The organism is Leptospira kanakyensis, assembly GCF_004769235.1.
GTDB classification, from domain to species: Bacteria; Spirochaetota; Leptospiria; order Leptospirales; family Leptospiraceae; genus Leptospira_A; species Leptospira_A kanakyensis.
Genome location: NZ_RQFG01000010.1, coordinates 173015 through 288357 on the forward strand (window position 1 = coordinate 173015; position 115343 = coordinate 288357).

Here is a 115343-nt window from a genome sequence, read left to right on the forward strand (position 1 = left end):
TAAATACTCTTGCCATGAGTATACCTGAAAATTGACGAATGTCAAGAAAGTTGGCAAAAATAGTTTTAGAATCGAATGGTTTTTACCTGGGCGTCCGTTAAGCTTGGGAGTTTTGATTTTACGGCTTCCAAGGTTTCCTTCGCATCATCCAAACGATAGAAATACCCAGCGAAAAGTTTACCCGTAGAGGTACGGAAAATCCTTCCTCTTAAGCTAGGATTTGCATCAATGAGTTGTTTTCCGACTGCCACTGCTTCTTCCGGTGTGAAATCCCCAATTTGTACCATGTAGTTGATTTGGTCATTTTTCGGAGGGAATTTCAAAGTGGCCGGAAACGGAGATCCTGAAGGAGAATCAGTTCCTTCAGAACTTGTTTCTTCTTGGTTTCCTCCATCTTCCTTAGATTCGGTCAACTTTGGTGATGGTAATTTATGAGAACCTACATTCGAAAAAGAAGTTTCCGAGTTTTCTTTAAATTTGGTTTCCTTTTGCCCGAGTTGGATTCCCACCACCATACCTGAAGTAAAAAGCAAAATTCCACCAACAAGAAGGATGAATGCTGATTTCGGTTTCTGAGTGCTTCCAAAAGAAACTTGCGTTTGGGGAGAATAAGAGGGAACTTCGCCCTCAAAAGGTCGGCCGGATCTAAGCTTTCTTGAATAATCTATATTTTGCATGGGCGTTCCGGTATCTCTATTACTCTAATTGTCGGACGCCGATTCCAAAAAATAGAATGATTTTTGATTAAATCTTACCCGATTAGTCTTTGAATCAAAGTAAGATAGATAAGGATAAACAATGGTCGAGAAAAGAATTTGCATCAAATTTGCTTACAACTAGTTTCAGTTTCTATGACCACTAGACTAAAGAATATCGCAAAATTAGCATTATTTACGACAACCTTACTGACAATAGGTTGTGCTTCAATGTTCAAAACAACCACTCACGTTCCAATACAAGTGTATGCTGATCCTTTAGAATCAAGTATTTACTTAGATGATGAAAAAGTGAGTGAGACCTTTCACCAAATAGAGTATCCATATAAATCCGATAAAAAGTTTACCTATAGAATCGAGAAGGATGGATTTGAGCCGAAAACTGTCATAATTGAAAAGAAATTCAATACTTACGCTTATTTGAATTTATTAACTTTCTTATTTTCCCCAGTTTTATTTCTAATCGATCATGCCAATGATGCTTTGTTTATTTACAAATCGCCAAGTGAAAACATCAAATTGGAAGTGAATGAAAATTATAAGGAAAAAACGGAAACGCCAACTTATAAACAATTTGAATTAGACCGTTCGAAGTTAAAAAATACTAAAGGACTCATTGTTTTTAATGGGTATGTTACGGAAATACTTGTAACTGATGGTGATGGAAACAAATACGATATTAAGAACACTCCATTTTTGTTTGCACCTGGTAATTTTGAAGTACAATCAAAATTTTATACTTCATTTAAAAAAGGAAATTATCAACATACATATACTGCAAAAACTCCAATTACCAGTAAACTAACTCTCCAACCAGCATCCGCTATTGCTGTTTGTACGGATTTCGATTCGGTAAAAAATACTTCCACACATACTTTGATCTCATCAGGAAAACCAAATCCTTATTTATCATCAGAGACAACTTTAAAAAGATTCAATATGGCAAGACTTTGCCCAAAATCAATCTTTATGCAAAAGGTTAATCCCTAGTTTCAATGAATATTTCTATCGAATGGGAATTGGAAGAACCAATTCACAAAACACTCTCCCGTTGAATATCGATTGAAAAATTCCTAATTCATAGAAAATTGGAAACAGTTTTCTATGAATTGTCCCCTGTGTGAATCTCCTTCAATCCCTTTCTACAAAAACAAATTCCGAGATTATTTACGTTGCACACATTGTTTGTCCATATTTATGGAAAAAAGTTTTTTACCTACAAAAGAGGAAGAAAACAAAAGATATCTAGAACATAACAATGACATCTATGATATAAAATACCAAAACTTTCTAAAACCCATCGTCGATAAAGTCCTTCAATTTCAGAAACCAGATGAGGATGGATTGGATTTTGGTGCGGGACCACATTCCGCGATTGAGTATCTTTTAAAACAAAACGGTTATTCGATTCGTATTTATGATCCCTTTTTCCATCCTTATGACAAAAATCTATTAGAAACCTATGATTATATCACTCTGACAGAAGTGGTGGAACATTTTCATTCCCCAAAACTAGAGTTTCAAAAACTAAAGGGATTACTAAAACAAAATGGGTCGTTATATATCCTAACCCACCCCTATGATGACAGTATCAATTTTGAAAAATGGTATTATAAAAACGACCAAACACATACCTTTTTCTATACTACGACGGCATTCGATTGGATTCTGAATCATTATGGTTTCAAAACTTTAGAAATTCAAAATAGAATCATTATACTAAAAAAGTAATATGACCCTATCACCATTCAAACAAATGATTAGCTAAGGAAGGCTCATCAAAGTGGAGATGTCACTTGCACTCAGCTGACGTCCTTTGAAAAACCAAACATCATCCATCCTTCCTGAATAAAAACGAGGGTTATCAAAACCAAAACCGATGTTTAGTGGTTTTCCTGTACGCCATGGACGCGATGAACTACCCGTAATGCATCCGGTGACTTGCGAAGCATTGGGAGTAAGATCAGAGGTAACACCCACACCCACTCCATTGACCCAAATTGTTCCCTGCTGCGTGGCTCCATTATGAACGTAAGTGATATGAGTCCATACGTTTGCAGTTAAAACCGTTGAAGATGTCCCTAGTGTAAGATCTTCATTAGCCCAAAAGTCAAAAAATGCAGAAAACTCGAAATGACCTGTTGCATCCAATAAAAGTCTGGGCCCTGGATCGCCACCAATATATTGTTGGATACTCATAATTTGATTGTTCGTCGCATTGTTAGGAAAAATCCATAAAGCAATGGCAAAGTCCTCGTTGCAAAGAGGAGTAAAGTCACTGCCAAAGTACTGATCCGTCCCGTTGAAGGATGCAGAACCGTTTGGCAGGTTGGAGCGACTGAGAGTATACGAAGGACCTGTAGTCACAGGCCAAATTCCACCGGGGAAATATCCATGATGAGCACTTCCACTCTTATCATTGATATCACCATCCAGAGGATACCATGCATAAAGACCGGAGACAAGCGCGGGTGGGATTTGGAAACCATAGGTGCTTTTAGGGCCACAACGCCCTTCTAAAAAACATTTTAAAATTTCAGTTTCAGTGAATGATCTACTTTCATAATCTCCCGTATTATTAAAAGCGTTCGGCTGACAATAAGAAGATAAACAGAATACAAATACAAATAATCGAATTTGTTGGATGATTCGGAAACTACTTTCCATAGAATCATCTAGCATATCCGAAAAAAATAACGGGTCGTCCTAAACTATATTTCAGGACTCTTTTTTAGAATAAAACTTGTAAGCTTTCAAAAAAATCTAAAACTGATTCAAAATGAAATGGGTTCGATTTTTGTTTTTTGTTTGGATCTTGACGGCTGGTCTATCCTGTTCCGAAGAGAAACACAGCAGAACTAACATTACGAATCGATTTGAATCCTTCCGCGATCAAGAAGGGGCGATGTCCTTGGAAGATGTAGAGAAACAAACATCTTGGCAAAACATAAAAGGAGATTCTCTCTCTTTTCATTTTACAAAAGATATTATCTGGCTCCGTGCCAAAGCTAGTGACCCCGCTTTTTTACCAGATAAAATCCTTTCTTTAGAGTGGAAGGCATTAGACAATGCGATTCTTTTTTTACCGGACGAATCGTCCTATTTATCTTTCCAAACGGGAGATGCGTATCCTAAATCCACTTGGGCCGTTCCAGAAGCATTGGATCCTAGTTTCCAAATCCCAAGGCTCAAACTAACAAATAAAAATTATATTTACCTACGACTTCAATCTGTTTCCCTCATTTCTTTTCCTATTTTCTCTATGGATGAGAATGCCTTTCACAAAAAAATTATTTTAGAAACCGGAGTGATCTACTTAATTCTGGGATTTTGTGCCGTTATGTTTCTCATCAGCCTGTTTTATCTCTTTGCATTTCGGCTTTATGAATTTTTTTACTATGGAGTCTATATACTAACAACGACTTTGTGGTTCAACACTCAATTCGGGAATTCCTTCCATACTTTTTGGCCGAGTGCAACCTGGTGGCAAAGTAGGTCTAATTTATTCTTTTTGGCTTTGGGAATCGCCGCTTCTTTTCAGTTCGTAAGAATATTTTTAAACACAAAACAAAAAACTCCTTGGGTTGATCGCATTTTAACCCTACTGGCACTCGTTGGACTCATATCCTCTTTCAGTATCCTTTTCACCGAAACAAATAGGATCTTTTCTAGAATCATCAACCTCATTTATTTGATATCGGTTCCCATCATCCTCACTGCCGGGATTCGGGTTTACTTAATGGGAGAGAAAAAAATAAAATTCTTTCTCCTCTGTTGGGGGAGTTACCTTTGTTCCGGATACATTTCTATTTTTTATTACTTAGGAATCATTCCTTATTCTCTGCCGGTCATATATGGGTCCATATTCATATTTCCCATCGATTTGTTTTTTTTGTTATTCAACCTCCTTCAAAAATACAAAGATTTGGATGGGGAAAGAAATGAAATTTTACAAAGACTTCTCTCCATAAACAATTCCAAAGACACACGTTATACGAAATCCAAACTAGATTCGGTCAACACTAACGAGTTTGTGATTCGACTAGAGAAATGGATGTCTGAAACAAAACCATATTTAGATGAAACTTTGGATTTAGAAAAAACATCTCTTGCCATCGGACTCAATCTACAGCAAACATCGGAACTAATCAATTCGCAACTAGGAATGAGTTTCCGATCCTATTTGAATTCCTATCGAATCAAAGAGGCCAAAGAATTGCTAAAAACAAAACCGGAGTTATCGGTGATTGCCATCGCATTTGCAACAGGTTTTGGCTCGAAATCAGTGTTCAATGCGGAATTCAAAAAATCGACAGGACTTGCACCCGGAGAATACAAAAAGAAATCCTAAGTCCAGATAACCCAAGGAAACACTTTACCCACCAAAAGAAAGTCTCTTTCGGCAAGATAACAATTCTAAATCACAGAAATAATTTCTTTTAGTTTCGGGTGTTCCGGGGACATTGTTTTAATCAAACCCACCAAATAATTTGCCCGGTCCTTATCCCCATTCAACCGACAAACATCCGCTAAATGAATTAAATTTCCAATATTTGCAGGTTGCCGCAACCTCACCCTTTCACCTAATTCTTGCGATTCCTCTAAAAAGGATTTTGATTTGTAAATAGAATAGAGACGTTTGTATAAAACTGAGGTATGGAACATCCATCTTGTATCGGATGGAAAATTCTCCAAGGCCAAACTCGCATATTCCATTGCCTTAAGTAGTATTCCCTCTTTTTCATATAATCTAGTGATGTATTTTAATTCCTTAATGGAAATTTCTAAGGCCGAATTGTATGATAAAAGTATATCTAATGCTTTGCTATATTGTTTTAGTTTGATAAACTTTTTAGCTTCCTCCCAATAGACTCCAGGTTTAGAAAATGATCCTAAGTTATATTCCATTGATATCAAACTTAAATCATCTGAAAACTTTCCTCTTGTTTTTAATATGGAGATTACATTGTTTACATCTCCTTCGGACTCTTCCAGACAATTTAAAATTAAATTTTGATCCTCATTGATTTCGCGGTACCTTCCTGATTCAGAGATTACCAGATCATCCTTCCCATCCGATCCACAAATAATTTTATCTCCTTTTTGTAATTGGAATACTGAAATGAATCGATTGGTTGGAACTTCCATCACCCCTAATTTATAATAATGAATTTCATCTTCGATAAATCTTGCCTTCCCATCTCGGTATAAAATCACCCAAGGGTGTTCTAAATTAATAAAATACAAAGTTCCTGTAGATTCCTCTAACAAACCTACTACGGCAGATACCAACATAGCTCCGTCGAAAGTTTCAAATACCTTTTGTAAATCCAAATAACAATCATGTAACCAACGTTCTGGCGACCGATTGGAGGAAACTGGATCCATCTTGGAACGAATGATGATCGAGTTATAAACAGCTCCAAGGACAATGGCTCCCCCTGCTCCCTGGATCGATTTACCCATGGCATCTCCATTGATGAACGCTTTGTAACGTTTCCCCTGGAGAATTAAATTAAAAACAGAAACGTAATCACCACCTAACTGGTATTCCTTATTTCTAAAATAAAACTTTTTGTATTGATTGACCACAGTTTCAATGTTTACAGCATTTCCATCTGTTTCGTGCCCAAGTAATGGTTCGAGTAAAAGTGAAGTTAAAAAATAATCTCCGTCTTGTTGGGACTTTAGGGTCTGAATTTCATCAACAGTTTTAGTGATTTCTTCGTTCTTTTTGATGATTCGTTTGTGGTTTAAAAAGGAATGGAAACGATACCTTTCCATAATGAGGCCACTGAAAATTCCAAGTATATAACTGATGGCTAAGTTTTGCATCGAATATGCTGATGCAGCAGTGGAAAGATCTGGTTTATAAACATAAACAGAAATGAAAAAAATCAAAATGGATATAGGATAATAAATGAATAAAGTTTTTCTAGGTAGTGGTAAAAAAGGAAGGATCATCACAAGCATCTGATACCCAGAAACATAGGGAGCATCATCGGCAATCCGACCGGTATAATAAGCAGCAGTAAACAAAAGATAGGCGTATGTTAAATAGGCCCAGGTCAGACCTTCCCAAGATGAAAACTTGTTTTTAAAATGGTTGTAGATAATAAAAACAATATAGGAAAAACAAAGAAGGCTGTATCCAATTCGAAAATAGAATAACTCAGGGAATTCAGGGTGGAGTTTGGCATCTGTATCAAATGCAAACCCTAACATACCAAATACGCCGATGATACTTCCTGGAATCTGGATGATTCGAGTGTGCCTATCTAATTCGGTTATATAATCTTGGTTATATATTTTCCTTTCAGGGGTTAGATCGAGAAATTTAGAAAGAATCGTTTTGAAATACTGATACACGATTCTTCATTAGACGAAAAAGCCCGCACAAGGGCGGGCTTCTTTAAAACGGTTTTGTCTATTTTTTTAAAAAGAGAGACTCTACCTAGAACTGAGTTGTTGGCGCGATTCGAGAGATGATATCACCAAACGAGAACGCAAACAACAATGCCAAAAAGACAAATGCAGAAAGAAAAATGACTCGGTTTAACATATTATCATACTTTAAGTGCATGAAATAAGCTAACACGAAGAAGGCCTTACAAGTTGCTACCGCCATGGCTACAATCATGTTCCACTTTCCTAAATCATACTGAGCTACCCAAACGGTAACAAAAGTTCCAAAGAAAAGAGCCAAAAGAACATACACATATGTTTTGATAGAAATCACATGATGTTCGTGGTGTTCTTCTTCCTCTTCACCATCTTCTACCCACATAGAAGCAGAAGCGTGGTCTTCTTTGTGATCTTCATCACCAAGAACAAATTTTAATATTTTGTTGTCTTTGTTCTCTTCAGTAAACTTCGCATAACGATTTGTTTGGAAAAACTGACCAAACCAGTTGATGATGAATCCTACAATAGTAGCTTTTGCAATCCCTGGAGCAAAGATTCCAAATCCAAGAATTGGAGTGAAAACTGCAACGAGGGCGATGAAGTAAAGTCCGTAATTGATTACGTATTCCATTCGATAATACCTTTTATCCTACTAAATAAAGAAGTGGGAAGAGGTAAATCCATACCAAGTCCACAACGTGCCAGAAAAGACCCACACCTTCTACAGGAGTGTAATATTCAGGTCCAACCTTTCTTCTTAGAGTTTTGATAAAAATCCAGAAGATTAGGAAAGCCCCAGCTACCACGTGAACCCCGTGAAGACCAGTCATGACAAAGTAAAAACCGTAGAACATTTCCCATTTTGGTTGAGAAATCACTGCTTTCAAACGAGAAACTTCTTCTGCACTGACATGGTTTTTTTCAAGTTCAGCAGGGTTTTTAAGAAGAGCAGAAATCTTAGATTCACACTCAGCTCGTTTTCCACCTGCACCACAAGAAGGATCAACTAACGAAAATTTGCCGGGAACAGTTCCTACATGGAACTTATGGCTATATTCGAAGTATTTGATGACCATGAAGGCACCAGCACAAGCGATTGTGAGTGCAAGCATGATAGCAGCAATTTTATGTAAACCACGTTGCACATAGTTAATCGCAGCAGCCATAGTGAAGGAACTGACGAGAAGTACAACGGTGTTCACCGCTCCCATTTTCCAATCTAATGTTTCCGAACCATTTTTAAAAACGGTTGGGTAAAGAGAATGGTAAATTAGGTAACCTACGAATAGGCCACCGAACATAAGGATTTCTGTGCAAAGGAATAACCAGATTCCTTGTTTGGAAGAGGCATATTGGTGTTCTGCACTCTTAAAATGGTGTTGGTGTTGAAATTCACTTGAAGAACTAACGGAAGTCATATGGCCCTGCAGTTACTGTTGGAGTAGTTGTAAAGTTTTCGTGTGGAGGTGGAGAAGACGTTTGCCATTCGAGTGTTTTTGCACCCCAAGGGTTGTCAGAAGCCTTTTCGCCTTTAAAAATTCCATGAATAATAGTGATGAGACCTACCAAAAATCCAAGACCAATCAGCCAAGATCCCACTGTAGAGATTTGGTTGAGGTTTGTGTATTCAGGAAGGTAGTCAAAGTATCGTCTTGGCATTCCCATAGCACCGAGAACAAATTGTGGGAAGAAAGTTACGTTGAATCCAGTGAAGATAAGAACCCAAGAGATTCTTCCACCAAGATCAGAAGTCATCCTTCCAAACATTTTTGGGAACCAGTAGTAGATACCGCCCATAAGTGCCATAAGAGTTCCACCCACCATTACATAATGGAAGTGAGCTACTACGAAGTAAGTATCATGGAAGTGAACGTCCATACCAGTCGATGCAAGGAATACCCCTGTCAAACCACCGATCGTAAAGAGGAACATAAAACCAAGAGCGAAGAGCATTGGCGCTTCGAAGGTAACCGTTCCGCGATACATTGTAGAAATCCAGTTGAAGAGTTTGATGGCAGTCGGAACCCCAACAAACATAGTGATGATGGAGAAAACAATACCAGCAAGTGTAGACTGACCAGATACAAACATATGGTGTCCCCAAACAAGGAAGGATACTGCTGCAATCGCTACTGAAGAGTAAGCAATCGCTCGGTAACCGAAAATTGTTTTTTTGGAGAATGCAGTGATGAGTTCAGAGATCACTCCCATCGCAGGAAGGATCATGATATAAACTGCAGGGTGAGAGTAGAACCAGAAGAAGTGTTGGAAAAGAACTGGATCTCCACCAAGATCTGGATCAAAGATTCCCACTCCCAGAGTTTTCTCTGCTCCAATGAGAAGGAGAGTGATGGCAAGGATTGGTGTTGCAAGGATCTGAATGATAGAAGTGGAATACAAAGCCCAAATCATCAGTGGGATTCTGTCCATTGTCATTCCAGGTGCTCTCAGTTTATGAGTGGTTACGATGAAGTTTAGTCCCGTAAGGATGGAAGAAAAACCCATAGTAAAGGCACCCAAAACAAGCAAAATCACTCCATTGGAAGTCTTTGCAGTGGAGTAAGGAGTATAGAATGTCCAACCTGTATCTACTTGGTTAAAAATCATAGAGGAAGCTGCAATCAGAGCTCCTGCAATGAAGATGTAGTAAGAAGCAAGGTTCAGTCTTGGGAAAGCAACGTCTTTCGCACCGAGTTGGATGGGAAGGACAAAGTTTCCAAGAAACGCAGGAATTCCAGGAATGATCACCATAAATACCATAATGGCACCATGGAAGGTCATAAACTTGTTATAAGTATCTGGATCCAAAAGTGGCTCTGCGCCAAATTTTGCTAAGTGCAAACGAATTCCTAAAGCAAAGAAACCACCAATTAAGAAAAGGGTAGCTACTGTTGCAAAGTACATAAGACCAATGCGTTTGTGGTCCAGAGTGGTCATCCAAGACCAGATTCCAGATCCGTGGTTCAGATAATTATGGTCTGCGTGACCATGTTCGGTTTTTGTATGTGCTGAACTCATCTCTCTTCCTTATTTAATGGATTTGATATATTCAATTAGGTTGGCAACGTCTTCGTCAGAAAGTTGTCCTTGGAATACCGGCATTGCTGGTGGGTATCCTTCTACGATTTTTGCAGAAGAAACAAGGATGGACTCACGAAGGTAGTTTTCATCAGCTTTGGCTTGGCTTCCGTCAGCAAACTTTCGGCTAGAACCAAAAAGTCCTTTCATGGTAGGCCCAACAATTCTTGCTCCATCGATTGAGTGGCAAGACGCACAAGCTTTTTGAGCAAATAAAGTTTTACCAAGATCGGCAGGACTGTCGGCACCTTTTTTCTCAGCATGATACCAAGCCGCATATTCCTCAGAAGGAATCGCTTTGATTTTAATCATCATACCGGAGTGTTTGGTTCCGCAATATTCTGTACAGAAAACGATGTATTCCCCAGCTTGTTTTGGTTCGAACCAAAGTTGAGTGAGTTTTCCAGGAACCGCATCTTGTTTGGTTCGGAAAGCAGGGACGTAAAAACTATGAATGACATCTTTTGAAGTGAGGATGAGTTTTGTTGCTTTTCCTGCAGGAACAATCATTGGATCATTTGCAGAGCTATAAAACTCTTTTCCGTTCGCATAACGATAAGTCCACGCCCACTGCTCTGCAGTGACATGAATTTCGGCCGCTATGTCTTCTGGAGGGGTTCTAAGTTTTTCGAAAATCACCATACCCCAATAGAAAATCCCCATCATAATCACGAGTGGGATGAATGACCAAAGAAATTCTGCAAAATTATTGTGAGTAATGTATGCGGATTTCTGGTCTAAACTTGTACGTTTGAACTTGATGAGGAACCATGTCATTCCACCAATCAAGATGACAAACGAAACAAGGCTGGAAATGATCAGAAACGCGTAGAGAAGATCAACTTCTTTTGCAATTTCCGTCGCCTGGATAGGCATGAACGAGGTCGCTGGAATGAGACTGCTCCAAGACATCTATGTGACTCCTTGACGGTTGTTATTTGTTATTTTTCGCCAGTTTATGTATAAAAACGCACCGAGAAGGAGTAAGGTGACCGCCCCCCCGAATTGCATCATCCTGTATGCGTATATCGTATATTTATTTTTTCTCGGATCAAATTGAAAGCAAAATAAAGCAAACTTGTCTACAAAACTCCCAATCTTCCCAGAAGATGCCTCTAAGAAGGCAAATTTCAGATCCCTTGGTTCTAATTGGATCCCTTGAAAAATCCGTGAGACCTTCCCTTCGGGAGTCAAAACATAAACTCCACTGGCGTGGATGTATTGTTTTGCTTCCGCATCCCAAGCGTACCGAAAGTCCAACTGTTTGGTCAGAGCATCGATGGATTCTTGAGTTCCCGTGAGGAGGTGGAGTCCCAATTCGGCTCCTTCTCTACCATATTCCTTCAAATAGGCCCCTTTTTTAGGAAAGGCTACCGATTCGTTTTCTTTCGGATCAATGGATACCGCAATGTATTGGTATTCTTTGCCGAGAGACCAATCGAGAGCCTTCAAACCCTGGAATACACCATTTAGGTGAAAATTACAAAGTGTGGGGCATTTGAAATAAACGGGAGAAAGGAGGACTGGTTTCCCTTTCGCGAGAAAATCAGAAAACTTAACGGTTTTCCCAGACTCATCGCGGAATGGAATGTCGAGCTGGAGAGACTTGCCCGTAACATCGGAAAACCCGATATTTTCTAGTTCTTTCGGGAGTTTGTTGTCCCGAGTTAGATTGGAATGGGGATCATACGCATAGACCTGAGTCCCAAACAATAAACAAAACAAAAAGAAAAATCTGGTTTTCACGAAGGTTTGGTTGTTACCCTATTTGGACTGAACGCTTTTGGATTCCATTCCTGGGTTTTCCGGAGTACCCGGATGAACAAAGGAAATATAAGCGAAGAAAAGAATATTGAGTGCAAGTGTGATAAGGAAAGTCCAGTAACCACTCTTATTGTAAAGGTCTGTGTTTTGCATAATTTTACCTGTTATAGTCTATACGAAAAACTGCTCTTTTTATCCAACAATTTTTAAAAGATGCAAGATTAATTTTATTTTCCCCAAACTCAGATCACAAAACCTGGAGGAAACAGATAGACGTATGACACTCAAACGTTTTTACACCATTCTCTCCGCATTAATTCTCATCAATCTCCTCTACGGACCACTCGTAAGAGCAACAGATTCTGGACTCGCATGTCCTGATTGGCCTTTGTGCCATGGAAAATTTGTACCAGAATTTACATTTCAGATTTTTATGGAAGTGGGACATAGATACTATTCTGGTATTTTAGGTATCCTTGTTGGGATTGGTTTTGTTTGGATTCTACTAAACAAAGAGACTCGGAATCAATTAGGAATCCCAGCAACCTTATCCCTAATTTTTTTAATTTCACAAGTGATTCTCGGTGGATTGACTGTAACCAAACTCCTCCACCCAACAACCGTTAACTTGCACTTACTCAACGCCGTCCTTTTATTATCGGCTTGTCTTACCGTTCGATTGTTGATTACCGAAGTTCCTTCTTCTAAGTTTGAATGGAACAGGCCCGGAAAATACTTTTTTGTTTTTACCATCCTTGTCGTTTTATACCAACTCTTTCTTGGTGGGAAGGTAAGCTCACACTACGCAGGCCTTGCTTGTCCCGACTTCCCTACTTGTTATGGAGAATGGTTCCCAAAGATGGAAGGAACCATCCGTTTCCAAATGGAACATAGACTGTTTGGTTATCTAGTGACACTTTCCGTACTTTCTCTTTCTGCTTACGGAATTCTTTATTTAAAGAATACAAACGTCAAAAAATCCTTAAAAATTGCCACTTATCTTGTTTCTTTTCAAATCCTTCTTGGTGCTATGAATGTTTTGTATCATCTCCCAAAACTAATCACCGGATTACACACGCTAAATGGTGTTCTGGTATTTATGTTTTGTTTTATTGCGGCTTTTTACCATTTTCGGTCTGAGGAAAAAGAGGTTTTATAATGTTCCGTTTGTGGAACCAACTCACAAAACCTAGAGTCACTGTACTCGTCCTTGCCACCGTTCTTCCCGGTATGTATTTGGGAACTTCTGGATACCCATCGCTCTGGGAAATTGGAATCACTTTACTTGGAACTTATCTAATGAGTTCAGCATCTTTCATTCTCAATCAATACATTGAAAGGGAAAGAGATGCTGTGATGTATAGAACCAAACAAAGACCCATTCCTTCTGGTGAAATTTCACCCAGGTTTGCCTTGGCTCTAGGTGTGATCGTTGCCATCTTAGCATTCGGAATTTTAACATACTACATCAACCTTCTAACGGCCGTTTGTGCCCTTTCTGCTTTGCTTTTATATGTGTTTTTATATACGATCTGGTTAAAACCAAGAACAGAACAAAACATTGTGATTGGTGGCATTTCTGGATGTATTGGCCCGCTAATCGGTTATGCAGCCATGGCCAATGCTCTTCCTATCCAAGCTTGGATTTTGTTTTTAATGATTTTTCTTTGGACACCGGCGCACTTCTGGGCTCTTGCCATCTTCTTAAAAGATGATTACGAGTTTGCAGGAATTCCGATGATGCCTGTGGTTTCGGGGATTCAAAAAACTGTAAATCAAATCTTTCTTTATGCGATTGCTTATTCAACTTCAGTGATTGGGTTTTATTTTTTCGATGACCGAATGGGAATTCTTTTTTTACTTTCTGCCATTCTACTCACAGTTTTGATTTTGGTTTTTGCTTACCGATTGAAACTATCTGGGGATAAAATACTCGCAAAACGATTTTTCTTTTTTAGTATCTTTCATTTATTTTTGGTAAGTTTGGCAATTGTCATCGATTCAAAAATCTAGGTTTTTTGATTGATTTGAACTGAAATTCCTGTTTTCCTTTTGCCCATGAGTATCCTAACACGTTATTTCTCTCAGTCCGATTTGGATGAAATCAAATCAGCGGTTGGTGCTGCAGAGTCAAAAACCTCAGCAGAAATCGTTCCCTATTTTGCAGAATCTTCTCACCATTACAAAGAATGGGCATGGTTTGGAGCCTTTCTTATGGGTGGTATCTTTGGAGCTAGTTTTTACTTAGTCCAAAGATTTTATGGCATTGTTTGGGGCGGAGAGTCCTTCTTCGGCATTTTATCTGTATGGATTGGGGCGTTCATTGGATTTGGCATCACAACATTATTTCCTAAAATTAGAATCAACTTAGTTTCAAGAAGCGCCAAACAATACTTTGTCGAACTCAGAGCTAAAGAAGCTTTTTTAGATGAAGAAGTATTTAGAACTAAAAGTAGAACTGGAATTTTAATTTATATTTCACTTTATGAACATTTTGTCCGAGTTTTTCCGGACAAAGAAATTGCACGCGTTGTACCAAAGTCAGAATGGAACGAAGCAGTCAGACTCATCATTGAAGGAATGAATTCAGGAAAAAAGAAAGAAGGGATTGTTTCTAGTATTCTATTTTGTGGAGAATTGTTAAACAAATACAATATCCAAAAAGAAAAAGATGATAAAAACGAAATCTCTAACGAAATCCGTGACGGTGGGAAATTGATGTAATGATGATCAAAAAAACACTGATTCGTTCCCGTTTTCATTCAATTCTTAATCTAACAAACAAATGGTTTTTGGTTTTTCTTTTGTTCCCTACATTTTCGGGAATCCAATCTTTTCCTGTTCCTAAACTCGAAAGACGAGTGATGGATCATGCTGGAATTTTATCGGAAGCCACAAGAAACCGATTAGAGGAAAGTCTCAAACAATTTGAAACAGAAACTTCCAACCAAATTGCAGTGTACACTACACCAAGCCTTCATGATGAAACCATTGAAGATGTAGCCATTCAGATTTTTGATGAATGGAAGTTAGGACAAAAATCTAAAAACAACGGTGTCCTCTTAATTGTAGCACCAAACGAACGCAAGATGAGAATTTATGTTGGGCGAGGACTCGAAGGAGCACTAACGGATATCCAAGCCAAACAAATCATTCGTAATGAAATCACTCCCAGTTTTAAAGCAAAGGATATGGATGGAGGTGTGACAGCCGGTGTAAATGCAATTATATCCACAATCCGCGGAGAATATGCTCCATCGGAAGATGATGTAAATACTACGGGCAGTGGTGAGTCGGATGAAGTGTCATCAGGAATTGTTGGCGGAATCGCAACGTTTATTTCTCTTTTTGTCGCTGGTTTTGGTGGTATAGTCGTCACCATTATTGGAATTCTCTTTCTTTATCCTTTGTTAGTTGCTATGTTTGGAAGTATTTTCGCACTCATAGTCGCAATCATACTTTTCTTTTTAGTAATATTTCTAAAAAGAATTTTTGGACTTGGTAAAGGCGGTGGGTCCGGTGGAGGATTCTACGATGGTGGAAGTTGGTCTAGCGGAAGCGATTCCTGGTCATCATCATCCTCCAGTGATAGTTGGTCTGGTGGCGGCGGGGATTCTGCTGGTGGCGGAGCTTCTGGAGATTGGTAAATAGGAAATCCAATTGTGATCTAAGATCTAACAAATCTAGATTGTTTTGTTAGATCAATTTTTAATCAGCTTCATTGAAATCACTTGCCACCTCCATCCGGCTAGGTGGTTTCAATCAAAATAAGAGTTGAATCGTCCTTCCAATAAGATTTATCCATTCTTTGGAATAACATAGTTTTAATGGAAGGGATCACTTCTTCGAAAGGCAAAGATGCTGTATTTTGGATGACTTCTAATAAATCACCCCAAGCTTTTACGCCGTCCGATTCGTTTAATTCCTCAAATAACCCGTCTGTAAATAAAAAGACTCGATCTCCCGATTCTACTTTTGTTTCAAAAATTCCATACCGGTAGTGTTCTAAAATTCCAATGATGGGACCCGTGTTTTCAAACATAGAAGTGGTTCCATTTTTTTTCATATGGATTTGGTTTTGAACTCCACCTCCCGCATAACGAAGAATCCCTTGATGGAAATCAAAATCCATCACGAGGGCAGGAAAATAAATTTGAAGGTCTGCATTTTTATCGTAAAAATGTTGGTTCATATAGAACAACAAATCATTCGGTCGCATAGCTACTGCAGAAACTCGTTCAAACTCAGATTGGATCATCATGGTATAAAGAGCGGCTTGTAAACCGTGGCCAGTGGCATCAGCCAGAAAAAATCGATAATAAAAATCCTGAATGCGTTTTATAAAATAGATATCACCACCAACTTCTGCAATTGGTTTATATAAAATATCAACTTTAATATGGGGATCAAGTTCAGGAAGTTTGGTAACACTTTGGATGATGGACTTTGCAAGTCTCATATCCTTTCCAATTTGATCTAACTTCCCTTGGAGTTCTTCCGTTTTATCCCTTACCCTAGTTTCCAATCGTTCGTTTAAATCAGTAAGTTGATTTTGTACTTTTTGTAGGGTTTGGTTTTTATCAGAAAGTTCTATGGCCAAGTTTTCTGCTTCCACAAACCCTTTAGAAAAGTTTCGAGCAATGTACACTGACTGAACAAAGAACATTGTAAAAATTCCAAAGTGGATGGTAAGCGGGCCATAAATCACAAGGTTATTCACTAAAATATCATTGATAAAACTTGTGATAAAGATGGTAAAACTTATGAGAAAATATATGGAACCAGGAAAAGAATCACGGATGGCACGAATGATCACAAAAAAAGTATAAATGACGCCAATCAATGTAAAAACTTGAAATGGTATCATCAAATACGTGTAAAACGATGACCTCGTCACAAGAACAATAAAACAAAAAGCAAAACCTATGTATTTTAGCAATTCATAAGCTAGTCGAGAATAATAAGGTTTAAAAAGTAGATAAACATACCTTGTAAAAATAGGAGTGATTAAAAAGAAACTGAGGTAACTGAGTTTTAAATGAATTTCCCAAGGTAGGTTTGGAAATATTTGGATTAAATATTTATTTCCAGTAATGAATACCCGAAGCGCCACAAGAAGACAAGTCAGGGCAAACCAATAAGTAAAAGGATCTTTTTTCCTGTTCCAAAACAAAAACAAATGGTAGATCCCCATAAACAAAATACTACCAACTAGTAACATATCCCGTAAAATTGCAGATTCATACTGATGATGAATCTCAGAAGTATTACCAATGGTAATAACTTGAGCAGGCCCACCTTTTCTGTGGTGGTAGTTTGAGATTTGTAAGATAATGGAAGTTTGGTTTTCTTTTGGGATAAAATCGATGATTCTTGGTCTATATTCAGGTTTTCCTGTTTGGTAAGACGTTGCTACCACACCGTTTGATGCCAATCGAACACCATCAACGAACAAGTTATAGGCGGTTTCCATTTCAGGAACTTTCAAAGAAAGAGGAATCCCTTTTTGTCCATGTTGGATTTCGAGGCTAAACGTGGCATAACCATCACCGGCAAGGAAACCTCGATGGAAAAAAGATTCCGACCAGATCCCAGGAACCTTAAAAAAATGTGGCTCTCGGATGGTTTCTACAGAGGAAAGTTCCAATGGGGAAATCAGGAGTCCAGGATAGTACCCCCATTCACCCACAAGTTCTATGGTTTTTGTCTGATCTTTTAAGTACGACTCAGCCGACAGAACTCCCCGTTCCACCTGGGGAGGCACTTCTTTCGGAATACACGAAACAAGTGCCAAACACCAAACGATCCCGACCAAACGGAAATTCATTGGGAAGGAAGGTTTAACAGTCCTATAGGCGGTTCTGAACAGGGATGTACTTTCTTTGGTTTTCGCCCACATATATCTGTTTTGGACGAACTTTTGAGAAGTCTCCCTTCATCCTTTGTTCTCTCCAATGGGCAAGCCAACCGGGAAGTCTTCCAATCACTTGCATGACAGAGAACATATTTTTAGGGATTCCCAATGTGTGAAATACGAGTCCCGAGTAGTACTCTAAATTTGGATAGAGGAGATTCTCCATAAAATAAGCATCGTTCCAAACCACTTCGTCAATTTGAAGTGCGATGTCTTCCACTGCCGATAACTTTCTACCTTTATAGAATTCGCGAATGATTTCTCGAGCCACTTGTGCACGAGGACTCACGACATCATAAGCCTTTTGTCCAAATCCATTGGTTTGGATGTTTAGGCCACCTCGTTTGAATCTTTCAAAATAATCTTTAACAGGTGTTTTAGTTTTGATGATGTCTTCGATTAGCCCAATCGCAGCAGTAGGACGTCCTCCTTCGCGAGCTCCCCACTGTGCCATGATCCCTGCAGAGATAGAGGCAAATAAATTGGCTTGGGTTGAACCAACCACTTGGACTGCAGTGTTGGATACGTTTTGTTCGTGGTCCGCATGTAAAATCCACATTTGATTTAATATACGATCAAACTCTTCTGGAACTGTATAATTGTCCGCAGGCATCTTATGCATCATATAAAGAAAGTTAGTGCAGTATGGATTTTTATCTAATGGATAAACGAAGGGATGACCCACTGCATGTTTATAAGTGAAAGCAGCAATGGTACGAATTTTTGCAAGTAACCTCGCAATTAAGTCCACACCCATATCTAACTTTTCTTCATATTCTTCTAAATAATAACTAGAAAGTGAAGTAACCATCACAGATAAAACTGCAAGTGGGTTGGCAACACCTGGGAACCCATCAAAAAGATTTAACATGTCTTCATGGATCATCGAGTGTTTTGAAAGACGACCAGAGAAGTCATTTAACTCTTGCTTGGTGGGGAGATTTCCATAAATTAATAAAAACGAAGTTTCCACAAAAGTGGATTGGTAAGCTAGTTCTTTTAAGTCATAACCACGATAAGTTAGTTCCCCTTTTTCTGGATCACGTCTGGACACTTTCGATAAACCAAGTGCGGTATTGAATAAACCTGGATCCACGGTGACGAGGCCGGTTTTTCTATAAAAATCGGTTAAGTCGATTCCTTCTTTTCCATCGGTACCAACAATGACCGGTAATTTATATGTTTTGCCCTTGATGTGGAATTCCACTTCACTCATGAAAAGACCTCTCTCCCTCCTATCTTATGGAAGGGAAGTTAGGAATCTAGAAGAATTTAGACTTGGGTGAGTGCAGAATTGAGAGAATCGTGGATGAGGACAAAATCAGTCAGGCCAACAATGTCCATGACTTTGCGGAAGTGGGTATTGAGGCCCGCGAACTCAATTTTGCCTTGGTTCTCAGAAGATTTTGTGATGAGACTAATGAGGGTGGCAATTCCTGCAGAATTGATATAGGAAGTTTCCGAAAAGTTCAGAATGACGCGACTACGTTTATCGCCCGGGATGGATTCGTAAGATTCTACAATCTCCTCTTCAGCTTCAGAGGTGATCTCACCAGAAATATGAATCACAGGGAGGTTTCCCCCATTTTCAAATCCCAACCGAATCTTAAACTCTTCCATCATTAGCCTCCAGGGAATTCCACAGAGAACGCGGGTCAACAAAAATTACGATTTTGATTTTCTTTCTTCCTTCGACAAACGACCAAAGGGTTGTTTGCATTTTCTACAAACATAGTATACGTCTGTTGGTGTAGCTGATATTCCGACAAGTCCCATGGCGATCATTCCCCAAGTGGAATACTTCACAACTTTTCGTGCATTTTCATCGTCACGAGTGGTCCCACAATCACAGGTGGGGCGATCAGCTTTTTTAATGATTTGGTTCATAAAGGTAAGTGTTCGGTTCCAACCTGTGGATGGAACCGAAAAAGAAGATGATTAGTTTTTAGAAAGGTGTTCTACGTATTTTGCAAGGATGCGGATGTTATCATCACCTAAATGTCCGTAAGCAACCATTGGAGATCCTTTGATTCCTTCTTTCAATGTTTTAGTCACACCAGCTGCAGTATTTCCATTCTTCCATTCAGAAGCAGGAGATTTGTAGTTTCTTGGTTTTGGATTGAGGGCAGCAGCAGCAGCTCCGTCACCAGCACCTTTCTCGCCGTGGCAAGAAGAACAGTTTTGAAGGTAGAGTTCTTCTCCTTTAGCAAGATCAGGATCAGCACTAGCGCTAGATTCCACAGCAGCAGGAGCTTCTTCTTTTGGTTTGGAATCGCCACAAGCTACCATCACAAAAGCGAAGGAGAGTGCGAAGAGAGAGACTAAGACTTTTTTTGAGTTCATTTCTTACTCCAAGATAAGGTTGGCTCCAGTCTCTCACCCTTCTTGTCTTTTGAAAAGAAGAAATCAATGTTTTTCCAAAAGATTTGAGACTGCCTTTTCTAAATTTTGAAACTGAAACTCATAACCGGACATAAGCAATCTTTCTGGAATCACGTATTGTCCTTTGGTGATCACAACCGATCCTTCGCCGTAGAGCGCCTGTATGGCGAAGGAAGGAACCTTAAAAAAGTTAGGCCGATGTAATGTTTTTGCAAGTACTCTTGAAAATTCTTCGTTACTGACTGGTTCTGGTGATACTAGATTATAAGCACCCGCTTCTGATTCTGACTGCATTAAGTGTAACATTGCAGAAATAAAATCCATTATATGGATCCAACTCATGCCTTGTTTGCCAGAAGCGATCGCACCACCTACCCCAAGTAAGAATGGAGGGATCATTTTTTCCAAAGCGCCGCCTTTGGGAGATAGAATGATTCCAGTTCTAAGTAACAAAGTCCGAATGCCCACTTTTTTTAATGGAAGAGTTTGGTTTTCCCAATCTACACAAAGTTTGGCAAGGAAGTCATCCCCTGGTTCTTTAGTTTCGGAATAGGCAGGATGTACTTCTTCTGACATTCCATAATAACCAACCGCACTTGCGTTTACAAAAACTTTGGGTGGAGACTTTAGATCCATCACACGAGCGACAAGTCCTCGCGTAAAATCGACACGCGATGTTTCGATTAGTTTTTTGCGTTCATCCGACCATCTAACGCCAGCTATTGGTTCGCCAACTAAATTGACGATGCCATCAAGTCCCTCTAAATCTCCGGATTGTGGAAGGATACAGGAAACAAATTCGATTTCCGGATAAGAGGAAAGTTCGGGAGGAAGAGAACTTTTTCTAGAAAAAACGCGAAAACGATGTCCCAACGGGATGGCAGTTTCGATGAAAGTTTTGCCAATCAGGCCAGTACCACCTAAAATTCCTATCTTCATTGGATCTCCTTTCGTCTGAGATCATAAAAAAAGAAGTAGCCCATTTTTTTAGTAAACATAAGTTTTTCTTTCATATGAGACCTGCCATTGTCCTTCCCATAACTGTTGCCATATTTCTTGTTCTCTTCGGGAATTATTATCTATTTTCCGGAACAAAAAAAAGTATAAATCAATACAAAGAAAATCCACCTTTCCGCATTGAAGACAACACAGGGTCTGGAGGCATTCACCTTCTCTTAGACAAAGATACCAAAACCGTTTGGAGAAAGAAACAAAACGGAAATGGGGATTTTGATTTTTTCTTAGAAATGAAACTGTCACATTTTTGGGATGGGAATCTTTTTTTTCCAAGGGAATTCAAAAACCTAAACGTTTTTGCTTGCCCCGGTGAAACCTTGCCGACCTTTCAAATACGATTTTTATTACGTGAAAGTATCAACGTAGATAAAGAACTCAGAATGCCAAAAGATGAGCTAACTTTTGTTTACCGGTTCGAAGAAAAAAATAAAACTCAGGTTTCTATCCCGTTATCAAAACTTCCTAAATTCCAAAAAGAAACCAACTACCCAAAGAATATCCATATCCTGACTCCTGAATTCAAATTGTTTGCTTCTGAAGGTTGTCTTTCCGAAGTGCAACTGGAAGAAATACCATGACAAATCCTCCTGGCAAAATTTCCGAATCACCCACCATCCCAAATAAAAATAAAGGTAGTGGTAAAAAATTTGATATTGGTTCTTTATTAGAAGAAGGACCTCTTCCCATTGCTGGGGAAACAAGTCATACCTCTAGTTTAGATGAAAAACTACGGAAGGCTTATTTTTGGATTACTAACTTTGCCATCATCAATCCATTTTATGACATTGAATATAATGACAGTCCTCCCTTAAAGTTTACTTTAGGAGATTCTAAATCCACAGTCACCCTTCCCACTGCACAAAGTTATTCGAGTTTTGTTTTACTTCCCCTGCTTACCCTCATTGTAAGAGGTAAATGTTTGTTAGTTGGTGGGCCTGGACGTGGTAAAACCGCTTCCGCCATTCTTATGGGTGTGATTGCCGGTTATCCAATCAAAGAAATCAAACGAGCCATCCAACATGGACAACCCCAAATGACAATCACCGATTTACTTGGAAATCCCCTCCCGAGTGATATGATGCAAGCCAAGTCCATGGATGAAATCAAAATCGCTTGGAGGAAGTGGCTTGGAATGCAAATCAAAATCATTGATGAATACAATCGGATTCCCACAAGAACACAATCGGCCCTTCTCACCATTATGGGAGATAACTATGCTGAAATCTACGACCAAATTTACGAATGTCCAGATGCAGCCTGGTATTTAACAGCCAACGATGATGCAGGAGGTGGAACCTACCAAGTCATCGAAGCCCTTCGTGACCGGATCGACATTGTGGTGAAGGCTCCTCACTTTAACACACGTTTCATTAAGGATTTAATCCAAAGAGTGGAAGAAGGATACAAACCGGAAACACTTGTTCCTAAAGAAATTGTTTTTTCCGAAGCAGAAATTAAAACCATCAATGCTGAAATCAGAAATGTGATTTTTCCTCCAAAACTTCGTCGTCGGATGGAATTTTTCACCTCCCAATTTGAATTTATGGAATATGCGGGAGAACAATTAGAATATAAAACCAAAGATACCGCCAAACTGAGTACAGTTGATTTTTCTGTTCTCAGTTCTGCGGAAACCGGTAAAGACAAAACTAAGGATTTAGGTTCACAAACCAAAAATGGCCTGAGTGTTCGTGCTATTTTCACTTGTATCAATTATGCAAAAGCCCTCGCCTACTTTCGCGGCCTAAACGAAGTGAGTTTAGATGATCTCAGCCATGTTTTACCATTTGTCCTTCATGACAAATTGGTTCAAAACGCAGACTCACCTTTTTTTGAAGATGCTGAGAACAAAGTGTATCGCAGCGACCGAGTGAGTTGGATTCGAAAACTTTTTAGTTTGTCCTTAAGTGAATATGACAGACTTGGGCTGGATAAAAATGATGTGATCTCAAATCTATCGGAAAGGTTTGAAGAAGGTTTAGAAGGACTTTCCGCAAAAGACACCAAACAAAGATTAGTTGAAATTGAAAAAGAAATTGAGGTCATGGCCAAACAAAGAAAGTTGTATGGCCATATGTTTGATGATGTATTAAAACTAAAATATTTACACCAAAGGTATACCAATTACCTCAAATGGGTGGAATCAAATGTATGAACCCACTATTTTGGAAAGAAATCCTCTTAAAAAATCGAGACCTTTGTAATCATCTGGTTTTAACAGAAAAGAAAACAAATCCGAATTTTTCAGAAGATATCCTTTCAGAAAACCTAGTTCCTTTTTTTACGACCTTCTCTCCTGCGAAAAAGGAGGAAATTACTGAGGAGACTGTCCTTTCCTTATTCCAAATCTTAGTTACACTTGTTTCCAAAAACTTTTTCAAACAAAATCCACAACTGACTCATCTCTTTTTAGAAACATTAAGTTCCTATGATTTTGTGAAAAACGAGAACCTAACAGAGTGTATTTCCTATTTGGTCAATGCCCTCGTAAAAGTGGAAGGATCAAAAAAAGAAATTTTTCTAAAAAGAATCCAATCCTTTTCGAAGTTCACATCTACCGTGGAGGAATGGAAAATCCTTTTGACCGTTTTTGCTTGGGCCAGTGGGAAACCAGAATACAGAGAAGAGGCCAAAACAAAATTTAAAATTTTACCTTTAACCTTAAAAGAACAAATCCAATCGATCGTGGGAATTGACGAGGAAACATTATCCTATCCTTTCCCCAAAAAAAAAGGCCCTCCAAAAGAAACCGATCCTATCCTTTTTAGAGTCATCCCTGGTTATACCTTGTTTGGTGGCCAATTCCAAGAAGTCCCCAAACTCAATTCGAACCTACAGACTGAATCCGATCCTTTTGTTGTGACTTCGGGACTCAATCAATTTACCCTATACTTAGATCAATTCGGCACCAATATCATTTCCAAAGAAAAAGTATTGGTCTCCGAAAAACAAAAAATCGTTACCATCCAATCTTCGTTTTGGAAACTCATTGTGAGTAAAAAACTAGATCTAAAGCAGATCGCATCTGTCGTTGAATCCGAAGAATTCATTCTCTGTACTTTACAGAATTCCTATAATCTCTATCTGTTTTATTTAGGATCTACGTAAATGGATTTTGTTAAAAAATGGGAGGAACGTTGGGACGAGGCACTCAAACTTTGGAGTGACTACGTCAAATTAACACCTGCTAAATTTCTATTCTCTGCATCAGAAGAAAAAGTGGAGGGCCTCACAGGATCTTTTGCCGCCATTCGTTTGTTAGACCATAGAGTCCTTCTCTCCGTCGAACAAATCCAAAAATACAAATTGGAAGACTATCCTCTAGAAATCATGGGTCATGAAATTGGACATCACGTGTACTGTCCTGGGGACTTAACAGACCAAGCCAAACTCATATACTTAGCCGGACTTGCCCTTCCGAGACTTGGCCATCTAACATCTACTATAGTGAATGTTTATGAAGACCTATACATCAATGACCACTTAAAACGTTACCAACATTTGCGAATGGAGGAAGTTTACCAAAGGATTGGAAAAAACAAAGATCGGTTTTGGAATTTTTACATGCGAACCTATGAATTGTTATGGGCACTTCCCTCTGAAACATTAACCGATGGTAAGGTAGATGATTTGATCCAATCCGACGCAAGTCTTGTTTGCCGAATGATTCGAAACTTTCCCAATGATTGGCAAAAAGGAATGTTTGATTTTGCAAGTATCTGTTTTCCCTATTTTTTTGATGAAAATGGAGTCGGTAGTTCTAACATACAAAATCTTTCTACGATCTTAGATACTTTAGATGCGGGGAAAGGAATGACTCCACCTTCCGGAATCACAGACATCGAAGTAGAATCAGAAATTTTTTCATCGGAAATTGGCTCACTCACAAAAAGGGAATTAGGCCCTGCTGACTTTTCCTCCATCTGTAAAGCCATGGGGATTGAAGCAGATATTTCGGACATTGTGTACAGATTTTATAAAGACAAAGCTCTTCCACATCTTGTTCCTTTTCCTGAGTTACGAACCCCTGGAGCCAAAGAAAATATCTTAGAAGGAAATGAACTTTGGGATCCCGGTTCTCCTATCGAACAAATCAATTGGATTGAATCTACCATCCGAAGTCCCATCGTAGTTCCAGGTTATACCACCGTCGAAGATTTATATGGGGAAGTTGAATCCATGGAAGTGAGAACAAATCCAATCGACTTAGATCTGTTTGTTGATTGTTCTGGATCTATGCCGAACCCCCAAACAAGTTTGTCTTATCTAACACTTGCTGGCGCTATTATATCTTTGTCGGCATTAAGAACGGGAAGTTCGGTTCGTGTGACCTTATGGTCCGGGGAAAAAGAATATGAAACTACAAATGGATTCATTCGTAACGAAAAGGAAATTTTAAAAGTTCTCACGGGATATTTTGGTGGTGGAACTTGTTTTCCTTTAGATCTCTTAGAGGAAGGTTACAAAGAAAAACCAAAACGCAAAAGGCATATCCTCATCATTTCTGATGATGGAATTGATACTATGTTCACACAAAAATTTCCAAGAGACCCAAGGTCCATCGCAAAAAATGCCTTAGAAAAAGCAGAAGGCGGTGGTTCTATGGTTTTGCAACTCTACAATCCAAAAGGGAACTCAATCGTAAATGAAATGGGAAAATCCGGTTGGGAAATTTACCCCATATCCAATTGGGAAGATTTAATCCAGTTCAGTAAAGAATTTGTACAAAGAAATTATGTTAGAAATCAGATATTACGTTAAACAAATACTTAACTTTCCTACTTTATCTGTGGACTTACAAACTTTGTCTCTAGATGCAATGTGGTTTGATGCTTTGTTAACAAAAAGAAAAGAAAACCTCACACCCATTTTCGAAAAACCAATCGATTCCCTCACAAACATAAACTCAAATTTAAATATAAAAGCAACTCACGCCATCCTCGCCTATGTATTGTTTGATCCAGATTCCAAAATTCCTGAAATTGATATAAAAAAATTAAGAACCTATCTTTTGGAAACAATTCCTACACTTTGTGCGCTAGTGAATCCTTATACCGAATGGATGAAAGATGCGGAACGAGCCGAAGAACTCGTTCGAAGTTTATTTCATACATTAGATTTATTACCGGCTAACGAAACAAAATCTTATTTTGAAGATCGATTTCGTTCCATTGATTCTAGAGAAAGAATTCGAATCTTAGAACAAACTAAGATGGCCCAGGAAAGAGCCAAAGAAATCCTTCGGCAAATGAAACAAAAAGAAGAGGAAGAAGCTGCCTCCAAATACAATCGTGAGTGATTTCAAAAAAAAACGAAACACCCCACTCGTGACAGAAAGTTGGGAGAGGGAATTGAATCGATTTTTAGAATCACCTCATGCCCCAATTTGGAATGCAAACATAGGTGACCGAATCCAAAAAGATGATTTTGATTTTGTAGAGGATTTTAAAAAAGTATTTTATGATTCCAAAAAAAATCAAACTTATCTAGGACGAGAAGGTGCTATAGAGTATGTTCGAAAGAATTTATATCTATCTACTTTTTTCCAAGACCAATTGAAAGGGATAGAATTTGCAGAGAATTTTGAATCCATTCCTTTCACCACAAGAGAAGACCTCCAATCCAAAATCACTGAAATCATTCCGATTGGGATGGACTTAGAACGAATGGTCATCAATCCTACATCGGGAACTACGGGAAAGCCAATCCTTGCGCCAAACCATCCGAAAGCTATTGGTTGTTATGTGCCTCTTATCGAATGGACAGTAGAAAAATATGGAGTGATTCCTATCCACAATCCAAAATCTACATTTGCCATCCAACTCTGTTACCAAGAGAATACAATTGTTTATGCAACAACTCATAGTTTGGCGGGTGGTGCCAAGTTTGCAAAAATCAATCTCCACCCCCATTCCTGGAAAAACCCAAACGATATAGAAACATTTATAAAAGAATCTTCTCCACAAATTCTAACAGGAGATCCTTATTCATTAGAATCTGCCATGAAGATGAGTTTAAACTACAAACCAGAGGCCATTCATTCCACAGCTTTAGAGTTAACAACAAGTTTACGAGAGAAACTAAGGGAACACTTTCACTGCCCTGTAATCAATTCCTATTCTTTAAATGAATCTGGCCCCATAGCTTATGCCTGTAAAACAAATCCTGAATGGATGCATGTCTTACCACATGATATTTATATAGAGATTATTTCTAGTGAAACGGGAGAAGTCCTTCCATCTGGAAATATAGGAGAAATTGTTGTGACTGGCGGAAGGAATCCTTTCCTTCCTTTACTCCGCTACAAAACAGGAGACAGAGGAGAGTTTCAATACGGCCGTTGCAGTTGTGGTGATTTTTTTCCTCGCCTGCGATTGTTATCTGGAAGAAAACCTGTGTATTTCTTTAAACTGAATGGAGAAACTGTAAACCCAATCGACGTGGCAAGAATTCTCCGCAGAAATCCACATATTTACCAATTCCAGATGGAACAATATACAAAAGAAAATTTTATTTGTCGTGTTTCCGCTTCGAATGAATTTTTAGATTTACCAGTGGTGAGTGAAAGTACAAAACCAGAATCAAACTTTGTGACTCCAAAGAACCCTTTGCAAATCGAACTAAAAACAGAATTGGAAAACCTTTTAGGAATTGGTTCTCATGTAAAGTTTGACACCAACTTTCCGTTAGATGGGAGAAAACAAATCGCCTTTATCAATTCTTATCTAGATACTCTGGAAAAATCAAAATGACCCATGGCTTAGTTCTTGGAAAATTTTATCCTCCTCACAAAGGACATATCCATCTCATTACAGAGGCAAAAAAAAAATGCGACGAACTCACAGTCCTGATTTGTTCCTTACAACGAGAACAAATTCCTGGAGATTTACGCTTCAGTTGGATGGTGTCTTTATTTCCCGATCCGAAAATTCGAATTGTTTGGGTTCAGGATGAAAATCCGCAATATCCAGAGGAAGATCCCGATTTTTGGAATCTCTGGCGAAATACGATTGAGACTCACACGAAAAAGAAAGTGGATATCCTTTTTACTTCAGAGGAATATGGTGAGCCACTTTCAAAAGTGCTTGGGTGTAATCATACACTGATTGACTTAAATCGAAACCAAGTACCCGTCTCTGCCACAAAAATCAGAGAGGCTCCTTTAAGTCATTGGGAATGGATTCCGGAACTCATCAGGCCCTACTTTGTAAAACGTATCGTTCTCACGGGAAGTGAATCCGTTGGGAAAACCAGTTTAGCCAAAATTCTTGCAGAAGAATTCCAAACCAATTGGATTCCTGAATTTGCTCGTGAATATTTGGAATCAAAAGTTGGCCCAATGGACGAATCCGATTTTTTGCCCATTGCCAAAGGCCATCTTTTCTCAGAAGTAGAAGCGGCAAAAACTTCCAATGGAATTTTAATTTTAGATACGGATCTACTCACAACCAAAGTATACTTAGAAAGATACTACGAGTCAGAAATCCCTTGGCTCACAGAACGTGCATTAGGTTTAAAATATGATGCCTCTTTATTTCTAGACATTGATATTCCATGGATAGAGGACAAATTACGAGATTTAGGGGAAGAACGAGAATCCATGCGAACTCGTTTTTTACAAGCAATGAAAGATGCACAAAGGAGTTTTCATTGGATTCGAGGGGATTACCAGACAAGAGAAAAAGAGGCAATTAAAATCATAAATCATTTGAAATCGGAACCAATGAACAGAGAATCGTTCACTTTAGAACAGCGGCGTTTACGTAATTTTGAATGACCTCACTTGGCAGAATCCTACCATCCATTAAATTTTTCATCTCATACAGTGTGGTTCCCGTGGAACGGTTGTCAGTATTTTCTGGGCCGAGATGGTTCCGAATGACCGAACCCAAAACAAAACGAATTTCCATACTAAACCGCGAAAAACCTAGGTTATTTTCTTCGGTTCCATGCAAATGATGAGAGGAAAATAAAAAGTATTCTCCAAAATCCCCAGAAACAGAAAATTGTTTTGGATCCTTTGGCATCAAGTTTGGTTTAGGAAATATTTTCTCCGCCAAACGAGAGTGAGATGTTGCCTGGAATCCACCTGTTTCCAACCAATGGTTGTAATCAAACAAATGGGAATTATTGGCAATGGGATTTTGAAAATAGGATGGATACAAAGTAAATCCAGCCCCTGGATTCACAAGAGTGATGGGAATCCAAATATTGATTTGGTTTTCGGGATTGGCATACCAAGGATCTCTATGGATATAAAGAACAGATTCGGATCCAGGTTGATTGTGAAATCCATTCGGAACGCAGCGCAGACGAAATAAATCTACATAAACATCAAAAGGATCCATCCCCCACGATTCAAAAAGTGGATAAAGGAATTTTTTTAAAGATAGATTTTCATAAATTCGAGTTCGAATTTTTTCCATCCTGGATGCCAAATCCAAATAAGGAATGGAAGAACTAACAAAAACAGGATCTCCTTCAGAGAATTCTTCGTTAATGTAATCTTTGATTGTTTTTAGAAAAGGAAAAGAAGGATCAGGGAATAAACCAGACAAGGTTTCACCGACGAACAGACGTTCAAGTAACATTTTCCTTGGACTGTTTACTAATTTCGTTTTTGAGTTCGATGATACTCATATAAAGATTGGCAAATGTTGTGAGTTGGTTCATCGCATCTTGTAAACCCGCCTTAAACAAAAGTCCGTTGTCCATATGTTCCCGAAAGATGGTGAGCGGATTTTCCGCTTCCATACTTTCTACGGTTTTTTGGTAAGATTCCATCAGTTCTTTTTTATCTAAAAGAGACTCTGGAACCTTCCAACCATTGGACAACCGACTCATAAAAACTATCTACCTTCGACTTCGAGAAGTTTGGTGGTCTTTACAATGAGACGTGTGACAACATAGAACACAAATCCAAATCCCAAAAACCAAGTATGAAACGGTTTCCAAATTCCAGTAATGTCGACAGCACGAAGTGCCGGTTCTTGGAAATAAACTTGGATCAAATCAAAAACTGTGAATACAACAATGATTCCAAACAAACTTGGATATTCTCGTTTCCAAATATTGCGGAAAGAAAAATCCAAATTTGGTTTTTTGTATCCAGAAAGTCGAGGGATGAAAGCAGGAGTTTTGTCTGCCCATTCCAAATATCCTTTTGCAAATTTACCACGTAAGAAGTATTCTTCTGCAAAAATGATTCGTTCGTAATACAAGTAGAAAAACATAATGTATACGAGCGCAAAAGCAAAATCCCGAAGGATAAAAACCGGGCCAAGATACATCAGAAAATTCCCTACATATAACGGATGTCTGACTAATGAATAAATTCCGGATTGGTTCACCACATCAGCAACTTGTTGTTTTGTGTTCCTACCAGAGGTATTTTTAGGAGTGTATCCGATCGTAAAACATCTAACAAAAAGTCCTGCAAAACTGACTAAAAATGCACCAGATAACCAATACAAATTGGACTCGTAATTCCCTTGGAAATAAGGGACATACGGTAGATACAGTAAGGAAAGAAACAAAATGACTCCTGGGATGTAGGAGCGCCATCGGAAGAGAAAATTGCCTTGTTGGTTGAGTTCTTCTATAAGTGCCATGTGAATTCGTACTTGCTTCCTTTGATTAAGCTGCCAGCATTCGTCCTATGTCAATCAAATCCTTTATCCCTGCAAAGTTCAATCTTCCAGCTTTATGGTTTACGGATCTGACTCTTCCTGTTCTCAACAAAATGCTCCATAATCTCGAATCCATCGAAATTTCGGAAACAGACCAAAAGACATTAAAAACCTTTCAGAAAGAACGACTCCTTTATATTTCCAATCATCCTACAACCAAGGAACCTGGGGTTGCCTATCATGCAGCAAACCTTATGGGTTCTAGGTTTCACTATATGGCCGCAAGAGAGGTATTCGAATGGGGATTTGGGTTTGTTGGCGACTTCATCCAATCACTAGGGGCCTACTCTGTGTTAGCCGGTGCACCAGACCGTGAATCCCTCAAAGCCTCTAGAGAAATCCTCGCATCCAAAGGCGGAAAACTTGCCCTATTCCCAGAAGGAGAACCCACAAGTGGGATGAATGACACCCTACTTCCCTTCCAACCAGGTGTTGCACAACTCGGATTTTGGGGTCTTGAAGATGCATTAAAAAAAGATCCGGATGCAAAGATTTGGGTTTTACCCACCTTTGTTAAGTACAGAATGACCGCTTCCATCGACTCCATGCAAAAGGACATCGACCAAACAATTTCTAAAATGGAACAGAAGTTAGGAATTTCCAAAACAGGAAAAGACATCCTTCATAGATTTTTGTCAGTGGGAAAACGTATGATCGAAAGGGAAGAAAAAGAATACGGAGTCCCTGTCGAAGAAAGTAGGGCCGATGATTTTGACTACCGATTGGGAAGGATGCGCCATGCCATGCTCGATAACATTGCAAGAAAAGCCAACATTCCTAAATGGGATGGTGACGCCAATGCCATCGAAAAACTAAGAAGGATTCTAAGTGTTTTAGAAATGGTCTCTGTCGGAATGCCCGATCCCAACGGAGAACTTCCAAGCCTTGAAATGGCAACTTGGGCAAAAAATGCTGCCACCAAAGCTTACGACTTCATCACCATCCAAACCGCCTACATCAAAGAATTACCAAGTGCCGAAAGACTTTATGAGTTTTTATACCGTTACGAAAACGAAATATTTGGAGAATTTAAACCCAGGCCCCACAGAGCGGTGGTTAGATTTGGAACCCCATTTACGTTCAATGAGTATTTAAGTTCTTATAAAGAAGATAAAAAGAAAACGCTAGATACCATTACAGAACGTCTAAGAAAAGAGTTAGAAACTATGCTTGTGGAAGAAAAATCCAAATCCAATCCACTCTTTCCAAGCCAATATATTTTTTGATGCAAACCTTTAGTCCTGAACAAATCAAAAACCTAGTCGAAACCGGAGCACCCATCGAATGGAATGCCTACGGTGCATCCAAGGTGTTAGATGAAAATTTGGTAAAAGTTTTGGACTCTCTCACTGAAAAATATGGAATCCCTGATTTATCTGCTATTCTTTTCACCATTGTCAAAGACTTAATCCTCAACGGTTTTAAAGCCAATTTCAAAAGACTTTTTTTCCAAGAAAACCAATTAGACATCCACTCACCCGCCGATTATGAGTTAGGTGTTAGAATGTATAAAAGCCTAATCCTATCCGGGCGAGGAAATACATTTGAACCACTCGCACGAGAAAGGAATTTATACGTTCACCTCAAAATCGAACATAACGACCACCAAATCAAATTTGATGTGAGAAACAACAACACACTGGTCAGAGGAGAAATGCAAAAAATTCGGAACTCTCTTTTACATGCACAAAACTATAACGACATTATGGAATATTATATCGAACGAGGAGACAATTCCGAAGGAGAAGGAATTGGGATTGCCCTTTGTGTCATCTTACTCAAAGGTGAGGGCCTACCGACTGACCAATTTCGGATCTACCATGAGGACGGTGAAACCATTGCCCAACTAAACATCCCATTGAAGAAAAGCTAGCCCAAAGAAACAGATCTCACAGTTTGGATTTATGGGTTCCGTTACTGTCCTCTCGAATGATTCCATTCCTAAAGTTCTCTCCGATATCGTTGCCAATGAAACCAACCATGCGCTTTGGCTGAACACTCTGTCTTTATTAGAACATCTTGGTTCCAGAAAAATCCTCCTCACCCAATCCAGTGAAGAAACTTCCGAGATGATTTTAAAACATGCCACAGAAGAAGCAAGGCATGCCCTCTTTTTCAAAAAAGCTGCCCGCACCATAAAACCTAGTTTCCAATTAGGATACCAAAACTCCGCACTCGTTCGGGGAACTGCGGCAAGAATTTATTTCGCAAAACTGGACACACTGGTTCGCCGTAGCCTTCGCAAAGTGTTTACGGATGAAAAACAATTCACCTACCTTGCTTATTTGTACACCACTACGGTCATCGAAAAAAGGGCTATGGTCGTCTACGAAGCGTACGACGAGATTTTGGACAAAACCGGTTCTCCCATCCGCCTAACCAATCTGATTTTAGAAGAGGAAGGCCACCTTTCCGAAATGAGTGCCGAAATGTTCCGACTCGACCCGGGTGCCAAGGAACGATTGGCCGCTCTCGAGGCAGAAGAAGCAAAAATTTTTGTCCGATTTTGGCTCCAAATCCGTGAATTCTCACTGAATTAAAAAAGGCTTGCGGAAAAAATCCGAGCCTGGTTTTCTTCAACCATCTTCATGCGACATAATACTATTATTGGATCTTTGAGAAAATGGGATTAGAAGTCTTTTTATTACCTTTTTTGGCCAGTGTTGCGGTGACTATTGGGCTACGTCGTCTGGACAAATCCAACACCAAACTCTCCCAACTCAAACGTTATGCGTCCAAATTGACCGATGAAATTGATGGTGTCGCACTCCAAAAAATCCAATTGGTGAAAGATGCCGGCATTGACCTCGATATCCTTGTCAAACAATCTCGCAAAGTAGCAGAAGACATCCAAGGTTTAAGTTCCGAGTCTCGTGACCTATTCGAAAAAATCCGCGCAAGTAAAGATTACCTCTCTTCCTTATCAGGTGAGATGGAACAAATCCAAGATTTAAGTTCCCAAGTCCGTCGTGAAAAACAAAACATGGAAGAAGGACTTTCTCAGATCAACTCCCACAAACGAGAGTTACGCGAAGTATCGGAAGATATGGAAGCCCTTCATAATGAATCCATCTCCATGTTGGATACTTTCCAAAACAAACTCAATCACAGAAGTGATGAAATTTTACAATCTGTCGCACAAAAGATGGTGGAACTGGAAAGCCTTCTCGAAACCAAATCTGATTTTCTAGACAACTCACTTTCTAAAATTGCAGAGACTGCACGCGAAAAACTTTTATCCCATGCCGATGTGATGGTGGGTGAAACTGCCGGACGACTCGACCACGCACGTAAAGAAATGGATTTGTTACTCGAGTCCATGAAATACGCACAAGGTGATTTGGATGTTCGTCTCACTAAGTTTGAAGACACATCTTCCCTACTCTCTGACAAAGTCGATAAGTTTGATGAAAGGTTAGAAGAAAAATACCAACGTGCTTCTGGTAAGTTGGAAGAAAAAGTAAATCTACTCGAGAAAAAAATCCAAGAACGTTTTGATTCCATCTTTGACCAAGTCACTCATACAAAAGATTCTTTTATGAAGGGACTTTCTCAAGAGACAGATGCCATCAAACGAGAAATCGAAGACTTGTCTCTGGAAACACTTTCCAAACGTGATGACATCATCAATGAAACCAGAAGACAAGCTGACGGAATCAACCAAACCATCATCCAATTCCAAGAAAAATATTTGGAAGCAGAGAACAAACTCCTTCGCCAAGCAGACATTCGCAAACAAGAACTCATTCGTGAAATCGAAGCCTTCTCTGAAGAATTCCACCGCATCTCAGAAGACTTAAAAGAAGAAGCAAGTTCTCTCAAAAAAAGTGCCCTCCAAGAACTCAAAGATTTTGATCGTGAGTTGGATTCTGTTCGTTCCAACCAAGAAACTGTCATCAAAACCTCTCTCTTTGAATTAAGAAAAGAACTCGAAGAAAGAATGAACTCTGATTTCAAACTCCAAAAGAGCGAAATGGAATCGGATTTAGAAACAGTTCATTCGCAAGTCAAAGAACTAAACGAAACGATCACTGCACAAACCAAAGATGTGGATGAGTATGTAGAAGAGTTAAAATCAGCCCTTCGTGAATCGGCTCATGAAATTCTAGAAACTGCTGAAGAAAAAGCCAAAGAATCAGAAGAAATAGTGACTGAAAAAATCCGAATCGCCAATGCGAACTTGGAACAATTTGTCAGCAAATGGGAAGACGAACTTGGTAGAATTCGGGAAGACCAAAACTTTAGCATCGAAAAACTCCAAGACCGATTAAAAGAAATTCATATCGAGGGTGCTGATCTACTCGGTGAATTCCAAAACCAATTCCAAAAAGCAAAATCCAATTTGGAAATGGCCGCCGAGTCCAAAACCAAAGAAAGTATCTCTCGTTTAGAAGAAGAAGCGAAACTTGCTCGTAGTGAAGTCGAAAGAATCCTTAAACATTTAGAAGAATCAGGAGAATCTTTCTTTAATTTACAAGAAGAGAAAATGGACAGACTCAATGAAACCATTGATTCTAAAATCTCTCACCAATTGACAAAACTCCTTGATAAAGGGAATGTCCAACTCGGCCAACTTGAAGAAAAAATTTCAAACCATTTAAATACCGTTAAACGTAACTTAGACGAAAGTATCAAACGTTCCAAAGACGAATCCAAAAAACAAATTGAAACGTACCAGAGAGATTACGAAAAGTCTTTCAAAGAAATTGCAAAAGAAAGCCAAGACTTCTTAAAAGACAGTTTGGAGCAGTTCCAAGATCTAAAATACGAAATTAAAAACGGATTGGATGATCTAAACGATACCAAAGAAGAAACTCTTTCTAGTTTCCAATCCGAAATGGAAACACTCAAAGAAGATATCTTAACTTTATCCAGTGAGTTAGAAACCGTAAAAGAACATTCCGATTTATTTGCCTCCGCCAAACAGATTGCAGAGGAATCAAACAAAGCTGTGGAAGAAATCTCAGAAGCCCTCCGTGCCCTAGAAAAAGGCCGACCAGACATTGACCTTTACCAATCGGCAATTTCCGAGTTTTCAGAGCTTCGAAAAGAAATCGCAAACGAATTAGAAACTTTAAAAGAAGCGCAGTTCCAATCGGAAGACATCGACAAACAAGTGCAAATCCTTGCATCCAATCTTGTCCATGTTTCTGAAACTATGGAAGGTTTCGAACAAAGTTTGAACGAAGTGAGTTCCATTGAAACGCGGGTAACCAAACTCACAACCGAACAATCTAAAATTGAATCCTTCCTTTCTTCCTTACAAGAGTCACAAGATTCGGTTTTCACTTTAGTGGAAAACTTAGAAGGCCAAAAACACAATGCACGGGAACTCCAAGCCCGTCTCGACATCCTCGACCGGGAAATCGAAGTGGTAGAAGCCCGCGAAAAGGAACTGACTGAAACCATCCGCCAGGCAGAAAACAGAACTTCCTTCCTGGTGGAAAGGGAAGCACAGATTGATTCCGTAGAACGTAAATTTGACAAAATCGAAGAGCTGCTAGGTGACCTTTCCGACCGCCACCGCCAAATCCTCACCCTCCAAAAACGATTGGAAGATCTCAAAGAATCCTCAAGGGAAACCAAGGATGATTTGGAATCTCTCCTTGGGGAAGCAGACGAAACCTTCGAAAAACTCTCCGAATTCCTGGACATTGTCCAAGGAGCCATGCAAAGTCCGGTTCCGGCAGGGAAATCCGACCGAAAAGTTTCGGGAAATCCCCTTGTCGAGAGAAAAAGAGCCACCATCCAGAGCCTCCACGACAACTACCAGTGGTCTTCCGAGGCAATTAGTGAAAAATTAAATATTGAAAAATCCCTCGTAGATAGCATCCTCGGAGTTAGAAAGAAATAACCGAGGTATCCATGTCCGAAGAACAAACAGAAACAACGTCGAAGGAATCCCTAATTGTCACATCTAAAGTGAAAGCATACATCAAAAGTAAGGGATTTATGACTTCTGGAGACGCGATTGAGGGAATCAACGAAGAAATCTACCGTCTCCTCGACAAAGCTCTGGAAAGAACCTCTGCGAATAAAAGAACAACGGTTCGATCCACAGATTTCTAATCCGTGATTTACATTAAAAACAAATCTGAAATTGAAACGATGAGGAAGGCGGGAAAATTTGCCGCCGAACTCCTCGTCTATCTAGAGCCCTTTGTCAAAGCCGGGGTCACTACCCTGGAACTGAACGATCTCGCCGAAGCCTATACCAAAAAAAACGGCCATAGATCGGCCCCTCTCGGATACAAAGGCTTTCCTAAGTCCATTTGCTCCTCCATCAACCATGTCGTTTGCCATGGAATTCCGAAAAAAGAAGATGTCCTTGCCAATGGCGACATTGTGAATCTAGACGTATCGCCCATTGTGGACGGATACATTGGAGATACCTCCAAAACCTTTATCGTGGGTGGTAAATCCACTCCTGATGCCGAAAAACTGGTAGCGGATACCGAAAAAGCAATGTGGGTCGGAATCGAACAAGTGAAACCGGGGAACCGCATCGATGATATCGGAAACGCAATTGATGACTTTCTCACTCCACTCGGGTATGGGATTGTTCGTGACCTTATGGGTCATGGTGTGGGACGCAATTTCCACGAAGAACCACAAGTCCCTCATTTTCGTTCTCCACGGAAACTGGCAAAAATTGAAGCAGGGATGATCTTCACTGTCGAACCCATGGTCAATTTAGGAACTTGGGAAGTGAATTTTGATAAATCCGATAAGTGGACTGTCCGCACCAAAGACGGAAAACTTTCTGCCCAATTTGAGCATACCGTCCTTGTCACAGACAAAGGTTACGAAATTCTAACAAAAGTTTGAAGAAATCGTTCTTGCTTTCGCATCCAATCTGTCGTCTAATTTCAAAAGAGGATTATTATGAAACTGACCATCGCTCTATTTAGTTTATTTGTCATCACATCTGCGTCGTTTGCCATTTGCCCAGGAAAAGAAAAACGTTCCTGCCCAGGGCATGACAAATTAGTTGAGTGCCCTAACGACGGAAAATAATTCCTATGAACAAGGCCATTCTCTTCGTCGATGACGAACAAATCATTCTGATGAGTCTGAAGTCCCAGCTCAAAAAACATTTTGGGAACGAGTATCGTTATGAAACAGCCCAAAATACAGAAGAGGCTTGGTCTATCATTGAAGAATTGGCAGAAGAAGGAATCGATATCCTCATCATCATTTCGGATTGGCTGATGCCGAACCAACGTGGTGATGAGTTCCTTCGCGATGTACACAAATCCTATCCTGCAATTAAGAAAATAATTATTTCCGGTCATATTGATGAGTTATCACTCAATCAATTGAAAGGAGAAGTGGATCTACACAGCTTCTTAAACAAACCATGGTCTGAATCGGATTTAATCAAAAAAGTAGAAGACGCCATTACGAAGATTGCCTAGGTTTTCCTAGGAAACCTCCGCATGTCAAAATCAATCATTGAAAATACTATCGAAGATTTAGAAACCTTACGTTCTAAGTCCCCTCTCGTTCATAATATCACAAACTATGTAGTCATGAATAATACTGCCAATGCCCTCCTTGCCATAGGTGCCTCTCCTATTATGGCTCACGCCATTGAAGAAGTCGAAGAAATGGTTACAATCTGTTCGGCAACTGTCATCAATATTGGAACTTTATCTGAACCTTGGATCCAAAGTATGGAAAAGGCAGCCGCAAAAGCAGTGTCCATTCACAAACCATTGGTTCTGGATCCGGTTGGAGCAGGAGCAAGTAACTTGCGTAATATGGCAATTCGTCGTATCCTTGGTGCAGGTAGTCCAAGCATTGTTCGTGGGAATGCTTCTGAAATTTTGTCAACACTCAACTCTTCTGGAAAAACAAAAGGAGTGGATTCCACTGATTCTTCTGAATCGGCTGTGGATTCGGGAAAATCTCTTTCCAAAGTTACTGGTGGGGTGGTTGTTATCTCTGGAGCCACTGATTATATTTTAAGTGGGACTGAAAAAGCCCAAGTGAGAAACGGTGACCCACTGATGACAAAGGTGACTGGTCTCGGTTGTACGGCTTCTGCTATTTGTGGAGCTTTTGCAGCCATCCAACCCAACCAATTCCGCGCGGCAACTTCTGCTATGGCAATTATGGGAATTGCTGGAGAAATGGCAAAATCCAAAACAAGTTCCCCAGGAAGTTTCCAAATCGCTTTTTTAGACGCGTTGTATGAAATTGGAGCAGATACCATCAAACAAAAGTTAAATGGGGAATAAACCTCAAATCCAAGGGGTTTATCTGGTAACAGATAGGCCCTTATGCCTCTACCATAGATTGGAAGAGGTGGTACGACTTGCCGCCCTTGGGGGAGTTTCTTTAGTCCAACTCAGGGAAAAAGAAGCAGACACCCGACAGTTTTTAGAACTAGCCAAACATTTAAAAAAAATCCTTACACCTTTTTCCATTCCTCTTCTCATCAATGACCGTTTAGATATTTGTTTGGCGGCCGGAGCTGATGGAGTCCATCTCGGACAATCCGATTTACCTTGGTGGGAAACACGCCGGATCTTAGGAAACGATGCCATCATCGGACTTTCCTTAGAAACCAAAGAAGACTTTCACTCTCTCATCCAAACGCACCCAAAACCAGAATTAGATTATTTGGCAGTATCTCCCGTATTTGATACCAATACAAAAACCAATACCAAACCTGCTTGGGGATTAACGGGAGTTACTTGGTTAAAATCACAAACCAATCTCCCTATCGTTGCCATTGGTGGAGTGAACGAATCCAATGCAGAAGCCATCATCGAAGCAGGAGCCGATTCCCTGGCTGTCGTCAGTGCGATTTGTTCTGCCAAAGATCCAAAACTGGCAACAGAGAATTTAACAAAAAAATTCCAGTATTAGTTTGATTTTTTTTCATTTTTTTGTCTTAGATTCCGGTTCCAAATTTCAAATCCAATCCTTTCAATTGGTGAATCTTTAAAATAATCATCAAACTCTTCTTTGGTGAGAGATTTTTTTTCTAAAAACCCTGGATCTGTCCAGAAAGATCTGGGTAAAAATTCTGGTTCCAAAGTTTCCACTTTGTTTCGTTTGGCAATATTGGCATTCCAAGGACAAACCTCTTGGCAAAGATCACAACCATACACCCATCCCTTTCGATCCCATTTTAAAAAAGAATCCGTGGCTTCGGTTTCTTTCCGATCTTCGATGGTTAAATAAGAAATACATTTTCTTGCATCAATTTGATATTCTTCGAGAGCACCCGTAGGACAAACATCCAAACATTTACGACAACTTCCACAATGGTCAGTAATGATTTCTTCTGGTTCTGGGCCACCTAACTCTAAATCAGTGAGAATTGTTGAAAGAAAAAAATAAGACCCAAGTTTTGGATGGATGAGGTTGGTATTTTTTCCCTGCCATACAATTCCCGATTCTTTAGTGAGAATTTTTTCTGCTACAGGTAAACTATCTACAGATTGTCGGAATTTAAAATTGGGGAACTCGGAACGAAGGGTTTTTAGAATTCGATTTCCTTTTTCTTTTAGGATGATATGATAATCGGAACCTAACGCATAACGAGAAACCTTAGATTCCAATTGGGAAACTATCTCTTCCCCTGCCGTTGACCGATAAACAAATCCAAGGCAGATCACAGAACGGGGAACAAGGCCCAAATTTTGGAAATCGTTTCGAATCCCTACCGCATGGTCTTTGGCAAACCAATGCATATTCCCGAACCGTTCGTCCTGAATCCATTTGTCCAAATGTTCGCGGTCTGAATTTGGGATTTTTGCTTCCGTAAATCCCACAAGAGAAAATCCTTCCTTTTCACAAATGGTTTTAATTTGAAAGCGAATCTGGTAAACTGGATTTGTCATGGGTAGAATGGGGAACGAAGTTTATCTTACAGAAATAAAGGACCGGTTGCCAAGCCATTTGTATGTCCATGTCCCAAAACTAATTTCTCTATTTCCACAAATAGAAGCACTGGTGACTCTTCCGAAGGGAATTCCTGATCTGTTACGAAAGGGAATTTATTTTGCCCTACTCCAATCGGTCGTGAGACTTCTGGAAAGAAACACAGACCCACTCCTTCCCGAAATCCTTCCTGAGTATGGGGAACTCATTCGTTCGGTTTCTGAAACCTATTCCGTTTTACAACCAGATACAGAATCCAATTGGCTAGCAGAATGTATCCAATACGGAGACAAATCTGCCTACCATTGGGAATGGAAACATTTTGATTCACATGAGTTGTTCTAAATTACAAACGTTCCTTTTCGAGAGATTTTAGAAATTTAAGGGGGATCGGTTTTTTGGTTTTAGCTCTATAATCAAAATACACCTGGACTGTTTTTGCAGATACATAAAGTTCATTTGTTTTTTTGTCTCGAATTTCATAAGAAAATTCCCAAGAGGTGGTTCCAATGGCTGAGACCCAAGTTTCAACAAAAATGGATGCTCCCGGTAATACAGATGCTTTTAAATCCATTTCTACTCGTGCCAGAACAAAAGGAATATCATCTAATTCCGTTACCTGTAAATAACGATTACAAAAATCTAACCTTGCTAACTCTAAATACGTCGAATAACTAGAGTTATTGACCCTTCGCATAGGATCCATATCATTAAATCGAATTTGAATTTCGGTGCGAATCATAGTGTATAATCAATTGAATCAACGGGAATGAATCTGTCATCTCTATGTTTCTATTTTGTATTGGATCTTTACTGATCGTAACAACCTTCGTAGTTCCGGACTTTTGCCGTAAATAGGTTCTAAAAAAGTTTGATTGATTTTATCGTTAGAAATTCCAAGAGATAATAAATACTTATTTACGTTACGGACTCTTTCTTTCACCAACCTTCGATTTTTTGCCAGATGGCCAGAAACATCGGCAGAACCAAACAATTGAATGTATCCTATTTGGGATATAATTTTGGGTTCCCACTCGGCTCGTAACAAATCCATTGCTTCTTTTTCTAACTTTGAAGAACCAGCACTGAAAAGGATGGAAAATTCCCTGATGCAAGAATCCTTAACCACTATATTTTTTTCTTGGATAAAACTTCCTTCTTTGCGTAAAGGAAGTACAGTTCTTGGATTTTTTACAAGTTTTGCCCAAAACCAAATTAGGAAAAAACCTGTCCCAACTAACATTAGGGAAATCCAAACCATCAGTTCTTAGACTCCCATCCCCGATTTGAGGAAATTTCTTTCAAACGAGTAGACAAAATAAAAAACTTTAGTACAATAACGGATTATGAAACCCATGCGAAAAATATTGATCGTCTATTCATTGTCAATCGCTATGGCCATTGGCTGTAAACCAGCAAAACTTTCGAACACTTGTGATGCGAAAACAAAAGAATACTTCCAAGCAACGATCATACGGTTTGTCACAGGTGACAGATCCCCTTCTTGCCTACCCTCTTTTGATTTCCAAGATCTTTGGGGTGTTTATATGGGTTCAGGCACTACTAGTGTCAATGCCATCACAAGTTATAACGATCAAATCATCATCGGCGGAGATTTCCAATATGTGGGACCGTCTACCGGGAATGTTGTTTATTTAGAAACGACCAATGGAAAGATACTTCCCAATCGTTATTGCCCTTATTTAAAAGTAGTGGGGACTACTGGTATCGCCATCTCAGATGGGAATGGTGGATTTTATATTGGCGGTGAATTCTATGCAGTCCAAGGCATAGAAAAGTTTAGTATAGCCCATATCCTTCCTGGTTGCCAGTTGGATCATAACTTTACGGTTCCCAATGATAATAATAAAAGTGTTTATACATTGTTTCTGACGGGAGATTTCCTATATGTAGGAGGATATTATCCTGACGATAATAGTGGGTATCTGGTTCGAGTGAATCGATATACGGGAGCCTTGGACACTTCGTTCACGCCAAGTCCGAACGCCCTAGTGTCCGATTTAGAAACCGATGGAGACTCTCTTTATGTTTGCGGAGATTTTGCGAATATCGGTGGTTATACGAAAACTGGTCTAGCTAAGATTTCTCTGTCCACTGGTCTTGTCATACCTTCTTTCACTACAGCAATAAACGGAGGTAGTTGCTTAGATTTGCATTACGGAACCGATGCCAGTGGGAGTCCCGTTATTTATGCTGTGGGTGATTTGACAACGCCAACTTATAGTAGAGCCATATCTTATTTTCCCGATGGAACTTTAACCTCTTGGAATCCAAATCCGAATGTCGGTTCCAAGGTCAACTCCATCCAACAATATAATAATACGATATATTTAGGTGGTGATTTTACCACCATCAATGGTGGAACGACTGCTAACTATTTAGTCTCTGTCAATAATGGTACGGGTACTGCCATCAATACAAATTACGGTATTGGTACCAGTCAGCCTGTTGCAACCTTACAAATCATTGAAAATACATTATACTTAACCGGAGACTTTACCTCTATAAAATCTGTTCCGAGAAACTATGCAGCCGCACTTTCTTTACCCGATGAATCGGTCACTGCCTTTAATCCAGCGTATGATAGTGGTATCACTAATCCTGGTTCGGGGATTGTATCGGCAGGAAACGGGGTCGTACTTTTCACTTCCAGTCGTTCCACAGTGAATGTTGTCGCCCGAAATCATTTTGCCGTTTTGGATGAAGTGACAGGGGCTCCGATCGAAGGAACACCTAACTTCGATTTCCCGATCAAAGCCCTCCATCGCATTGGTAACAGACTGTTTGCCGGTGGATCTTTCACCAGTATCGCTGGGCAATCAAGAAATAAGTTTGCCATTTTGGATTTACCTCATTACCAAGTAAGTCCAATTAACACAGTCCTTTCAGCCACTCCCGATATCCGCGCGATCACAAGCGATGAATCACAAATATATGTAGGAGGAAACAGTTTGGCCAATGTGAACGCTCAAGCAAGAAACGGAGTCTTTGCATTGAACACAAGTGACTTTTCCCTTAGTGGATGGAACCCTAATCTTGGGTCAGGGAGTAGTGGAGAGAGTATTTTAGTCGTAAATGATCTTGTTTTTATCGGTGGAAGTTTTTCTGAAATCAATGGAGTAACTAACTATAATAACTTCCAAGCCGTAGATAAAACGAACGGTACACGGAGGGATATCCCTTCTCCTAACAATGACCCCGTGACTCTAGTGTACAGTCTAACTTTAGCAGGCACAAAAATCTATATAGGTGGTTTTTTTAATAGCATCAGCGGTATCGGAACATTTAATAACGCAGCCGTTTATGACTTACCTTCCCAGTCCTACGTTCAACCTAATCCTGTGAGCGCGGAAAATATGGTATACCATATGGCAGCCTATCCAGATGGAAACGTCCTCATTGGAGGATCCTTTACTTCACTCAACGGTATCTCAAATCATTATTCCTTAGGAGTCTTTAATAATAACACCAATACACTCTCTCCATGGAAGTCGTCCATCAACGATGTGGTTTATACATCCATGAATAAAAATGGATATTACTATTTAGGTGGTGCATTTACGATTGCACACAAAAAAAGTAATGGTGGACTCGTTAGGTCTAACCTAAACGAGTGACCGCTCTAAAGTTAAATGGAAAGTTAAAAATTCTGATTCAAATTCTCAATTCTTAAGAAACAACTACCAAATGTAATTTGATGGTTTTTTCCATGAACCAACTCTTTTCAAAAAACTAGACATGGAAATTAATTTCTAAACCATGTTCTCATGTTTCGAATTTTTTCTTATCTCTGGATCTGCGTAGTTTCTTTTACTACATTCTCCCTTTGCAAACCTGCTGACCTGGAAAACACTTGTGATGTTCGATCTAAATCTTTTTTTATAGCATCTCTCGTTCGTTATGCGACAGGCGACAGGTCTTCTTCTTGTTTACCTGCTTTTACATTTTTAGACCAATGGGGAGTGTATAATGATTCGACTGCCAGTATTGCCAGTATCACAAGTAACGGTGGCCATATCATTGTTGGTGGGAATTTCACGATGGTTGCAGTTTCTACTGGAAGTTCTTCCATGGTGGATCCGGTTACAGGCACTGTGGTTCCCAATCGCTTCTGCCCCCACTTAAAAGTGATGGGAAGTACAAACGCAGCGATTTCCGATGGGTCAGGTGGATTTTATATCGGGGGAGACTTCACCCATGTCCAGGGTGTCAAACAAAACCAAGTGGCGCATATTTTGTACGGATGCCAAATAGATCCAAACTTCATAACAGAAGAAGATCCCTCAAGAAACATAACAGCATTACAATTATTAGGTGACACCCTATACGTAGGTGGAATGTTTACGGGTTGGGGGTCTGGTTCTCAGTCCAACATCGCTTCTCTCAATCGATATTCCGGAAAACTCAATTCGGAGTTTGTTACTGGTACCTTTGATAATAGTGTTTTTGATATCGTTACCGATGGATCGGCATTGTATGTGGGTGGGCATTTTCAAAACGTTGGGGCAACACCGAAACGAGGGTTGGTCAAATTATATCCTAACGCAGGGTCTATTGATACTTCGTTCACAGGACAAGCACCAGTTGGTGGCCAAGTCAATGACTTACATCTGGGTTCTGATCATTCTGGAAACCCAGTCCTTTATGTGGTTGGGCCATTTACTGGCCGAGCCATGTCTTTCTATTTGAATGGAACACAAACAACTTGGGCACCAAACCCTAACCTAGAAGTATATAAAGTCAGCCAATACGAAAATACAATTTATCTAGGGGGAGCGTTCACAACGATTGGAGTAACTCCTGCCAATTATCTTGTTGGAGTCGATAACCAATTAGGTGCCATCAAAGAAAATTCATTTTTAATCAATAATGTTGTACAAACTTTAGAAATCATAGGTAACAAAATTTATGTTCTTGGAGAATTCACAGCAGCCAAAGGGCAAGAAAGGAAATACGCTGCTAGTTACGATTTACCGAACATGAGTTTAAACATTTGGGATCCAAACTTAAATTCAGCAATTAACTTCCCTGGAGGAGAAATAATTTCCACAGGATCTTCCATCCTCATTGCCGGCAATCATTCAGCAATCAATACAAAACATAGGAAAAATTTTGCCGTGTTTGAAGAATCCACTGGTTCTCCTATCGAAGGCACACCTAACTTTGATTTTGGTATTAAATCCTTACATATAAAAAACAACCATCTCTTTGTCGGTGGAAGTTTTGAACATGTAAACGGAATTCCAAGACTTGCTTTTGCTATTTTGGATTTACCTACCTACCAACTAAACCCAACCAACCTAGGTGTATCTGGCTCCAGTATAGAGATCAGAGCCATCGCTAGTAACGACACCCAAATCTTTTTTGGAGGTACAGGGATGAGTTCCGTGAGTGGACAAACTCGCAATGCAGTAGCATCCATCAACGCAGAAAATTATTCCCTAACAAACTGGAATCCTAACTTAGGAGGCAGTGCTACTTCTCTTTTGGTTCTAAATGATGCTGTATATATCGGTGGTATTTATATCTCTTTAAATGGTGACAATACCATTGCCAATTACAGGGCCGTTGATACAAACACAGGGCTTGTAGTATCATTGCCTTCTGTCTCCGATTACCCAAGTAGCGATGTTGCCGCACAAGCATACTATGATGGTAAAATTTATATAGGTGGAATTTTTTCACTCATCGGTGCATCAACTTTCAATAACTTCGCTATGTATGACACAAACACAAAATCCTACATTTCACCTAATCCGATTTATGCGAATGGCTTTGTGTATTCGATCACTCCTTCACCTGATGGAAAAATTGTAGTTGCTGGTTCGTTTTCGGGACTCAATGGTTCTACTACAAATAACTGCGTCAGTGCCTTTGATAGCAAAACGAATACCATTTTACCTTGGTTTCCAAATGCAGATAACACTGGTTACACAAGTATCTATCACAATGGAAAATGGTACATTGGCGGAGAATTTAAAAAAGTATTTAACAAACCTTATGGCGGGTTAATCATCAGTGATCTTACTGAAAAATAATCAGTAAGATCTAAAACTATTTTTGTTTTTTAAGATTTTTCTTTAAAATTTTCTGTAGGGCTTCTTCTCCTTTTTTTGCACCCAGAAGGACTGTTTTATAAAGTTTTGTGCGAATGGTTGTTGTGAGTTTGACTGGCAAAGGTTTGTCGGGTGCCACCGTGATAATTTTCACACCTTTAGGTGGTTTGACTGCCAATTCTCTTGCAGCATTAAAATGGAAATGATGGAGTTTACGCATCATTCGGCGGATGGTGCGCCTTGTTGGGAAAGCAAGTAAACTAGTCAATCTTGTGAGTGGGCCCGAAATATGCCGAATGGGTGAATTCATAATCACCACAATTTCTTTATATCCAGCTTCGATGATGTCTTGGATGGGAAGTGGGTTTAAAATGGCGGCATCGGAATAAAGCTTTCCATCTAACAGATGTTTACCCCGAGTAGCAATCGGCAAAGAAGTGGCAGCTTTTAATAAATCAAAAACATTTGATGATGTGGCTTTGATGTATTCGATGGAATGTGTATGTAAATTACTTACTGCCACTACAAAATGAGGAACATTTTTCCTATCCAAAAATTCTGATTCCAATCTTACTTTTTTACGAAAGATAAAATCGATTAAATACTCTTGATTGAGTAAGGTTTTCCCCTGAAAGGGATGAAAAAAAGAAATGAGTTTTCTACCAGATAAATCTTTATACCAAACAGAAAGTGCCATTTCACTTTTGACAGGTTCTTTTTTGGGCATAGATACATAATAGGCAGCAGAACAGGCCCCAGAAGAAACTCCTACCACCAAATCAAAGTAATTCGGTCGTAAGAACTGATTCCAAGCATAAAGAACACCCCCAGAAAATGCACCTTTCATTCCCCCACCTTCGACAAGGAGTGCCCTTTTGGAACCTTTGGCTTTAGGGAGTTTGGGATGTTTTGGAGATTCGTTCGGTAGAGAAGACTGCACAATAATGTCAGGGTCTTCCAGGCCGGGTTCGGTTGCAAAAAACTATTGGTTTGTGGATTTCCGTTTTCAAATTTTTAGGAGAATCACCAAACAAAGTTTCTTAGCTAAAGAGAATTCCTAAATTTTCCAAAAAAGCTTATGGGCCTACAATAAATTTCGCTACGTACGCAATTGAATATTAGTATGCTCGGGATTAAAACTTTGGAGATCGATGTAAATGGAACCTTAGTAAAGGGTACCTTACAATTGAATGCAAAAGGTGCATACCAATTGGATTTATTGTCTCCTTACCCAGGGCCCATGTTTACCTTTGCTTTTCCTAAAACATACCATTCTCTTTGGGACGGACATGTGTCGGAAATTGAAAACGATGCCACGAGTTACCTTCGCACTCTCTTTCATAAATGTGAAAACATAAAGAGGGAAGTCCCTAAATTCGAAAGAGCACTCAAAGATTTTTGGTTGGAGATCGATACAATCTCAGTACTTTCCCCATTAGAATGGAATGAAAAATGTATGTTTCTAAAAAAAGCCTTACAAGAAGGTTATATGGATTCTGACACATACGAAAAAACGTTAAACGATCTAACTCTTGTCATGGAAAAAAAATATTTAGAGAGAGAGAAACGTTGTGAACTGTTTTTATCTCAGTACCTTCCCGAGTATTCTCACTTACAAAATCAATTTTCATGGATTCGTTTCTGTTATGAATTAACAGAAAAAAAACACCTACTTCTCCTTTAAATTTTCGTTTTTCTTGCCAAAGAGACGAGTATTCACTTTACTTTCCATTGGAACGGAAATTTATTTCCGTCTCATATTATCATATAATAGAACTCGGAATTTAGCTATGCGACCAATGGATCAAATCACAGGAAAAGAACAAAAACACCATGTGATATTACACTATCTTATGAATCAGGAAATGAAGGCGAACTGGAATGGACAAGTCCAGTCTATGACCGTAACACAGGAATTACCCGGTGGTGAGGAGATAGTGGTCGATTGGAATGAAGTGTGGCCCCTCCAACAAGGATCCAGTTTTATTCTTTCTAAACTTTTGGCTCGGTATTTAGAACTTCATTGCACTTTTGTCAAACAAATTGCACCTCACAAAATCCAACTCCATGTAGACAAAGTTCTCATCGCAAAAAAAGAAAGATTAAACCCACGTTTTACGATCTCTGAAGATGGACTTGTGAATGTTACCAACATTGTTAGTTCCAAAACCATCATCGAAGCCAATATGTTCAACATTCCTACCCTCGTTCGAGTCAACTTCGAAGATTACCGCAAACGAATGATGGTTCGGTCTGGGGAAGCAGGCACTATGGATATTTTTAAGTCAGGAATGGAAAGGAAATTTGAAGTAGTTAAATCTACACAAAAAATTCTTTTTATTAAAGATGCCACAAATCCTGAAAGTTACCGTTCGGATGAAGAAGGATTCATCAACTATGAAGACGAAATTGATGACCATGTGGAAAAACTAGCAATGGCTTCAAAAGATAAAAAGATAAAGTCAGAACTCATCCTTCCCATTCTTTATAAAAATGAACTAGAAGAAATTATTCCAATTGGTTATTACGCACTCCAAACCAAAGACAATGCCATCACCGACGAAGATTTGAAATATTACCAAACACAAATTGCTGAGATGATCGAAAGGATCAAAGACGCCAACTTAATGACCACGGTGGAAAAATTTCCAGTATTGGATTTATCTGCCACTGGACTAAAAATTCGAATCACTAACAGTAATTTGGTGGAAACACTTCCAAAACAAAAAGGAATTTTGTTAGAATTGGTTTTTAAACTCCAAACACCGTTTCGTTTTTTCGGGAAAATTGCTTGGGCTTACAAAGAGGCCTCTGGCGATTTACTTGTCGGAATTGAATTTTCCGGAAAACGTACATATGCGGAAAAAGTTCGTTTCGAAGAAAATATCGAAATCATTAAAAACAATGGAAAAACCGCTGCTTAAACTTAGCGGGTTTCCAATTTAATTGTTTTTGTGATTTTAGGTATCTCATAAGCACAAATGTAGTATAACATCTTTAAGTCGATGTAGTCGTAAGCCCGAGCCAAATCCTTTTGCCATAAACTATCAATTTTATCCCAAGGTAGGTCGGGGTATTTTTGTTTTTCCACTGACGGAATTTTTAAAGATTCGGCTTGGATGTAACGGAGCATTTCTTCTGCAAAAAAACTATCGTGTTCTCCCTCTTTGAATTCTTGGATCTGGTTTCTAAAAAGAAAGGCTTCCAACTCCCGACAGTAAAAAATAAACTCATGGAACATATGGTGATTCTAAAATGGGATACCCGTGAGGACAGTTTTTTTCATTGGCAAAGGAATCCAAATCTTGGATACTTTCACTAACGTATGAAGACTCTCATCCAATCTGCCTTATTTTTCCTCTTCGTTTTGGTTTCCCCCGTCCTGTCAGCAGAAAAGGATTTTCAAATCATCGATCTTGTCGTGGGAAAAGGAGAAGAAGCATTTTCCGGTTCTTACGTGACAGTTCACTACGTAGGCAAACTCACCAACGGAACCAAGTTTGATAGTTCACGTGACCGCAACCGTCCTTTCGAATTCAACTTAGGTGCTGGGGAAGTGGTCAAAGGTTGGGACAAAGGAATCAAAGGAATGCGAGTCGGTGGCAAACGCAAACTCATCATCCCACCAGAACTAGGATACGGAAGTAAAACCGTCGGAAGCATTCCTGCAAACTCCACCCTCGTTTTTGAAGTGGAACTTTTAAAAATTTATTAATCAATAAATTTCGGATTTGTACGTAAGGGAGAATATGACACTTCCTATTCACGAATTTCTTGACAAAGTTCAGAATGGTTCTAGATTGTTTGGACTATGGAAATTTCAACCTTGCGTATCCCTGCCCTCCTCCTAATACTCGGACTCTCTTTCTCTCATTGTAAAACAAAATCAGATTCTGATGAAGAAATGTTACTCTTGTTAGCTGTGGCTGCATCGAAAGTTTGTGCCAATTCTTCTTTTACGGGAACCACTGTTGTCAACTCCACGGCAACACTTGATACAAATACAGATTGTATCACTGGGATGACTTCTTCCATGTCTGCAGATCTTCCCGCTTGGATTCGCAATAACTTTAAATGTTCCGTAGGTTCCGTTTCTGGTTCCAACTATGTATTCCGCTCTCAAAACATTCCAAATAACAAAAGTTTTTATTTTGGATCTTCTTCACCAATGTATGTAGCCCTTGCTGGTGGCCAAAAATCTGCTGGAAACAACCAAATTTCCTCCCAGTGTTTGGTTTACACTATCCCTAGTTCTCCTGCAGCAAAATCAGGAACACTCGTCGGAACTCAAAGTGGATATGCATCTGTAGGAATTACAGTGAATGGACTTGCGATCTTCAACAATGCCGCAGCTCCTGGCGATACACTGGCAACAGAAGCCCAAACATTTGATACATTCAATGGCCACCCACAAAGCTCTGGCGTTTACCACCACCACTCCCAACCTCTCAATATAACAAATAACGACTCTAAGTTGATAGGTATGTTAATCGATGGTTTTCCCGTGTATGGATTGAATTGTGATAATGCCACTGCCGCAACAGGTGACGACGGGGCTCCAGGAACAGTTGGACCAGCTCTTGATTCCAACCATGGTCATACAGCAAACACAGTTCTATTCCCAAGTGGAATCTATCACTACCATTTTGCTAGTGATGCCACTGCAGGAATAAATACTTTGATTGGTTCAAATTTTCATGGAACACCAGGGACAGTTTCTAACTAATTAAAAATTGTTTCGAACTCTCTCTCTTACTTTTTGTTTATGGTATCTTGTCTCTTGTTCTCCACTCCGTGTGGAAGCAGGAGACAACGGGCTTTCCGAAGATCCAAACCACTTCCTGCTTTTCCAAGGAAAACCGCTAACAGGAATCCTCGTTCAAAAAAATCCCATTCTTTTAGAGATCTATGAAACCGAATATTATAAGGGGATTCCTCACGGTCGTTATACGATAACAAAAGAAAATGGAACCTTAATCGAAGAAAGAAACACTCGGTATGGACAAAAACACGGAAAACAAATCAGTTATTTTGAAAATGGAAAAATAAGACAAAAATCTGAATTTGATAATGGTAAACCCATCGGTGAGTATGTTGATTATTTTGACAACGAACAGATGGCCACCTACCAAACATTCTATGATTCAGGAAAACCCAAGGTTTCAAAAAAATGGAACCGCAGAGGGCAAATCTACTTAAACCATGTTTTTATGGAAACTGGTGAAAGTTTCGGAAGGCCAGGAAGTAAACTTTGTGAACCAATCCCCGAGGCAAAAGAAACACCTCAATGAATTCTCTGTTTATGAATCCAAACATTCAGATGCAAACTCTTCGAAAAAAAATCCAACAAACACTTCGATATAGATTTTCTCCTTCCATTCTAATTTTATTTTTTTGTACACTTTGTTTGTTAAATACAAATTGTAAAAAAGCGGAACAATCCCCCGACCCCAGTGTCCTTCCTTATTTTTCAGGGAAAGATTTTGATCCTGTATGGACGGAAAATCCAGAAAACGATAAAAACTTAAAAAAAGTTCCAGATTCCTTCGAGTTAACAGAACATACTGGAAAACAAATATTTCCTAAAGATTGGGCACCAAGCGAACATTTGGTGGTATTTTTTTATGCCACTTGTCGCGGGATTTGCCCCTTAATCACTAGAAATCTAATCCAAATAGAACCAAATTTTTCTGAATTTCCAAATCTCAAAATTTTTTCTATTTCGATTCATTCGAAAAAAGATACTGTTCCTGTTTTACAAAACTATAGAAAAACCTATCAGATCAAAAACCCAAATTGGAGTTTTTTTACAGGGAAAGAAACGGAAATTGAAAATTTTGCCAAGGAAACTTGTGGTGCTGAAATGGAAGGATTTTCTGTAGAACGTGGGAAGTATGAGTTTGTTCATACAGAGAATATTTTTTTATTTGATAAAGATAGATATCTACGTGGGATCTATCGGGCGAAAGGTACGGGCGATATACAAAGGTTAGTGGAAGATTTAAAAAAACTAAGACAAAAAATCAATTGATCTAAGGATTTTTTAGAATCCTTAGATGGTTCAAATGAACAGGATAGGAGTTGGATTCCTTATTGTTTCAGACTTAGTTTTTGATTTTATATCCCGTTCGAAAGATAAGCCAAGTCACAGTCAAACAAACTGTCAAAAACACAAGGATCATCGAAATACTGACAGAAAGTGCTACATCTGCCCTTTCAAAAAAACTGTATCGAAACCCACTCACTAAATACAAAACTGGATTAAACATACTTAATTTTTGCCAGAACGGTGGTAACATCTGGATGGAATAAAAACTTCCTCCAAGGAAAACAAGAGGAGTGATGACAAGCATGGGAATCATTTGGAGTTTTTCAAAACTATCCGCCCAAATTCCTATCACAAATCCAAACAAACTAAAACTAATACAAGTTAGCACTAGAAAAAATACCATTAGGATGGGGTGATCAATGCGGATAGGAACAAAAAACGATGCTGTGATGAGCATAAGCACACCGAGCATAAGTGATTTTGTGGCCGCAGCGCCCACATAACCAATCACAACTTCCCACATGGTAACCGGTGCCGAAAGGATTTCATAAATGGATCCATTGAACTTAGGAAAATAAATTCCAAAAGAAGCATTGGATATACTTTCTGTGAGTAGAGACAACATCACAAGACCGGGAACAATGAAACTTCCGTAATGGATTCCATCTATCTCTTGGATTTTTGATCCAATGGCCGATCCAAATACGATAAAGTATAAAGAAGTCGAAAGCACAGGCGAGGCAATACTTTGTAATAGTGTACGAAAGGTTCTTGCCATTTCGAATCGATAAATAGACGTGATTGCGTAAAAATTCATACAGCCTCCTGTAACAATTGGACAAAGATTTCTTCTAATGAACTTTGTTTTGTACTCAAATCACTAAATTGGATTTTTAATTTTTTCAAATCATCCAGAAGTTTGGTGATGTGGCTACTATCATCAGAGCGGTCATAAGTAAACACTAGGGCAGAATTTTGATCCACAAGTTCCAATGTATATTTGGCTAATGACTTAGGAATGAGTTTTAGACTTTTTTTCAGTTCAATCCGAAGTTGTTTGGTTCCGAGTTGTTTCATAAGACGATCTTTGTTTTCAGTAAGAAAAATCTCACCTTTCCTGATCACAGAAATTCGGTCGGCGATGGATTCCGCTTCTTCAATATAGTGAGTGGTAAGGATGATGGTCACTCCATTTTTCCTAAGAGATTCTACAATCTTCCACATATCCTTACGTAGTTCCACGTCCACACCGGCACTCGGTTCATCTAAAAATAGGATTTTTGGTTCGTGTGACAATGCTTTGGCGATTAAAACTCTTCGTTTCATCCCACCTGACAAAGTCATTATCCTTTGGTCTTTTTTGTCCCAAAGGGAAAGAGATTTTAAAACTTCTTCGATGTATTTTGGGTTGGCAGGTTTCCCATAGAGGCCGCGAGTAAAAGATACACTGGCCCAAACCGTTTCAAAGGCATGGACACTGAGTTCCTGGGGAACAAGTCCAATGAGAGATCTTGTTTTTTTAAAATCTCCAATGATGTCAAATCCGGATACAGTCACCTCACCACCGCTTGGTGACACAATTCCACAAATCAAATTGATTAACGTGGTTTTTCCTGCTCCATTGGGGCCAAGAAGAGCATGGATTTCGCCTTCCTTTACTTCCCAATTTACATCCTTTAGTGCTTGGAATCCATTGTCATAAGACTTGGAAACTTGTTTCAGAGTGAGGATCGATTTCAAACGGTTTCATCCTTCCAGCCAATGTCTTTCAGGAAGTCGTCATAACCCCCGTCATAAACAAAAACTCGGTCATCATCGAATACAATTAGTTTTGTGGCCACAGCACGCAAGTGCATTTCGTTGTGTGTGACCATAATCACGGAACCGTCAAAGTTATCGATGGCTTCAATGAGTGAGTCACAAGACTGCATATCCAAGTGGTTTGTCGGTTCATCCAAATACAACAAATGGCAAGGTGTGACCAAAATTTTTCCAAGTAACACCCGGCTCTTTTCTCCCCCTGAGAGAACCTTAATCTTTTTTAAGGCCAAGTCTTCGGAAAACATAAGTCCTCCGGCAATGTTCCTTGCCTTCCCTTCCGAACAATTGGAATCCGCACTCATGATCTCTTGGACAACGGTATTACTTTCGTTCATGTTCAGTTTGTTGGTTTGGCCAAAGTATCCTTCTTTTAAAATTGGATGTTTTTTGACAGCACCTGAAACTGGGGTTAACTCTCCTGCAATTAACTTTAGTAAAGTAGACTTTCCTTTCCCGTTTTTCCCTATGATACAAATACGATCTTCTGGCCCTACACTGATAGAAAAGTTTTCAAATAAGTTGGGAGTTTTTTTATCATAAGAAAAGGAAATCTCATCAACACTTAACATCTGATTTGCGGAGAATGGAGCACTGTTAAAATACAGTTCCATATCTTCAATGGTGTCGAGTGCTTTCATCTCCCCTTGTTTTTCTAATCTTTTGACACGAGATTGGGTACGACTTGCAAAACTTGCTTTTGCTTTGAACTTGGCGATAAAGATCTCTTCTTGTTTGCGTTTTTTCGCTTCATTCAGCCTAGTTTTTTCATAGATCTCTTCTGCTTGGTTGATCTGTGTGTATAACTTTTCCGTATCACCTTGGACTTTGATGGCTTTCGTTCTGTGAATTGCAACGGTATGTGTTACAACACTATCCATAAAACTTCTATCGTGAGTGATGAGGATGATTTCCCCTTCCCATTCCCGAAGAAATTCCTCTAACCAACGTATGGTGACAATATCCAAATAGTTGTTTGGTTCATCGAGTATCAACATATCCGGAGCCGAAACAAGGAGTTTTGCCAAGTTCATTCGGATTTGGTATCCACCGGAAAATTCATCCGGGCTTCTTTCCATATCTTTTTCTGAGAATCCAAGACCAAAAAGAATTCGTTCCACTTTCCAAGTTTCGTATTCATCCCCTTCAGGAAGGCCAAGGGCACATTCTTCCAATACAGTTGGTTTTGTGAAAACTAAATGTTGTTCCAAATGACCAATGCGGTATCCTTTAGGGATGGTGATGTTACCTGAGTCCGGCTCAGATTTTCCTAAGATGATTTGGACAAGGGTGGATTTACCATGTCCATTGCGGCCCACAAGGCCCACTCGTTCGCCGCGATTGACGCTGAATTGTAAGTCATCAAATAAGACGTTGCCATTAAATTGTTTGTTTAAACCAGAGATTTTAATCATATCATTTCCGAAGGTATTTCCTTCAAGTTAGAACCAGGATCGAAAAAGAACCGGAAACGACGAGTAGAATCGAAAAGAAATAGAGCCGGATTCGGCAGAGAAATCAAGATTCCAAAGACATAATCACAAGGAAAAACCACGTGTCAAATTATGGACTTTTTTTGGAGCTTTCAGATTCCGAAACTGTACTGTGCGAACTTTTCTTTTTTGTTTCCTAACTTGCCTCTGTCTCTGTACAGCGGGGGGAAACTATGCCAACGGCAACTTACAGGTAGCCTTTGGAGCTGAAGAAAATTATCTTTTGGTACGTTCCCTTGATTCCAGCATCATCCATTTAGGAAGTCCGGAAGAAAAACAAGAATACAAAGAAATCATCGATGAGTATTTGCGATTCAAAAGCCTCCATATCCAAGGTCGGTATGGAGATGCCTATTTAGCAGTTCGTTCCACACAATCGAAACTCATCATACTTTATGATAAAATTCTTACCAAAAATATAACGCTCGTTCGTTCTGAACTGGAATCACTGGGAAGGAAATCACGTGACAAAGAAAAAACGCAAACTCGCGCTTTTTTACGCCTGGCCCTTCGTGATGTGAGTGAAGCCGAACAGAAGTTAGTGATGGCAAGGAACACACGCCCCCTACTTTATCTATTAAAACTTCGAGAAATGTTATTTTCTCTTAAAATTTTAAAACATGCAGGGAAGTTTGTGGTATTTCTCAACTTACTACATGATGGTAAGTATATGGATTCCATTGAGTTTTCTGATTTTGATTCCATCGAATCGGAACTCATCAGAGGATTTGGGAAAGGAAACAACCCACTCCTCGCACTCCATTATGATAATTCCTTTTTACCTTTTGGTGAAGAAAGTATCTACGATAGTATGATGACAAACTACAAAGCTCCTGAAATCAAAAAAGATTAATCCAAAGGATCAAATATCCTTCGTTATCGAATGTGATTCTGACTGATTTTTTATTTTCATATCATCAATTATTTTAATTGGATGTAGTCCCGGGCACGATTTGCTTTTTCTTTAGCTTCTTCGATAGTGTTTCCAATTGCTAAACTAACACCCATTCGGCGTTTTCCGTCAATTTCCGGTTTCCCAAAAATTCGGATGTCCACTCCTTTTTGTTTTAAAGCATCCTCTAAACCAATATAAACCGGAGAAGTTGTTTTTCCTTCCAATAGGATGGCGGAACTGGCAGCAGGTGTTTGAAAAATAAGTTCAGGGATAGGAAGTCCAAGTAATGCTCTCGCATGGAGAGAAAATTCAGAATAGTTTTGAGAGATAAGAGTGACAAGCCCTGTGTCATGTGGTCTCGGAGATACTTCGCTAAAGTAAACTTCATCACCTTTGACAAAAAGTTCGACTCCAAATATTCCCATTCCTCCAAGGCCTGTGGTGACTGCTTCTGCAATTTTTTCTGCTGCACGTAATGCAAGTTCAGTCATGGGTTGTGGCATCCACGATTCCACATAATCTCCGTTTACTTGTCTATGTCCAATGGGTGGTAAAAACTTAGTCCCACCTATATGGCGTATGGTGAGAAGAGTGATTTCAAAATCAAAAGGTATAAATTCTTCAATGATCATTTTACCTTTTCCTGTCCTCCCTCCGGTTTGTCCATACTCCCAAGCCTTTAGGATTTCGGATTCGTTTCGAACCAAACTTTGCCCTTTTCCAGAAGAACTCATAATGGGTTTGACCACACAGGGAAACCCAATCTCTTTTACCGCTTTGGTAAAATCTACTTCTGTATCAGCAAAAAGAAAATGGGAAGTTTTGATTCCCAGTTCTTTAGAAACAAAATTACGAATCCCCTCCCGGTTCATGGTAAGGTTCACTGCTTTGGCACTAGGGATGATACAAAAACCTTCGGCTTCCAATCGAACTAATGTTTCAGTATGAATGGCTTCAATTTCAGGAACAACAAAATCAGGTTTTAACTCTCGTATGGTGGCCTCCAATTCTTTTGGATTTAACATATTGATGACACGAGATTCCTGAGCCACAAGCATGGCCGGTGCGTTTGGATAACGATCGACTGCAATGACATGAACACCTAGGCGGTTTGCCTCGATTGCGACTTCTTTGCCAAGTTCTCCCGATCCAAGGAGTAAAAGTTTTGTTGCGTTGGGTGTAAAAGGTGTTCCGATCATATTCACAAAGATCGGGAAGTGGTCCATTCAGACAAGGAAGATTATGACCACTGAAGCGATTGGTATTTAATTTTTAAGTTACATTAAGTAACGTTTACCGAGTTTGTCTCTTTGGTAAATATTTGCCCCCATCCGAATGAGGAGATCTGAAATTTCGCTGAGTCCATCAAAACTATTGGCAATATGAAGTGCCGTTACCCCGCTGGGGTCAGCTGCATTGGGATCAGCTGCCGAATTAAGTAATACTTCCACTGCTTCCACATTTCCGGTTTCTGTAGCTTTGTGAATTGGATACAAACCCATGTTATCTGATCTATTCGGATCAAGCCCAAGAGCTAGTAATTTTTTTAAATAATAAATATCGGAAACTTCTGCAACAGCAATGCCTAGAAGTAATGGTGATTCAGATACTAAAACTTCTTTTAAGTCTTTATCCGATAATAACAAATCAAAAGTTTCTTTATCTTCTCTGCTAATGGAAGAACACAAGGTACGTAACCTTAAGTTGGACTTGGTTTTTCCTACGAAATCAATTATGTTCTGAATCATGTCCCCATCCTATCAGTATAGGACGAATCATGATTGTAAAAATGGGACATTTTTTTATATTCCGCGAACCATTCGTTGGGAATACTTCCGGAAATTCGTTTGAAATCGCGATTGAAGTGAGATTGGTCAGAATATTCAAACTCCTGAGCCAAATCAGTAAAACGTAAATCTGGATTGTTTTTTCGGTAGTGTTCCGGATTTCTCACCATATCCAGCAACCTGTGCACTGTTCTGTATTCAGAAGGGTTCATACCTACAATTTCTTTGAATTTACGATCCAATTGTTTTCTAGAAATTCCGATCCTTTTGCATAAATGATTTATGGGAGCCGCAGGACGTGTAAGTTCCAAAAGTGCAAACCGAACATATGTCGGTATTTCTGAAGGTTGTCCCGGATGGTCTTTCAGAAAGGTAGTGAGGAAATCGGAAATTAGACCATCGGATGGGAAATTCGAATCCGAATATTCACCTAATACTAGTTTGTTTTCAGTTTCTGTAAACTGGTTTTGTAATTCATCCCCTCGTTTGGAAAAAAGCGAATACATTCCACCCACAAAAAATCTCACAGCAAATAAAGATAAATCTGATTCTGATAGAATCCTCCACCTTCTAGTCTGAGGCCCCACAATATGTATTTTTGGTAACGGAAAAATTTCTTTGTTTTCTGTTTCCACAAGTGGAGGGGCTCCTAAATGGAATACCATCTCACACTCGTAAGATGGCAATATCCAAGGAAGTTCTCTCGCATTTACACCCTTCCAAATCCAAAATTCTTTCACAGCAGATTTTAGATTGGAAGGTGGATCTATAAATCGAATGTCCAAAGTTTTACCAACGATTCAGTTTCATTTTATTTCCAACGACTCATCCGAAGTGCATTAAAAACTACGGATATTGAACTGAGTGCCATCGCAAGCCCACTCACCCAAGGTAGAAGTAAACCCGATGCAGCAATCGGAATCCCAAGTAAGTTGTAACCAAGTGCCCATCCAAAGTTTTGTCTGATGTTGATCACAGTATCCTTACCGATCCGGATGAGATCCACGATCCTTTGGATGTCTCCATTCACAAGCACAACATCGGCTGTGTTAATCGCAACATCGGATCCCGTTCCCATTGCAATACCGACATCAGAAGCTGCAAGTGCCGGTGCATCATTGATTCCATCGCCGACCATTGCAGAATGGATTTGATTTGTTTTCAAGGTTCTGATGATTTTTGCTTTATCATCGGGACGAAGGCCGGAATGTACAGAATTGATTCCCACTAACTTAGCAACTTTTCTGGCAGAAGACTCATTGTCTCCTGTAAGTAGGATTGGTTCTACACCAATGGACTTTAATTCCGAAATGGCTTCTTTTGCTTCAGGTCTTAACCCATCTTCAATTCGAAAGGTTACCATCCCCTCCATCTTTCCCTGAATTCCCACAAAAACCAAACTGGATCCATCTTCAGTCCAAGGTTTTATGGTATTTGTGATTTCCGAATGGATGACAAAACCATTTTCTTCAACAAACTCCTGTTTACCGGCAACATATTGGTTCCCATTTTGTTCAGAATGGATCCCACCCCCAGGATAGGTTTTTGTAGAAACCATTTCTGACGTTTCACTCAACGATTTTTTTTCTTTTCCATAAGCAACAATGGCTTTTGCTAAGGGATGGTCAGAAGTTTTTTCCATTTCTACAATGTTACGAAATGCGGAATCAAATTCCGATTCATTAAGACCAAACTGAGTCACACCAGTTACCTTAGGTTTTCCTTCGGTGAGGGTTCCTGTTTTATCAAAGGCAATCCAATTGATTTTTGCAACGGATTCCAATGCTTCTGCACTCCGAAAGAGAACACCACGTTTTGCGGCCCGTCCTGTCCCAACGAGCAAGGAGATGGGTGTGGCGAGTCCCAAGGCACAGGGACAAGCAATCACTAAGATCGCAATACTAGTTTCAATAGCAGAAGTGATGACTCCTGGACTAATGACAAAGTACCAAACCATAAAATCGATCAAACTGATAGTGACCACAACCGGAACAAAATATGCTGAAATCCTATCAGCAATCCTTTGGATGGGTGCTTTGGTACCGAGTGATTCTTCCACAGAACGAATGATATGTGAAAGTGTGGTATCATTACCAACTTTTGTTGCTTTCACAACCAGAGAACCACTCCCATTCACAGTCCCACCTAAAATTGGATCACCTAATGTTTTTTCCACCGGCATACTTTCACCAGTTAACATCGATTCATCGGCAAAACTACTCCCTTCCGAAATGATCCCATCCATCGGGAACCTTTCCCCAGCTTTTACTAACACAAGGTCACCCTGTTTTAAATATTCATTCGGTACCTCTGTCCAAATTCCATTGGATAAGACAGATGCTTTTTCGGGACGAAGTTTGAGTAGAGCATTGATTCCATCACTACTTTTTCCTTTAGCAAAATGTTCAATCCACTTACCACCCAAAATGAAGGTGATTAGAACCGCAGAAGTTTCAAAATACAGTTCCTTTCCGAACACACTGTATCCGTAAGCAGCACTTGTTCCTATCACAACAAGGACATCCATATTTGCCGATCCATTCCTTAAGGCACGATAAGCAGACTTATAAAACGGAAATCCGATTAAAAATTGAACAGGAAAAGCAATTAACATTTGAACATACCGATCCATCAAAAAATGAGGCATAGGCATAAAACTTAAAAAACTAAAATGAGTGACCATCCCGTAGAACAATGGTAAGGAAAAAAATGCAGAAAGCAGGAACCGAATTTTTAAATTCCGAATTTGGTCTTTTTGTTTTTTTTCTGTTTCTGATTGTTTGCCTGCATCATGAACCAGTGCAGAATATCCTAGAGACTCTACTTTTTCTAAAAGCGAATTTACGCTGACCGAATCATCAGTTCGTAAAAAAACAGATTCCCGAGCAAAATTCACCCGAACATCCGTTACACCTTCCATTTTGGAAAGGCCCTTCTCGATGCGAAGGGCACAATTGGCACAGGTCATACCAAAAAGATCTAATGTTCGTTCCGTGGCATTATTTGAGATTTCCAAGGGAATATCCATCCTCACCTAACCGCTCTCTTAGTGTATTCAACTCAGAATCGGTTAAAGTTTCTTTTACTGATACAATTTGTTCTTCAACATTGGCTGTGGCTTCTTTACCATTTTCAGCAAAAACTCTTTCTACAGTTTTTTTACAATGCCCACAAGTCATTCCTTCAATTTTATAATTAACCATGATGATGCTCCTTTTTTTCCTCTATCACAACAGATAACGGAAGTTTGTGTTTTACATCCGCGCCTTTTTGAAAATTCCATTCGGGAGAAAGTATCAATTCTCCTTCGTTCACAGAACTTCCCTTAGGAATTTCACAATAAAAATGATCCGGGTGATTTGTACATTTTAAAGGGAATTCCTTACCTTTCGATACAACCTTACCTCGTAACTTCGAATTTTTGGAAGTAGGATTTTCAAAATTTATATCAAGTAGATACACTTTAAATCCCAAATTTTGGTAAGGAAGTACTTCTGTGTGAAATGCTCCTGGCATAGAAATCAAACCACCATGAGGGCCTGGTTTATGTTCTCCATGTGCAGCCATTTGCTGTGAACTGAGTAATGTTAGAAAAATTGTTAGTTTTATTAAATTTTTTGCTAGTTTCATGGTAACTCCTTTGTTAACATAAAACCAGTCTATACCTTCCAACTATTGGAAGGTCAATAGTCGATTCCAAATTTTTTTACTATTTTTCTATTTTTTTTTGGAGAAAAAATGAATATTGGAGAACTTTCAAAGGAAACAGGCGTCAGCACCAAACTCATCCGTCATTATGAAGGGATTGGTCTCATCGCAGAAGCTGGAAGAACAGAAAATGGATACCGGGTTTATAGTTCGGATGATATCCACTACCTACGTTTTATCAAAAGATCCAGAGAACTTGGTTTTCCATTGGATGATATAAAAAGTTTACTCGGGTTATGGAAAAACAAATCACGAAGTAGCAAACAAGTGAAATCACTTGCTGAAAAACACTTAAACGAATTAGATTTAAAACTAAAACAATTAAAAGATATGTCAGACACTCTTAAAAATCTTGTGAAACATTGTCATGGTGACCATAGACCGGATTGCCCTATTCTCAAAAATCTAGAACAAAGTGAGTTCACCAACTCATAATGAGACATGTTAACGTTCTTTTTTTAAAATGTCAGCGATAAGCCGAGTGGCCACTTCATTCAAATGGATATCACCTTTTTGTAACAAGTCCGTTCGATACCTCATCCATTTTCTCAAGTCGATTAACGGAATTTCATTTTCTTTTGTTAGTTGGATTAAATCGAGAACCAATTCCGAATCAAATTCCAACCATTTAGGATTCATTTTAAATCCAATGTTTTGGTAAACCTCGTAACGAGTTTTATCAAATTCAACTTCTAAAGGGATATAAACAACTCTTAGACGTTTGTCATCCTTTTCAATTTTATGTTTTAATCGGAGGAAAACTCGTTTCCACCTTTCAAAATCTTTTTTCGCAAACGTCTTTGTATCAAGGGAATTAGAAAGATAAGTAGGACTAATTTGAAACAAGGTTTTTAGTGGAAGGAAATCTATTTCTTCCTCTTGTTTTGTTTTTGTATCCGGAGCAAGATAAGGAAGTTGCGAAACCCTTTTCAGTTCTTCTTCCATTCGTTTTTGTATCGATTCAAAATAAGTTCCTTTTAAATACAACCTACTTGATTCAGGGAAAAAAAATGCAAATACATGGAAATACCATTTTTGATGGTTTACAAAATGTAAATAATCAGGTGTATCCCCTGTTTCATAAATATCATTTCCATAAACAAACAAATATACATCTTTTAATGGGAATGAAGGACTAACTTTTTCGTACATAGAAAATTCATTTTCCAAAGTGAATCCCGGGATACTTACGTTTATCCAATGGCAGTTCGTTTCTCGATTTAAAATTTCGGGGAAAGTATCCTTTTTAAATATCCCAGAACCAAAGGTTTGAGAATCACCTAATAACAAATAGGAACATGTAACATCTGTTTTTAAAGTACCAATGCGAAAACCGAATTCATTGATTTCGGAAAACTCTCTTTCTCCTTGCCGGAAAAAAGGAATCTTTTGGTTTACCGGAAAATGGTAATGGCCATAAGAAAAATGAAACCACCCAAAAGAATCTATGATTCTGCAAAAGGAAAGTAAAACAGAAAAGAAAAGTAAGGTGTACAAACCAAATTTGATAGGTTTGGATAAGTTTGTGGTTTGTTCTTTATCTTTTTTCATTGCAGATCTTAGGAATTCAGAAAGAATATACCTGTTTTCGATTTCTTATGGAACAATCAAAAAAAGCAATAGGTTTCTTCTTTGGTTTGGCAATTTTGGCTTTTGGTTTTTTGTTATTTTATACAAAACAAATAGAACCTTTCTCTGATTTTGCGTTAATAGAGTGGCAGATAAAACTCGCAAATCAGGGAATCTTCCACCTTCCTTACCAAAATCATTTAGAAGATCCTAACTTTCATTTTTTCCCCTTCCCCTCTCTATTTTTTCACATACAAAATGGATCTGCTTATTCCACATTTCCAAACCTCTATCCAATTTTATTTTCTCCGTTGTACGCAAGTTTTGGTCTTATTGGAATCAAAGTCGCACAATTTGTTCTATTTTTCTTTTCCATCTATCTTTTTTATCAAATCAATAAAAATGCAATTTCCGCAATACTTCTGTTATCTGGTTCAACAATATTCATCTATATTTTTCTAATCCATGAAACCATTTTATTTTTCTTTCTAGAAATTTTGATTTTGTATCTCTATCACAATCGGCGTACTGGCTTATCTGGATTTTTGGCTCTATGTTTGGTTTGGATGCGACCAGAAATGATTTTTGCTGTAGCCTTTCTTCCATTTTGTTTTTCAGAAAAACATAACTGGAAAAGATATTGGTTCGTTTTTTTGATTACAGGAATTGTTTTCTCTATAGTAAATCAATTTACCTTTGGGACTTTCGTTCCAATCCGTTTTTTTAAAAAACCCGAATACCAATTCCGTCCTGAAATCGCTTTCTATTTGTTCAAAATTACTTTAGAGCAAATTCCTATTATCTTTCTCTTTATCATATACTTAGTAAAGTCTTTCAAAAGAAAGGAATGGTTCTATCGAAACATATCGTTACTAACAATCACGACTATCATTATACTCATTTCACCAAACACGGGAGGACATAACACTCCTCGATATTTATTCGGACTCATCCCTCTATATATTTTGTTACTCCGAACAAATACAAACATAGAAAACAAAATTTCTAAACGATGGATCCTACTCTGTTTGGCGCTTTCTATTTATAGTTTAGTAACTCTTTGGAACCAAACCAAAGAATTGAAAAAAATTTCAAAATTTCAAACCAATACCTTAGAAGAATTAACGAAAATCGAAGATCAAATTCTTGTTTTTAATAACTCCGACTTTGCTTTTGTAGCTTTACCCCTCCTGGATAGAAAAAAAAATCTTTTGTTATTACAAAATCAAAATCATAGAGAAAACCTCATCACAATTCTAAATGCAAAAAATGCCAGTTCCTTTACTTTTTTGGAACTCCCACCTTCACCCATCCCCATAGGTGAAACCTTGAAGTTACCTGGCTGTAACATAAATTGTGAATTTCGAACCATTGAAACAAAGACCTTACCCAATGCCCTACTCCCCATTAAAGCAACCAGATACAAACGAATGTAAATTTAAACTTACAAGAAAGATATTTCTAAAATGATTTTCTCCTTGGATTTCTTTTGCTATTTGTTTGAATTCGACATATGAGCTCAAAACAATGTCCAAGCTGCGGTAGCACAAATATTTACCAAGAGTCTGCAACCACCTACCGATGTGGTGATTGTTTTGATAAGTTGCCAACAGGAAGTACAGTGGAACTTCCTCCACCAAAGGTTTACGGAACCTCCAAACAAAATTCACAGACAGGATCTTTGGGTAACTGGAAAAATCTAATGACAGGAATTGTTGTCGCTTGGCTCGTGTTAGGTTCTTCTGTATTCACATATTTTCAGAATATGACGTCGGGATCTGGCTCGTCCCAAGACAAAAATGTTACGATTCAAATTGATCCCAATTTGGAATCGATCGAAATCAATCCGGAAGGAGAGTTCCAATTTACATCTGCACTCCCTGACGTTATTGGTAACGTTTATGTTGTAGGAAAGTTTACCAACAAAAGCGGACAGAATTTACTGATGCCAAAATTTACTGTAGATTTACAAAATGCGGAAGGAACCAGTTTAACATCTGGATTCGGATATTCAGAAAAAAGTATTGTTCCGAATGGAGATTCTGCTAGTTTTTTAGTATTAATCGAAAAGGCACCTAACTATGACCACTATGATATATCAGTAACGGCCACAACCATTCCCGAACATAAGGCCATACAAGAACTTTCATTAAAACAAATTGATTTCAAACGAAACCAGTATAAAGAAATTGTAATGTTTGGGAAAATCCAAAACCGAAGTAATACAATAGCCAATTCCACAAGAATCACCTGTTTACTTTTAGATAAAAAAGATCAATCCATTGATTATGAATCGGTGAGTTTAGAAAAAGAAGATTTTTTACCTAAAGAATCACAAAATTTTCAAATTATATTTTCTAGGACGAAACAAATTCCAAACTCTTATTATTGTGAAACAAACTCTAGTATGAAAAATAATGAGTGAGATGAATGGGGATTAGTCCCAGTGTTTGTGTAGGACTTTATAAAAATTATCAATGGATTTGTCTAAGTTGTGAGAACGCCAGTATGGGTTGGCTTCCAAAGCATCTTGGACAGATTTGACAACTGCTCTTGTAAAACTCGTCCGATCGATCTTTGATCCCTTTTCCAATTTCTCAAAATTTGTATTCCTAATGGAAAGTTCTTTTTTGATAGCTGATGAAATGACAATTACCGCATCTTCTGCTGTTAGTCGATGTTCCATCACGAGTAACTCTGCAGCTTCTTTGATTAAAATTAATTGTCGATTGCTGACTGTCATAGGGAATCACACAACTCCATCACAAAGAGAATTGAAAAACAATTCAGAAACAAGAAATCCATTTGGAAAAATTCTTTCAAAATTTCCAATCAAATAAAAATAGTTTTAAACCTTGGCTATTGTAATCGAAATCAAGAACAATGATCTTTCTTTTGACGGACTCAGCGGATTCCGGGAAAGAATTATGTCTACCATCAAAAATGCAAAAGAAGATGTGGTTTTGGATCTTTCCGAGATCAGTATGTCCTTGGACAGCGCTACCATTGGCGAATTGATGAAGTTTCATTCGGCTTTGGAAGCGAGGCATCTCCAATTACAAATCCGCGGTGTCAACAAACTCATCCGCACGGTATTTCGCCTCAATAAACTGGATACAATCCTTCATCTCATTGATTAGCATACGGAAGAGTACGAATGTTCCTGATTTGAAGATGGAACCGTCTACAGGAAAAACTTACCTGTTGGGAAAAACTAACTCAAACTGAATCTTTTGCCCAGGAGTTACCTTCACTTTTCCTTTTATCTGCAAAACTAGTAAATTCATTAGTTTGATTCCAAACCCAGCCTCTGAATTTTCCAGAGAAAACGTTTCTGGTAAGGGCTCTCCATTGTCCGTGTAAATAAATAAAATTTGATCTTCTAGTTTTTGAATCTGAACTTCAATATTTCCTGAATCCACCGTACGAAAAGAATGTTTCACTGAATTACAAATGAGTTCATTCAAAATAATTCCCAAATTGTTAGCGATATCTGGTTTCACTACAATCGTCAGAGGAGAAACAAATTCAAAATTAATGATTTTTGGATATGTAGTTAAAATTTCCCGAACCAAATTAGGAATGTATTCTTTGAGATCAATTGCATTTGGATTTTGTGACCTGTACAAACGATCATACAAAGCCATCATACTTCTCAATCGACCTGCGGCTTCATCAAACTGTTCTTTCAAATGATCATCATTGGAAAAGTTTGCTTGCATTTTCAAAAGACTATAAACAGAGAATAAATTATTTTTGATTCGGTGGTGGACTTCTTGTAAAAGTAGTTCTTTTTCCTGTAACAACTGAGAAACTTTTTCTTCCGATTCAATGGTACGAGTGATTAATGTATGTAAGGCAAAAAACCGATTGATACTACCATCAATAGAACGTAAGGGAACAATGGTAGCGCTCACCCAATAAATAGATCCAGATTTGGTTCGGTTTCTAATTTCACCTTTCCAAACATAACCATTTTGTATCATATGATACATACGATCAAAAAATTCAGGAGAATGGAATCCCGAGTTCAACAAACGATGGTTATTTCCTACAAGTTCTTCTCTTGTATACATAGAAATTTCACAGAACCTGCCATTCACATAAGAAATCTGTCCACTTTTATCTGTAATCGCAATGATTGCATGTTCATCAAAAGCATGTTTCAATTGTGAAAATTCAAACTGAGACATTTTTAATTCAAAAAAATTCTTTTGATGAAGATCCACAGGTTTTGGTTGTAAATCGGTTGAACTAGAGTTTGAAACTACGGAGTTTCTATGAAGTTTAAAGTCTTTCCTAAGTTCTTCAGTAATGTCACGAGCAATGACAATGATCCTTCTATTACCATTGGAATCTGGTTGAAATTTTCCTCTGCATTCAAAGGTTAAAAAATGTCCGTTTTTATGAGCGATCCGCCAAATTCCCGTGGTTTCTGAACCTGGCATCTGTAAGTGTGAGATTTTTTCTCGAACATCTTTTTGATCCTCCGGATGAAAAAAATCATCTACCGAACGACCAAGAATTTCATGCCACTCGTAACCTAATCTATGTTTATGGAAAGAATTTGCGTAACTAATTTTTTCCAATGCATCCAACTCACAGACTAAATCAGGAATGTTTGAAAGTAAATCGTTGTAATTGGTTTGAAACATAGATTTGAATCTAACTAATCCGCAATTGGATCCAGAACTGGACTTTAGTACAGGATTATCATTCCATCCGAAATAGTCTATAAATTTAAAATAAACAAACTTTTTGAATCAATTGGATCCAATCCAGGCTTTTAAACTATGGAATGGTTCTAAGACTATTTAGAGATCTTTTTTCTTCTAAAATATTTGATTACTTCGGAATAAAGTATCATAACAACTGTTCCATGAAAAGCGAAAAGGTAAACATGGGGTGGAACTGGAGCAAAATAATAAACAGAACTTAAATCTGTATAAAAGAATATCCCACAGAGTAAAAACGAAAATCCAATACCCAGCCAAATGATCTTATTGGTAAAAAGATTCATTTGAAAAATGGATTCCGTCCTCGATCTCTTAGAAAGGACATTGGCAATTTGTACCGTAATTGTCGGAAAAAAGAAAGCTGTTAAAGATTGCAGATAACTGACGTTTGCCTCTGCCATGTTCAAACCTGGCGGAGAAGATGGCAGAATCCCATGACACTCAGTATATACAAAATAGAAATAAGTGGCTAAACAAGAAAAGAAAAGGATCATCCCTTCCACAAAATAAGACCTCAAAATAAAGCCGATAGAGATTAATTTTTCATTACGATGCCTAGGAGCCTTTAACATAATTCCTTTTTCCGGTGGTTCGGCACCTAGACCCATGGCCGGAATCAAATCTGTTCCCACATCCACCGCAAGTACACCCATAACAGTCATTAGTAGAGGGAATCCTGGAATCAATGCCCAAAGTAAAAAAGGAATGAGCTCTTGTGGATTTGAGTTCAAAACATAAGCAGAAAATTTACGGATATTATCAAAAACTCCCCGTCCTTCTTCAATGGCGTCCACAATCGTTGCAAAATCATCATCAACAATAATCATTCTTGCAGCTTCTTTGGCAACTTCTGTCCCTCGTTTTCCCATTGCGATTCCAATGTCAGCTTTTTTTAAAGCTGGTCCATCGTTCACTCCATCTCCTGTAACAGCCACAATTTCACCTAACTCTTGCAAAATGGAAACTATTCTCAATTTTTGTGAAGGGGAAACTCTTGCAAAAATAGGTTCTCCTTTACGAATCCATTCTTTAAGAGCAGAATCACTCATTTTATCAATGGTCACTCCGGTAATCACAACCGGTGTTTCTCCGCCAATACCAATCGAACGAGCAACAGACTCGGCAGTTAACGGATGATCTCCAGTAATCATTAAAATACGAATTCCTGCAGTATGGCACTTGGAAATGGCATCGGGAACTTTGGGCCGAATGGGATCAGCCAAACAACAATGCCCTAAATACACCATTCCAGATTCAAGTAGGACTGTTGTTTGCTCATCTTTTAAAATACTTAAATCCTCAAGTCCCTTGTAAGCAAAAGAAAGGACTCGATAACCTTGGCTTGCCGAACGATCAGAAACATTTTTTAAATTATTTTTTCTCGTATCATCTAACAAAACGACAGAACCATTTTCATACACATGTGTACAAATGGATAATATTTCAGAAGGGCCACCTTTGGCATAAACAGTGTAGGAAGAGTTATTTCCTTGTACCACTACACTCATTCTTTTTCTTACCGATTCAAAAGCATTCGTGTGAATTCGTTTTGCGCTGATTTCTTTGATTTGATTCTCAGCTAAATATAATAAAGCAAGTTCTGTTGGGTCCCCCAATGGATTTGGTTGTAAACTCGCGTTATTACAATAATATCCACAACTATATATAATTTGATTTCCCTGTTTCGATTCTAAATCTTTAGGTGTTAAGTTTTCTGAATCAAAATAAACTTCAACCACTCTCATCTCGTTCTGCGTGAGTGTTCCTGTTTTATCAGAACAAATAACAGTTGTACATCCTAATGTTTCTACACTGGACAGATCTTTTAAGATTGCATTCCTTTTGGCCATCCTGGACACACCAAGTGCTAAAGACAAAGTAACCGTAGGCAAAAGTCCTTCCGGAACGTTCGCAACAAAAATTCCTATAAAAAATATGAAGGCTTGGACAAAACTAAGACCGGCAACCAAATAACCCAAAAAAAGAAAGATAACTCCAATCACAAATGCAAATAAAGAAATAGAAATTACCGTCTGTTTTAATTGTTTTTGTAAGGGACTTTCTTCTCTTTTAATTTTGGAAGTCATTTTTGCAATCAAACCAATCTCAGTTGATTGCCCTGTTCCAAATACAACAGCTTTAGATTTACCTTTGATTAAGGAACTACCCGCAAAAAGAATATTTGGCATTTCCAACCAAAGAAATTTTCCTTCTAAAACAATTTCATTATCTGACTTATAACGTCTTGCTGATGTGGACTCACCCGTTAAAGAAGAATTATCAACCTCAACATCTTCTGATTCAATGATACGACAGTCAGCGGGAACAATGTCACCTTCAGCAAGCACAATGAGATCACCAGGAACAATTTCATCTGCAGGAATAGTGATTATATTTCCATCTCGAATGACGGGACATTCCTGAGCCAATAACCTCCGTAAGGCTTCGACTGCATGATCCGACTTAGATTCTTGAAAAAAAGAAAAAATTCCATTGATGACCACTACAATAAAAATAGCGATCCCAAGTTCTGGCATATCCACACCTGGCACAAAACACAAAGATGTTGCCACCCATAATAGAATTGCGAATAAACTAAAAAAACTTTTAAAAAATTTCCAAAGGATAGGTGTGGATTTTTCCTTTTCAATGGAATTTTTACCAAAAGTTTTTAATCGCGTTTTTGCTTCTATTTGGCTTAATCCATCTGATAAATTGGTTTGTAATTCAAAAGCAATCTGAGATTGATTTAAATTTTTATAACTTGGTTTCATCTCTGATTCGCCACGTTCCAGCACAGACAACACTTGAGATTTTGTATTACAAACAAGTAGTTCGTCTAAAATTTGTGGTAAAAGAGAAGAGAGGCCATGTAACAGTCGCAAATTAAGAGAAGGCTGAGTTTCAGGAACAATTTGAAACAAAATCAAATGTATCAATCGATCACCAAGAATTACCCCCTTAGGAAGAAGAAAGAAAAAAAGCTCTGGATTTTTGATGTATTTGGATCGAAAATGTGGAATTAATATATGAGGGCCAAAATATCCGAACAAACTGTCCGGAAAAGATTGAATTCTGTTTTGTAATTCTTCTTTGACAGGATCTTCAAGATCAATACGAGCTAACTCGCGACTGACATCTTCCCAAGTTTTGGCCTCATTCAGGATTTGAATCGAATTTACATTTAAGTATTCGAGAAGCATAGTCGAATCAAAGGGATTTTAAATCTAAATTATAAAAAAATCTCTTTAGCCGCCTTTGGGTAACGTGATTGAATTCCATCCCACCAAACATCGGAACTAAAAGCACCAGACTCTGAAATTTGCCACTTCCCATTTGTTTTTTTGAACAAAGCTTCCACATGACAACAATCATAAGGAATTTCTTCTGAAAGAGAAATTTCTTTTCCATCTTTCCGTTTGGCAGTTCCTCGAAACCAAGCGTAATCTCCCGAAACCTTAAAATGTTCTACCACAAAGACAAACTCTTGTTTGAATTCATTCGAAAGATTGGCACGTAATAGATCTAAAAGGTAAGTTCTTTCCTTTTCATTCGTTTTATTTTTTGTTTTGTAATCTAAAACAGAAGATTCTGCAAAAACACCCATACCAAACAATAAAATGATTCCAATGATATATATAAATCGTTTCAAATGAATCTCCTTCTTATCTTACCTTTGCTTTCTGAATCATTTTAAAAAATAAGGATGGGTATATGGTTTGCAAAAACAATCCAAATTTTTCTTTAATTCCAGAGATCACAACTTCACGTTGTTTGTTGGCAACTGCATGTAAAATTCTATGTGCACATAACTGAACTGGTAAACCAGCAGCAATTACTGAATCCATAGTCCCAGTAGTTGATCCGTCTCCTGTTAACGCATTTTTAGAAATATTTGTTTGGATAAAACCAGGATAGACCATAGTCACGTAGATTCCATTTCGTTCCTCTTCGGAACGTAAACAATGAAAAAATCCAACTAACGCGAATTTGGAGGCTGAATACGCTGATCGAAGCGGACTTCCTAATTTTCCCGCCACACTAGAAACCACTGCAAAATGAACTTCTTTTTTTCCAACAATTTGAGGTAACATTGCCCGAGTCATTTCCGCGGCCCCATAAAAATTGGTGTTCATAATTTTTTCGAGAGTGATTAAGTTTGTTTCTTTTGTTAAAGATCTTTGGCTAATTCCACCATTATGGATGACTACTTTTGGAATTCCATATTTCTGAAGACAACGTTTCGCAAAAACTGCTGTAGATTTATAATCTTCTAGATCTAATTTTTCAACCGCATAACGTCCTTTTTCTAAATGGAGTTCTTTGGCAAGGGCCTCAAGTGTTTTTGTTTTTCGGGAAGCAAGTAATACCTTTGCTTTTCGTTTGTATGCTTGGCTAACAAGTTCTTTTCCAATTCCAGAAGAGGCTCCCGTAATCCAAACCCATTCGTCCTTATAAAATTCGCTCATACGGTTTTCCCTCGTCTCAGTTCTCTTTTCCTAAGATTTCTACTAGATATGGATTTCCCACAACTTGTTTTTATTGGCCGATTGGATTTAGAAGGAGGAGAGGGGTCGATACCAAAAGACCCCTAATAACGAAAAAGGAATCAGATCCAAAAAAATAAATGGATCCGATTCCTAGAGGGTAATTTAATTCCCAGCCTGCCCAATACGAAAACTTGGACATTCTATACGGTAAGGAGAACGAATCCCCTCTTTATTTAAATAAATTCCCTCGTGAACCAATCGGTATTCCCCTGGCAATGTATCGGAATTTGTTTCCCAAATCAGTTCCAGGCTTTCTTCTGCCCTTCCCCAAAGCCCTCGTTTTTGGTAAAAGAATTTTGTATCAAAGTCGGAATCGGAGCGAACAGGATTCCAATCTGCTTTTTCTTTTGCCTCAACCCATAAATAAGAAGCAACTTTAGGATAACCGACGTTAGGATTTACTGCTTCCACTCGACAAGTAACCACTTCTCCTTTATGGTAAAACTCTGCTCCTGGTTGGATGACAGTTTGTGGTTTGGAAGAAACAGAATCAGAACCTGGAACCTTTAATGGATGAACCTTATCTGACAAATCCAATGGTTTGATCTCATTGGACGTTATCGGGTTTCCATTTTTTAATTCCAAAGACATCTTATGAAATTCCTGTCTTAGTGCATTTAAACTCTGTGGCCCGTGTAATGTATGACCACCTTCGTAGTTTTGTGTAGAATATTCTTCGGGAGTTGTGATATATCCAGAAAAATCATTTGTGAGTCCAGAAAGAACAATATCAGATGATTTATCTTTTAACACAGACTGAACTTCTTTTTTCAATCGTCTGCTAGACATCGTTGTAACTTCATGTGGCATCACTAAAATTGTCAAATCACCAATTAAGGTTAAACCGTAAGGAAGAATTTGTGGTAAACTAGGTAGCGGTTTTGTTTCTCCCATAGGGAATAAAACTGCTTTTGGATTTTGACATTCCCTAAGTTCTTCAGAAGGAGACTGTATCATAAACTTTGCGATCCAATCAATATAGAACCGTCTATTTTTATTTGTCATCCCTTCATGGAATAAAAAATGTCCCCCTCCTTCTTCTGTGGAACCAGCAGCAAATGCATAACCATAAGCGGATGGACAAGTAGTTTCTATTTTCCCAGTGCCAGAAAATTCAGGACTTACGGGATGTTTACTCATATCAATGAATCGTTGCGTAAAAGAAATACCACCAGACAGTCGTTTGCCGGATGATTTTAGGATTTGTTGACTAGCCAAAAACTGTCTTTTCCCAATGATAAAACTGCTATCATAAATGTCTTTTCCGGGACCAGTATTGTCAAGATTTAGGTTAGGAGAAACGTCACCTTCATTTGCTTGCGCAAAAATAGCAACAAAGCCATTTAACCCTTGTTTTTTGGCTTCTGCTTCAGAAAGTAAGGAAGCAATTCCCTTATTGTCCGAAGAAATCAAACGATTGTCAAAAGTGATATTCGTTGGATGGACACCATACCAGTTAACAAGACCAATGGGTATTCCTGCCACCGATACTGTAAGTTGTACCATCTCGCGATCAATATTATCCGAATATTGTTTTCTTTCTGGTTCTGGATTGGCGAGATAAGCAGAAAGACTTCTGTTGACTCCCGCTTCTCCCACAAAAGCCTTTCCAATGGTCAACTCTGCTGGTTTCATTTTCAAATAGGCATCCTTAATCGATTCAAAAATCCCATCTCTTAAAACAGCATAAGACTCAGCATAAAATTCTTTTGAATAAAAAGAAACTTCGGAATAATGAAAATGCCCAGCCGGGCCGCTATGGGTGTGAGATGCATTGATAAGAACATTCCCATAACCAAATCCCGGATCCACTTCAGCCTGAAGCCTTTTGACCACATCCCTTTGGATTTCAAAGGGAATCCCTCCAACCTCGGCAGTTACATAAGCCAAAAGTTTTTTGGAGTTTTGGTCTCGAATCACAAGCGAACGAGCAAACTGCCTGGTGTGGATTCCGAGCCCTGTTTGGTCTTCCCTTGCGTAACCCCAGAACATAACACCCACAGACGGCCCTGTGATGTCTTTTTTAGCCATAGCTGCTAAATATACCGGACTCTCCTGAGACCAAAGAGGGAGAGAGAAACATAAAAGTAAAACGGATAGAATTCGAAACTGCATATCTTTAGTTTATAGGGGTTGGTGGCAAAAGTCAATCCCGAACAATTGTCGACTAATTTTAGGGCTCAATCTGTTTTAGAAGACAAAAATCCATGATAACGAACCCCGATTGGGTAAGCAAGTTGCGAATTCCAGTCAGTAGAAAGGGTAACTCACTGAAGAAAGTAAGGACGAAACCAAAGAATCCCATGATACTGACGAATAACCATCTCTAAGGAAGTGATTATGTTTTCTTTACTCCAAACCAAACTGGGCAGATTCCGAATTTTAGCCTTTTTGGAGGGACTTTCTTTTCTCGCCATCCTCTTCGTAACGATGCCTCTAAAGTATCTCTTCCAAAACCCTGAACCAAACAAAATTGTTGGTCTCGTTCACGGCTTGTTATTCCTCTTGTACTTAGTAGAATTATTCCAAGTCAAAGTGGAATTGGAATGGAAGGCCAAAAAAACTTTACTCGCGGCACTGGCTTCCGTAGTTCCCTTTGGAACTTTTATTGCGGAAAAGTATTTATACTTAAAGTCTGATGCAGATGAGACCATTCCTTAAACACTCTTTAAAGATAATATTTGTATTCTTCCTTCTAACAGAGTCTATTTGGTCGATAGACCTCAGTGAAATTTTTGATAAAAAATCCATCGGAAGGGAAATTTGGATTCTAGAAGACAAATCAAAATCTCTCACAATTGACGATGTATTAAAGGAAGAAACAAATCAAAAATTTACACTTTCCAAAGAAGAAATTCCAAACTTTGGACAAACTAACTTTTATTACTGGATCAAAATTTCTTTAGAAAACAAAAACAAAACGCCGATCAATCGTGTACTTGAAATCGATTACAGTAATATCGATTTAGTAGAAGTTTATTCTGTATCCAACAATAAATACAAACTAACAGATAAATCGGGAATGATGTTCCCATTCTCAGAAAGAAATATTAACAATAGAAATTTCATATATCCTTTAGAATTAACAGGAGAATCTTCCCAAATCATTTACATCAAACTTTACAATGGAGGAGGACTTTCTGTACCTCTAACTATTTGGGAGAAGGAGAATTTTTCTTCGCACTATGCCGACATCCAACATGGATTAGGATTGTATTATGGTGTTATGTTGGTGATGATCTTATACAATTTTTTTATTTTCTTAAGTGTAAGGGATCTCAGTTATTTATATTACGTAACTTATATTTTCGGGTTTTTAGGATTACAACTGACACTGACGGGACATGGATTCCAATATTTATGGCCCAATTTACCTGAATTTCAGAGAAATGGATTTGTATTTTTTTCCGGATTCTGTGTTGCTTCACTCATTTTATTTACAAAACGTTTCCTAAATACAAAGGAAAATATACCAAGATGGTTAGATCAAACACTGAAAGTATTTTTTATCTTCCATCTCATTCAAATCCCATTTACCTTATTCTTTTCACCAGAAATCACAGTAAAAATTGGTTTATTATTAACCATCCCTGTTCCCATTCTGATTTTTACATCCGCAGTCATTAGTTTTTTCCGTAAGTTTAGGGCGGCACGTTTTTTCCTTCTCGCCTTTACCGTGTTAATTGTCGCCACTCTAATTGTAACATTTAAATACTTAAACTTAATTCCAGTAAACTTTTTCACGGAATATGGTCTATACATCGGGTCTGCTTCGGAAGTCATTCTACTTTCCATTGCCCTTGCCGATAGAATCAACATCATGAAACAGGAGAAAGAAGTTGCCCAGTCCAAAGCAATTGAAATGCAAAAAATTCTTACTGAATCTTACGCACGTTTTGTTCCCAAAGACTTTTTAGCTAATTTAGGAAAAGATACTATTTTGGATGTTAAATTAGGGGACCAAATCCAAAAATATATGGCTGTCCTTTTTAGCGACATTCGTTCTTTCACAACCTTATCGGAACAAATGAGCCCCGAAGAAAATTTTAATTTCATCAATTCTTATTTGGGAAGGATGAGTCCAATCATTCAAAAACACAACGGGTTCATCGATAAATTCATTGGAGATGCAATCATGGCACTCTTCGAAAGAAACATCACGGATGCTATTTTTGCAGGAGTGGACATGCAATTGTATTTAAAAGAATACAACTACCATAGGAATAAACAAGGATATGTTCCCATCCAAATTGGAATCGGCATTCACGCTGGATCTCTGATGTTAGGAACCATCGGCGCAGAAGAAAGATTAGAAGGAACAGTAATTTCAGATACAGTCAATCTGGCTTCACGTGTCCAAAACCTAACAAAAATATATGGTGCCAAAATTGCAGTGACTGAAGCAGCAATCCACGCCATCGATGATAAACACATTCAAAGTCTAGAATATAGATTTTTAGACCGAGTTCGGGTCAAAGGAAAAACGAAACCAGTTTCAGTGTACGAAATTCTAAATGGAGACGACCCCATCTTTTTGGAACAAAAACTAAACACAAAAGATTTGTATTTAGAAGCAACAGCAGCCTATCACTCAGAAAATTTTGCAGAAGCTAAGGAAAAATTTGAAGCGGTTGCCAAACGATTCCCTGAAGACAAAGCCACACAGTTATATTTGAAACGTTTGTTCCCAAGAACCTCCCCCATCTCTCCCATTCAGGACGAATTTCCCGAAGAAGAGGAATGAAAATAAGATAGTTTCCTTGCCGATTCTTTAGGGGGATTTTCTCTAGGATCATGAAAGCCCTATGGTTCCTATCTCTCCTTAGCTTTGTTCTTAACATGGGTATCAGCGCCCAGGCAAAGAAAGTGGCGAAAAAACCGATCCCACCGAAAGCGGAAATCCCACCTGAAATTGAGCGAACCATTCCCGAACCACCTAACCAATACCAGCTTCGATTAACTATGGAAAATGATGCTTTCGGAGGATTCTCTGATCGGTATTACACAAATGGTTCTCGATTGGAATTTCACATGACAGCCGGAGAGTCTAACCCCACTCGAAGGATTTTAGGTTATTGGAATAATTTATTTATTGTTAGTTCCGAAAAAACAAGATACTTACAAGGATTTGCGCTTGGGCAGGAATTTTATACACCGACAAACATAACAAAGGCGGATGTTTCTTACGGAGACCGACCTTACTCCAGCCGGGCCTATTTCAGTAATTCCTTAACCACTGCAACCGAAGACACAAGTATCACAACCGAATTGGAAGTGGGGATGATTGGACCTGCTGTGGGTGGTAAATCGGCGCAAATGAACTTTCACAACTTAATTGGCTCACCAACACCACAAGGATGGGACAGTCAAATTCCAAATTCCTATTCAGGTGCGTTACGAACTGATGTTCGTAAATTCCACCATCGTTTTTTCGGGACTCAATACAATGTAAATTTAGGAAATATCCAAACAGATGTTTCCTTTGGATTAATATTCAGGTTTGGTAATGTAGATAAAACTCCTGGACCTGGAACTTCTGCATTACAACCAGGCCCTCCTATCCTCCATGAAGATGGAAAAGGATATTGGTATTTTTATATAAATCCTGGTGGAACATTCCAACTTTATAATGCAACAATCCAAGGACAAATAGGAACAGATAAAACTTATAAAAATCAAAACAGAAGTACAGCCTTTAGTAACTGGGACAATTATTTGAATAACCCAACACCAGAAGCAGGCGAAAGAGAAATTCAATACAGAGCCCTCTCGGAAGACAACGGGCGTAACTCTCTTCAGAGGTATATTTTGTTTAATGAATTTTTGGTAAAAGGTACGAATAACCCTTATAACATTGGACTCAACTATTTAATTTTTAATAATATCTTTAACGGTGCAGAAGATATAGAACAAGCAACTCGAGTATTTTTACTAAAAAACCTACTCGACCAGTGGGAACAAATCCCAGATAACGCACGTGCTTTGGCCATTTATTCCATTTTTAGACCAGAAGGTGGCAAACTACCGCCGATAGTCCGATTATATTCCTACGAAGTTTTGTCACAGTTTATCTTAGATCCCAAACAAAGAGAAATCCTTTTACAGTTGTTACGTGATGAAATAGAATACCGAGATGAAAAAACTTATGTAGCAGACTTAAAACGAGCCGTTGGTTTCGTTCGGGCAGGTTTTGTTTCCGTATCAAACGCTGGTTTTTTATTCGGACTCCATTACAATTACCAAACCATCGATTTTCAATCCGCAAAGGGATTACCGCAACAACACCAATGGATAGGTTTCCAATTAGGCAAAGTTTTCTAACGAACAGTTTGTAATTAGAATCACTATTAAAGAAAATTGAACCGGTGTCAAAATAATTGTCGCCAAAGATGGCATCTATCTTTGACACTATGCGATCATGAACAATCACAATTTAGGTGGACGACTTTGGTCTGTACTCATTCTATTTGGTCTCGTTGGACAAATTGCTTGGGCAGTAGAAAATATTTATTTTAACTTATTTATTTATAATACCATTTCTAAAAGTACTTCGTCCGTCACACTGATGGTACAACTCAGTGGAATTGTGGCAACCTTCACCACTCTCATCGCAGGAATCTTAACCGACAAAGTAGGCAACAGAAAGTATTTTATTTCTATCGGTTATCTTCTCTGGGGGCTTTTAACACTTTCTTTTGCTTTTATTTCCAAAGAAAATACGGCGGAATGGTTTCAACTTTCTGACACAACCCAAATCATTAGCCTAACAATCACGATTGTAATTACTCTCGACTGTATCATGACCGCATTCGGATCCACTTCTAATGACGCTGCATTTAATGCATTCGTTACAGATAACACGGGAGAGGCGAGAAGTCTTGCAGAAGGTGTGCTTTCGGCAATGCCTCTTCTTGCAATGTTAATAGTTGCGGGAGGATTTGGAATCATTGTAAACGCTCTCGGTTATCCTGGTTTGTTTGTTTCCGTAGGAACTATGATGTCTGTATCAGGTCTCATTGGTATTTGGCTCATCAAAGACAACCCAAACCTAAAGAAACAAGATACAAATTTTCTTTCCGATATTAGTTATGGATTCAAAATCAAAGTAATCCGCGAAAATCAAAAACTTTATCTTTATTTTTTTGCCATGGGGATTTATGGAATCGCCAGCCAAATTTATATGCCTTATCTCATCATTTATATGCAAGAGTATTTAAAATTTGATGTTATACAGTATTCCATTGTCCTTGCGGGTGTTATCCTTGGAGCTAGTTTGATTACGGTTTTACTTGGAAAATATTTTGATGGAAAAAATAAAGATAAACTACTCATTTACTTCTCCATTTTATATATTTTTGGAATGATATCTTTATATACTATGTCAAAAACTATCGACTTAAATCTAAAAACACAAGTTATGTGGTTTACTGGATTTACAAGTCTAATTTTGATTACAGGATTTGTTCAAGTATTGGCCCTACTCGGTGCACAAATACGTGACAACACACCGACAGCAAACACAGGAAAACTACAAGGAATCAGGATGATATTTTTTGTTCTTATCCCGATGTACGTAGGCCCTATGATTGGCGAATTTATTAACGAAAGAACCAATCTGACTTATGTCGATCCAGTGAATGGTTTAACGGCGCATGTCCCCTCCCCTGAGATTTTTTTATTCGGAGCCATCGTTTGTTTTTTTATCTTCATTCCCATTTCTCTATTATTTAAAGGCAAACAATCATAATGAAAATTCCTCATTCAGAATATCCGCGTCCTCAGTTAGAACGGAATAGTTACATCAATTTAAATGGTGAATGGGATCTTCGCCATGGCATTTCTGGTAACAATACAAAAACCCAATATAAAATCAATGTCCCCTTCTCCCCCGAATCCAAAGCCAGTGGCCTAGGAAATTTCATTCTACAGCCAGAAGAAGAATTAATTTATGAACGGGAGTTTGAGCTACCTTCTTCCTTTCTTAAAGATATCACCTTACTACATTTTGGTGCAGTTGATTATAGTTGTATCTGTTATATTAACGACAAGGAAGTAGGAACACATAAAGGAGGTTTTCTTCCATTCTATTTTGATATATCTTCCTACATAAAAAACGGTAAAAACAAAATCCAGGTAAAAGTTACAGATCCCACAGACACGGGAGTCCAATCTAGAGGAAAACAAAAATTAAAAAGAGGCGGAATTTGGTATACTCCGCAATCTGGAATTTGGCAAACAGTTTGGTTAGAAAGTGTATCCAATGATTATGTAAAGGATATCAAAATCACACCAAATATTGATACAAAGTCTGTAGAAATTATCATAACCACTAACGACCCAAATCCCACCATACAAATATTAGATGAAAAAACAGTAATAGCAGTAGTTTCAGGCAATCACGTAAATATAACAATTCCAAATATGGAACTCTGGTCACCAGAGAATCCAAAACTATATTACATTCTTGCCAAAACCGCAGGAGACAGTGTTAAATCCTATTTTGGTATGAGAAAATTTTCCATTGGATTCGATGGAAAATTCAAAAGATTATTTCTGAATAATCAACCATACTTTCACAACGGACTTCTTGACCAAGGTTATTGGTCAGAAGGATTACTCACTCCACCTAGCGATGAAGCAATGGAAAAAGAAATCAAACTAATGAAAGACATGGGTTTTAATATGTTACGCAAACATATTAAAATTGAACCTTTACGTTGGTATTACCATTGTGATCGGTTGGGGATTCTGGTTTGGCAAGATTTTGTTTGCGGAGGTGGAGCTTACGAAACTTGGAAAGTTGCTTATTTACCTTTTATTGGTTGGAAAACCAAAGATACTAAATACAAATTTTTAAACCGAACAGATGAGGTAGGCAGAAAAGAATTCATAACCGAAATGGATGAAACAGTTAATTTGCTAAAAAACACTGTATCACTTTCCGTTTGGGTATTGTTTAACGAAGGTTGGGGACAATTTGACAGCATCCAACTAACAGAAAAACTAAAAACTTTAGACAATACAAGAACCATTGATAGTGTGAGTGGATGGTACGACCAAGGCAAAAACAGCAGTGACTTAAAAAGTTTACATCTATATTATCAAAAATTAAAAGTTCCAAAAAAAGAAACTAGAGTTATTGTATTATCAGAATTTGGTGGATACTCATTAAAAACAGAGGGCCATGTTTACGATAATGATAAACTTTTTGGATACAAAATTCTTCCAGACAAAAAAAGTTTGGAAAAAGAATATAGAAGTTTGATTGAAGAACAATTAATTCCCTTAATCGAAAAAGGGCTCAGCGCATCCATCTATACACAAGTCAGCGATGTTGAAGAAGAAATTAATGGGCTTGTCACTTATGACAGAAAAGTCATTAAGTTTGATATTGAATTTATGCAAGAACTCAATGCAAAAATTAGTTATAAGTAGGATTCGAATTTGGAATTAGTTACCAACCATCCATTCACCACAGTTTTTTTAGTTTTTTGTTTAGGATTTATTTTCTATTATATCTTTGAGGTAAAAGAAACGCCGGTTCTACGTTTCAGCGAATCTGAATTTTTATTACGTGTGATCGAAAAATCACCAAATCTAACAAATCCATACTATCCAACCTTCTGGTGTTTTAACCAACATCTAATGTTGTTATTACTCATGTTTAGAGAATACCGCACCAAACCATTTACTTATGATCAATTTGAACAATTAAAAATGAAAGATGGAGGGATCACTGGACTTGCTTGGTCAGGAATCCAAGTTGGTTCCGAAAACAAGGACACTCCCATTGTTGTTCTTTTCCATACCATTAGCGGTGATGAACAAGATGTAAAATCAACAGTCAAATATTTGCGAGAAACATTCGGTTGGATGGTCGTTGTTTGTATCCGCAGGGGCCACGGGAACCTCCCACTTACCAAACCAAAAATTAACACTATGGGATCTACTTCTGACTTAAAGGAACAGTTGTCATACATTCAAAAAAGATTCCCAAAAAGACAACTGTTAGGTGTAGGAATCTCAGCAGGATCGGGACTTCTCGCAAGGTATTTAGGGGAAGCGGGAACAAAAAGTCAATTCATTGCAGCCGTGGCTGTATCCCCGGCTTATGATATTGAAAAGGCCTTCCATCGTGTTCATCCTGTTTATAGTAAAATTATGGGACAAAGGCTGATTAATTATTTTTTAAAAAATCATTATGAGACTCTATCCAATGTAAATGGTGTAGATAAACTTCTAAAAATCAAAACTATCGGAGAATTTCAAGACCAACTACATACCATTTCTGGATATAAAGATAAAGAAAAGTATTATTATCACTCCAATCCAGTGTTAGTTGCAAAGAATATTAGGACTCCACTGCTTGTTTTAAATTCAGCAGATGATCCAATCTGTGTGAATCAAAATGTAATCGAAAATTTGCATTGGTTAGAAACTCTTCCCAACACCATTCATGTACATACGAAAAGAGGAAGCCATATCGCCTATTTCCAAGGTCTCAGAGCCAAATCTTGGTCTGATACCATCATAGGTGAGTATTTTTCTGCTGTTCTCATGGAAAAATCGCCAAAACTAAAATCGAAACAGAAACAGAAATCAAAACAGAAAAAAATCTAATTTGTTTTTGAACGAAATACCTGTGGAGAAACTCCATAACGATCCATAAAAAGTTTATGGAAAGAAGATTTTGAATTAAACCCAGAAGAATAAATGATACTGATGATTGGCATCTCAGGTTTTTCTTTTAGAAGTCTAGCAGCTTCTGACAAACGAAAGCCATTCACATAATTACGGAATGTATAACCCAGCTTCGCATTTAAAATCTCCGAAAGTTGATGGGTATTTAAATCTAAATGTTTTGCTAAAGAAGCCAGAGTGAGATCTTCATGCAAATACAATTGATTAAGATTCATAAGATCACCGAGTCGTTGCAAAACTTGAGAAACATCTATCCCTTTCACTCGGCTCTCCTGATAACGAGCCAATCTTGTTTCTAATTTAAATTTCAAAATTAAATCTTTATGATTCATTTTTAAAACCAAAAGAAGAACGAGAAGTGATGTTAAAGCAAAACAAGCCAACAGAAACAGGGACATAAAAAATAGTTGTGACAAAACGAACAGAACAACCACAAACAATGAAAAAAACAAAAAAGATATAAAAGGTAAAAAAGAAGATTGGATGTTCTCCATCGAATCCAATTTCCAAACAAACATTCGGACGAGAAAAAAACTTATATAACCAAGAATCGACACAACACTGATCCCCAGTAAAACCAGAATGGAATCAACATAAAAAAGATTTGTCTGTATTTCGAAGCCAAACTTAGAAATTAGATCCCCCAATGGCCGGAAAAGAAAAACATACAAAACAGAAAGAAGGCTTGGTAAAAAATGAAAAAAACGAATTTTATAGACCTCTCCTCCACTCATCTCCTCAAAAAAAATATAACCTAGTGGCCCAATGAGAAGAAGACAAGGGATATGAATTCCATAAAAGAACGATTCAAAATGAATTTCCTTTGTAAGCTCTGCATATATATGAAGTAACAAAATTGTTAAGGAAAAAAACAAAAACGTAGCAGTATATTTGTATAAAAAACTCAAATTGAATTTTGAACTTAGGATACCAGAAGAGGTAACTTTTAGCGGATTTTTTTCTTTTCTTTCCTTATCTTTTTGTATGGTTTCCATCCAAGAAGATAGAGCCAAAAGAAAGGCGACAACGGCCCCCGTAAAAGGAATTAAATTCATAACACAATTAAGAAAACCAAAAATTCGTTGTCTATTTTTTTACAAAAACCCTATCGTTTTTAGTCCGTCCGTATCCCAACGGACGACGAAATGAGAAATGAGAAAGATAATCCTAGTATGAATCAAAATTCTCAAAATTTCAGAAAAACAAGAATCAATACCAAAAACCAATTTAACCTACAATCCTTGGGACTTATTTTTCTAATTACGATAGGACTGATTGTTTTGCCAATTTTTGGTGAACCAGAACTTACCAATCATCTAGAAAAAATTCAGAAACAAAAAAACCATAAAAAACCAGTGGTAGTTGTGATTGGAGAAAATCAATATACCGAACTTACAGATTTTGTTGTTCCTTATGGAATTTTAAAACGTGCAGATATTGCCGATCTTTATCCAATAGCACCTAACAAAGGAACTATGAATATGTTCCCAACACTGTCCATTGAAATCACAACATCCATCAATGACTTTGATTCATCTCATCCGGAAGGTGCTGATTTAGTTATTGTTCCTGCTATCCACAATTCAGAAAACAAAACCATCACCGAGTGGATTCAACAACAATATCAAAAAGGAGCAACCGTTGTTGGGATCTGTGATGGAGTTTGGACTTTAGGTTTTGCTCGACTTTTAAAAAACAAAAAAGCAACGGGACACTGGTATTCAAAAGAAGGATTATCCCAAAAATTTCCCGATACAGAATGGATTCAAAACAGAAGATATGTTCAAGACCAAAGGATCATCACAACAACTGGAGTGACTGCATCCATTCCTATATCTTTAGCTTTGGTTGAATCAATCGCGGGAACAAAAAAAGCAAACTCACTTGCCATCGAATTAGGAGTCACCAATTGGGATCCCCACCACAAAAGCGAAGAGTTTCATTTCGATTGGAAAACATATCTAAGTGTGACAAAAAATTTAACCTTCTTTTGGAGCCATGAAACAATTGGCATTCCCATCTATGATGGTATTGATGAAGTATCTTTAGCACTCGTCGCAGATTCTTATTCACGAACATACAGATCAAAAGCCGTAGCAACCACCAACACTGAAGATTCGGTGATCACAAAATCAGGCCTTCGTTTTTTTTCTGAATCCAAAACAATTGATAAAAACAAAATCCACTCATACATTCAGATAGAAAAAAACAAAAAAGCTTTCGACGGATTGAAGGAAAGTCTTTCTGAAATTCAAAAACGGTATGGGAGAACCACCATGAAGTTTGTGGCCTCACAATTAGAATTTCCACTAGATTAGTTTTGTATTATGTCACCTCTAAGCACCAATCTTTGGAAAAACGGAAATCAAATTCTTTGGTTTTCGAGTTTTAGACTAGCATCTCGTTTGTTTTCAAAAACATTGGAATCAAATCATCCTATGCATTCAAAACTTAGAGCTTATTTCGTCCTTTCCTTTCTGGCCTTCGGGTTCTTATTGTTTTTTAGTATTCACCTGTTATTACAATTTCAAAACACAAACCCGGAGCACCTAACAATAATTCTCTGCTTCGAAATTGGAATCTTAGTCTTATTTGCGATTCTCTTTGGTTTGGCATTAAGTTCTTGGTTCGGAAAAATATTTGGAAAACTAGAACTTGCTTTTAAAGAAGTGGGGCTCGGGAATTTACAAACAAGAGTATCCTATCAAAAGAACGATTTGTTCGCAGAATTTTATTCGGGTTTTCATAGAATGTTGCAAGCCCAAGGGGAACTCATCCAACACATCAAAACATCAGCAGACACCTTATCCTCTGATTCACAAGAAATGAAATTGGTGACACTTGATTTTTCGAGCAACCTACAATCTCAATCTGCTGCGACAGAAGAAGTGTCTACATCCATAGAAGAAATATCTGGAGTTGCTATTTCCATTTCAAACATTGCTGAGAACAACTCTCTCAGCATGAACAATCTAACGACCGAAGTGGATCACCTATCTTCGGCCATTGACAAAACGGGAGAGTATGTTGTCGGAACACTTGATTCCATCAAAAACATCATCGACCGAGCTGAAGCAGGAAAAAACACCTTACGCACAATGAACGAAGCAATGGACAATCTTTCACATAGTTCACTTGAAATATCTAAAACTGTAGATGTCATTGCAAAGATCAGCGAACAGGTAAATATGCTTGCCCTCAATGCTTCTATCGAAGCCGCACGAGCGGGAGATGCCGGTAGAGGATTTGCCGTTGTTGCCGAAGAAGTTTCCAAACTTGCAGAAAGAACTGCTGGGGCGGTGAAAGGTATCGACTCTTTGATGAAAAAAAATCAAAATGATGTATCTCTCGGCCGCGAACGCATTGAAAAAACGACAATGGAAATACAAGAAATCATAGGAAACATCGATTCCATTTCCGGAAAAATTTCAGAAGTCCACTCCGCGGTAAATACACAAAAAGAACTCAAAAACAAACTTCTAAAAGAAGCAATCTTTGTTAAAGAACGTTCCACTGAAATCAAAGAAGCTGTTACAGAACACAAAACAGCAACCAACGAAGTGATGGCTTCGGTTGCCTCCATTAGTCAGTCTTCCTTTAGTAATTCAGAAAGTAGTGATTTACTTGCCGAAAAAATCACAGCCATTGCCAACACAGCCGATAAACTGATTTCTATGGTAGACTTATTTAAAACAAACTTGGTTTCGGATGAATCATCTATTTCTGATAGAGATGAAACCACACACAAACTCCAATTCCGCTCAGAGATTGGAAGTATTTACTATATCAAAGAAAAAGATTTACTAGAAGTTGTATGGACTCCCAACTTTAGTGAAGAAAAATATATAGAAATTTTAAATGAAGCCTTAAAGATAATAGAAAAACATAATATTAGAAAATGGCTAGCAGATACCAGAAGGATGGGTCTTGTTACACGTTCTGCACAGGAATGGGTAAATGTAAATTGGTTCCCTAAGGCAAGTAATTCTTCTTTGAGAAAGATGGCTGTCGTAGTTCCAAACTCAGCCCTGGCAGCCATCTCCATCGATGACCAAACTCTCAAAACTGGAAACGTAGAACTGAAGTCCGTTCCTAGTTTGGAAATTGGAATTGAATGGTTAGAAAAATAAACTAACCATTCACAAAAAAACGACAAAACATAAATCTAAACAATATGGTTTGTTGTTTTTATTTATCTCTCTCTAAAACAAAAAAGAAAGGTTGTTCCATTCCTTTATAGTCCATACACCCAAACATTGTATCCTGATTTACTTTTTTAAATACGTCATGGATTGGGAGATTGTCATAGATCATTGCAGCGGTAAGTTTCCCTCGAAACTCAATTCGACGAACTCTAGCTTTTGATTTTGATGTTTGGAATAAAAACCGAACTAACAAAAAAACATAACGTAAAGGCCATAAATTCGTAGTTGGAATTAAAGTTGCTAACCGAACAGGCATAATCGAAGGATTTACTTTAAACAAAGTTTTTCCAAAGGATTTAAATACAAGTGGATGCACATTATCAGCATCTACAAATTCTTTTCCATACCAATTGAATGTCTCTAATGCTCCATCCATTGTATGTCCAGTGTGGAATCCAGAACCATGCCAACGACCAAACATATCTTCGATCGAAACTGTTTCCAAAGCATCAAACAAGGCGAACGAATCGTCCGTAGAATTGTTCTTTTTACTACGCATTTCGTAGAATTTTTTTTCTAATTGATTCATGATAAAATTGTTTCCTAAGACAATCTTTTAAACCTGCGATACCTCGGAAATATTTATACAAAACAAATAACAATTTTCAATTCTCAATCAAGAACAGATTGTATTCGGTGTCTCTCTTCATTGATTCTATTTATAACTTCTTCTATATTTTTTTGAAACAAATTCGAATTTGATAACGTCAAATAATTTCCGTCAAAAGAAGTTAAACCCAATGATTTAGATGTCATAGTGGCAATCCAAACACGAAAAAGTTCCCCATTGGATTGGTGAATCATCCACAAAGACGCCACCCTAGAATCTTTAGCAAAATCACCAGCAAATAATCGCATATGATTAAACTCTGCTTGCGAAGCAATTCTGTCCACTTCACGAATGAGTGAGTCTACTTCCAATTGTAATTCTACTTGTTTACCTAATAAATTTGATTTAGAAATTACAAACAAACGTTTTGAAATATGATATAAAATGTCCAGGTAAACCAACACTTTCTTCAACATTAATGTCTGTTTTTGAAATGTTGTTTCATTTGGTTGTAACTCAGAAAGTCTTTGTAATTTTTGAGATGTAAGCGATATGAACTTAAGTCTTGAATCCACTGCTCTCACTTCGGATTTTTCAATGATTGTTTGATAGATAAAATTAGATTCTGTATTTGTACGGAGAAGGATTTTCTTTTTTTCTTCCCATTGGATGGATTCTTTAGAAATCCAACCAGATATTTCTTTTTGAAGTTGATCGATTTGTTTTTGTATGATCAATTCTTTTTGTGAATCTGCAGATACGTTAGGATTCTTATCTATTTTCATAATTACCACTACTACTTAAGGGAAGTATACTTTACGTTCTTTTTGTAAAACCGATAATGCATCATCGATCAAAGAAAGGGATTCTTTTGCCATAGCCGCCGTAGACACACTTAAGATTCCTCCATAATGATTAGCCAAACGTAATCTCTTACAAACATCTGCGTCACCACCGGTAGCCAGAGAAATTTGCCCAACAACCTTCACTAGTGATGAAACTACCATCTGTTGGTTTTGCCGATCCATCCCATGATACACTCCACTTTGCATATGGAAGGCCCTTTCTTTGATGGTTTGGATGGCCGATGCAAAAGATGTATAACGAATGGTTAGTAAATCTAAAGATTTTTGATTTTTTGTTATGCCTTTTCTTTGATTTTGTTTTTTCAAATATTCTCGTTCAGCAAAATCAAAATAATAAAATCTAACAGAGTATTGGTGCCATAAGGCTCGATTCATTTTCAAGTGACTTAGCAACTGGTTTAAAATACTTAAAACACTATGAATCGAATTATGATTTGTTTCTTGCGAATTTTGGGATGAATTAGATTCTTCCGATTCAAAATTCATTCCTAAGGGTAGAGGGAAAAATTGTATGGATTCAGTTTTCTTAGAGCCAAACCAAGAAACAAGGAAATCAACTTTTGAGGGTAACCATACTGATTTTTCTTTGGTTCTAATGAAAAAATGTGGGTTGTCACCAACTTTCAATTTTTCCCCCAAAGAATAGAGCCCATTTTGAATTTGAATGGAATCTGATTCGAACTCCTTTTTTCCATAACCTTCTAAACCAAATTGCAGGCAAAAATTTTGCCAAACTTCCACAAGTGTGATGACAAGTAAAAACAAAACCTCCGAACGAATGGAAACATAGTATAATGTTCGATAAGTGGAAGTATTTGAATTTTCTAAAACTGGAAACTGGGTTTTGAGCTCTTCTGAAAACAATTTTAGGAATGAATCCAACTCCATTCCTTCTTTGTAAATTTTTGTAACAATTTCCCTTTTGATTTTTTCTGCTTCCGCCATAGGATAGGTGGGGAGTTGGTCTTTATGGGCATTTTCAGAAATTTGCCTCAGATTTGGTTCTGAGGCTGTTTGGGTTCGAATGCCAGCCACAAGAAGGGCTGTGAACGATAGTTTTTTTAAAAAATCGATCCGTAACATAGTTAGAAATTATATCTAAAAACTAAGCACCGCTGCAAGTGTTATTACATCCATCACCATTAGTGGCATTATTATCGTCACAAACTTCAAGCCCCTCAATGACACCATTTCCACAAAGAGAGTCCTTGACTTGGATTGATATTGTGGTTGAACCGGTACCATATCGATTGGTTGCTGTGATTGTATATAATGTCGTGGCCTTATTTGCAGTGGCTGTACCAGAAATTGTACAACTATCTGATAAGGAGATACCAGTTGGCATTGTAACATTAGTTTGGCAAGATTCTATTGTTCCTACTGCTGTAGGAACTTTGGCAGAAATAGGAGCATTTCTAAAAAATACAAAAGGTGACCCAGTATAACTTAAATTTGTGGGAGGATTTGTATTAGCAGAATTTGAATTTGTTGCTACAAGAATTGCCACCAAAGAAGTAAGATCCTTTTTATCTTCCTTCTCAGAAATCAAGTCACAACCAAAGAAAAACAAAAAAAGTAAACTTACAATATATAAAAATAATTTATTCACTAATAAACCTCTGTGAAACTATTTGATCCATTACAATAATTGTCAACTGATTCTTGTTAAATCAACCGATGGGAAAATATCCAAACTAATAATTTAGGGGAATCTACAACTTTCCTCACTTGCAATCCTAGACAGATGAAGTATAATATACCTATGAATGTAGCTGATTCCGAAATCAAATCCCTCCTTGAGTCTTATAAAAAAATTACCGTATACGGACTCAGTCAAGATCTTTCGAAACCCAGCCATTATGTGCCTGCTTATATCCGAGACAAAGGTTGGGAAGTGGTCGGAACCTATCCCAAAGAACATAGTGTAGGCGGATTTAAAATTTATAAAAGTTTAGAGGAAGTTCCAAAAGAAGATAGGAAATTCATCGATGTCTTTCGAAGTTCTGATAAAGTTCCAGAAGTAATCGATGAAATTTTAAGTTTAGGGGGAACTGAGGTGATTTGGCTTCAATTGGGAATTTGTCATCCGGAAGCGGAAAAAAAAGCCGAAGATGCAGGCATTCGAGTGGTATCCAACCGGTGCCTCATCATCGAACATAGAAATTATTTTTAAAACTTAACTTTTCTTTTTCGATTGATAGTCTGCTAAGGACCCACAACTCCAAATGGCCCAATACACAAGTAAAGGTTGGAAAAACAAACGAATGAGCCTAGCTCTATCCGTATCCAATCCAAACGCGCTGATTCCATTTACATACTGAGAAATATTTCCTGGAAATATCAGAATAAAAAACAAAGCAACAATCCAACCAACTTGGGCTTGTTTGTTTTTCAGAAAAATCAAAGACAATCCTAAAGTGATTTCTACCACTCCTGATAAAAGAACCACTAAATCAGCATTCAGCGGTAACCAAGTGGGCACTTGTGCTAAAAACTCCGTTCTATGCCATGTTAGGTGGCCTGCTCCTGCGAAAACCAAAAAGGCACCCAGTAAGATTCGTAATCCCGTTTGATAAATACTTCTTTCGACTGTGTTGGAATGATTCATAAGATTTTAGACTTAAAACTTATGATTTTGGATTCCGACCTCCCTTTCCTTCTAGGACTTCGGCAATTCCCCAAATAATGATTTTGAGTCTTTATCTCATTTTCAAATAGACAACCAAAGAACAGCCCGAAAGATTGGCCGTATGGCCCTTATTTTTGAGAATCACTCTCATATAAATGACCGCTCTATCAGACAAAAACGCTTCTTTTTTTCGCTGATTGTTCGTAATTCTTGCTATTCCATCCTTTTCTTCTTTTTTCTCTCGCTACTCACAACCAAAGCTCACGCACAAAACTTAGAGAAAAAAACCGACCTCACACAAGAAGGAACTGGAACCGGTTCCAATCCCGGAGCCAAACCTGTGGAACAAGGGATTCGTGTGACTGGCAAAAAGGATCCGAGGGACAGAGAAATCCTTCGGACTCCCAATAGCATCAGTCGTTTGAACGAACAAGAAATCCAAGATGCCGGAATCAACCGGACAAACGATATCGATAAACAAGTTCCCAACTTTTCCATCATTGATTCGGGATCGCGTAACTTTACTTATTTCAACATTCGTGGGATGCGAAGTATTGCTTTCAGTGAACCAGCAGTTGGTTTGATTTTAGATGGAGTTCCACTGAATGATAATGTGGCACTTAACACTGAGTTATATGGACTAGAAAACATAGAAGTATACCGAGGAAGCCAAGCAACTTTATTTGGAAAGAACTTCCAAGGGGGTGTGGTTGAGATTCGAACAAAAAAACCAACAAATGTAGCAGAAGGAAAAATTACTTACGATGTTGGAAATTATAAAAAACAAGAAATCTCAACTTATTACAATGCACCCATCATCAAAGATACTTTGTATTTTGGAATCGCTGGTAAATCAACGGAACGTGAAGGATATCTTTCTAATGTAACAGGGTTTTATTACCCAAACAATCGACCTTACGAAATCCCCGTTGAGATCTATAAAACTCATCCCGATGGAAGGAAAGGAAAAGCAGGACGATTTAGATTATTCTTCACACCGAATGAAATATTTGAAGCCGATTTACAAGTGAGTGCAGAGAGTTTTGATGATGGCTCTCTCAACTTAGTCAATTATTTAGGAGCAAAATCAGAAAGAGAAAAGGCTCTATTACAAGGATGTGTGGCAATGCCTGCCAACTGTTCTAAGTTATATGGAACATACATTAACAGAGTGAATGGAGATAGAAAAGTATACTGGGACTACGAAGGAAAAAGTAATGTAACAGGGAATACTTACTCTTTAGCTACAACTACCAAACTACCTCATGCCAACTTAAAAACTGCTTCTGCCATTCGAAAGATGGACATTGACCCAATCACTGCCGATTCTGATTTTACGACAGTAGACCAAAACAGGTCAATTTATGTAGAAAAAGCCACAACTTTCCTAAACGATGTTTACGTTGAATCAAAGGACAAAAATGATCCCCTGCAATTTAAAGCAGGAATTTATGCTTCCAGTAAAGTCACAAATATAGACCAAGCGAGAGAACACAGATCCCCGATTTATGTGATTAATGATTTCCCTGGACTTACTGCCCCCACCAGGGAGAAAAACTTATCAAGACTACAAGATCGAAACGTAAGTTTTTATACTCACAATAGTTATACATTTGCAGAAAAATTTACTGTAACCTTGGGTGCTCGATTAGAAAGACAAGAAAGCCGTCTTTCACATACCGAACAAGCAGTGGGAATTTCTCGTTCAGGAAATCCACTCGGCGAGACACTAGTATTATCCGACCCATACACAATTAACAATCGTTACAACTATAATGTATCCCGAATGATTTTTGATTATAAACCTATCGAAAACTTAATGTTTTTTATAGGATTCAGTCGCGGATACAAAAACGCAGGTTATAGTACGGTCGTAAATATTCCAGACAAGGCCGCATTCAAACCAGAAATTAATGATACAATCGAGGCCGGCGTTAAGTCCGAATTTTTTAAAGGAAAATTTGGATTAAAATATACTCAGTTTTATACAGAAACACAAAACTTTCACGTGGTGCGAGCCATCAACCTTTCACAGTATATCAACCTCAATGCAGAGATGGTTACAATTAGAGGTTATGAATTAGAAACATTTATCAAACCACAGAAAGATACCAAACTTGGACTTTCCGCTGGCTATACAGAAGGAATCTTTAACAAGTTTTACGACTCTGTTCTCAACCGTGACTTCAATGGTAAATGGGTGCATTTCATTCCGAAATACGACATTGTCAGTTACCTGCAATTTAGAAATGAATATGGTATTTTTTTCCGAGGTGAATTCCAAGCCGTCGGGCAAATGTATTTTGCAGCAGATAACACAGTTTATAGTGATCCGTATTATGTGATCAACGCAAGGGTTGGATACGAAACAGATACTATCTCCGCATATCTCTATATGAATAATATCAATGACAGGTATTATTTCACATCATACATCGATGGAACTTTTCAAGCGGTGCCAGGTGCACCAAAAACATACGGATTTATGTTGACTTATAAAATTTAAATTTCTGGAGAACACTATGAAAACTAAAATAAAAACCCTTCTTACCTTGATCACATTAGGACTAATTGTATTCCAATGTGATTTGTTTGATCCTAAAGATAAAGTTACCAGTGATGATCTGGTTTCGATGCTCGCCTTACAACAAATCAATGCCAATAGTATGAGTGAAGCGCAAAGATTAGGTTTAAATGTTGCGTATAGCCATAGATTCAGTATCAAAAATGGCCCACATCTATTTTGCCGTGAATATTCCACTGCCTATTTAGAGAAACAAGCAGAATGGGAAAAAGATATGGAACAAACCTATACAACCATTGGAAATGCAATTGGTATTCAGATTGTTGTAGAAAGATTAAACGGTCCATGTGCTGTCACGAATAAAGTAGCTGCCTGTCATTATGACGGCGTGGATGGAATTAATGATCTGATTCCTTATGCCTACACTACCGAAGGTGAACATAAATACTTAATCCCTGCAAACGCATACTACGGAACCACTGACTTAAAGAGTGCGAAAGAAGCTTGCGAAAGATTCAAAGGCACTTATGTTTGTTACGATCCAAGCAAATGTTGGCAATAATTAAATACTAAAACTCAAACAGAAGAACTCAAGGGAATCTTTTGGGTTCTTCTTCTTTTATTCTTTCTCTTTATATAATAAATACTTAGTCCACTGATTGCAAGTATTGCCGGGGAAAGTCCTCCGATCACCCAAATTACTTTACTAAAATGATTCGCAAAGGTTCCGAAATGAAGCGGGCGAAAAGAATCTAAAACTTGGTTCAAAAAACTTTCCTTTGACATATCCACTTTATCAAATATTTGTTTGGTATTTACATCATAACGAATATAAGAACCATAGCGACTTTCAAATCCAGAAGAATCAAATCGATTCCCATAGATTCCTATTGGCTCTTCTTTGGAATGGTGTGGAAAAGAAACATATCCTAATCGAAATCCAGGAATTTCAATTTTTGTTTTTTCCACCAACTGATCAATCGAATCATTCGAATTCCATAAATGGTGAACTACCTTTTCTTCTGGGTATCTGAGTATCACTGTATCTCGCAAACTCCACCACCCACCAGTGATAGCCAAAACCAAATGGAACCAAATTGCATTGATACCAACAAACTTGTGTAAGTCGGAAAAAAGAATTTGTGCACTTTCTTTCCATCGAAGGCGAAACAAACTCACCCAAAATCTTTTATAAAGTTTGATCCCACTAATTGCTAAAAACAAATAAATAAACGCGATACATCCCGTTAAAAAATATCCCACTCCACCCATAAAAAGACTATAATGTAAAACGATCAAAAATCCATAGAGACTATCACTTCGATTCTCTTTTAGTTTTCCTATGACAGTTCCATTGTATGGATTGACCAAATAAACAGATTCGCGACTTGGAGTTTCTAAATCATGAAACCAAACTTGATCCGCTTGGTCATTCAAATCAGATAACAACCAACCTGCTACCGAACCTTTTGGAATTTGTGTTAACAGTCGTTTGTATAAATCATCCAAAGGTAATCTGTTTTTTTGAATCACGATCGAATGTGCACCTGTCAATGATTGCAGCTCCTTTCCGTAAACAAGGAGTGAACCCGTTAGGCCTAAAACCAAAAGAAAACTGGCTCCAAAAATTCCGAGAACCATGTGGATTTGATACCAAGTTTTTGCTTTCACGAATGATGTCTCTCCTCAGGACTAAATCCACAATAATGAGACCAGGTCTCATTATCAAGTAAATCTAGAAAAAGCAGAGGATCGAACCAATCGTTATCATCGTTATCTTGGATGGGAAAACGAGATTCTGGCTAGTGTGCCAACTCTTTGAGTATTTTACCAACTTCAGGGCGACAACTTCCACACCCAGTTCCAGCACCTGTGTTCGCCATAATGGATTCTAAATTCTTAGCTCCATTTTTGATTTCATCTTCGATATTGCCCCGACCCACTCCATTACACGAACACACCACAGCACCTTTCGGTGGTTTGGCGCCCGTACCTCCAGAGAGTAACTTCCCTCTTTTTTCTCCAAGTTCTACACCACTTGCAATTAAGGTTTTGTATTCAACAAACTCTGCTTTATCGCCAATGAGAATGGCACCAACCAACTTGTCTCCTTTGACTATACATTTTTTATAACGTCTTCTTTTTCGATCCAGGAATACAATTTCTTCATATTCATCAGATAAATTTTCAAAAGAAACACCTGGGAGTCTTAAGGAAACAAGTTCCAATCCGGGAATTTTTAATAGATTGGAATGTAAAGAGCCATTATATGTTTTATATTTATAACCAAATATATGTGATGCGGCAACTTTAGCTTGTTCTTCGGCAGCAAGGACAGTTCCGTAAACACCACTTGTATGTTCTGCTACTTCGCCAATAGCATAAATATCAGGATCATTTGTTTGCAAAAATTCATTTACTTTGATCCCTTCACCCAATTCGAAATTTAATCCCTTTGCTAAGTGTAAATTGGGACTTGTTCCCATCGCATAAACAATTCCATCGGGTTGTAATTTTCTACCATCTTTCAATTCAACATTGGAGATCCGACCATAACCATTGATTTTTGAAATTTCTGAATTAAAAAGAACTTCGATTTCCCTTTTTTCTATTTCTTCTTTCAAAATCTCACAAGCAATTGAATCCAATTGTTTGGACATTAACCTGTCTGTCCTTACAAGAACTGTAACTTTTACATTCAATGATTTCAGGGCTGCAGCAAGTTCTAGTCCAAGCAGGCCACCACCAACTATGAGAGCGTGCGAATCGGGAACAAAAAAACCTTTGATTTTATCAGCATCAGTTTTTGCACGTAAACTAAAAACACCTACCATGTCGGGTCCGATGTATTTTGGAATTTGTGGAGAACTTCCTGTCGCCAATATTAGTTTGTTATACGAATGAGAATTCCCGAAAGCATCTTTGACAATTTTTGCTTCTGGTAAAATTTCTGTTACCGAGGTTCCAGTGTGGAGATTGATGTTCCAGGAAACTACTTCTTCCGAATCTGCACTGGAAAGTTCATGAAATTCTTTTTCACCACTGATAAAATCAGGGAGTAAAATACGATTGTATAAAGGATTGTCTTCCTTACAAATAACTGTGATTTCATCATCGGGAGAAAGTTCTTTATAATTTTTAATGAATGCATGGGTACTATTCCCACCACCTATGATGAGTATCTTTTCTATTTCTTTGGTATAAGGTTTCACTTGAACGGCAGAAATTTTAAACCCAGGTTGTTTGGAAAACGGATCATAAGATTTGTTTGTTAGGTTGTTCGCGCGAGACTCATCATTTTTATTTTTTTTCCCCCAATGCATGGGTAAAAACACAGTACCTTGTTTGATGGTATCAGTAATTTTAGCACGAACACGAACCACTCCCCTGTCATTGGAAACTTCTGTGATTCTACCATCGATCACTCCAATCCGCTTTGCATCTTCTGGATGGATTTCCAAATACGGTTCCGACTTGTGTTCCATTAGTTTTTGAACTTTTCCAGTTCTTGTCATCGTATGCCACTGGTCGCGAATCCGACCTGTAGTCAGAATAAAAGGAAACTCTTCAGATGTTTTCTCTGAAGTATCGTCAGGTGATACATCTGATATCTTCGCTTTCCCATTGGCACGATAAAAAATATGATCAGAAAATAACCGCGGTGTTCCTCCATGGTCTTTATGTGGATAGGGCCACTGCACAGAACGTTTTTCTTTTAAGATGGAATAACTTAATCCACTGATATCAATTTTTGTATTTTTTGTTAAAGCACAATGTTCTAAAAATACATCTTCTTCTGATTGGTATTGAAAGGATGGTCCAAATCCCATCTTCTCTGCAAACTTTTGAATGATAATCGTATCAGCTAACGCTTCACCAGGTGGTTCTAGAATTTTAGGAAGATAAGTGATCCTACGATCAGAATTTGTCATGGTTCCTTGTTTTTCAGCCCAACCAGCCGCGGGAAGAACATAGTCTGCATAAGGAATGGCAGCAGAATTCATGGAGATATCTTGGACTACTACGAGTTCTGCAGCACGTAACCCTTGTTCCACCATTCGGGCATCCGGTAAACTAGTAGTGGGATTGGTACAAATAATCCAAACCGCTTTCATTTTTCCTGTGCGCAGATTTTCAAACATCTCCACAGCAGTATAACCCGGTTTACTTTGGATGACTCCAGAATCTACTCCCCAAAAATTGGCGACTTCTTCTCTATGATTTGCATTACTCAGATCACGATGCGCTGGTAAAAGATTACTCAGGCCACCGACCTCTCTTCCGCCCATCGCGTTCGGTTGGCCGGTCAATGAAAATGGGCCACTTCCAGGTTTCCCAATTTTGCCGGTAAGAAGGGATAAATTAAGAAGAGCTAGATTTTTATTCACACCCACAACACTTTGATTGAGACCCATCGCCCATAAGGATAAAAATCCTTTCGACTTACCAATGTAAGACGCTGCTAATCGAATTTCCTCTACTGGAATTCCACAAGTTTCTGCCGCGGATAGAATATCGAATTTTTCTAATATGATTTTTAATTCTGCAAAACCTTCTGTATGGGTTTGAATGAATTCAGAATCGATCCAACCATTCTCAATGAGAACCTTTGCGATTGCATGAAAAAGATAAATATCTGTTCCTGGATGGATTTGTAAATGTAAGTCGGCATCTTCACATGTATCCGTTTTTCTGGGATCAACAACGATGATCTTTACTTCTGGATTATTTTTTTTATGAGCCTCAATCCTACGAAATAAAATCGGATGACACCATGCAGGATTAGCACCAGCAATTAAAAAACAATCTGCAAGTTCAATGTCTTCATAAGAGATAGGAACACTATCTTCTCCCAATGCCATTTTATATCCCACAACAGCGGAACTCATACAAAGACGAGAGTTTGTATCAATATTATTGCTACCGATAAATCCTTTAATGAGTTTGTTGATGATATAATATTCTTCGGTAAGGAGTTGGCCGGACACATAAAATCCAACCGAATCAGGCCCATACGCCTGGATTAACTTTTTAAATTTATCAGAAATTCCGTTTAATGCTGAATCCCAGCTAACTTTCGATAAAGGAAGATTTTTATCTTTCCTAAACATAGGATGAAAAACACGGTCTGTCGTATCCATTACCGTATAATGAAGATTCATCCCCTTCGAACATAATAGTCCCTTGTTCGCTGGATGGTCTTTGTCCCCTTCCACCGAAATCTCAGTAGGGCCCAGTTTGTGGACAGTGATACCACACCCCACCCCACAATAGGAACAAGTCGATGCATAGGATTCTCTCGTCATCACAAGAACACTCAGCAATAATTATGCCAAATGCTGAAGTTTTCATAAAAATGCTTATTTCAATAGGAATTTGAATTGAATCCTCCCAGATTGGAGCAAGCTCCAGCAAAAACCGGAAGGAAAATTCATGAGATAAACAAACGAAATGCATATAAAACGTACAGATTCATTAGTTTCTAATAGAACAGATGAGAATAGGTTCAAAGAGAAAGTGGCTCACTTTGGAAAGTGAGGTTCGAAGGTGAGGCAATTTCCTTTTTCTTGTAGTGAATTTTCTCTTTTTTTTCCAAAGACTCTCTCAATTCCCTAATTAAGCACCAGAATCAGTAGTATTTTTAGACTAGCTGCCTTCGTTAGGTACACTTCGTGCATAATGTAGGAAGATTGGAACCATTCCATGGTTCACTTCTGAATACTTTTGGATCCAGGTAGGGCAACAAAATGATCAAGCGAAAGTTAATCGTCATTGGAAACGGGATGGTTGGGCATAGATTCTGCGAAAAGTTAGTAGAGTTTGGTGGAACTGATAAATTTGAAATCACTGTCCTCGGAGAAGAACCAAGACGCGCCTATGACCGTGTCCATCTTTCAGAATACTTTGCCGATAAATCTGCGGACTCACTTTATCTCTGCTCTCCTGATTGGTATAGAACCAATGGAATTAAATTATTATTATCTGAACCAGCAATCTCTATTGATACCATCAAACGAAAGTTAGTTACAAATTTAGGAACAGAATTAGATTTTGATGAATTAATTTTTGCCACTGGTTCATCTCCTTTTGTACCTCCACTAGAGGGATTAGACAAAGAAGGAGTTTTTGTTTATCGAACCATCGAAGACTTAGAACAAACCATGGAATACAGCAAAAAAGTTAAAAAAGCAGCTGTACTCGGTGGAGGATTACTTGGGCTCGAAGCGGCAAAAGCACTTGTTGATTTAGGAAAAGAAACTCATGTTGTAGAGTTTGCACCAAGACTCATGCCAAGACAATTGGATGATGGTGGTGCTGCCATTCTCAAATCAAAAATTGAAGAGATTGGTGTTGAAATTCATTTAAACAAACAAACAGAAAAAGTTCTCGGTGATTCAAAAATAGAAGGATTTGAATTCAAAGATGGTGGGAATCTAAAATTTGATATGCTCATTGTTTCTGCAGGGATTCGTCCTCGAGATGAACTAGCAAAAGAAGCAGGAATTGCTGTTGGAGAACGCGGTGGTATCATCGTAGATGATGGAATGGGAACCAATGTATACGGTATTTATGCCATTGGAGAAGTAGCATTACATAGAAATTTTATTTACGGACTTGTTGCACCTGGGTATGAGATGGCAGAAACCTTGGCTTTCAATTTATGTAGCCCTGGAAGCAAACCCAAAGTATATCTTGGCTCTGATCTATCCACAAAACTCAAGTTAATTGGAGTTGAAGTAGCATCCTTTGGCGATGCTTTAGGACAAACAGAACATATCCCTATTGTATTTAAGAATCCTAGAAGTGGTGTTTATAAAAAATTAGTCATCTCTCCTGATGGGAAATACCTTCTCGGTGGAATCCTTGTGGGTGATGCCAAAGCATATGGAAACTTATTATCCTTTTATTTAAACAAAATGGAACTTCCAGAAGAACCAGAAACTTTGATTGTAGGTTCTGTTTCTGCTGAAAATCTTTTTGGTGCAGATTCATTACCAGACGATGCCAAAATCTGTTCTTGTAATAATGTTTCTAAAGGGAATATCCTCACTGCCATTCGCGAAAAAGAATGTTACGACATTACTAGTTTAAAGAATTGTTCGAAAGCAGGAAGTGGATGTGGCGGATGTTTGCCTCAAGTTAACTCCATTTTGAAAGCTGAGTTAAAAGTGCAAGGTAAGGTAGTCACAGAACATCTCTGCGAACACTTTAAATATTCAAGAAAAGAACTTTTCCAAGTCATCAAAGTAAAATCACTCAAAACATTTCCTGATGTCATAAGAGAAATTGGTCGTGGCAACGGTTGTGAAGTTTGTAAACCAGCAGTTGCATCCATTATCGCAAGCATTTGGAATGAACCCATTCTCAAACATAGAGAAATTCAAGATACAAATGACAAATACCTTGCCAACATCCAAAGAGGAGGAACTTACTCAGTAGTTCCAAGAATCCCTGGTGGAGAAATCACTCCAGACAAACTCATTGCGATTGGTGATGTTGCTAAAAAATACAATTTGTATTGTAAAATCACCGGTGGACAACGTATCGATTTGTTAGGTGCAAGGATCGACCAACTCCCTGCAATTTGGAAGGATTTAATCGAGTTTGGATTTGAAAGTGGACATGCTTATGGAAAGTCCATGCGAACAGTGAAAAGTTGTGTCGGATCTACTTGGTGTCGGTTCGGAGTCCAAGACAGCACATCCTTTGCAATCAAATTAGAAGAACGATACAAGGGAATTCGTGCTCCTCATAAATTAAAGTGCGGAGTGTCCGGTTGTATCCGTGAATGTGCCGAAGCACGAGGAAAAGATTTTGGAATCATTGCCACAGAAAGAGGTTGGAACCTATATATCGGTGGAAACGGTGGGGTGAATCCGAAACATGCCATTCTTTTTGCAGAAGATTTGGATGAAGATACTTGCATCAAGTATATCGATCGTTATATGATGTTTTATATCCGAACTGCAGATAAACTCATGAGAACCTCCACTTGGTTAGAACAATTGGAAGGTGGGATCGATTATCTAAAAGATGTGGTGATCAACGATAGACTCGGGATCAACTCCCAACTCGATGAAGAGATGAATGCACTTGTGAACACTTACCTTTGTGAGTGGAAAGACGTGGTTGAGGATACTGAAAAACAAAAGAAATTTAGACATTTCATTAACAGTCCAGAAACAGATCCAAACATCAAATTCATCGAAGAACGTGGCCAAATTCGCCCAGTGGATTGGGTAGAAACAGATTTAGTTAAATCATAATCGGGAGAAACAAAATGGTATCAGAGATTAAAAACAAAGAACGTGTATTCATAGGATCAGTTTCTGAATTTGAAAAAGAAGGCGGAGTGTCCGCAAAAATTGGTGATAAACAAATTGCGATTTTCTATTTTGATTCACGAAACGAATGGTATGCATGTGATAACGCTTGTCCACATACAGGAGATATGGTTTTATCACGTGGTTTTTTAGGTGATACGAATGGAGAACCAAAAGTAGTTTGCCCTTTACATAAACGAAATTATTCACTCACTAGCGGTGAATGTCTCAGTGGTGAACATTACAAGGTCAATGTGTATCCAGTGATTGTGGAAAATGGATCGGTGTATGTAGAAATAGATACATCGGATAAAAAGTAACAACGGTTCGCTGATACTTATATGAATTCACAGATAAACCAAAGAACCAAAGGTAAAGTGTATTTGGTCGGGGCAGGACCTGGTGATCCAGAACTTTTAACTGTCAAAGCTCTCAAAACGTTACGAAAAGCAGATGTTGTTTTTTATGATGATTTGGTTTCACCCAGGATCCTTGGTGTTTGTCGGAAAAAAATCCAAATGGTTTATGTAGGAAAAAGACTTGGAGTTCATAGTTGTTTGCAAGATGAAATCAATGACAAACTCATCCAAGCTGCGAGTGAATTCAAGACAGTGGTTAGGTTAAAGGGTGGTGATCCATCTATATTCGGAAGAGTGGGTGAAGAGTATGCAAGTTTACTCGCCGAAGGAATTTCTTGTGAGATCGTTGCAGGAATTACAACTGCCTCAGGTGTTGCCTCTTCATTAGGATTTCCTTTGACACATAGAGATTATGCAAGAGAGATCCTATTCCTTTCAGGTCATAAAAAAGACGGGGTCAATTCCGATGCCTTTAAGAACCTTAATTGTGTTGGTAAAACCATTATCGTTTATATGGGCCTAAATTCTATTGATCTGATCGTTTCAGAGTTACTCGAAGCAGGAAATTCTAAAGAAACAAATATCGCCATAATTCAAAACGCAACCTTAGATACGGAACGCGTTTTTACAGGAAATTTAGATTCGATCCAGTCCATCATCAAAGAAAACCAGGTGAAATCTCCGGCCATCCTTGTGATTGGAGAAATTGTTCGTTTCTACCTTGAGATGGAAAATTTGAAAAATGACTGTTCTTCCATCCTATCACCCTTATAAGGGATAGGAATGAATGATATAACTGGTAAAAGAACCACCCTTCGTTATGCAGAAGCTGAAGGGTTTGTATACTGTAATGCTGAAACCATCAATCGAGTAAAAACTAACAATCTTCCCAAAGGAGATCTGTTTGGTGTCGCAAAGGCAGCTGCTCTATTGGGATCAAAAAAAACGGCAGAACTCATTCCTCATTGCCATCCAGTTCCGATTGATTCTTTTTCCATTCAATTTGAAATCTTAGAAGAAAAAAATGCCATTCGCATCCAAACAGAAGCCAAGTCGATTGGGAAAACTGGGATTGAGATGGAAGCACTGACAGGTGTTACAGTTGCAGCACTTGTGATTTATGATCTTTTAAAACCAATTGATAAACAAATTGAAATTTCTTCTGTTCGCCTCCTTCAAAAAAAAGGAGGGAAAACCGATGCACAAATATCCAAATTCGCAAAAGGTTCCAATGCCAAAATTCTAGTTTGTTCCGACACTTGTTTTGCTGGGAAAAAAGAAGATGGATCGGGAAACGCAATTGCCGAACTACTCGCAAAAGAAGGCGTAGAAGTTTTAGAAATTAAAATTGTTCCTGATGAACCAACAGAAATCCAAAACTCAGTCACAACCTGGGCACTTGAAAATGTAGATCTTATCATCACCACTGGTGGGACAGGACTTGGCCCAAGAGACAATACAACCGACACAATCAAACAAATATTAGATAGCGAAATTCCAGGTGTAGCAGAAGTCATGCGCTCCTTTGGACAAGATAGAACTCCTTTTGCTATGTTGTCTCGTTCCATTGCAGGAAGGATCAAAAAATCCATTGTAGTATCGGTTCCAGGAAGTACAAATGGTGCGAAAGAAAGTATGACAGCCATTTTACCTGCAATATTTCATGCTAAAAAAATGATGCGAGGAGAAGGCCATTGATCTCTTACGCAGAAGCATTGGAAAAAATTCTTAAGGAATCCAGATCCTACGCAAGTGAAGAGATCGAATTAAAAGAGGCCTTTGGGCGAGTTTTATCAGAAGATATTTATGCGGATCGGGACTATCCACCTTTCCATCGTTCGGCGATGGATGGATTCGCCATTTTATCTCGAGATTATTTGCCAAATCAAAACTATTCATACCACAGAGAACTTTCTGCGGGAAAAAGTATGGACTTAGAGCCAGAGGAAAAAACCATCCGTATCATGACAGGGGCCCCAGTTCCCGAAGGTTTCGATGTTGTGATCAAAATCGAAGATACAGTCCTTTCTGAATCAAATGGACAAAAAATAGTGACCTTTTCCTTAAAGGATGTCAAACCTTGGCAAAATATCGCCAAACAAGGTGAAGACTTAAAAAAAGGTGATTTGGTTTTATCTAAGGGAGTTGGACTTGGAACATCAGAAGTATCCATCCTAGCAAGCCTTGGTAAAAACAAACTAGCAGTGGTCAAACCTCCCAAAGTTCATATCATTTCTACTGGAAACGAAGTAGTACCGGTATATACCTCTCCACTCCCTTATCAAATTAGAGACTCCAATTCCTATACCGTCTCATCTATTTTATCCAAATACAAAATCCAACCGGAACTTGTTACCCATGTCCCAGATTCGGAATCCGAAATCACAAATCAAATCCAACAGGGACTTGAGGCAGATATTTTAATTCTCTCCGGCGGAGTGTCGATGGGGAGTTTGGATTTGGTTCCTGCCGTTTTACAAAAGTTAGGTGTAGAATTAATCTTTCATAAAACAGCAATCAAACCAGGAAAACCGATTTGGTTTGGGAAACGGAAAAATACAATTGTATTTGGAATGCCTGGAAACCCATTTAGTGTCCAAACCTGCTCTCGAATTTTTCTCGAACCTTTTTTAAGGAAGTCTTTCGGTCAAAATCAAATTCCTACTTATAAACTTCCTTATTCAACCACCAAACAAAAGAAAGGTTTGTTTACAGAATTTTTTCCCGTCCGATTAGAAACAACTGACAAAACTTATCTTTCTCCTTTAACTTTCAATGGAAGTGGAGACGTTAGGGCAGGAATTACCTCCGATGGCCTTGCCATCTTCCCTAGTGAAACCTCATCCATCCAAAAGGAAGACCTCGTCCAGTTTTTGCCTTGGTAGAAGGCAATCCTCCAAAAATTTGTACATTCCGTACACAGTTCTTACGGTTTTTAGTCAAAAAATTGCATTTTTCTAGTACAATTTCTAAATCAGGGAAAACTATAAGCGTAAAGTTCGATTATAAGGCGATTTAACGCATTTTAGATCAATTCGCACTCTGGTACACTTTTTGCATTATTAATCAGCATAAGGAGTACACTTCCCGTGACCATTACACCTCATGCGAAAGCAACTAAAATCGATTTATTCAGCCTGGCAACACCGCAAATGCGGACTTTCCACCTAACATGGATAGCATTTTTTCTATGTTTTTTTGGATGGTTTGGAATTGCTCCCCTTATGGTTTATGTGAGAGAAGAACTCTCACTCACAAAAGCTCAAGTGGGAAACATCATCATCGCCTCAGTAGCCATTACCATCTTTATGAGATTATTTATCGGTTGGTTGTGCGATAAAATTGGACCACGGATCGCTTATACAATTCTTTTAACCTTAGGATCAATTCCTGTTATGTGCATTGGCCTTGCAGATAGTTATCTTTCCTTTTTATTATTACGATTGGCCATTGGAGCCATCGGTGCTTCTTTCGTAATCACCCAATACCATACTTCGGTTATGTTTGCACCAAATATCATTGGTACAGCAAACGCAACAACTGCCGGCTGGGGGAACTTAGGTGGTGGGGTCACACAAATGGTGATGCCAATCCTATTTGGTTTTTTTGTAGCATTCGGATTTACTACCGGCGTTTCTTGGAGACTTGCTATGGTAGTTCCAGGGGCTGCATTGTTTATTATGGGAATTATTTATTACTTCGGAACCCAAGACACACCCGGTGGAAACTTTAAAGACATCAAAGAAACTTATCCTACGTTCCAAGGTGGTAAAAAAAATTCACTGAGTAACTTCTTACTCGTCATCAAAGATCCAAGAGTATGGTTACTTTTCCTAGCTTATGGTGCTTGTTTTGGAATTGAACTTACCATCAATAATATTGCAGCACTCTATTATGTAGACCAATTCAAATTAACTCCAACAACAGCAGGATTGATTGCTGGTCTATTTGGACTTATGAACTTATTTGCAAGAACACTTGGTGGTGCTTTTGGTGATAAATTTGGAATCAAATGGGGTCTTCGTGGAAGAGTTGTTTGGTTGTCAGCTGTCCTTGCTGGTGAAGGTCTTTGTCTCATCCTATTTTCTCAAATGACATCCCTTGTGCTTGCGATATCTTCAATGATTGTTTTTAGTTTGTTTGTGCAAATGTCTGAAGGAGCAACATTCTCAGTAGTTCCTTTCATTAATAAAAAAGCGATTGGAGCTGTGTCAGGAATAGTGGGTGCTGGTGGAAACGCAGGTGCTGTGTCTGCGGGATTTTTATTCCGAGGGGATTTGAGTTACCAAAATGCACTCCTCATCATTGGAGTGACCGTTACCATTGCAGCTTTCTTTGCATTGCTCGTTAAGTTTACAATAGAAGAAGAAAAAGAAGTCGGTGAAGAAATGAGTAAAATCCTCCCTACTGCGGGAAAGGAATCTACTTTAGCGTCAGCGACTTAAAAACCAATGGGTTTGATTTTGTAAAAAATCGACCCATTTTAAACTTGTCTTAAAAAAAACTCTCTTCTACAATTTTCCCCTTAGGAGAGAGTTATGCATCAATTTCATTACCGTTCTTGTACTTTATGCGAAGCCATGTGCGGGTTACAAATCGAAACGAGTGCTGGATCCATCCTAGGATTCAAAGGTGACCCCGAAGATAAATTCAGTCGTGGTCATATTTGTCCCAAGGGGCCCGAACTAAAGAGCCTCTACCAAGACCCCGATCGAATCAAATTCCCTCAGAAAAGAACAAAATCTGGATGGGAAACCGTCTCTTGGGTGGAGGCACTTTCTGATATCGCGGTGCAATTAGTCAAAATCCAAACGAAATACGGAAACGATTCGGTTGCCATTTACAACGGTAACCCTACCGTTCACAACTATGGTTCCATGTTATTTGGACAAAGGTTTTCCAGTAGACTCAAAACCAAAAACAATTTCTCCGCAACTTCAGTAGACCAATTACCCCACCAACTCCTTTCTTATTTGATGTTTGGGCATCAACTTCTTGTTCCCATACCTGATATTGATCATACAGATTTTTTTCTGATTTTAGGAGGAAACCCATTTGCATCTAACGGAAGTTTAATGAGTGTTCCTGATGTAAAAAAACGACTGAAAGCCATCCAAGATAAAGGAGGAAAATACGTGGTTGTGGATCCTCGGAAATCCGAAACAGCCTCGCATGCAAACGAACATATTTTTATCAAACCAGGTACGGATGCATATTTTTTACTCGCCCTACTCCATGTTCTTTTTGCAAACAAACTAACAAAAGCAAACCCACTCATTCGAAACGAAGACTTACAAACCATAGAAGACATCACTAAAGAATACGATCCAGAACGAGTATCTAAAATCACGGGTGTTCCCACAGAGACCATCCAAAAGATAGCTACCGAATTTGCAAAAGCAGAGTCCGCTGTTTGTTACGGAAGGGTGGGAGTATCTACACAAGAATTTGGAGCCGTATGCCAGTGGTTAATCAATGTCATAAATATCGTTACCGGCAATTTAGATAAAAAAGGTGGTGCCATGTTCACACTACCAGCCATTGATTTGGTAGGTGAAGGTTCCGTGATGCGTTCAAATCCTGGAAGTTTTAATTCTTACCAATCCAGAGTTCGTAAACTTCCTGAATTTAGCGATGAACTTCCAGTAGCGGCTTTAGCTGAAGAAATTTTAACAGAAGGTGAAGGAAAAATTCATGCCCTTGTGACTTCGGCAGGGAACCCCGTATTGTCAACACCTAACGGAACTAAGCTTGACAGTGCTTTATCTAGTCTAGAATTTATGGTTTGCGTAGATTTTTATTTGAATGAAACCACAAAACACGCAAACTATATCTTACCTCCAACATCTGCCTTAGAACATGATCATTATGATTTGATTTTTAATGTATTTGCCGTCCGTAACACGGCACGATACAACGAACCTCTTTTCGCTCCAGAACCAGGAATGTTACATGATTGGGAAATTTTTTCTGACCTCACCAAACGTTTGGAACTCACAAGGTCAGGTAAAGAACTTCCCAAAGAGGTGATCAAAACAAAACTAACACCCGCTAGCATCATCGATCACGCACTCAAATCAGGTCCTTATGGAAACAAAGGGACTCGTGCTATGGATATGAGTTTGGAGCTTTTAAAAAACAGTCCCCATGGTGTGGATCTTGGGCCTTTACAACCTAGTTTTCCTGAAAGATTGTATACAGAAGACAAAAAGATCCAACTTTTCCCAAAACTTTTAAAAGAGGATCTTCCAAGACTAAAAAGTAAGTTTTCTGAATGGGAAAATTTTTCTGCTGATAGATCACAGTTTTTACTCATTGGAAGAAGGCATTTACGAAGTAATAATTCCTGGATGCACAATCTTCCGAAACTCATGACTGGTAAATCACGTTGTACAATTATGATCCATCCTGATGATGCGGGTATATTAGGAATTTCTAATGAAGAAGAAGTTATAGTCGAATCTTCAGTTGGTAAAATTCGAATTCCTGCAGAAATCACTGAAGAACTGATGAAAGGTGTTGTGAGCATACCTCACGGGTTTGGACACAATCGTGGTGGAACCAATCAAAAAGTGGCGACCGAATTTTCAGGAGTCAGCATTAACGATTTAACGGATGATCAAAGTATTGATGAATTTTCTGGAAATGCCGCGTTTAGTGGTGTCAAAGTGTTCATCAAAAAACAAAAAGTTTAATGGGAATTTTTGTTCTGTAAAAATGAGAGGTAGGCCCTTCTACCTCCTAACAGCGAATATATTTCATTTATATTTCGAAAATAGGACAAAGCCTTTTTTGATCGAATCCCTGTTTCACAAATAAAAACCACTGTCGTATCTTCCGGAAGTTCAGGAAGATACCCCTGTTCCAATTGGGAAAGTGGTATTAAAATGGTATCTGGAATTGGGTGAGATTTCGTTTCATCATTTTCCCGAACGTCAATGAGAAGTGTTTTTCCTTTTTTCTGAAGATCGACAAACGCGATTGTTTCAATTTCTTTTTCATCCCTACTCTTATTAGTTTCTTTCTTACCATGACCACAAACAGGACAATCGGGAAGAAGATCCACTTTAGAAGGATACAGTAAAGGTGGATTCCATTCCAGAAAATAAATAGAACTTAAATCTGTCGCCTTTGGATCCAAAAGATACTGCAATGCCAAAGAAGATTGATAAGTTCCTGCAAGAGCTGTTTGGACCCCCAAAACCCCTCCCACACTACAATTCATAGTGTCTCCTTCTTCTAAGTTAGGAAACAAACAACGGTAACATGGTTGCCCCTTTCCTGAAAAAATAGCAAACTGGGCACTCGTACGAAACACAGAGGCTGTCACCAAAGGAATGGATTTTGAAACACAAAGGTCATTGATCAGATACTTTGAGGATATGGTGTCAGTACAATCCAAAACAAGATCCCATCCATCGAAACGTTCTGGTATTGTTGATTCAGAGATCAGTTCAAAAAAACATTCCACTTGTAACCAAGGGCAATGTTCTAACAAAACCTTGGAAACCACCTCAGTTTTAGGTAATCCAACATCTTTGAATGTAAACAATGTTTGGCGATGGAGGTTAGATACTTCTACACGATCAAAATCGATAAGACCAATCCGACCGATGCCCCCAAGGGCAAGTTGTAATGCAGCAGGGCATCCAAGCCCCCCAAGTCCAATGATGAGGACAGAGGAGTTTTTCCATTTTTTTTGACCGGCGGAACCGATTTCAGGAACTTGAATTTGGCGTTGGAAGAATGATTCCTCTTCTATACCCATAACCTAAGAGAAGAATGAATGATAATTCGCAAGCAAGGAGAAATTTTAAATTTGCTAAAATAGTTTAATATCCGAAATGATCTTCCTATTTTTGTTTTCAACCTAGAAAAGAAGATTAAACTAGACTTTAAGGTGAATGAGGAAAATAGAAAATTTGAAGTGCTTCGGGTGAGTATCCTTTCTCACTGTAGTTTCGCCTGCGTCTATTGTGCTCCAAAAAATAAACCTGACCAAACCAACTTCTTTCCTAAAGTTAACTACTTAAGCCCGGAACTTTTAGAATCTAAAATTATAGCATTACAACCACATATCCAAATCAAAGAAGTCCACCTAACAGGCGGTGAACCCACACTTCATAATAACCTAATCCCTTTGATAAAAAAATTAAAAGACCTTTCTATCCGGGAGATCGCTATTACCTCCAATGGTTTTTTTGAAGATGGATTGATTCACGAAATGAAACTAGCTGGCCTCACCCGAATGAATTTTTCTTTAGATAGTTTCTCACAAATTGGATTTGAGAAATTAAGTGATCGCAAACTTCCTGTAGAACGTTTGTTCCAAAGAATTCTAGAGGCAAAAAATATTGGTTTAGAAGTCAAAGTCAACTGTACAGTTTTAAGAGGATACAATGATTCAGAAATTTTAGATCTTCTTGGCTGGTCAGGAGAAAATGGTATACCCATTCGTTTTTTGGAATTTATGAAAATGGGTCCTTTGCAGGAAGAACATTCCGATTGTTTTTATTCAGCAGAAGAAATCCGTGAGACCATTCGTCTTAAATATAATTTTTCACCTCACCTCACGGCTTCAGATTCCACTGCTACTTATCATATCACAGATAACGGCTATTTGTTTGGGATAATAGCAAACCATACCGAACCATTTTGTGATGGATGTAATCGTTTGAGGATGGATTCTTTAGGTAGAATTTACGGATGTTTGAGTGACCAAACTTCTTTCGACATCCCTTCCGAAACATCAGAAGTTGCAATGGTTTTAAAACAAGCAATGGATACAAAAAAAAAGAAGTTCACTGGTTCTGGACTTTCTATGAAATACATTGGAGGATAAATGAAAATCCAACTCCTATCTTTTGCAGCACTAAAAGAGTTTTTTCCCTCTAAACAAGATTTAAGTTTGGAGGGAATCAATACAGTTTCCGATTTAAAATCTTATCTCCTTGGTTTAAAACCAGATGCCGAAAAACTCATCAAAATCAGCCGTATTTCGGTTAATCAAACGATTGCCAAAGATTCAGATTTGATTACCGAAGGCGCGATTGTGGCACTACTTCCTCCATCAAGCGGTGGTTAAATGGATACAAAATACAAACATATTACTGAAGAAAAATTAGACCTACCTTCTCAATTCCCTCCCCTTCCCAGTATGGGCGGATATGTACTTTTTGCAGGTATTGTCAGAGACATCAATGAAGGAAGGCAAGTCACACATTTGGAATACGAAGCATATTCTGAAATGGCAAACCAAATGATCGCAACCATTATAAAAGATGCATTTCAAAACTGGGACTTAGAATTTGCAGATTGTATCCATCGATTAGGAAAACTGGGACTTGGTGATGTGGCAGTCATTGTGAATACAGGAGCTGTCCATAGAGACGAAGCCTACAAAGCCAACCGGTATATCATCGATCGAGTCAAACATGAAGTTCCTATCTGGAAAAAAGAGTATTATGTAGATGGAAGTTCTGAATGGTCGAAAGGTTGTGCCCATGACCACCAACATTAATCCAACCTTTGTCATTTTAGCAGGTGGACAAAGTGTACGAATGGGGGAAGACAAAGGATTTGTTCCTATTGGGATAAATTCCAATTTCCTTGTTTTTCTTCTAAAAAAATTAGAAAAATTTAGTACATCTATTTATATTTCACTTAGACAAAAACAAATAGAAAATTACATAAAACATACAAACGAAAAATTTATCATTCAGGATAGAGAACTATCCATCAAAGGCCCATTAAAAGGAATCATTTCTTCTTATTTACATTTAAAAGAAAAAAACCAGATAGGAGATTTTATTTTTTTCCTACCGATAGATATTCCTTATATAGAAGAAAAAACCATCCAAAGACTTTTGGAAACATACAACTCTAACCCAAAACCAATCTCTGGAATTTTTTACACCCAAGGGAAGTCCTTAGAACCTTTATGTGCGATTTATTCGAAAAAAATATTGTCACAATGGGCAGAGTCTTTATCTCTCCCAGGACTTCATGAATTTTCATTACAAAAACGAATTTTATCTTTGGATCCAAAACCAATTTTAATAACTCTTCCCTCAGACGAAAAAAATTCTTTCAGAAATATTAATTCAAAAGCAGAACTATAAAGGAAATTATCAATGAACTACTTTAAAAGAAAAAAGAATTGGATCTTTGATATGGATGGAACCTTAACCATTGCAAACCATGACTTTGAAGCCATTAAACGCGAGTTAGATATTCCTCTAGATATAGACATACTTACTTCCTTGTCAAAATTAACAAAGGAAGAAGCAGAGAGAAAACACACCCAATTAAACAAAATCGAATTAAAAATTGCAAAAACTTCACTGCCATCTCCAGGTAGTTTTGAATTGTTGCAAAAAATCAAAACTGAAAAAAATCAAATAGGAATCCTAACAAGAAATAGTTTTGCAAACTCTATTGAAACATTGAAAGTTACTAACTTAATGGAATATTTCCATCCAGATTTTATCTTTTGCCGGGAACGAGCTCTACCCAAACCAAACCCGGAAGGAATTTTTAGACTTATGGATCTATGGAAAGCAAATCCCACCGATACCGTAATGATCGGTGATTATGTTTATGATTTAGATGCCGGGAAAGCTGCGGGCGTGGATACCATTTACATTGATCCCACTGGATCATTTCCATTCAAAGAATCCGCAACTCATTGCGTCAAAGAATTAGGCGAAATCCTAAACCTATAAAATCAGGATACATATTGTACGTTTTTCCATAAACTTGTAGCGCAATTTACGAAATCCAGTGAATGAATCCAAAATTTTATGACACTAGAGGAACTTTCATATATTCGAATGTTTGAAATAAAATAACCAACCAAGGAGAATTAAAAAGAAATCCACTTTTGTGAATAAAATATTTCTTCTGATTGTTAAATCAGGTAGATGCGCTCATTCTATTTTTCTATTGTTTTCTTTGTTCTATTACAGACAATTTCGTGTAACCCTCAGTCCGCCAAAACTGAATTATCACCAGCACTTCTACTTTTTGGCTCCTTAGGCAACGATCAGACATCAGCTCTTGAAGATAAATTCCAATCCATCCAAGTAACTACCTTTTATAGAAAAGATGGAATTTTTCAATTTCAAGACATACTAATCGAATACAAATTAAAAAACCCAAAAGAAAACACGGAAACCGTAGAGGCTTTTTTGGGGAATCCTAATGAAATTTCATATAATTCACAAACTAACAGAATTTCCGGACAAATCACCCAAAAGGAAGATTTATTCCAAACAAATTCAATTGTGTTTTCTTATTCAGATTTTACAAAGAGATTCAAAGTTTTTATAACTCTAAAAAAAGATGGCAAAATCATTTCATTAAAGGATCTAACAACCACACCACCTAATCCACCAAACTTACCTCCGAATTCCATAACTCTACCTCAAATCAGTTATGAAAACAGCAGGTCAATAATTGGTGGCACTGAATACCAAGTCATTCGCGTAAAGTTCGAAGCCGGATCCGATCTTTCCACCTTTACTAGATTAAATGCTTATATAGGAAGACCAAATATCATCTCGATGGCCGCTGATAATTTTAATGTAGTTAATTATATTTCTGCGGCTTCCTATAATGATTCATTAAATTACTTTTTATT

General features: G+C 38.2%; 109 protein-coding genes (1 of these 109 cut by a window edge). 62 read left to right on the forward strand and 47 right to left on the reverse strand.

Going from position 1 to position 115343, the window contains the following annotated elements; all coding sequences use genetic code 11:
- Window positions 1-65: 65 nt before the first annotated feature.
- A complete protein-coding gene (locus EHQ16_RS08735; protein ID WP_135631599.1) occupies window positions 66-677 on the reverse strand; it encodes a hypothetical protein in 612 nt (203 codons plus the stop codon).
- Window positions 678-851: 174 nt separating this feature from the next.
- Here EHQ16_RS08735 and EHQ16_RS08740 point away from each other — a divergent pair, with 174 nt between their 5' ends.
- Together EHQ16_RS08740 and EHQ16_RS08745 are read left to right on the forward strand one after the other, a co-directional pair.
- The gene (locus EHQ16_RS08740) at window positions 852-1706 is read left to right on the forward strand and encodes an LEPBI_I2678 family protein (protein ID WP_135631601.1); all 855 of its coding nucleotides are present in this window, start codon (window positions 852-854) and stop codon (window positions 1704-1706) included.
- A gap of 114 nt (window positions 1707-1820) precedes the next feature.
- Entirely contained in the window at window positions 1821-2447 is a 627-nt protein-coding gene (locus EHQ16_RS08745; protein ID WP_135631603.1) for a class I SAM-dependent methyltransferase, read from the forward strand.
- A gap of 33 nt (window positions 2448-2480) precedes the next feature.
- Here the strand turns inward: EHQ16_RS08745 and EHQ16_RS08750 are convergent, their stop codons facing one another.
- Entirely contained in the window at window positions 2481-3383 is a 903-nt protein-coding gene (locus EHQ16_RS08750) for a LamG domain-containing protein (RefSeq protein WP_135631605.1), read from the reverse strand.
- A 112-nt stretch (window positions 3384-3495) separates the two neighbouring features.
- Between EHQ16_RS08750 and EHQ16_RS08755 the strand changes: the two genes are divergently transcribed.
- Window positions 3496-5067, forward strand: a complete 1572-nt coding sequence (locus EHQ16_RS08755; RefSeq protein ID WP_135631607.1) for a 7TM diverse intracellular signaling domain-containing protein — start codon at window positions 3496-3498, stop codon at window positions 5065-5067.
- Window positions 5068-5132: 65 nt separating this feature from the next.
- Here the strand turns inward: EHQ16_RS08755 and EHQ16_RS08760 are convergent, their stop codons facing one another.
- The 6 genes from EHQ16_RS08760 to EHQ16_RS08785 all read right to left on the reverse strand — a co-directional run bounded on the left by EHQ16_RS08760 (window position 5133) and on the right by EHQ16_RS08785 (window position 11945).
- Window positions 5133-7085: a PP2C family protein-serine/threonine phosphatase gene (locus EHQ16_RS08760; RefSeq protein WP_135631609.1), complete on the reverse strand. Its 1953-nt coding sequence runs from the start codon at window positions 7083-7085 to the stop codon at window positions 5133-5135.
- Window positions 7086-7170: 85 nt separating this feature from the next.
- Entirely contained in the window at window positions 7171-7752 is a 582-nt protein-coding gene (locus EHQ16_RS08765) for a cytochrome C oxidase subunit IV family protein (RefSeq protein ID WP_135631611.1), read from the reverse strand.
- A gap of 13 nt (window positions 7753-7765) precedes the next feature.
- Window positions 7766-8539 carry a cytochrome c oxidase subunit 3 family protein gene (locus EHQ16_RS08770; protein ID WP_135631613.1) on the reverse strand — a complete coding sequence of 258 codons (774 nt, stop codon included), beginning with the start codon at window positions 8537-8539 and terminating at the stop codon, window positions 7766-7768.
- Window positions 8526-10139 carry a cytochrome c oxidase subunit I gene (gene ctaD, locus EHQ16_RS08775; protein WP_135631615.1) on the reverse strand — a complete coding sequence of 538 codons (1614 nt, stop codon included), beginning with the start codon at window positions 10137-10139 and terminating at the stop codon, window positions 8526-8528. Before ctaD ends, EHQ16_RS08770 begins: the two co-directional genes overlap by 14 nt.
- A gap of 9 nt (window positions 10140-10148) precedes the next feature.
- Window positions 10149-11111, reverse strand: coding sequence for a cytochrome c oxidase subunit II (gene coxB, locus EHQ16_RS08780; protein WP_135631617.1), 963 nt, complete (start codon window positions 11109-11111; stop codon window positions 10149-10151).
- Complete coding sequence (locus EHQ16_RS08785; protein ID WP_135631620.1) at window positions 11112-11945, reverse strand: SCO family protein; 834 nt, start codon at window positions 11943-11945, stop codon at window positions 11112-11114. It lies immediately after the preceding gene.
- Between the two features lie 295 nt (window positions 11946-12240).
- On the opposite strand from EHQ16_RS08785, the gene EHQ16_RS08790 reads away from it, so the two are divergent.
- The 4 genes from EHQ16_RS08790 to EHQ16_RS08805 are packed head-to-tail and all read left to right on the forward strand — an operon-like array spanning window position 12241 to window position 15610.
- Window positions 12241-13122 (forward strand): COX15/CtaA family protein, encoded by an 882-nt coding sequence (locus EHQ16_RS08790; RefSeq protein ID WP_135631621.1) that lies wholly within the window; start codon window positions 12241-12243, stop codon window positions 13120-13122.
- On the forward strand, window positions 13122-13976 hold the full coding sequence (locus EHQ16_RS08795; RefSeq protein ID WP_135631622.1) for a heme o synthase: 855 nt from the start codon (window positions 13122-13124) through the stop codon (window positions 13974-13976). The genes EHQ16_RS08790 and EHQ16_RS08795 overlap by 1 nt, the downstream gene beginning before the upstream one ends.
- Window positions 13977-14021: 45 nt before the next feature.
- On the forward strand, window positions 14022-14687 hold the full coding sequence (locus EHQ16_RS08800) for a TPM domain-containing protein (RefSeq protein WP_135631623.1): 666 nt from the start codon (window positions 14022-14024) through the stop codon (window positions 14685-14687).
- Window positions 14687-15610: a TPM domain-containing protein gene (locus EHQ16_RS08805; RefSeq protein ID WP_135631624.1), complete on the forward strand. Its 924-nt coding sequence runs from the start codon at window positions 14687-14689 to the stop codon at window positions 15608-15610. Before EHQ16_RS08800 ends, EHQ16_RS08805 begins: the two co-directional genes overlap by 1 nt.
- Before the next feature lie 101 nt (window positions 15611-15711).
- On the opposite strand, the gene EHQ16_RS08810 is transcribed toward EHQ16_RS08805, so the two are convergent.
- The 6 genes from EHQ16_RS08810 to EHQ16_RS08835 all read right to left on the reverse strand — a co-directional run bounded on the left by EHQ16_RS08810 (window position 15712) and on the right by EHQ16_RS08835 (window position 21198).
- Window positions 15712-17790, reverse strand: coding sequence for a SpoIIE family protein phosphatase (locus EHQ16_RS08810; protein WP_135631625.1), 2079 nt, complete (start codon window positions 17788-17790; stop codon window positions 15712-15714).
- Window positions 17791-17812: 22 nt separating this feature from the next.
- Window positions 17813-19093 carry a citrate/2-methylcitrate synthase gene (locus EHQ16_RS08815; protein ID WP_135631626.1) on the reverse strand — a complete coding sequence of 427 codons (1281 nt, stop codon included), beginning with the start codon at window positions 19091-19093 and terminating at the stop codon, window positions 17813-17815.
- 56 nt (window positions 19094-19149) lie between these two features.
- Window positions 19150-19500, reverse strand: a complete 351-nt coding sequence (locus EHQ16_RS08820) for an STAS domain-containing protein (RefSeq protein ID WP_165779520.1) — start codon at window positions 19498-19500, stop codon at window positions 19150-19152.
- Between the two features lie 42 nt (window positions 19501-19542).
- On the reverse strand, window positions 19543-19764 hold the full coding sequence (locus EHQ16_RS08825) for a hypothetical protein (RefSeq protein ID WP_135602651.1): 222 nt from the start codon (window positions 19762-19764) through the stop codon (window positions 19543-19545).
- Window positions 19765-19815: 51 nt separating this feature from the next.
- Window positions 19816-20220, reverse strand: coding sequence for a c-type cytochrome (locus EHQ16_RS08830; protein ID WP_135631627.1), 405 nt, complete (start codon window positions 20218-20220; stop codon window positions 19816-19818).
- Window positions 20221-20283: 63 nt separating this feature from the next.
- Window positions 20284-21198 (reverse strand): TIGR01777 family oxidoreductase, encoded by a 915-nt coding sequence (locus tag EHQ16_RS08835; protein WP_135631628.1) that lies wholly within the window; start codon window positions 21196-21198, stop codon window positions 20284-20286.
- Between the two features lie 74 nt (window positions 21199-21272).
- On the opposite strand from EHQ16_RS08835, the gene EHQ16_RS08840 reads away from it, so the two are divergent.
- From EHQ16_RS08840 to EHQ16_RS08870, 7 genes are read left to right on the forward strand one after another with little or no spacing between them, the layout of a single operon-like run.
- The gene (locus EHQ16_RS08840) at window positions 21273-21854 is read left to right on the forward strand and encodes a hypothetical protein (RefSeq protein WP_135631765.1); all 582 of its coding nucleotides are present in this window, start codon (window positions 21273-21275) and stop codon (window positions 21852-21854) included.
- On the forward strand, window positions 21851-23431 hold the full coding sequence (locus EHQ16_RS08845; RefSeq protein WP_135631629.1) for an AAA family ATPase: 1581 nt from the start codon (window positions 21851-21853) through the stop codon (window positions 23429-23431). The genes EHQ16_RS08840 and EHQ16_RS08845 overlap by 4 nt, the downstream gene beginning before the upstream one ends.
- Entirely contained in the window at window positions 23428-24384 is a 957-nt protein-coding gene (locus EHQ16_RS08850) for a hypothetical protein (RefSeq protein WP_135631630.1), read from the forward strand. Before EHQ16_RS08845 ends, EHQ16_RS08850 begins: the two co-directional genes overlap by 4 nt.
- Window positions 24385-26037 carry a vWA domain-containing protein gene (locus EHQ16_RS08855; protein WP_135631631.1) on the forward strand — a complete coding sequence of 551 codons (1653 nt, stop codon included), beginning with the start codon at window positions 24385-24387 and terminating at the stop codon, window positions 26035-26037.
- On the forward strand, window positions 26012-26575 hold the full coding sequence (locus EHQ16_RS08860; protein WP_135631632.1) for a hypothetical protein: 564 nt from the start codon (window positions 26012-26014) through the stop codon (window positions 26573-26575). Before EHQ16_RS08855 ends, EHQ16_RS08860 begins: the two co-directional genes overlap by 26 nt.
- Window positions 26576-26627: 52 nt before the next feature.
- Window positions 26628-28028 (forward strand): phenylacetate--CoA ligase family protein, encoded by a 1401-nt coding sequence (locus EHQ16_RS08865; protein ID WP_244242011.1) that lies wholly within the window; start codon window positions 26628-26630, stop codon window positions 28026-28028.
- A complete protein-coding gene (locus EHQ16_RS08870) occupies window positions 28025-29053 on the forward strand; it encodes an AAA family ATPase (protein WP_135631634.1) in 1029 nt (342 codons plus the stop codon). Before EHQ16_RS08865 ends, EHQ16_RS08870 begins: the two co-directional genes overlap by 4 nt.
- On the opposite strand, the gene EHQ16_RS08875 is transcribed toward EHQ16_RS08870, so the two are convergent.
- Genes EHQ16_RS08875 through lmtA form a run of 3 tightly spaced genes read right to left on the reverse strand, consistent with a single transcriptional unit; the run spans window position 29016 to window position 30887 of the window.
- The gene (locus tag EHQ16_RS08875) at window positions 29016-29867 is read right to left on the reverse strand and encodes a hypothetical protein (RefSeq protein ID WP_135631635.1); all 852 of its coding nucleotides are present in this window, start codon (window positions 29865-29867) and stop codon (window positions 29016-29018) included. The two genes, EHQ16_RS08870 and EHQ16_RS08875, sit on opposite strands and share 38 nt — an antisense overlap.
- A complete protein-coding gene (locus tag EHQ16_RS08880) occupies window positions 29857-30120 on the reverse strand; it encodes a hypothetical protein (RefSeq protein WP_135631636.1) in 264 nt (87 codons plus the stop codon). Before EHQ16_RS08880 ends, EHQ16_RS08875 begins: the two co-directional genes overlap by 11 nt.
- A gap of 5 nt (window positions 30121-30125) precedes the next feature.
- Window positions 30126-30887, reverse strand: a complete 762-nt coding sequence (gene lmtA, locus EHQ16_RS08885) for a lipid A Kdo2 1-phosphate O-methyltransferase (protein WP_135631637.1) — start codon at window positions 30885-30887, stop codon at window positions 30126-30128.
- Window positions 30888-30934: 47 nt separating this feature from the next.
- On the opposite strand from lmtA, the gene EHQ16_RS08890 reads away from it, so the two are divergent.
- The 10 genes from EHQ16_RS08890 to thiE all read left to right on the forward strand — a co-directional run bounded on the left by EHQ16_RS08890 (window position 30935) and on the right by thiE (window position 39842).
- The gene (locus EHQ16_RS08890; protein ID WP_135631638.1) at window positions 30935-32191 is read left to right on the forward strand and encodes a lysophospholipid acyltransferase family protein; all 1257 of its coding nucleotides are present in this window, start codon (window positions 30935-30937) and stop codon (window positions 32189-32191) included.
- Window positions 32191-32838 (forward strand): hypothetical protein, encoded by a 648-nt coding sequence (locus EHQ16_RS08895; protein WP_135631639.1) that lies wholly within the window; start codon window positions 32191-32193, stop codon window positions 32836-32838. The genes EHQ16_RS08890 and EHQ16_RS08895 overlap by 1 nt, the downstream gene beginning before the upstream one ends.
- Before the next feature lie 31 nt (window positions 32839-32869).
- On the forward strand, window positions 32870-33505 hold the full coding sequence (locus tag EHQ16_RS08900; RefSeq protein WP_135631640.1) for a rubrerythrin: 636 nt from the start codon (window positions 32870-32872) through the stop codon (window positions 33503-33505).
- An 83-nt stretch (window positions 33506-33588) separates the two neighbouring features.
- Window positions 33589-36819, forward strand: coding sequence for a SpiroCoCo family coiled-coil protein (locus EHQ16_RS08905; RefSeq protein WP_135631641.1), 3231 nt, complete (start codon window positions 33589-33591; stop codon window positions 36817-36819).
- An 11-nt stretch (window positions 36820-36830) separates the two neighbouring features.
- Complete coding sequence (locus EHQ16_RS08910) at window positions 36831-37034, forward strand: hypothetical protein (protein WP_135579315.1); 204 nt, start codon at window positions 36831-36833, stop codon at window positions 37032-37034.
- 3 nt (window positions 37035-37037) lie between these two features.
- Window positions 37038-37793 (forward strand): type I methionyl aminopeptidase, encoded by a 756-nt coding sequence (gene map, locus EHQ16_RS08915; RefSeq protein ID WP_135631642.1) that lies wholly within the window; start codon window positions 37038-37040, stop codon window positions 37791-37793.
- A 57-nt stretch (window positions 37794-37850) separates the two neighbouring features.
- Window positions 37851-37982: a hypothetical protein gene (locus tag EHQ16_RS19650; RefSeq protein ID WP_265394285.1), complete on the forward strand. Its 132-nt coding sequence runs from the start codon at window positions 37851-37853 to the stop codon at window positions 37980-37982.
- A 5-nt stretch (window positions 37983-37987) separates the two neighbouring features.
- The gene (locus EHQ16_RS08920; RefSeq protein WP_135631643.1) at window positions 37988-38383 is read left to right on the forward strand and encodes a response regulator; all 396 of its coding nucleotides are present in this window, start codon (window positions 37988-37990) and stop codon (window positions 38381-38383) included.
- Between the two features lie 21 nt (window positions 38384-38404).
- The gene (gene thiM / locus EHQ16_RS08925; RefSeq protein WP_135631644.1) at window positions 38405-39208 is read left to right on the forward strand and encodes a hydroxyethylthiazole kinase; all 804 of its coding nucleotides are present in this window, start codon (window positions 38405-38407) and stop codon (window positions 39206-39208) included.
- Entirely contained in the window at window positions 39198-39842 is a 645-nt protein-coding gene (thiE, locus tag EHQ16_RS08930) for a thiamine phosphate synthase (RefSeq protein ID WP_135631645.1), read from the forward strand. The genes thiM and thiE overlap by 11 nt, the downstream gene beginning before the upstream one ends.
- On the opposite strand, the gene queG is transcribed toward thiE, so the two are convergent.
- On the reverse strand, window positions 39839-40822 hold the full coding sequence (gene queG / locus EHQ16_RS08935; RefSeq protein ID WP_135631646.1) for a tRNA epoxyqueuosine(34) reductase QueG: 984 nt from the start codon (window positions 40820-40822) through the stop codon (window positions 39839-39841). The genes thiE and queG overlap by 4 nt on opposite strands.
- Before the next feature lie 7 nt (window positions 40823-40829).
- Here queG and EHQ16_RS08940 point away from each other — a divergent pair, with 7 nt between their 5' ends.
- Window positions 40830-41207 (forward strand): LIC_11502 family protein, encoded by a 378-nt coding sequence (locus EHQ16_RS08940; protein WP_244242012.1) that lies wholly within the window; start codon window positions 40830-40832, stop codon window positions 41205-41207.
- A 1-nt stretch (window position 41208) separates the two neighbouring features.
- Here EHQ16_RS08940 and EHQ16_RS08945 read toward each other — a convergent pair whose 3' ends face one another.
- Both EHQ16_RS08945 and EHQ16_RS08950 read right to left on the reverse strand, forming a co-directional pair.
- Window positions 41209-41604 carry an acyl-CoA thioesterase gene (locus EHQ16_RS08945; protein ID WP_135631648.1) on the reverse strand — a complete coding sequence of 132 codons (396 nt, stop codon included), beginning with the start codon at window positions 41602-41604 and terminating at the stop codon, window positions 41209-41211.
- Window positions 41605-41646: 42 nt separating this feature from the next.
- Complete coding sequence (locus EHQ16_RS08950) at window positions 41647-42123, reverse strand: OmpA family protein (RefSeq protein ID WP_244242013.1); 477 nt, start codon at window positions 42121-42123, stop codon at window positions 41647-41649.
- A gap of 94 nt (window positions 42124-42217) precedes the next feature.
- On the opposite strand from EHQ16_RS08950, the gene EHQ16_RS08955 reads away from it, so the two are divergent.
- Window positions 42218-44500: an autotransporter outer membrane beta-barrel domain-containing protein gene (locus EHQ16_RS08955; RefSeq protein ID WP_425269953.1), complete on the forward strand. Its 2283-nt coding sequence runs from the start codon at window positions 42218-42220 to the stop codon at window positions 44498-44500.
- A 150-nt stretch (window positions 44501-44650) separates the two neighbouring features.
- Window positions 44651-46921, forward strand: coding sequence for a delta-60 repeat domain-containing protein (locus EHQ16_RS08960; RefSeq protein WP_135631651.1), 2271 nt, complete (start codon window positions 44651-44653; stop codon window positions 46919-46921).
- 16 nt (window positions 46922-46937) lie between these two features.
- On the opposite strand, the gene EHQ16_RS08965 is transcribed toward EHQ16_RS08960, so the two are convergent.
- A complete protein-coding gene (locus EHQ16_RS08965; protein ID WP_279632394.1) occupies window positions 46938-47879 on the reverse strand; it encodes a patatin-like phospholipase family protein in 942 nt (313 codons plus the stop codon).
- Window positions 47880-48062: 183 nt separating this feature from the next.
- On the opposite strand from EHQ16_RS08965, the gene EHQ16_RS08970 reads away from it, so the two are divergent.
- Complete coding sequence (locus tag EHQ16_RS08970) at window positions 48063-48623, forward strand: hypothetical protein (RefSeq protein WP_135631653.1); 561 nt, start codon at window positions 48063-48065, stop codon at window positions 48621-48623.
- Window positions 48624-48729: 106 nt separating this feature from the next.
- Entirely contained in the window at window positions 48730-49863 is a 1134-nt protein-coding gene (locus EHQ16_RS08975; RefSeq protein WP_135631654.1) for a DUF1577 domain-containing protein, read from the forward strand.
- 2 nt (window positions 49864-49865) lie between these two features.
- On the opposite strand, the gene EHQ16_RS08980 is transcribed toward EHQ16_RS08975, so the two are convergent.
- On the reverse strand, window positions 49866-50180 hold the full coding sequence (locus EHQ16_RS08980) for a ribonuclease HepT family protein (RefSeq protein WP_135631655.1): 315 nt from the start codon (window positions 50178-50180) through the stop codon (window positions 49866-49868).
- A gap of 84 nt (window positions 50181-50264) precedes the next feature.
- On the opposite strand from EHQ16_RS08980, the gene EHQ16_RS08985 reads away from it, so the two are divergent.
- From EHQ16_RS08985 to EHQ16_RS09000, 4 genes are all read left to right on the forward strand, one after another.
- Window positions 50265-50654 (forward strand): FKBP-type peptidyl-prolyl cis-trans isomerase, encoded by a 390-nt coding sequence (locus tag EHQ16_RS08985; RefSeq protein WP_135631656.1) that lies wholly within the window; start codon window positions 50265-50267, stop codon window positions 50652-50654.
- Window positions 50655-50750: 96 nt separating this feature from the next.
- Complete coding sequence (locus tag EHQ16_RS08990; RefSeq protein WP_135631657.1) at window positions 50751-51665, forward strand: YHYH protein; 915 nt, start codon at window positions 50751-50753, stop codon at window positions 51663-51665.
- 7 nt (window positions 51666-51672) lie between these two features.
- Window positions 51673-52230 carry a toxin-antitoxin system YwqK family antitoxin gene (locus EHQ16_RS08995; RefSeq protein ID WP_135631658.1) on the forward strand — a complete coding sequence of 186 codons (558 nt, stop codon included), beginning with the start codon at window positions 51673-51675 and terminating at the stop codon, window positions 52228-52230.
- A complete protein-coding gene (locus EHQ16_RS09000; protein WP_135631659.1) occupies window positions 52227-52970 on the forward strand; it encodes an SCO family protein in 744 nt (247 codons plus the stop codon). The genes EHQ16_RS08995 and EHQ16_RS09000 overlap by 4 nt, the downstream gene beginning before the upstream one ends.
- Before the next feature lie 73 nt (window positions 52971-53043).
- On the opposite strand, the gene EHQ16_RS09005 is transcribed toward EHQ16_RS09000, so the two are convergent.
- The 3 genes from EHQ16_RS09005 to EHQ16_RS09015 are packed head-to-tail and all read right to left on the reverse strand — an operon-like array spanning window position 53044 to window position 56221.
- Entirely contained in the window at window positions 53044-53805 is a 762-nt protein-coding gene (locus tag EHQ16_RS09005) for an ABC transporter permease (protein WP_135631660.1), read from the reverse strand.
- On the reverse strand, window positions 53802-54728 hold the full coding sequence (locus EHQ16_RS09010) for an ABC transporter ATP-binding protein (RefSeq protein ID WP_135631661.1): 927 nt from the start codon (window positions 54726-54728) through the stop codon (window positions 53802-53804). Before EHQ16_RS09010 ends, EHQ16_RS09005 begins: the two co-directional genes overlap by 4 nt.
- Window positions 54725-56221, reverse strand: coding sequence for an ABC-F family ATP-binding cassette domain-containing protein (locus EHQ16_RS09015; protein ID WP_135631662.1), 1497 nt, complete (start codon window positions 56219-56221; stop codon window positions 54725-54727). Before EHQ16_RS09015 ends, EHQ16_RS09010 begins: the two co-directional genes overlap by 4 nt.
- A gap of 190 nt (window positions 56222-56411) precedes the next feature.
- Here EHQ16_RS09015 and EHQ16_RS09020 point away from each other — a divergent pair, with 190 nt between their 5' ends.
- Window positions 56412-57152 carry an adhesin OmpL37 family surface protein gene (locus tag EHQ16_RS09020; RefSeq protein ID WP_135631663.1) on the forward strand — a complete coding sequence of 247 codons (741 nt, stop codon included), beginning with the start codon at window positions 56412-56414 and terminating at the stop codon, window positions 57150-57152.
- A gap of 68 nt (window positions 57153-57220) precedes the next feature.
- On the opposite strand, the gene purT is transcribed toward EHQ16_RS09020, so the two are convergent.
- The 6 genes from purT to EHQ16_RS09050 all read right to left on the reverse strand — a co-directional run bounded on the left by purT (window position 57221) and on the right by EHQ16_RS09050 (window position 62611).
- Window positions 57221-58393 carry a formate-dependent phosphoribosylglycinamide formyltransferase gene (gene purT, locus EHQ16_RS09025; RefSeq protein WP_135631664.1) on the reverse strand — a complete coding sequence of 391 codons (1173 nt, stop codon included), beginning with the start codon at window positions 58391-58393 and terminating at the stop codon, window positions 57221-57223.
- 78 nt (window positions 58394-58471) lie between these two features.
- Entirely contained in the window at window positions 58472-58942 is a 471-nt protein-coding gene (locus tag EHQ16_RS09030; protein ID WP_135631665.1) for an ankyrin repeat domain-containing protein, read from the reverse strand.
- Window positions 58939-59766 (reverse strand): AraC family transcriptional regulator, encoded by an 828-nt coding sequence (locus tag EHQ16_RS09035; RefSeq protein WP_135631666.1) that lies wholly within the window; start codon window positions 59764-59766, stop codon window positions 58939-58941. Before EHQ16_RS09035 ends, EHQ16_RS09030 begins: the two co-directional genes overlap by 4 nt.
- Before the next feature lie 26 nt (window positions 59767-59792).
- On the reverse strand, window positions 59793-62009 hold the full coding sequence (locus tag EHQ16_RS09040; protein WP_208742269.1) for a heavy metal translocating P-type ATPase: 2217 nt from the start codon (window positions 62007-62009) through the stop codon (window positions 59793-59795).
- Window positions 61981-62184, reverse strand: a complete 204-nt coding sequence (locus EHQ16_RS09045) for a heavy-metal-associated domain-containing protein (RefSeq protein WP_135631668.1) — start codon at window positions 62182-62184, stop codon at window positions 61981-61983. The genes EHQ16_RS09040 and EHQ16_RS09045 overlap by 29 nt, the downstream gene beginning before the upstream one ends.
- Complete coding sequence (locus EHQ16_RS09050) at window positions 62177-62611, reverse strand: hypothetical protein (RefSeq protein ID WP_135631669.1); 435 nt, start codon at window positions 62609-62611, stop codon at window positions 62177-62179. Before EHQ16_RS09050 ends, EHQ16_RS09045 begins: the two co-directional genes overlap by 8 nt.
- A 108-nt stretch (window positions 62612-62719) precedes the next feature.
- Between EHQ16_RS09050 and cueR the strand changes: the two genes are divergently transcribed.
- Window positions 62720-63124 (forward strand): Cu(I)-responsive transcriptional regulator, encoded by a 405-nt coding sequence (gene cueR, locus EHQ16_RS09055; RefSeq protein WP_135631670.1) that lies wholly within the window; start codon window positions 62720-62722, stop codon window positions 63122-63124.
- Between the two features lie 9 nt (window positions 63125-63133).
- Here cueR and EHQ16_RS09060 read toward each other — a convergent pair whose 3' ends face one another.
- Window positions 63134-64240 carry an SGNH/GDSL hydrolase family protein gene (locus EHQ16_RS09060; RefSeq protein WP_135631671.1) on the reverse strand — a complete coding sequence of 369 codons (1107 nt, stop codon included), beginning with the start codon at window positions 64238-64240 and terminating at the stop codon, window positions 63134-63136.
- Window positions 64241-64287: 47 nt separating this feature from the next.
- Here EHQ16_RS09060 and EHQ16_RS09065 point away from each other — a divergent pair, with 47 nt between their 5' ends.
- Together EHQ16_RS09065 and EHQ16_RS09070 are read left to right on the forward strand one after the other, a co-directional pair.
- Window positions 64288-65694, forward strand: coding sequence for an LA_3751/LA_3752 family putative glycosyltransferase (locus EHQ16_RS09065; RefSeq protein ID WP_135631672.1), 1407 nt, complete (start codon window positions 64288-64290; stop codon window positions 65692-65694).
- 77 nt (window positions 65695-65771) lie between these two features.
- Window positions 65772-66683 carry a hypothetical protein gene (locus EHQ16_RS09070; RefSeq protein ID WP_135631673.1) on the forward strand — a complete coding sequence of 304 codons (912 nt, stop codon included), beginning with the start codon at window positions 65772-65774 and terminating at the stop codon, window positions 66681-66683.
- A gap of 12 nt (window positions 66684-66695) precedes the next feature.
- On the opposite strand, the gene EHQ16_RS09075 is transcribed toward EHQ16_RS09070, so the two are convergent.
- Window positions 66696-67001 carry a hypothetical protein gene (locus tag EHQ16_RS09075; protein WP_135631674.1) on the reverse strand — a complete coding sequence of 102 codons (306 nt, stop codon included), beginning with the start codon at window positions 66999-67001 and terminating at the stop codon, window positions 66696-66698.
- A 184-nt stretch (window positions 67002-67185) separates the two neighbouring features.
- Between EHQ16_RS09075 and EHQ16_RS09080 the strand changes: the two genes are divergently transcribed.
- Window positions 67186-67398: an STAS domain-containing protein gene (locus EHQ16_RS09080; RefSeq protein ID WP_244242015.1), complete on the forward strand. Its 213-nt coding sequence runs from the start codon at window positions 67186-67188 to the stop codon at window positions 67396-67398.
- Window positions 67399-67455: 57 nt separating this feature from the next.
- Here EHQ16_RS09080 and EHQ16_RS09085 read toward each other — a convergent pair whose 3' ends face one another.
- The 5 genes from EHQ16_RS09085 to EHQ16_RS09105 all read right to left on the reverse strand — a co-directional run bounded on the left by EHQ16_RS09085 (window position 67456) and on the right by EHQ16_RS09105 (window position 75659).
- Window positions 67456-68913: a PAS domain S-box protein gene (locus EHQ16_RS09085; protein ID WP_135631676.1), complete on the reverse strand. Its 1458-nt coding sequence runs from the start codon at window positions 68911-68913 to the stop codon at window positions 67456-67458.
- 155 nt (window positions 68914-69068) lie between these two features.
- Entirely contained in the window at window positions 69069-72197 is a 3129-nt protein-coding gene (locus tag EHQ16_RS09090; protein ID WP_135631677.1) for an HAD-IC family P-type ATPase, read from the reverse strand.
- 29 nt (window positions 72198-72226) lie between these two features.
- Window positions 72227-72601 (reverse strand): hypothetical protein, encoded by a 375-nt coding sequence (locus tag EHQ16_RS09095; protein ID WP_322113153.1) that lies wholly within the window; start codon window positions 72599-72601, stop codon window positions 72227-72229.
- A 58-nt stretch (window positions 72602-72659) separates the two neighbouring features.
- Complete coding sequence (locus tag EHQ16_RS09100) at window positions 72660-73463, reverse strand: SDR family NAD(P)-dependent oxidoreductase (RefSeq protein ID WP_135631679.1); 804 nt, start codon at window positions 73461-73463, stop codon at window positions 72660-72662.
- Window positions 73464-73646: 183 nt separating this feature from the next.
- Window positions 73647-75659, reverse strand: coding sequence for a neutral/alkaline non-lysosomal ceramidase N-terminal domain-containing protein (locus EHQ16_RS09105; protein ID WP_135631680.1), 2013 nt, complete (start codon window positions 75657-75659; stop codon window positions 73647-73649).
- A gap of 225 nt (window positions 75660-75884) precedes the next feature.
- On the opposite strand from EHQ16_RS09105, the gene EHQ16_RS09110 reads away from it, so the two are divergent.
- From EHQ16_RS09110 to EHQ16_RS09135, 6 genes are all read left to right on the forward strand, one after another.
- Window positions 75885-76205, forward strand: coding sequence for a DUF3817 domain-containing protein (locus EHQ16_RS09110; RefSeq protein WP_135631681.1), 321 nt, complete (start codon window positions 75885-75887; stop codon window positions 76203-76205).
- A complete protein-coding gene (locus EHQ16_RS09115; protein WP_135631682.1) occupies window positions 76183-78288 on the forward strand; it encodes a 7TM diverse intracellular signaling domain-containing protein in 2106 nt (701 codons plus the stop codon). Before EHQ16_RS09110 ends, EHQ16_RS09115 begins: the two co-directional genes overlap by 23 nt.
- 50 nt (window positions 78289-78338) lie before the next feature.
- Window positions 78339-79865 (forward strand): lipid A deacylase LpxR family protein, encoded by a 1527-nt coding sequence (locus EHQ16_RS09120; RefSeq protein WP_135631683.1) that lies wholly within the window; start codon window positions 78339-78341, stop codon window positions 79863-79865.
- A 97-nt stretch (window positions 79866-79962) separates the two neighbouring features.
- Entirely contained in the window at window positions 79963-81291 is a 1329-nt protein-coding gene (locus EHQ16_RS09125) for an MFS transporter (protein ID WP_135631684.1), read from the forward strand.
- Complete coding sequence (locus EHQ16_RS09130) at window positions 81291-82979, forward strand: glycoside hydrolase family 2 protein (RefSeq protein WP_167482649.1); 1689 nt, start codon at window positions 81291-81293, stop codon at window positions 82977-82979. Before EHQ16_RS09125 ends, EHQ16_RS09130 begins: the two co-directional genes overlap by 1 nt.
- Before the next feature lie 9 nt (window positions 82980-82988).
- Window positions 82989-84164 (forward strand): YheT family hydrolase, encoded by a 1176-nt coding sequence (locus EHQ16_RS09135; RefSeq protein ID WP_135631686.1) that lies wholly within the window; start codon window positions 82989-82991, stop codon window positions 84162-84164.
- Here the strand turns inward: EHQ16_RS09135 and EHQ16_RS09140 are convergent.
- A complete protein-coding gene (locus EHQ16_RS09140; protein ID WP_135631687.1) occupies window positions 84161-85300 on the reverse strand; it encodes an AraC family transcriptional regulator in 1140 nt (379 codons plus the stop codon). The two genes, EHQ16_RS09135 and EHQ16_RS09140, sit on opposite strands and share 4 nt — an antisense overlap.
- 117 nt (window positions 85301-85417) lie before the next feature.
- Between EHQ16_RS09140 and EHQ16_RS09145 the strand changes: the two genes are divergently transcribed.
- Complete coding sequence (locus EHQ16_RS09145) at window positions 85418-86563, forward strand: AraC family transcriptional regulator (protein WP_135631688.1); 1146 nt, start codon at window positions 85418-85420, stop codon at window positions 86561-86563.
- Window positions 86564-86854: 291 nt separating this feature from the next.
- Window positions 86855-88375 carry a methyl-accepting chemotaxis protein gene (locus tag EHQ16_RS09150; protein ID WP_244242016.1) on the forward strand — a complete coding sequence of 507 codons (1521 nt, stop codon included), beginning with the start codon at window positions 86855-86857 and terminating at the stop codon, window positions 88373-88375.
- Between the two features lie 58 nt (window positions 88376-88433).
- Here the strand turns inward: EHQ16_RS09150 and EHQ16_RS09155 are convergent, their stop codons facing one another.
- The 4 genes from EHQ16_RS09155 to EHQ16_RS09170 form a co-directional block, all read right to left on the reverse strand.
- The gene (locus tag EHQ16_RS09155; protein ID WP_135631689.1) at window positions 88434-88979 is read right to left on the reverse strand and encodes a DUF4334 domain-containing protein; all 546 of its coding nucleotides are present in this window, start codon (window positions 88977-88979) and stop codon (window positions 88434-88436) included.
- An 83-nt stretch (window positions 88980-89062) separates the two neighbouring features.
- Window positions 89063-89785 carry a flagellin family protein gene (locus EHQ16_RS09160; RefSeq protein WP_135631690.1) on the reverse strand — a complete coding sequence of 241 codons (723 nt, stop codon included), beginning with the start codon at window positions 89783-89785 and terminating at the stop codon, window positions 89063-89065.
- Window positions 89786-89800: 15 nt separating this feature from the next.
- Window positions 89801-90949 carry a hypothetical protein gene (locus EHQ16_RS09165; RefSeq protein WP_135631691.1) on the reverse strand — a complete coding sequence of 383 codons (1149 nt, stop codon included), beginning with the start codon at window positions 90947-90949 and terminating at the stop codon, window positions 89801-89803.
- Between the two features lie 22 nt (window positions 90950-90971).
- Window positions 90972-91475, reverse strand: a complete 504-nt coding sequence (locus EHQ16_RS09170) for a DUF4215 domain-containing protein (RefSeq protein WP_135631692.1) — start codon at window positions 91473-91475, stop codon at window positions 90972-90974.
- Between the two features lie 153 nt (window positions 91476-91628).
- On the opposite strand from EHQ16_RS09170, the gene EHQ16_RS09175 reads away from it, so the two are divergent.
- Complete coding sequence (locus tag EHQ16_RS09175; protein ID WP_135631693.1) at window positions 91629-92039, forward strand: CoA-binding protein; 411 nt, start codon at window positions 91629-91631, stop codon at window positions 92037-92039.
- A gap of 3 nt (window positions 92040-92042) precedes the next feature.
- Here EHQ16_RS09175 and EHQ16_RS09180 read toward each other — a convergent pair whose 3' ends face one another.
- Window positions 92043-92474, reverse strand: a complete 432-nt coding sequence (locus EHQ16_RS09180) for a DoxX family protein (protein WP_135631694.1) — start codon at window positions 92472-92474, stop codon at window positions 92043-92045.
- 142 nt (window positions 92475-92616) lie between these two features.
- Here EHQ16_RS09180 and EHQ16_RS09185 point away from each other — a divergent pair, with 142 nt between their 5' ends.
- Both EHQ16_RS09185 and EHQ16_RS09190 read left to right on the forward strand, forming a co-directional pair.
- Entirely contained in the window at window positions 92617-95001 is a 2385-nt protein-coding gene (locus tag EHQ16_RS09185; RefSeq protein WP_135631695.1) for a TonB-dependent receptor, read from the forward strand.
- A 16-nt stretch (window positions 95002-95017) separates the two neighbouring features.
- Window positions 95018-95581 (forward strand): LIC_11695 family lipoprotein, encoded by a 564-nt coding sequence (locus EHQ16_RS09190; RefSeq protein WP_135631696.1) that lies wholly within the window; start codon window positions 95018-95020, stop codon window positions 95579-95581.
- A gap of 14 nt (window positions 95582-95595) precedes the next feature.
- On the opposite strand, the gene EHQ16_RS09195 is transcribed toward EHQ16_RS09190, so the two are convergent.
- Complete coding sequence (locus EHQ16_RS09195) at window positions 95596-96690, reverse strand: PepSY-associated TM helix domain-containing protein (protein WP_208742271.1); 1095 nt, start codon at window positions 96688-96690, stop codon at window positions 95596-95598.
- Window positions 96691-96821: 131 nt separating this feature from the next.
- A complete protein-coding gene (locus EHQ16_RS09200) occupies window positions 96822-100325 on the reverse strand; it encodes a nitrate reductase (protein ID WP_135631768.1) in 3504 nt (1167 codons plus the stop codon).
- 441 nt (window positions 100326-100766) lie between these two features.
- Here EHQ16_RS09200 and nirB point away from each other — a divergent pair, with 441 nt between their 5' ends.
- The 7 genes from nirB (at window position 100767) to EHQ16_RS09235 (ending at window position 110397) form a co-directional block, all read left to right on the forward strand.
- Window positions 100767-103286: a nitrite reductase large subunit NirB gene (gene nirB / locus EHQ16_RS09205; RefSeq protein WP_135631697.1), complete on the forward strand. Its 2520-nt coding sequence runs from the start codon at window positions 100767-100769 to the stop codon at window positions 103284-103286.
- A 14-nt stretch (window positions 103287-103300) separates the two neighbouring features.
- A complete protein-coding gene (nirD, locus tag EHQ16_RS09210; protein ID WP_135631698.1) occupies window positions 103301-103663 on the forward strand; it encodes a nitrite reductase small subunit NirD in 363 nt (120 codons plus the stop codon).
- A gap of 21 nt (window positions 103664-103684) precedes the next feature.
- Window positions 103685-104476, forward strand: coding sequence for a uroporphyrinogen-III C-methyltransferase (cobA, locus tag EHQ16_RS09215; protein ID WP_135631699.1), 792 nt, complete (start codon window positions 103685-103687; stop codon window positions 104474-104476).
- A gap of 9 nt (window positions 104477-104485) precedes the next feature.
- On the forward strand, window positions 104486-105400 hold the full coding sequence (moaCB, locus tag EHQ16_RS09220) for a bifunctional molybdenum cofactor biosynthesis protein MoaC/MoaB (RefSeq protein WP_135631700.1): 915 nt from the start codon (window positions 104486-104488) through the stop codon (window positions 105398-105400).
- The gene (locus EHQ16_RS09225; RefSeq protein WP_135631701.1) at window positions 105397-106587 is read left to right on the forward strand and encodes a molybdopterin molybdotransferase MoeA; all 1191 of its coding nucleotides are present in this window, start codon (window positions 105397-105399) and stop codon (window positions 106585-106587) included. The genes moaCB and EHQ16_RS09225 overlap by 4 nt, the downstream gene beginning before the upstream one ends.
- 204 nt (window positions 106588-106791) lie before the next feature.
- Entirely contained in the window at window positions 106792-108147 is a 1356-nt protein-coding gene (locus EHQ16_RS09230; RefSeq protein WP_208742272.1) for an MFS transporter, read from the forward strand.
- 93 nt (window positions 108148-108240) lie between these two features.
- Window positions 108241-110397 (forward strand): molybdopterin-dependent oxidoreductase, encoded by a 2157-nt coding sequence (locus EHQ16_RS09235; protein WP_135631702.1) that lies wholly within the window; start codon window positions 108241-108243, stop codon window positions 110395-110397.
- Here EHQ16_RS09235 and EHQ16_RS09240 read toward each other — a convergent pair.
- Window positions 110394-111470, reverse strand: coding sequence for a HesA/MoeB/ThiF family protein (locus EHQ16_RS09240; RefSeq protein ID WP_135631703.1), 1077 nt, complete (start codon window positions 111468-111470; stop codon window positions 110394-110396). The genes EHQ16_RS09235 and EHQ16_RS09240 overlap by 4 nt on opposite strands.
- 132 nt (window positions 111471-111602) lie before the next feature.
- Between EHQ16_RS09240 and EHQ16_RS09245 the strand changes: the two genes are divergently transcribed.
- From EHQ16_RS09245 to EHQ16_RS09270, 6 genes are all read left to right on the forward strand, one after another.
- Entirely contained in the window at window positions 111603-112544 is a 942-nt protein-coding gene (locus EHQ16_RS09245) for a radical SAM protein (protein WP_135631704.1), read from the forward strand.
- Window positions 112545-112787 carry a MoaD/ThiS family protein gene (locus EHQ16_RS09250; RefSeq protein ID WP_135631705.1) on the forward strand — a complete coding sequence of 81 codons (243 nt, stop codon included), beginning with the start codon at window positions 112545-112547 and terminating at the stop codon, window positions 112785-112787.
- Complete coding sequence (locus EHQ16_RS09255) at window positions 112788-113222, forward strand: molybdenum cofactor biosynthesis protein MoaE (protein ID WP_135631706.1); 435 nt, start codon at window positions 112788-112790, stop codon at window positions 113220-113222. It abuts the gene before it with no gap.
- On the forward strand, window positions 113206-113823 hold the full coding sequence (locus tag EHQ16_RS09260) for a molybdenum cofactor guanylyltransferase (protein WP_135631707.1): 618 nt from the start codon (window positions 113206-113208) through the stop codon (window positions 113821-113823). The genes EHQ16_RS09255 and EHQ16_RS09260 overlap by 17 nt, the downstream gene beginning before the upstream one ends.
- Before the next feature lie 12 nt (window positions 113824-113835).
- On the forward strand, window positions 113836-114426 hold the full coding sequence (locus EHQ16_RS09265; protein WP_135631708.1) for an HAD family hydrolase: 591 nt from the start codon (window positions 113836-113838) through the stop codon (window positions 114424-114426).
- 198 nt (window positions 114427-114624) lie between these two features.
- Window positions 114625-115343, forward strand: the 5' portion of a protein-coding gene (locus EHQ16_RS09270; RefSeq protein ID WP_135631709.1) for a hypothetical protein. Its footprint extends 472 nt past the window's final position; 719 of the gene's 1191 nt are visible here — the first part of the coding sequence; its start codon is at window positions 114625-114627; the stop codon falls past the right edge of the window.

Excerpts from the sequence above, each read along its gene's own strand:
- EHQ16_RS08735 (WP_135631599.1), bottom strand. The coding sequence starts at position 677 with ATGCAAAATATAGATTATTCAAGAAAGCTTAGATCCGGCCGACCTTTT.
- EHQ16_RS08740 (WP_135631601.1), top strand. The coding sequence starts at position 852 with ATGACCACTAGACTAAAGAATATCGCAAAATTAGCATTATTTACGACA.
- EHQ16_RS08745 (WP_135631603.1), top strand. The coding sequence starts at position 1,821 with ATGAATTGTCCCCTGTGTGAATCTCCTTCAATCCCTTTCTACAAAAAC.
- EHQ16_RS08750 (WP_135631605.1), bottom strand. The coding sequence starts at position 3,383 with ATGGAAAGTAGTTTCCGAATCATCCAACAAATTCGATTATTTGTATTT.
- EHQ16_RS08755 (WP_135631607.1), top strand. The coding sequence starts at position 3,496 with ATGAAATGGGTTCGATTTTTGTTTTTTGTTTGGATCTTGACGGCTGGT.
- EHQ16_RS08765 (WP_135631611.1), bottom strand. The coding sequence starts at position 7,752 with ATGGAATACGTAATCAATTACGGACTTTACTTCATCGCCCTCGTTGCA.
- EHQ16_RS08770 (WP_135631613.1), bottom strand. The coding sequence starts at position 8,539 with ATGACTTCCGTTAGTTCTTCAAGTGAATTTCAACACCAACACCATTTT.
- ctaD (WP_135631615.1), bottom strand. The coding sequence starts at position 10,139 with ATGAGTTCAGCACATACAAAAACCGAACATGGTCACGCAGACCATAAT.
- coxB (WP_135631617.1), bottom strand. The coding sequence starts at position 11,111 with ATGTCTTGGAGCAGTCTCATTCCAGCGACCTCGTTCATGCCTATCCAG.
- EHQ16_RS08790 (WP_135631621.1), top strand. The coding sequence starts at position 12,241 with ATGACACTCAAACGTTTTTACACCATTCTCTCCGCATTAATTCTCATC.
- EHQ16_RS08795 (WP_135631622.1), top strand. The coding sequence starts at position 13,122 with ATGTTCCGTTTGTGGAACCAACTCACAAAACCTAGAGTCACTGTACTC.
- EHQ16_RS08800 (WP_135631623.1), top strand. The coding sequence starts at position 14,022 with ATGAGTATCCTAACACGTTATTTCTCTCAGTCCGATTTGGATGAAATC.
- EHQ16_RS08805 (WP_135631624.1), top strand. The coding sequence starts at position 14,687 with ATGATGATCAAAAAAACACTGATTCGTTCCCGTTTTCATTCAATTCTT.
- EHQ16_RS08810 (WP_135631625.1), bottom strand. The coding sequence starts at position 17,790 with ATGAATTTCCGTTTGGTCGGGATCGTTTGGTGTTTGGCACTTGTTTCG.
- EHQ16_RS08815 (WP_135631626.1), bottom strand. The coding sequence starts at position 19,093 with ATGAGTGAAGTGGAATTCCACATCAAGGGCAAAACATATAAATTACCG.
- EHQ16_RS08820 (WP_165779520.1), bottom strand. The coding sequence starts at position 19,500 with ATGATGGAAGAGTTTAAGATTCGGTTGGGATTTGAAAATGGGGGAAAC.
- EHQ16_RS08825 (WP_135602651.1), bottom strand. The coding sequence starts at position 19,764 with ATGAACCAAATCATTAAAAAAGCTGATCGCCCCACCTGTGATTGTGGG.
- EHQ16_RS08830 (WP_135631627.1), bottom strand. The coding sequence starts at position 20,220 with ATGAACTCAAAAAAAGTCTTAGTCTCTCTCTTCGCACTCTCCTTCGCT.
- EHQ16_RS08835 (WP_135631628.1), bottom strand. The coding sequence starts at position 21,198 with ATGAAGATAGGAATTTTAGGTGGTACTGGCCTGATTGGCAAAACTTTC.
- EHQ16_RS08840 (WP_135631765.1), top strand. The coding sequence starts at position 21,273 with ATGAGACCTGCCATTGTCCTTCCCATAACTGTTGCCATATTTCTTGTT.
- EHQ16_RS08845 (WP_135631629.1), top strand. The coding sequence starts at position 21,851 with ATGACAAATCCTCCTGGCAAAATTTCCGAATCACCCACCATCCCAAAT.
- EHQ16_RS08850 (WP_135631630.1), top strand. The coding sequence starts at position 23,428 with ATGAACCCACTATTTTGGAAAGAAATCCTCTTAAAAAATCGAGACCTT.
- EHQ16_RS08855 (WP_135631631.1), top strand. The coding sequence starts at position 24,385 with ATGGATTTTGTTAAAAAATGGGAGGAACGTTGGGACGAGGCACTCAAA.
- EHQ16_RS08860 (WP_135631632.1), top strand. The coding sequence starts at position 26,012 with ATGTTAGAAATCAGATATTACGTTAAACAAATACTTAACTTTCCTACT.
- EHQ16_RS08870 (WP_135631634.1), top strand. The coding sequence starts at position 28,025 with ATGACCCATGGCTTAGTTCTTGGAAAATTTTATCCTCCTCACAAAGGA.
- EHQ16_RS08875 (WP_135631635.1), bottom strand. The coding sequence starts at position 29,867 with ATGTTACTTGAACGTCTGTTCGTCGGTGAAACCTTGTCTGGTTTATTC.
- EHQ16_RS08880 (WP_135631636.1), bottom strand. The coding sequence starts at position 30,120 with ATGAGTCGGTTGTCCAATGGTTGGAAGGTTCCAGAGTCTCTTTTAGAT.
- lmtA (WP_135631637.1), bottom strand. The coding sequence starts at position 30,887 with ATGGCACTTATAGAAGAACTCAACCAACAAGGCAATTTTCTCTTCCGA.
- EHQ16_RS08890 (WP_135631638.1), top strand. The coding sequence starts at position 30,935 with ATGTCAATCAAATCCTTTATCCCTGCAAAGTTCAATCTTCCAGCTTTA.
- EHQ16_RS08895 (WP_135631639.1), top strand. The coding sequence starts at position 32,191 with ATGCAAACCTTTAGTCCTGAACAAATCAAAAACCTAGTCGAAACCGGA.
- EHQ16_RS08900 (WP_135631640.1), top strand. The coding sequence starts at position 32,870 with ATGGGTTCCGTTACTGTCCTCTCGAATGATTCCATTCCTAAAGTTCTC.
- EHQ16_RS08905 (WP_135631641.1), top strand. The coding sequence starts at position 33,589 with ATGGGATTAGAAGTCTTTTTATTACCTTTTTTGGCCAGTGTTGCGGTG.
- EHQ16_RS08910 (WP_135579315.1), top strand. The coding sequence starts at position 36,831 with ATGTCCGAAGAACAAACAGAAACAACGTCGAAGGAATCCCTAATTGTC.
- EHQ16_RS19650 (WP_265394285.1), top strand. The coding sequence starts at position 37,851 with ATGAAACTGACCATCGCTCTATTTAGTTTATTTGTCATCACATCTGCG.
- EHQ16_RS08920 (WP_135631643.1), top strand. The coding sequence starts at position 37,988 with ATGAACAAGGCCATTCTCTTCGTCGATGACGAACAAATCATTCTGATG.
- thiM (WP_135631644.1), top strand. The coding sequence starts at position 38,405 with ATGTCAAAATCAATCATTGAAAATACTATCGAAGATTTAGAAACCTTA.
- thiE (WP_135631645.1), top strand. The coding sequence starts at position 39,198 with ATGGGGAATAAACCTCAAATCCAAGGGGTTTATCTGGTAACAGATAGG.
- queG (WP_135631646.1), bottom strand. The coding sequence starts at position 40,822 with ATGACAAATCCAGTTTACCAGATTCGCTTTCAAATTAAAACCATTTGT.
- EHQ16_RS08940 (WP_244242012.1), top strand. The coding sequence starts at position 40,830 with ATGGGGAACGAAGTTTATCTTACAGAAATAAAGGACCGGTTGCCAAGC.
- EHQ16_RS08945 (WP_135631648.1), bottom strand. The coding sequence starts at position 41,604 with ATGATTCGCACCGAAATTCAAATTCGATTTAATGATATGGATCCTATG.
- EHQ16_RS08950 (WP_244242013.1), bottom strand. The coding sequence starts at position 42,123 with ATGGTTTGGATTTCCCTAATGTTAGTTGGGACAGGTTTTTTCCTAATT.
- EHQ16_RS08955 (WP_425269953.1), top strand. The coding sequence starts at position 42,218 with ATGCGAAAAATATTGATCGTCTATTCATTGTCAATCGCTATGGCCATT.
- EHQ16_RS08960 (WP_135631651.1), top strand. The coding sequence starts at position 44,651 with ATGTTTCGAATTTTTTCTTATCTCTGGATCTGCGTAGTTTCTTTTACT.
- EHQ16_RS08970 (WP_135631653.1), top strand. The coding sequence starts at position 48,063 with ATGCTCGGGATTAAAACTTTGGAGATCGATGTAAATGGAACCTTAGTA.
- EHQ16_RS08975 (WP_135631654.1), top strand. The coding sequence starts at position 48,730 with ATGCGACCAATGGATCAAATCACAGGAAAAGAACAAAAACACCATGTG.
- EHQ16_RS08980 (WP_135631655.1), bottom strand. The coding sequence starts at position 50,180 with ATGTTCCATGAGTTTATTTTTTACTGTCGGGAGTTGGAAGCCTTTCTT.
- EHQ16_RS08985 (WP_135631656.1), top strand. The coding sequence starts at position 50,265 with ATGAAGACTCTCATCCAATCTGCCTTATTTTTCCTCTTCGTTTTGGTT.
- EHQ16_RS08990 (WP_135631657.1), top strand. The coding sequence starts at position 50,751 with ATGGAAATTTCAACCTTGCGTATCCCTGCCCTCCTCCTAATACTCGGA.
- EHQ16_RS09000 (WP_135631659.1), top strand. The coding sequence starts at position 52,227 with ATGAATTCTCTGTTTATGAATCCAAACATTCAGATGCAAACTCTTCGA.
- EHQ16_RS09005 (WP_135631660.1), bottom strand. The coding sequence starts at position 53,805 with ATGAATTTTTACGCAATCACGTCTATTTATCGATTCGAAATGGCAAGA.
- EHQ16_RS09015 (WP_135631662.1), bottom strand. The coding sequence starts at position 56,221 with ATGATTAAAATCTCTGGTTTAAACAAACAATTTAATGGCAACGTCTTA.
- purT (WP_135631664.1), bottom strand. The coding sequence starts at position 58,393 with ATGATCGGAACACCTTTTACACCCAACGCAACAAAACTTTTACTCCTT.
- EHQ16_RS09030 (WP_135631665.1), bottom strand. The coding sequence starts at position 58,942 with ATGATTCAGAACATAATTGATTTCGTAGGAAAAACCAAGTCCAACTTA.
- EHQ16_RS09040 (WP_208742269.1), bottom strand. The coding sequence starts at position 62,009 with ATGGATATTCCCTTGGAAATCTCAAATAATGCCACGGAACGAACATTA.
- EHQ16_RS09045 (WP_135631668.1), bottom strand. The coding sequence starts at position 62,184 with ATGGTTAATTATAAAATTGAAGGAATGACTTGTGGGCATTGTAAAAAA.
- EHQ16_RS09050 (WP_135631669.1), bottom strand. The coding sequence starts at position 62,611 with ATGAAACTAGCAAAAAATTTAATAAAACTAACAATTTTTCTAACATTA.
- cueR (WP_135631670.1), top strand. The coding sequence starts at position 62,720 with ATGAATATTGGAGAACTTTCAAAGGAAACAGGCGTCAGCACCAAACTC.
- EHQ16_RS09060 (WP_135631671.1), bottom strand. The coding sequence starts at position 64,240 with ATGAAAAAAGATAAAGAACAAACCACAAACTTATCCAAACCTATCAAA.
- EHQ16_RS09065 (WP_135631672.1), top strand. The coding sequence starts at position 64,288 with ATGGAACAATCAAAAAAAGCAATAGGTTTCTTCTTTGGTTTGGCAATT.
- EHQ16_RS09070 (WP_135631673.1), top strand. The coding sequence starts at position 65,772 with ATGAGCTCAAAACAATGTCCAAGCTGCGGTAGCACAAATATTTACCAA.
- EHQ16_RS09075 (WP_135631674.1), bottom strand. The coding sequence starts at position 67,001 with ATGACAGTCAGCAATCGACAATTAATTTTAATCAAAGAAGCTGCAGAG.
- EHQ16_RS09080 (WP_244242015.1), top strand. The coding sequence starts at position 67,186 with ATGTCTACCATCAAAAATGCAAAAGAAGATGTGGTTTTGGATCTTTCC.
- EHQ16_RS09085 (WP_135631676.1), bottom strand. The coding sequence starts at position 68,913 with ATGTTTCAAACCAATTACAACGATTTACTTTCAAACATTCCTGATTTA.
- EHQ16_RS09090 (WP_135631677.1), bottom strand. The coding sequence starts at position 72,197 with ATGCTTCTCGAATACTTAAATGTAAATTCGATTCAAATCCTGAATGAG.
- EHQ16_RS09095 (WP_322113153.1), bottom strand. The coding sequence starts at position 72,601 with ATGGGTGTTTTTGCAGAATCTTCTGTTTTAGATTACAAAACAAAAAAT.
- EHQ16_RS09100 (WP_135631679.1), bottom strand. The coding sequence starts at position 73,463 with ATGAGCGAATTTTATAAGGACGAATGGGTTTGGATTACGGGAGCCTCT.
- EHQ16_RS09105 (WP_135631680.1), bottom strand. The coding sequence starts at position 75,659 with ATGCAGTTTCGAATTCTATCCGTTTTACTTTTATGTTTCTCTCTCCCT.
- EHQ16_RS09110 (WP_135631681.1), top strand. The coding sequence starts at position 75,885 with ATGTTTTCTTTACTCCAAACCAAACTGGGCAGATTCCGAATTTTAGCC.
- EHQ16_RS09115 (WP_135631682.1), top strand. The coding sequence starts at position 76,183 with ATGCAGATGAGACCATTCCTTAAACACTCTTTAAAGATAATATTTGTA.
- EHQ16_RS09120 (WP_135631683.1), top strand. The coding sequence starts at position 78,339 with ATGAAAGCCCTATGGTTCCTATCTCTCCTTAGCTTTGTTCTTAACATG.
- EHQ16_RS09125 (WP_135631684.1), top strand. The coding sequence starts at position 79,963 with ATGAACAATCACAATTTAGGTGGACGACTTTGGTCTGTACTCATTCTA.
- EHQ16_RS09130 (WP_167482649.1), top strand. The coding sequence starts at position 81,291 with ATGAAAATTCCTCATTCAGAATATCCGCGTCCTCAGTTAGAACGGAAT.
- EHQ16_RS09140 (WP_135631687.1), bottom strand. The coding sequence starts at position 85,300 with ATGAATTTAATTCCTTTTACGGGGGCCGTTGTCGCCTTTCTTTTGGCT.
- EHQ16_RS09145 (WP_135631688.1), top strand. The coding sequence starts at position 85,418 with ATGAATCAAAATTCTCAAAATTTCAGAAAAACAAGAATCAATACCAAA.
- EHQ16_RS09155 (WP_135631689.1), bottom strand. The coding sequence starts at position 88,979 with ATGAATCAATTAGAAAAAAAATTCTACGAAATGCGTAGTAAAAAGAAC.
- EHQ16_RS09160 (WP_135631690.1), bottom strand. The coding sequence starts at position 89,785 with ATGAAAATAGATAAGAATCCTAACGTATCTGCAGATTCACAAAAAGAA.
- EHQ16_RS09165 (WP_135631691.1), bottom strand. The coding sequence starts at position 90,949 with ATGTTACGGATCGATTTTTTAAAAAAACTATCGTTCACAGCCCTTCTT.
- EHQ16_RS09175 (WP_135631693.1), top strand. The coding sequence starts at position 91,629 with ATGAATGTAGCTGATTCCGAAATCAAATCCCTCCTTGAGTCTTATAAA.
- EHQ16_RS09180 (WP_135631694.1), bottom strand. The coding sequence starts at position 92,474 with ATGAATCATTCCAACACAGTCGAAAGAAGTATTTATCAAACGGGATTA.
- EHQ16_RS09185 (WP_135631695.1), top strand. The coding sequence starts at position 92,617 with ATGGCCCTTATTTTTGAGAATCACTCTCATATAAATGACCGCTCTATC.
- EHQ16_RS09190 (WP_135631696.1), top strand. The coding sequence starts at position 95,018 with ATGAAAACTAAAATAAAAACCCTTCTTACCTTGATCACATTAGGACTA.
- EHQ16_RS09200 (WP_135631768.1), bottom strand. The coding sequence starts at position 100,325 with ATGACGAGAGAATCCTATGCATCGACTTGTTCCTATTGTGGGGTGGGG.
- nirB (WP_135631697.1), top strand. The coding sequence starts at position 100,767 with ATGATCAAGCGAAAGTTAATCGTCATTGGAAACGGGATGGTTGGGCAT.
- nirD (WP_135631698.1), top strand. The coding sequence starts at position 103,301 with ATGGTATCAGAGATTAAAAACAAAGAACGTGTATTCATAGGATCAGTT.
- cobA (WP_135631699.1), top strand. The coding sequence starts at position 103,685 with ATGAATTCACAGATAAACCAAAGAACCAAAGGTAAAGTGTATTTGGTC.
- moaCB (WP_135631700.1), top strand. The coding sequence starts at position 104,486 with ATGAATGATATAACTGGTAAAAGAACCACCCTTCGTTATGCAGAAGCT.
- EHQ16_RS09235 (WP_135631702.1), top strand. The coding sequence starts at position 108,241 with ATGCATCAATTTCATTACCGTTCTTGTACTTTATGCGAAGCCATGTGC.
- EHQ16_RS09240 (WP_135631703.1), bottom strand. The coding sequence starts at position 111,470 with ATGGGTATAGAAGAGGAATCATTCTTCCAACGCCAAATTCAAGTTCCT.
- EHQ16_RS09250 (WP_135631705.1), top strand. The coding sequence starts at position 112,545 with ATGAAAATCCAACTCCTATCTTTTGCAGCACTAAAAGAGTTTTTTCCC.
- EHQ16_RS09255 (WP_135631706.1), top strand. The coding sequence starts at position 112,788 with ATGGATACAAAATACAAACATATTACTGAAGAAAAATTAGACCTACCT.
- EHQ16_RS09260 (WP_135631707.1), top strand. The coding sequence starts at position 113,206 with ATGACCACCAACATTAATCCAACCTTTGTCATTTTAGCAGGTGGACAA.
- EHQ16_RS09265 (WP_135631708.1), top strand. The coding sequence starts at position 113,836 with ATGAACTACTTTAAAAGAAAAAAGAATTGGATCTTTGATATGGATGGA.